This window comes from Streptomyces sp. NPDC048171 (assembly GCF_043202655.1).
Classification (GTDB): domain Bacteria; phylum Actinomycetota; class Actinomycetes; order Streptomycetales; family Streptomycetaceae; genus Streptomyces.
Window position 1 is genome coordinate 57,672 of record NZ_JBIDAU010000015.1, and the last position, 92,861, is coordinate 150,532.

Below are 92,861 nucleotides of genomic sequence, written 5' to 3' on the forward strand. Positions count from 1 at the left end.
CCACCGCCGGTACCCGGCGGCTGACGCGCACGCTGTACGCCTCCGCGTTCTGCGACGAGTTCGTCCTGCTCTACCCGGTGTACGCGCTGCTGTTCAGCGACACCGGTCTGTCCGTCTGGCAGATCTCCTCCCTGTTCGCCCTGTGGTCGCTGACCGGCGTCCTGCTGGAGGTGCCGTCCGGCGCCTGGGCCGACGCCGTCTCCCGGCGGCTGCTCCTGGTCCTCGGGCCGCTGCTCACCGCCGCCGGCTTCGCGCTGTGGGTGCTCGTGCCCTCCTACGGCGCCTTCGCAATCGGCTTCGTGCTGTGGGGGGCCGGCGGGGCCCTCGGCTCCGGCGCGCAGGAGGCGCTGGTCTACGACGAGCTGGACCGGGCCGGCGCGGCCGACCGGTACGCCGGGGTCATGGGTCGGGCGCGGGCCATCGGCATCGCGGCGACGATGGCCGCGATGGGCCTGGCCGGTCCGGTGTTCGCCTGGGGCGGCTACGACGCGGTGGGCGCGGCCAGCGTGCTGATCTGCCTCGTCGGCGCCGCCGTGGCGACGCGCTTCCCCGAGCACCGCGAACCGTCCGTCGGCGGCCCGCGGTGGACCGCGACGCTGCGTGCCGGACTTGCCGACGCCCGCACCGACCGCTCGGTGCGCGGCGCGCTGCTGCTGGTCCCGGCCGTGACCGCGGTGTGGGGCGCTCTCGACGAGTACACGCCGCTGCTGGCGCTGGACACCGGTGTCGCGGAGAAGACCGTTCCGTGGCTGCTGCTGGTGATCTGGGCCGGAGCCACCGGCGGCAGCCTGCTGGCCGGGGCCGCCGGCCGCCTGACCACCACCGGATTCGCCGCCTTGCTCACCGGTTCCGCGCTCGCCATGGCGGTGGGCGCCGCCGCGGGCACCCCGGCCGCCCTGGTCCTGGTCGGGCTCGCCTTCGGCGGCTTCCAGCTGGCGACCGTGCTCGCCGACGCGCGGCTCCAGCAGCGGATCGACGACACCGGCCGGGCCACCCTGACCTCGGTCGCGGGCCTCGGCACCGAGCTGGGCACCCTCGCCACCTACGGCGCCTACGCGGTGGCGTCCTCGGCGACCGGGCACGGCACGGCGTTCGCCCTGGCCGCGGTGCCGTACCTGCTGACGGCGCTGGTCCTGGCCACCGTCGCGCGGGCTACAGCCGCGGCCGCCAGGGCACGACCGTGAAGTCGCCGGTGCCCTTCCGCACCTTCTCGAAGGGGGCGGACCCGACGCACTCGGGCGGTTCCCCGCCCTCGACGGGGCTGCCCGTCGCCGCCCAGCTGTAGCCGAGCCGGTCGTGACGGCCGAGGTCGTGGACCGTGATGCCGACCCGCCTGCCCTCGGCGCCCGGCAGGTCGGAGTCGGTGATGACGCCGGAGACCACGGCCACGTCGCCGCCGGTCAGCAGGCAGTCGACGGTGGCCTTCGCCCTGGCGCCCCCGCCGTCCAGGTAGTGGCCGAACTCGAACGTCCCGGTCGCTTCGAGCGGGTTGGCGTCGTGCTCCGCAGCGAGGTGGGCGTCGAAGGTGAAGGTGATGTCGTCGCCCGCCGACCGGTAGAGCTTGGCGCTGCCGGTCAGCGCGGCGGCCTCCCGCGGGGGCGGTCCTGCGGGGTGCCGTCGTGCGGCCCGGACGCGACCGCGGCACCGGTGGTGACGGCGGTGAGCAACAGGGTGACGCAGAGCGCGGCGGTCGTCGTACGGCTTCTTTTCATGGCGGGTCCCCTCGGTGGGCGGATGGCGGCGGACCTGAACGCCCACCACTGTCCCGTCGCCGCACCCCCGCCACATCGCCCCCGGGGCGGGACCGCCCTCCGCCGCGCGGCGGGGAGCATCAGCCCGGGATGCCACCCGAGGAGGAGCGGGCACTCCTGCCGACGCCCCGCCGGGCGGGCCCGGGGACGTGGCGCGGGCTGCCGTCCCACGCCGCCGGGGGCCGCGCACAACGAATCTCCGCGCCGCGACCGACGCACGCAACGAACCGCTCTCGGGTGCGCAACAGGTCCGTCTTGTCCGGCCGAGTCCGCCGAACGTACCGTCTATCTGGCCCCCCGACCCCCCTCCCACCGGTGAGGAACACGCATGCGCACCGCCCTGCTCCAGAGCTCCGGCCGGCCCGGCTCCACCGCCGAGAACCTCAAGGTCCTCGACGAGGCCGCCGCCCGGGCCGCCGCCGCGGGTGCCGGGCTGCTCGTCACCTCGGAGCTGTTCCTGACCGGGTACGCGATCGGCGACGACATCGGCGTCCTCGCCGAGCCCGCCGACGGCGACTCGGCCGACGCCGTCGCGGAGACCGCCGAGCGCCACGGCCTCGCGATCGCGTACGGCTACCCCGAGCGGGAGGGCGAGCGGGTCTTCAACTCCGTCCAGCTGATCTCCGCCGACGGCACCCGCCTGGCCGACTACCGCAAGACCCACCTCTTCGGCTGCTTCGAGCGCGACCACTTCACCCCCGGCGAGCAGCCGGTCGTGCAGGCGCGGCTCGACGGGATCACCGTCGGCCTGATGATCTGCTACGACGTGGAGTTCCCGGAGAACGTCCGGGCCCACGCCCTGGCCGGCACCGACCTGCTGCTCGTGCCGACCGCGCAGATGCACCCGTTCCAGTTCGTCGCCGAGTCGGTCGTGCCGGTGCGGGCCTTCGAGAACCAGATGTACGTGGCGTACGTCAACCGGGCCGGTCAGGAGGGGGAGTTCGAGTTCGTCGGCCTCTCCACCCTCGCCGGTCCCGACGGCACCGCCCGCGCGCGGGCCGGCCGCGCCGAGGAACTGGTCCTCGGCGACGTCGACCCGGCCCTCCTCGCCGCGTCCCGCGAGCACAACCCGTACCTGAAGGACCGCCGCCCCGGTCTCTACGGGTCCCTCGTCTGACCCCCCACCGCCACCCCCTCCGTTCCACCCGTGCAAGGAGTCCGTACCCCATGACGTCCACCGTGCCCAACGCCGTCGAGCACGCAGACGAGCAGCAGCCGCCGATCACCATGTTCGGTCCGGACTTCCCGTACGCGTACGACGACTTCCTCGCCCACCCGGCGGGACTCGGCCAGATACCGGCGACCGAGCACGGCGCCGAGGTCGCGGTCGTCGGCGGCGGACTGTCCGGCATCGTGGCCGCCTACGAGCTGATGAAGATGGGCCTCAAGCCCGTCGTCTACGAGGCCGACAAGATCGGCGGCCGGCTGCGGACCGTGGGCTTCGACGGATGCGACGAGTCCCTGACCGCCGAGATGGGCGCGATGCGCTTCCCGCCGTCCTCCACCGCCCTCCAGCACTACATCGACCTCGTGGGGCTCCGGACCAGCCCCTTCCCCAACCCTCTCGCCGAGGCGACGCCCTCCACCGTCGTGGACCTCAAGGGCGAGTCGCACTACGCCGAGACGCTCGACGACCTCCCGCAGGTCTACCGGGACGTGGCCGACGCCTGGGCGAAGTGCCTCGAGGAGGGTGCCGACTTCTCCGACATGAACCGCGCCCTGCGCGAGCGCGACGTCCCGCGCATCCGCGAGATCTGGTCCCGGCTGGTCGAGAAGTTCGACAACCAGACCTTCTACGGCTTCCTCTGCGACTCCGACGCCTTCAAGTCCTTCCGGCACCGGGAGATCTTCGGCCAGGTCGGCTTCGGCACCGGCGGCTGGGACACCGACTTCCCCAACTCCATCCTGGAGATCCTGCGCGTCGTCTACACCGAGGCCGACGACCACCACCGAGGCATCGTCGGCGGTTCCCAGCAACTGCCCACGCGGCTGTGGGAGCGCGAGCCGGAGAAGATCGTCCACTGGCCGCACGGCACCTCGCTCGCGTCCCTGCACGCGAGCGGCGGGCCGCGCCCGGCCGTGACCCGGCTGAACCGCACCGCCGGCAACCGGATCACGGTGACGGACGCCGACGGCGACATCCGCACGTACCGGGCGGCGATCTTCACCGCCCAGTCCTGGATGCTGCTCTCCAAGATCGCCTGCGACGACTCGCTCTTCCCGATCGACCACTGGACGGCGATCGAGCGGACCCACTACATGGAGTCGTCCAAGCTCTTCGTGCCGGTCGACCGCCCCTTCTGGCTGGACAAGGACGAGGACACCGGACGGGACGTCATGTCGATGACGCTCACCGACCGCATGACCCGCGGCACCTACCTCCTGGACGACGGCCCGGACCGGCCCGCCGTCATCTGCCTCTCCTACACCTGGTGCGACGACAGCCTGAAGTGGCTGCCGCTGTCCGCGAACGAGCGGATGGAGGTCATGCTGAAGTCCCTCGGCGAGATCTACCCGAAGGCCGACATCAGGAAGCACGTCATCGGCAACCCGGTGACGGTCTCCTGGGAGAACGAGCCCTACTTCATGGGCGCGTTCAAGGCCAACCTCCCCGGCCACTACCGCTACCAGCGGCGCCTGTTCACACACTTCATGCAGGAGGAGCTGCCCGAGGACAAGCGCGGCATCTTCCTCGCCGGCGACGACATCTCCTGGACGGCCGGCTGGGCCGAGGGCGCGGTCCAGACGGCGCTGAACGCCGTCTGGGGCGTCATGCACCACTTCGGCGGGGAGACCGACGCGACCAACCCGGGCCCGGGCGACGTGTACGACGAGATCGCGCCGGTCGAGCTCCCCGAGGACTAGGTCCTCACTCCGGCTAGATGCCGCTCGCCCGAGCCTTCTCGTACACCTCGGCCGCGACGTCCTTCAGTTCCTCGGCGTCCCGGGGTGTGCTCTGGAGGTCGAGGAGGATCTCGTCCAGGCCGATCTCGGCGTGTGCGGCGAGGTCTTCGACGATCTGGTCGACGCTGCCGTGGAAGGGGCGGCGACCGGAGGCGTCCTGGGGCGCGGCGCTGTAGCGGGCGTTGGCCCGCAGCACCGTGCGGATCGGCTCCGTGCGGCCGCGCTCGGCGGCCAGCTCGCGCAGGACCCGCCACTGCTCGGCCACCGCCTCGGCGCCGATCGCGGCGGGCAGCCAGCCGTCGGCGTGGTCGACCAGCCGCCGCCGGGCCCTGCCGTTGCCCGCCGCCAGCAGGATCGGGATCGGCCGGGCCGGTTTGGGGCCGACCACCGCGGACGCGATCTTCGTGACCTCGCCGTCGTACACCACCGGGTCCGGCCCCCAGACGGCGCGGCACACCCCGATCAGCTCGTCCAGGGCGGCACCGCGCTCGGCGAACGGCCGCACGGACGCCGCCGCGTACTCGTCGTGGGACCAGCCCGTGCCGAAGCCGGCGACCACGCGGCCACCGCTCGCCGCGTCCAGCGAGCCCAGGGTCCTGGCCAGCTGGAACGGCACGTGCAGCGGAGCGACCAGGACGCTGGAGCCCAGCTCCGCGCGTTCGGTGGCCGCGGCGGCGAGGGCCAGGGTGACCAGCGGTTCCGCAACGTCGCGGTACTCGTCGGGCCAGGGCAGGCCCTCGATGCCGTACAGCCCCTGGGTGGCGGGTTCGGGGAACAGGGCACGCTCGAAGACCCAGAGGCTGTCGTAGCCCGTCCCTTCCGCCGCCCGGGCCACGTCGGGAACGTCCTTGCCGAGGTCGTACTGCCGCATCTGGGGGAGGCCGAGTCCGAGCCGGGTCGTCATACCGGGATGCTCCTTCGCGGTCGGGATGTGATCGTGCCCAAGGATGCAACGTACAACGAGTGTGCGGGAGTTGCGCGGGCGTGCACCGGGACAGGCCGGATTCAGTCCGGCAGCGGGGTGAGCAGCATGCGTCCGGCAAAGCCCACCGCCGCGTCCAGCCGTTCGGTGAACTCCCCGGCGACGTCGGGCAGCCGGCGCAGCGCCCACAGCGCGCGGGCCGCCGCCCAGGTGGCGTCGCGGGCACGGTCCAGGCTCCAGGAGCCGAGCAGATGGGTGAGCGGGTCGGCGATCTGGAGGAGGTCGGGGCCCGGCATCAGCTCGTCGCGGATGCGCTCCTCCAGCGAGACGAGGAGATCGCCCACGCGGTCGAACTCGTCCTCCAGGTCGGCGGGTTCGCAGCCGAGCGTACGGCAGGTGTCCACCACGGCCAGCGCCAGATCGTGACCGATGTGCGCGTTGATGCCCGCCAGGGCGAACTGCAGCGGACGTACGCCGGGATGGCGGCGGAACTGGAACACGGGCCGCCAGCACGCGGGCGGACGGCGGTCCCGATCCGCCGCGTCCACGGCGTCCAGGAACCGCTCCGCGAACCGCACGTCCAGCGCGATCGCCGCCCGGGCGTCCGGGAACCGGCCGCTGTCGATGTGCCGGTCGACCGCCTCCGTGACGGCGAGGTAGACGCGGTTGAAGACCGCCACCCCGTCCCGGCCGGGCAGCGCCGCGTCGAGGGCGCGCATCCGGGTCAGCACCGAGTCCACCGTCCGGACGGCCGTCGGTACTTGCTCGCAGTGGGCCATGGCGGCAGCGTCGCAGCTTTAGGGTGACGGCAGTGCCGGCGGGCCCGGCGCTTCCCCAGAACGGGGGAACGCGCCCGCCGCGCGGGGGAGGGGGAACCGTACGTGTCAGGCCATCGTGCCCGGCGCCGGGCCGCCCGCAGGGTGGAGCGCGGACGCGCCGCCCGGCGCGGCGCCATGGCCGCGCTCGCGTCCGCCGTGGTCGCGGTGGGCGCCGCGACCGGCATGCTGACCGCGCTCGGCGACGACGGTGGCGGCGGTGCGGACGAGGCCCGTCCGGCCGTGACGCGGACGCAAGGGCCGAAGCCCCCGCCCGCCGTGCCGTCGCCCTCGGCCTCCGCGCCGGTCTCCGCCTCGCCCTCGGTGCGGAGGGCGAGCGGTACGCCCTCTCCGACGAGGACGGCCCGGACGGCGCCGTCCCGTACCGCCGAGCCCGCCACCCGCCTCTACCGGCACCCCGAGTCCCAGGTCCTCGACTGGGTCCGGACCCACCCCGGCGATCCGCGCCGGGACCTCATCGCGTCCCGCGTGGCCGGCCATCCGGCCGCCGTCTGGTTCGCCGACTACACGCCCGCCACCCTCACCTCCCGGGTCCGCGCCGTCACCTCCGAGGGCGCCGCCCGGGGCCGGGTGCCGGTCGTCGTGCCCTACGCGATACCCGGTCGCGACTGCGGCGGCCACTCCCAGGGCGGGGCGCCGGATCTGGACGCCTACGACGACTGGATCGACCGTTTCGCGGCCGGGCTCGGCTCCGGCGAGGTCATCGTGATCCTGGAACCCGACTCGGTCGCGCAGGCCGACTGCCTGTCCGCGGGGGAGCGGGCCGACCGCTTCGCCTCCCTGGCCCGGGCCGGCCGGGTGCTGAAGGACGCCGATCCCGCCGCCCGGGTCTACTTCGACGCGGGCCACTCCGGCTGGCACGCGCCCGCCAGACAGGCGGCCTGGCTGAAACAGGCCGGCGCCGCCTCGCCCGACTCCTCCGACGGCGTCTTCAGCAACGTCTCCAACTTCCACGCCACCGCCGACGAGGTCGCCCACGACCGCGCCGTCCTCGACGCCCTCGGCGGCCCGCCGGGCCTCGGCGCCGTCATCGACACCAGCCGCAACGGCAACGGCGCGCCGTCCGACGGCGAGTGGTGCGACCCGGCAGGCCGCAGACTCGGGCGCGCGCCGACCCTGCACACCGGCATGGGGCGCGTCGACGCCTACCTGTGGGTCAAGCTGCCCGGCGAGTCCGACGGCTGCCGGGGGAAGCCGGGCACCTTCACGCCGTCGTACGCCTACGACCTGGCGCGCTGAGCGCCCGGATCGTCGCCCCCGCCCTTCTCGTCGTACGAGGACGTCCCCTCGTCGAGCAGCGGCTGCTGCGTCTTGAGGTGGGCCGGGGCGAACGCCCGCAGCGCGTGGTAGCCGGTGATGACGACCAGGGTGCCGAGCGCGATGCCGCTGAGCGAGAAGGTGTCGGTGAACTCCATGCTGACGTTGCCGACGCCGATGATGATGCCCGCGGCGGCCGGCACCAGGTTGAGCGGGTTGCGCAGGTCCACCTTGGCGTTGACCCAGATCTGGGCGCCGAGCAGGCCGATCATGCCGTAGAGGATGACGGTGATGCCGCCGAGGACACCGCCTGGGATGGCCGCCACGACCGCGCCGAACTTCGGGCAGATGCCGAAGAGAAGGGCGAATCCCGCGGCGGCCCAGTAGGCGGCCGTCGAGTAGACCCGGGTCGCGGCCATCACGCCGATGTTCTCCGAGTACGTGGTGTTGGGCGGGCCGCCCACCGCGGTGGACAGCATCGAGCCCACGCCGTCCGCGGAGATCGCCGTGCCCAGCTTGTCGTCGAGCGGGTCGCCGGTCATCTCGCCGACCGCCTTGACGTGCCCGGCGTTCTCCGCGACCAGCGCGATGACGACCGGCAGGGCGACCAGGATCGCCGACCACTCGAAGCTCGGCCCGTGGAACGACGGCAGGCCGATCCAGTCGGCCTGGCCCACGGCGGACAGGTCCAGCCGCCAGTGGTCGGTGACCTTGCCGCTGCCGTCCACCGAGTGGATCTTGCCGAAGACCAGGTCGAGCACCCAGGACAGGAGGTAGCCGAAGACCAGCCCCAGGAAGATCGCGATCCGGGACCAGAAACCGCGCAGGCAGACCACGGCCAGACCGGTGAACAGCATCACCAGCAGCGCCGTCCACTGGTCCTGCGGCCAGTAGGTGGACGCGGTGACCGGCGCCAGGTTGAAGCCGATCAGCATCACCACCGCACCGGTGACGATCGGCGGCATCGCGGCGTGGATGATCCGCGCCCCGAAGCGCTGCACGGCGAGACCCACCAGGAACAGCGCGGCGCCGACCACCAGGACCGCGCCGGTCACCGTGGCGCTGGTGCCGCCCTGCGCCCGGATGACCGCGGCGACGCCGACGAAGGAGAGCGAGCAGCCCAGGTAGCTGGGGACCCGGCCGCGGGTGGCGAGCAGGAAGATGACGGTCGCCACGCCCGACATCATGATCGCCAGGTTCGGGTCCAGGCCCATCAGGACCGGAGCCACGAAGGACGCCCCGAACATGGCCACCACGTGCTGGGCGCCGAGCCCGGCCGTGCGGGGCCACGAGAGCCGTTCGTCGGGGCGGACCACCGCTCCGGGGGCGGGGGTCTTCCCGTCCCCGTGCAGCTTCCAGCGCACGCCGAGGTCCATGGTGAGGTTTCGCTTTCTCTGTACGTGAGGACGGTCCGGACCATTGTCGGGGACACCGGCCCCGCTCACGTCCCGCCCCCCTCCCGGGCTGACCAGCGCCTTCCCGGTGGCTGTCGCCCGGTGGCCGAGCCCCGGGGCGGCGACCTCAGGACTGCCGGTCGGGCACGCCCGCGTTCGACGGGCTGATCTTCGGGCGGTCCCGGTCCCCGACGCGCAGCACCTTCGCGAACACCACGAGACAGCAGGCCAGCACGGTCACCAGACCGAACGACACCACCAGGCTGGTCGCCTGGGCCAGCCCGCCGATCGCGCTCGGGGCGACCAGCCCCGAGGTGTACGTGATGGTGGCGACGCCCGCGATGGCCAGGCTCGGGTTGGACCCGGCCCGGCCGGCCGCGGCGAAGCAGAGCGGGACGACCACGGCGATGCCGAGGCCCATCAGCGCGAAACCGGTCATCGCCACCGCCGGATGGCCCCCCACGACGACGAGCAGTCCGCCGAGCGTGGCCAGGACGCCGCTCACCCGCACCACCCGCACCGCGCCGAACCGGTCCACCACCCTGTCGCCGGCCAGCCGGGCCAGCGCCATGGTGAGGGTGAAGCCGGTCGTGCAGGCCGCCGCCAGGCCGGCAGAGGTCTCCAGTTCGTCCCGCAGGTAGACCGCCGACCAGTCCAGGCTCGCCCCCTCCGCGAACACCGCGCAGAAGCCGACCGCGCCGATCAGCAGCGCCGACCTGGGCGGCAGCGCGAACCGCGGCGGCGGTTCCTCGTCCTCGGCGGGCTGGAGATCCAGCACCCACGTGCAGGCGACCAGACCCGTCACGGTCAGCACCGCGGCGGCCAGCACGTGGTGCAGCCGGGCGTCCGTGCCCAGGTGGGCGGCGAGCGTGCCGGCGGCCGATCCGATCAGCGCGCCCGCGCTCCACATGCCGTGCAGGCTGGACATGATCGACCGGTCGAGCCGGTTCTCCGTCTCGACGCCGAGCGCGTTCATCGCCACGTCCGACATGCCCGCCGTGGCGCCGTAGACGAACAGGGCGAGGCACAGGGTGAGCAGGTTCGGGGCGAGGGAGGGCAGCACCAGCGCCAGCGTCCACAGGGCCAGCAGACCGCGCAGCGCGGTGCGGGCGCCGAAGCGGTGGCTGACGCTGCCCGCCAGCGGCATCGCGACGGACGCGCCGAGCGCCGGGAACGCCAGCGCCAGCCCCAACTGGCCCGCGCTCACACCGGCGTGGTCCTGGATCCACGGCACGCGGGTCGCGAAGGAGCCGGTGACGGCGCCGTGCACGGCGAACACGGCCGCCACGGCGTACCGGGACCGCATCACCTCGCGTCGCCCGTAAATCACTGTGCTCATGGTCCACCCCTCCGTCTCCGTGCCGCGCGAGCCGCCGGCCGCGGCGTAAACTATCAGGGACCCTGCCTGATAGATAGTGGACAACAGGCGCGCCCCCGCGCCGCCGATCTGGAAGGATCCCGGCATGCCCGCATCCCCGAGCACCGCCCGGGCCATCAACGACCGGCTCGCCCTCGACCTGCTCCAGCGGCGCGGCCCGTTGACGGCAGGGCAGTTGAAGCAGCTGACCGGCCTGTCCCGGCCCACCGTGGCCGACCTCGTCGAACGCCTCACCGCCTCCGGGCTGATCGAGGTGGCGGGCGAGTCGGGCGAGCAGCGCCGGGGTCCGAACGCCAAGCTCTACGGCATCGTCGCCGGGCGGGCCCACCTCGCCGCCCTCGACGTCCGCACCGAGGGCGTCGCCGTGCTCGTCTCCGACCTGGTCGGCCGGGTGCTCGCCGAGGCGTCCGCGCCGATCGACGACGACTCGGGCACCGGCCCCGCGGTGGAACAGGCGGTGGGCCTGGTCGAGCGCGCCGCGAAGGAGGCCGGCGCCGACCGGTTGCACACCGTCGGCATCGGCGCGCCGGGCCTGATCGACCCGGCCAGCGGTGAACTCCGCGACTCCAGCGGCCTGCCCGCGTGGCACCGGAGGCTGACGGCCGCGCTCCAGGAGAAGTTCCCCGAGGCGCGGGTCGGCGTCGAGAACGAGACCAACCTCGCCGCCCTGGCCGAGCAGCGCGACGGCGCGGCCCGGGACCGGGACACCTTCGTGCTCCTGTGGCTCGGCCTCGGCATCGGTGCCGCCGTCGTCCTCGACGGCACGCTGCGCCGGGGCGTCTCCGGCGGCGCCGGCGAGATCGGCTTCATGCCGGTGCCGGGCACCTCGGGCCTGCCGTCCGCCACCGACTGCGACGGCGGCTTCCACTCCGTCGCCGGGGCGGCGGCGGTGACCGCCCTCGCCGCGGAGCACGGCCTCACCGCGACCCCGGCCGGGCCCGAGCCGTACGCGGCCGCGCTGGTCCGGGAGGCGGCAGGCGGCTCCGCCCCGGGCGCCGAACCCTTCTTGGACGCGCTGGCCGACCGGATCGTCCTCGGGGCCGCCGCCGTCGTCTCCGTCCTCGACCCCGGCTGCCTGGTGCTGGCCGGCGAGATCGGCCGGGCGGGCGCCGACGCCCTGGCGGCCCGCGTCCAGCACCGCCTCACCCGGATGTCACCCCTCGCCACCGAGGTACGCGCCAGCACCCTGGGCGGCGGCGCCGTCCTGCGCGGCGCCCTGCTCACCGCCCGCGACCGGGCCCAAGACGACCTGTTCGCCCCGCCGGAGCGGTAGCCCCGGAGAGGCTTCCGCCCGGCACCGCCTGAGCGAGCCGCCCGCGCGCGGTCAGGGTGCCGGCCGTCGCGCCTCCGCGTCCGCGGGGCCGAAGGCCGACCCGTCGGACGCCAGCCACAGCAGGACCGCGGGCAGCAGGACCGCCGCTCCCAGCAGTGCCGTGAAACCCGCGGCGCTCGCCGCGGGCAGGGGCTCCAGGTGCCGGGCGTGGAACAGGAGATGGGCGACGGAGTTCACCAGGTAGGCCACCAGCGCGGTCAGCACCAGACGCCGCTCCATCGCCGCCACCGCCGCGCATAGCACCACGGCGAGCGCGAGGCTCGCGCCGCCGAAGTCCTGGAGCAGATGCTCGTTGTAGGGAGGCAGGTGCGACACCCAGGGCCACTTCCAGAACAACTCGGGCAGCAGCACGATCCACAGCCCCAGCACCACCTGCGTACCGGCCAGCACACCGAGACCCGCCCGCAGCCACGCCCGTTGGCTCATCCGCGCCGCCCGTCCTCCCCGCCGCCGAACCGTGCCGCCAGATACTCCTCGAACGTGCCCGTGCCGACCGCCCGTCCGGGCGCCAGGTGCCCGCCCTCGCGGAACGCCCGGTAAGTCTTCCCCGCCAGCGGCACCTTCACCACGGCCCGCCTGCGTCCCGTCGCGCGCAGATACGCGCGGGCCAGCGATTCGAACGTCCGCACCTCGGGGCCGCCCATGTCGGCCACCCGTCCGGCGGGCGCGCCGGCGGCCAGTGCGGCGAGCCTTCCGGCCACCTCCGCCACCTCGACCGGCTGGTCGCGGATCCCGGCCGGCAGCGGCAGGACCGGCGCCTTGGCCAGCGCCTGGAGCACCTGCGCGACCAGGTCGTGGAACTGGGTCGCCCGCAGCACGGTCCAGCCGAGCCCCGACTCCTCGACCATCCGCTCGACGGCGAGCTTGGACCGGTAGTAGCCGTACGGCACCCGGTCGACGCCGACGATCGAGATGTAGACCAGATGGGCCACCCCGGCCCGCCGCGCCGCCGCGACGAGGCTCGAGGCCGCCCGTTCGTCACCACCGCGCGGTGAGGTCGCGCAGTGCACGACCGTCTCCACTCCGCCGAGCGCCGCGTCCAGTCCGCCACCGTTCTCGCGCAGATCGACGGCGTACGGCGGGCTGTGCCGGCTCAGCACCCGCACCTCGTGCCCGTCCGTGCGCAGCCGTTCGGTGACGAGCCGGCCGAGGGTGCCGGTGCCGCCGGTCACCAGGATGTCGGTCATGCTGCTCAGCCCCTGTCGGACGCGCGGGGCTCCCGGGTGGAGCGCCCTGTCGTCACGTCCAGTGTGTCGAGGCGGGTCCCGCTCCGCAGGTCACCGATTGGAGGGCCCGGCGGCGGGCAAGGGCCGTCGTCACCGCCGCCGGGCCGGTTCTGGCCGGGGGTCAGCAGGCCCCCAGGTCCTGCCAGACGCCCCATTCACCGGTGGTGCCGGGCTCCTCGCCCTTCGTCCACCACTTGGACTTCCACGTGTGCCCCTGGTGGGACACCGAGGTGCCACCGCCGTACGCCGTGGCCGCGTCCCAGGCCGGTGCGGCGCACTCCGTCGGGGCGGGCGACCCGGAGCCCGTGGGGGAGGGCGTGGGTGTCGGCGTCGGGCCCGGTGTGCCGGGGTCGACCACGGTCGTGCCCCGGGCGAGGTCACCCGTCAGGGCGTACGACTTCCCGCCGAAGGTCACCGTCCAGTTCGACGGCGTCGACACCGGCAGGTAGTACACGAGGTCCACCGTCGTGGAGGCCCCCGGCGCCAGCGACTGCCAGGCGGGCAGCTTCAGCGAGGCCCGGTGGTAGTCGCCCTTGAGGCCGCCCACGTTGGTGCCGGTGTGGTCGCTGCGGACCACCGAAGTGCCCCAGCCGGACTGGTCCTTGGCGTTGCCGGGCGCGGACGTGCCGTAGTCGAACCGGAACTCCGTGCCGCCGGGCAGCGCCGTGTCCGTGTTGTTGGTGATCTTCAGCTTGGGGCTGATCGGGTAGTTGGAGTCGCCCAGCGGGAACTGGCCGAACTCCACGTCCACGTCCAGCGCCTCGGACGGCATCTCGGTGGTGGCACGCCGTGCGCCGTACGGAGCGGCCGCCTTGAACGTGTCGTACATCGTGTCGGTCAGCGTCGAGCCCGGCACGTACTGCCCCTCGGCCGCGTCCCAGGCGTAGTCCCCGGCCAGTTCCCAGATCATCGTGCCGCCGATGCCGCGGTCGGCCACGTACTCCGCCTTGGCCCGCACCGACTGCTCGTCCTCCGTGGACAGGAAGACCTTCTTCTCGGCGTTCCAGAGCCAGGGCGCGACCAGTGTCGCGTCGTACTTGCGCGCGTACGTCCCGGTCAGCCGGGTGCCGGCGGGGAAGCCGTAGTCGGTGACGTAGTCGCCGACGATGCCCTTCTCCAGGTTCTTGGCGTGCCACATGGGGTTGGAACCGGCGGGCGACTCCTCGCCGTCGGTGTCCAGGTCGTGCCACAGGTTGTCGATGCCGACCGCGCCGTCACCGCACTTGGTCAGGCCGGAGCCGGCCGGGCAGTCCGTGGCGGGGGCCCGGCCCCAGAGCCCGTCGGTGCCGCCGGTGACGTTCTTGAAGCCGCGCGTGTAGTACGGCAGCCCGATGTTGATGCGGCCCGCGGGCATCGAGCCGCGGAAGTAGTGGTAGGCCCAGTCGGTGTTGAGGTAGCCGATGCCGCCGTACTGGGAGGTCGTGTAGACGCCCGCGGCGGCGAGTTCCGCGTCCTTGCCGTCGTCGAAGAGCGAGGCGTTGGGGCCGACGTACTCGTTCCAGGCGCCGTGCAGGTCGTACGACATGATGTTGACGTAGTCCAGGTACTTCTGGACCTGGAAGGTCTCCATGCCGCGCAGCAAATACCCGGAGGACGGAGCGGCGACGGAGAGAAGGTAGTGCCGGCCGTCCGCGGCACCGGCGCGGTCGAGCCTCTCGCGCAGTGTCTTCATCAGCGCCGCGTAGCCCTTGACCAGTCCGGCCCGTCGGCCGTTGGCGAACGACCAGTCCAGCGGGTTGCCCGCGTCCTTCATCGTCGTCGGGTACTCGTAGTCGATGTCGACGCCGTTGAAGCCGTACTTCCGTACGAAGTCGACGGCCGAGTCCGCGAAGGTGTCGATGCCGGCCTGGTTGACCGAGCCGTCCGCGTGGGTGGCCATCGAGTAGAAGCCGCCCGAGTCCACGCGCGAGCCGTCGTCCGCGAAGTAGCCGCCCGTCTCGGCCCAGCCGCCCACCGAGATCATCGTCTTGACGCCGGGGTGCTGCTTCTTGAACTTGTTGAGCAGGTTGAAGTGGCCCTTGTAGGGGAGGTCCGGGTCCATCTCGGCGCCCGCGACCCCGGGCCAGGTCATGCCGGTGGCCGGGTTCTTCGCGCCGTCCGAGCCCACGGAGAGCCGGTTGCCGCCGTCGACGTGCGCGAAGGCGTAGTTGATGTGGGTGATCTTGTCCCACGGGATGTCCGAGGCCAGGTACGCCGGCTTGCCGTCCTTGCCGGTGCGCCAGCTGGTGAAGTAGCCGATCACCCGGCGCGGGTGGTCCGCGCCCATCTTCTCCCGGCCGGCGGAGTCGTAGACCGAGCAGTACGGGACGTCGGTGCCGGGGGTCTCGTAGAGCCCGTCCGGACGACAGGTCTCCTGGTCGGCGGCTTGCGAGGCGGTCGCCGGGAGCCCGGCGAGGAAGAGCCCGGCGATGGCGGCGGCAGCGGCGAGGAGCGCGGGTCTCGCTCGGCGGGGGGATCTGGAACGTGAGGGGGAAGGCACAGTCGGTTCCTCTCCACGGAAGTTGCGCAGACAGTAGAGAGGACTAGACCAGAGCGTCAATAGGTATGGACCAATTGAAAACCCGCTGTGGGCAGGGCGGTTGAGGGGGCACGGGGCGGTCGAGCCCCGGTCGAGAAGCGCTCTGTGAGCCACCCCACACACTCCGTCCGCATGGACGGCGATCAGGCGTGGCACACTGGCTCTGTACCAGAAGCAGCGCACTCCGGGGTCGGTGAAAGTCCGAACCGGCGGTTACAGTCCGCGACCCGGTCGCCTCCAGCGACCGGTTGACCAGGTGAAATTCCTGGACCGACGGTTAAAGTCCGGATGGGAGGCAGTGCGCGGCGGGCGGGCATTCGTGCGCGCCGCCGATCTCTGGGCTCGCCCGTCACGGGTGGGCCCGTCCGGCGTCGCCCCAGGTGTCCTCGCTCGCGGTCTCTGTCGTTCTCGACAGCCCCGGAGTCCGTGCCCGAAGAGGCAGGAGGACCCGGGAAGTGTTCACCGGAATCGTCGAAGAGCTGGGCGAGATCACCGCCGTCGAGACCCTCGACGACGCCTGTCGCTTCCGTCTGCGCGGCCCCGTGGTCACCGAGGGGGCCCGGCACGGAGACTCCATCGCCGTCAACGGCGTCTGCCTCACGGTCGTCGACCACGAGGGTGACGAGTTCACCGCCGACGTGATGGCCGAGACCCTGAACCGCTCCAGCCTGGGCGCCCTCACCACCGGCTCCCGGGTCAATCTGGAGCGCCCCACCGCGGTCGGCGCCCGCCTCGGCGGCCACATCGTGCAGGGCCACGTCGACGGCACCGGCGAGATCCTGGAGCGCAAGCCCTCCGAGCACTGGGAGCTCGTGAAGATCTCCCTGCCCGCGAACCTCGCCCGCTACGTCGTGGAGAAGGGCTCCATCACCGTCGACGGCATCAGCCTCACCGTCGTCGACGCCGGACCCGACTTCTTCACCGTCAGCCTCATCCCCACCACCCTCGCCCTGACCACGCTGGGCCTCAAGCAGCCCGGCGACCCGGTCAACCTCGAAGTGGACGTCGTCGCCAAGTACGTCGAGCGGCTGCTGGGCGACCGCGCCGGACAGGGAGACGCCCGGTGAACTGGCTCAACTCCGAGGCGTTCACGCTCTTCGACCAGCACATCAAGTGGTCCGACATGATCGGCAACGTGATCGGTCTGCTCGGCCTCGCGCTCGGCTGGCGGCGCTCCATCTGGACCTGGCCCGTGCAGTTCGTCTCCGGACTCGTCCTCTTCACCGCCTTCGCCACCGCCCACCTCTCCGGCAGCGCCGGCAAGCAGATCGTCGTCATGGCGGTCGCCGCCTGGGGCTTCTGGCAGTGGAACCGCGGCCGGCAGCAGAGCCAGGACGGCTCCATCGCCGTCCGGTTCGCCACCTGGCGCGAGCGCGGCGTCCTGGCCGCCGCGGCCGCCGCCGGCACCCTCGCGGTGGGCGGCCTGTTCACCGCCTTCCCGACCCTGTCCTGGGACCCCTGGCCGGACGCCTACATCTTCGTCGGCACCGTCGTCGCGATGTACGCCCAGGCGCGCGGCATGGTCGAGTTCTGGTTCGCCTGGCTGCTGGTCGACCTGGTCGGCGTTCCGCTGAACTTCGCCAACGGCTTCGCCTTCTCCGGCTTCGTCTACGTCATCTACGGCGCGCTCGTCCTGTGGGGCCTGCGCGACTGGTGGCTGCGCTCCCGCACCGCGGCGCGGCCCGTCCCGGAAGGAGCGCCCGCATGAGCACCGCACCCATCCTGTACAGCCCCGACGGCATCGACGACCTCTCGCTCGACCCGGTCGAGCGGGCCGTCGCCGACATCGCCGCCGGACGCCCGGTCGTCGTCGTCGACGACGAGAGCCGCGAGAACGAGGGCGACCTCGTCATCGCCGCCGAGAAGGCGACCGAGGAGATCGTCGCCTTCATGATGAGCGAGTGCCGCGGCCTGATCTGCGCCCCCATGGAGGGCGACGAACTGGACCGGCTCCGGCTCCCGCAGATGGTCGACGACAACACCGAGTCGATGAAGACCGCCTTCACCGTCTCCGTCGACGCCACCGCTGCCCACGGCGTGAGCACCGGCATCTCGGCCTCCGACCGCGCCACCACCCTCCAGCTCCTCGCGAGCGGCACCGCCGAACCCACCGACCTGGTCCGCCCCGGCCACATCTTCCCGCTGCGCGCCCGCTCCGGCGGCGTCCTCGTCCGCGACGGCCACACCGAGGCCGCCGTCGACCTGGCCCGCCTCGCAGGGCTGCGCCCGGCCGGCGCCATCGTCGAGATCGCCGGCGAGGACGGCCGTATGCTGCGGCTGCCCGAGCTGATCCCGTTCGCCCGCAAGCACGGCCTGACGATCATCTCCATCGAGGACCTCATCGCCTACCGGCGCAGCGCGGAACCCACCGTCCGCCGCGAGGCCGAGGTCCACCTCCCCACCCGGCACGGCGAGTTCACGGCGTACGGCTACCGCTCGACCGTCGACGGCGTCGAGCACGTCGCCCTCGTGCACGGCGAGATCGGCGACGGGAAGGACGTCGTCGTCCGCGTCCACTCCGAGTGCCTCACCGGCGACGTCTTCGGCTCCCAGCGCTGCGACTGCGGCCCCCAGCTCGACGCCTCCCTGGACCGCATTCAGGCCGAGGGGCGGGGCGTGGTCGTCTACCTGCGCGGCCACGAGGGGCGCGGCATCGGCCTGATGTCCAAGCTGCGCGCCTACGAACTCCAGGAGCGCGGCCGGGACACCCTCGACGCCAACCTGGAACTGGGCCTGCCCGCCGACGCCCGCGACTACGGCGCCGGCGCCCAGATCCTCCAGGACCTCGGCGTACGCTCCGTGCGCCTGATGACCAACAACCCGGACAAGAGCGACGCCCTCGTCCGGCACGGCATCGACGTCACCGGCCGCGAGCCGATGCCCGTCCAGGCCGGTGAGCACAACCTCCGCTACCTGCGCACCAAGCGGGACCGGATGGGACACGACCTGCCCTGGCTGGACACGAAGCCCGTGTCCACCTGCGGCAACCAGTAAGCAAGCAGCAACGCGAGGAGCGACGTGAGCGGCAAGGGTGCACCGGAACTGTCCGTACGCAACGTGGGGGACCTGCGGGTCGCCGTCGTAGCGGCACAGTGGCACGACCAGGTGATGGACGGACTGGTGGACGGCGCCCTGCGCGCCCTGCACGACCTCGGTATCGACGAGCCGACCCTGCTCAGGGTCCCCGGCAGCTTCGAGCTCCCGGTGGTCGCCAAGGTGCTGGCGGGCCGCGGTTACGACGCGGTCGTCGCCCTCGGCGTCGTCATCCGCGGCGGCACCCCCCACTTCGACTACGTCTGCCAGGGCGTCACCCAGGGCCTGGTCCAGGTCTCCGTGGAGACCGGCGTCCCCGTCGGCTTCGGCGTCCTCACCTGCGACACCGAGGAGCAGGCCCTGGACCGCGCCGGGCTGGAAGGCTCCAGCGAGGACAAGGGGCACGAGGCGGTGACCGCGGCCGTCGCCACGGCGGCCACGCTCCGCTCAGTATCCGAACCGTGGCGCTAGCCCCGTCGGCACTACGCGTAAAGTGGGCGCCACCATGTCCAATAAGACGTTCGAGGAGCTCTTCACCGAGCTCCAGCACAAGGCCGCAAACGGCGACCCCGCCACCTCCCGCACCGCCGAGCTGGTGGACAAGGGGGTCCATGCCATCGGCAAGAAGGTCGTCGAGGAGGCCGCCGAGGTCTGGATGGCCGCCGAGTACGAGGGCAAGGACGCGGCTGCCGAGGAGATCTCGCAGCTGCTGTACCACGTCCAGGTGATGATGGTCGCCCGCGGCATCTCCCTGGACGACGTCTACGCCCACCTGTAAGCCCAGCACGCCCCCCTGCCCCACTCCACGCAAAGGAAGCCGACCTCATGCTGCGCATCGCCGTCCCCAACAAGGGTTCCCTCTCCGGCCCTGCGGCGGACATGCTGCATGAGGCCGGCTACCAGCAGCGCCGCGAGTCCAAGGAACTGCGCGTCGTCGACCCGACCAACGAGGTCGAGTTCTTCTACCTCCGGCCCCGCGACATCGCGATCTACGTCTCCTCCGGCCAGCTGGACATCGGCATCACCGGCCGGGACCTGCTGATCGACTCCGGCGCCGACGCGGAGGAGATCCTGCCCCTCGGCTTCGCCCGCTCCACCTTCCGCTTCGCCGGAAAGCCGGGCGCGGCAGGCGGCGTCGAGGACCTCAAGGGCCGCACCGTCGCCACCTCCTACGAGGGCATCGTCGCCGCCCACCTCGCCGATCGGGGCATCGACGCCTCCGTCGTCCACCTCGACGGCGCCGTCGAGACCGCCATCGAACTCGGCGTGGCCGAGGTCATCGCGGACGTCGTGGAGACCGGCACCTCCCTGCGCAACGCGGGTCTGGAGGTCTTCGGCGAGCCCATCATGAAGTCCGAGGCCGTCGTGATCCGCCGCGCGGGTGCCGAGCCCGACGAGACCACCGAGCCCAAGGTCCAGCAGTTCCTGCGCCGCCTCCAGGGCGTCCTGGTCGCCCGGACGTACGTGATGATGGACTACGACTGCCGGGTGGAGCAGCTGGAGAAGGCCGTCGCGCTCACCCCCGGCCTCGAGTCCCCGACGGTCTCCCCGCTGCACAACGAGGGCTGGGTCGCCGTCCGCGCGATGGTCCCCGCCAAGGAGGCCCAGCGGATCATGGACGACCTGTACGAGATCGGCGCCCGGGCCATCCTGACCACGGCCATCCACGCCTGCCGTCTCTGAGCCCGCCCGGAGCGACGCCATGCCCGACACCACGCCGGACCTGCCCGCCCTGCCCGTCACCTTCCGGCCGGGCCGCACCCGTGCCGTCCTGATCGTCCTCGCCGTCGTCACCTTCGCGACCATCACGGCGGTCGGGACGGTGCTCGGCGGCCTCGGGACGGGCGAGCGCCTCAGCTTCGTGCTGACGGCCCTCCTCCTGGCCGGCGGACTGCTCCTGCTGGCCCGGCCCCACGTCGCCGCCGACGCGACGGGTGTCACGGTCGTCAACCTGACCACCAGGCGGCGCCTGGCCTGGCCCGAGATCCTCCGGGTCAACCTCCGCCACGGCGACCCCTGGGTCTTCCTCGACCTCAGCGACGGCACCAGCCTGCCCGTACTCGGCATCCAGCCGGGCATCGCCAAGCAGCGCGCCATCGCCGACGCCCGCGCCCTGCGCGCCCTCGTGGAGGCCCGGTCCGGCGCCCAACCCGATCCGACGCGTGACTGACACCGCGCCGCGAGCCCTGCCGCCGGCGCCCTTTTCCTGATTAATCTGGGAACGACAGACGCGCCCGCCGCGTCCTCGCCCCTGCCGCTCCGCCCGGTGCGCGGGGGTTCCTGCTACCCGAGGAGTGACTCCCTCCGGCGATGGACGGACCGTCCTTCAGTACCTGCGCCGCCCCCTGTCGTGACATCCCGCAGGCGGCGGCATCATGACCACCCCCCTGCTGCTCCTCGCAGCCGCGTTCCTGCTGATCCTCGCCAACGGCTTCTTCGTCGCCGCCGAGTTCGGCCTCGTCACCGTCGAACGGCCGGACGCCGAACAGGCCGCCGCCGACGGTGACCGGCGGGCCCACCGGGTCGTCGAATCCCTCAAGGAGCTGTCCTTCCAGCTCTCCGGCACCCAGCTCGGCATCACCATCACCTCCCTGGTCGTCGGCATGCTCGCCGAACCGGCGCTCGCCCAGCTCTTGGACGGCCCGTTCACGGCCATCGGCGTCCCCGACGGCGCCGTGCCCGGCGTGTCGGTCGTCGTCGGCATGCTGCTGGCCTCGGCGGTGCAGATGGTGATCGGCGAGCTGGTGCCCAAGAACTGGGCGGTCTCCAGGCCCCTCCAGGTCGCGCGCTTCGTCGCCGGCCCGCAGCACGCCTTCGCCCGGCTCTTCCACCCCGTGATCGCGGCCCTGAACTCCGTGGCCAACCGCCTGGTCCGCGCACTCGGCATCGAGCCCGCCGAAGAGCTGGCCTCCGCCCGCACCCCCGGCGAACTGGTCTCCCTGGCCCGGCACTCCGCCCGCGCCGGCGCGCTGGAGCAGGGCACCGCCGACCTCTTCGTGCGGACCCTCTCCCTGGGCGACCTGACCGCCCAGCACGTCATGACCCCGCGGGTGAAGGTCAGCGCCCTGCACTCCTCGGCCACCGCCCAGGACGTGGTCAACCTGACCCGCGCCACCGGCCTGTCCCGCTTCCCCGTCTACCGGGAGAGGATCGACGAAATCGTCGGCATGGTGCACCTCAAGGACGCGCTCGCCGTCCCCGCCCACGACCGGATGCGCGTCCTGACCGGCCGGATCGCCCGTCCGGCGCTGCTCGTCCCCGAGACGCTGCCCGTCCGGCCGCTCCTCGCCCGCCTGCGCAGCGAGCAGCCCGTCGCGGTCGTGGTCGACGAGTACGGCGGCACGGCCGGCCTCGTCACGCTGGAGGACATCGTCGAGGAGATCGTCGGCGAGGTCCGCGACGAGCACGACGGCCTGGACGCGCCCGAACTGGCCCCCGCCCCGCCCGAGGACGGCCGCCCCGCCTGGGACGTCGACGGCAGCTGCCGCGTCGACGCCCTGCGCCGCGTCGGCCTCGAAGCGCCCGACGGACCCTACGAGACCGTGGCCGGGCTCGTCGCCGACCTGCTGGGCCGCATTCCCGCCGTCGGCGACCGCGCGGAACTGCCCGGCTGGCGGCTCTCCGTCCGCCAGGTCGGCCACTACCGCGCCGAACGGATACGGCTGGTGCGCACGGCGCCGGTCCCCGTGCCGGAGGCCGCCCGATGAGCGTCCTGCAACTGCTGTTCGCCGCGCTGCTCGTGCTCGCCAACGGGTTCTTCGTCGGCGCCGAGTTCGCGCTGGTCTCGGTGCGCCGCAGCCAGATCGAACCACTCGGCACCGCCCGCGCCCGCCAGGTGCTGTACGGACTGGAGCGGCTGCCGCGGATGATGGCCGCCGCCCAGTTCGGGATCACCGTCTGCTCGCTGACACTCGGCGCCGTCGCCGAACCGACCGTCGCGCATCTGCTGGAGCCCGCCTTCGCGTGGATCCACCTGCCGCACGGCATGATCCATCCGCTCGGCTATGTCTTCGCGCTGGCCGTCGTGGTCTTCTGCCACCTCGTCATCGGCGAGATGGTCCCGAAGAACCTCGCGATGGCCGCCCCCGAGAAGGCCGCGCTGTGGCTCAGCCCCGGCCTGGTCGCCTTCGCCCGCCTGTGCGGACCGGTCACCGTCGCACTCGGCGCCTGCGCGCGGGTCGTCCTGCGGCTGTTCCGCGTCGAGCCCAAGGACGAGGTCGAGGCCGTCTTCACCAGCGAGCAGCTCAACCGCCTGGTGGAGGACGCCGGCCAGGCCGGCCTGCTCGACCCGGAGGAGCAGGAACGCCTGGAGGACGCCCTGGAACTGGGCTCCCGCCCGGTCACCGACGTACTCCTCAAGAGGGAGTCCCTCGTGACGGTCGGCCCCGCGGTCACCCCGGCCCGGATCGTCGCGCTCACCGCCCGCACCGGGTACTCGCGCTTCCCGGTTGCCGCCGGACAGGGCGCCTTCATGGGGTACCTGCACGTCAAGGACGTCCTCGACCTGGAGGAGTCCGAGCGGGCCGTGCCCCAGCACCTCTGGCGCCCGATGACCACACTCCGCCCCGAGCTGCCTCTCGACGACGCCCTCACGGTGATGCGCCGCGCGGCCACCCACCTGGCCCAGGTGACGGACGCCTCCGGCCGGGTGCTGGGCCTGGTCGCGCTGGAGGACGTGCTGGAGCTGCTGGTCGGGGAGGTCAGGGACCCGGCCCACCGGGTGGTGACGCCGCACCTCACCCGGCCGGCGGATCCTGCGGCCCCCGCCCCGACAGCACCTCCCCATACGCCTGCATCAAGTCCGGCAGCCGCAACGTAGCCAGGTCGTCCCGGGTCAGCTCACCGGGATAGACCGACAACCGCAGATCCCGGTAGGCGCAGCTCTTCTCGTACAGCGTCCGCAGGAACCGCCCGTTGCCCAACTCGTCGATCCACCCCTGGTCCACCACGTGCCCGGCGATCGAACGGAGCTCGTCCAGCGCCTCCTCGTCCCACCCGTCCCCGTTCTCGGCCGCGAGCACCTCACCGATCGAGGTCAGCTCCAGCGGCCGGTACGAGGGGAAGTCGACGCGGGAGGTGAAGCGGGAGGACAGCCCCGGGTTGGCGGCGAGCAGCCGGTCCATGCCCTCGGGATAGCCGGCCAGGATCACCACCAGGTGGTCGCGGTTGTCCTCGGCGCGCTTCAGCAGCACCTGGAGCGCCTCGTCGCCGTACGCGTCGCCCTTGCCGTAGCCGGAGTTGGAGAGCGAGTAGGCCTCGTCCACGAAGAGGACGCCGCCGAGCGCGGAGTCGATCAGTTCGTTGGCCTTCACGGCGGTCTGGCCCAGGTACTCGCCGACCAGGTCGGCCCGCTGCGCCTCCACCAGGTGGTCGCCGCCGAGCAGGCCGAGGGCGTAGAAGACGCGGCCCAGGATGCGGGCCACGGTGGTCTTGCCGGTGCCGGAGGGGCCGGAGAAGACGAAGTGACGTTTGGGCGGCTGGACCGGCAGGCCCTGCCCGGCGCGCAGCCGCGCCATGTTCAGCTGTGCGGACAGCGCCTTGACCTGACGCTTCACCGGCTCGAGTCCCACCATGCGCTCCAACTCGGCGAGCGCCTCCTCCAGCAACGCGGGATCGGTGGGTCCGGTCGGCAGGGCCGGATCGGGCCCGTCGGCCTTCTGGCGCACCGGCGGTTGGCTCAGCGCGGCCAGTGGCGCGGCAGGCGTGGACCCGGGGGCGGAGACCTTGAGGTCGCGCTCCTCGGTGCCGAAGAGCGGGTCGAGACCGTCCAGGCCGTCCACACCCGGGCCGGCTCCCGCGAGGCCCGCGAGGTCGGCGGCGTCGTCGTAGCCGTCGCTCTCGTCGATCGCCGCCAGCCGGGCCGAGGTGTCCATGAACGACGGGTCGACGCGGTGCACGGCCCGGTACAGCGGGAGCGCCGCTGCGCTGCGGCCCGTGCCCTCGTGGGCCCGCGCCAGCCAGTAGCGCAGTTCCTTGCGCTGGGGCTGCTCGCTGCGGCACCGCATCAGGGCGGCCGACAGCAGCGGCTCGGCCTGTCCGAACATCTCCAGGCGGACCCGGGCCATGCCGCTGAAGAGGCCGGCCTCGATGCCCAGCAGGGGATCGCCGAGCAGGGGGTCGGTGTGCCGGACGAGCTGCTCCCAGTCCTTGACGAGGTAGGCGCGGCAGGCGTGCAGGAAGCGGACCTGGGAGTCGGTGTCGACCGGCGGCAGCCCGGCCAGCGCCCGGTCCAGTTCCGGGACGTGGCGGCCGTCCAGCCAGTGGGAGGCGTGCGCGAGCAGCAGGTCGCGCGGGTTCTCCAGCACGGGCTGCACCCACCAGCCCAGCCAGTACCAGGAGTTGAGGGTGCGGCGGTGGCGGGCGCGCTGCTCGCCGAAGCGCTCCCGGTTGCGGAACATCCGCAGCAGGGAGTTCGTGGTGTCGACGCGCAGGGCGTGCAGTCCCAGCCAGCCGTCGGCCATGGTGGGGTCGATGCGCACCGCGGTCCGGAACTCCTCCTCCGCCTGCGGGTAGGCCCCCATGGTGTAGGCGTCCACGCCGCGCAGCCAGGCGAGGTCGGCCGGGGCCTGCGGGCCCCGCGCGCCGAAGTCCATCCCGTCCCCCACCTACCGTGCCCCCGTCGGTATGCCGCCGAGCCGTCGCCCGTCGGCCGCCTCGGTCAACGGCTGCACCGAGGACCGGAGTTGCAGGTGCGCGCGGCAACCGCCCGTCGGTCGCACCGAGGGCATCGTACCCGCGGCGCCCGGTCCTCCGAAGGGTGCGGGGAGCCGTCGTTCCGCGAGGTGGGAGTGGCTGGAACTGACGACCGGATGGTGACCGAGGGTGAGCGTCCGGCGTCACGGAGCACCCGGAAAACGGGCTCAGGGCAGAACGAAGCCCCCGATCACGGGGGAACAACCGGGGGCTTCGCGTCTGTCGGCGGCTTCGAACTGCCGCACATTCAGAACGTAAGACCTGTACGGCCCCTGGGTCAAGCGGAGTTGGGGCGCGCCCGCGGGTTGCCGGGGCGCGATCTTCACGAGTTCAGCACATTGCCGACGGCCCGTCACCCTGCGTGAAAAAATGGGGTCCGCAAGTAGTCCCCGTCGGCCCCGGCAGCACCTCGTACCCCTCCTCCCTCTGCCGTACCAGGCAGTGCGCGAAGGGGCGCGAGGGGTCGTCCGCGAGGTGGCGGCGCTCCGCCGGGACCCATCCGTCCCAGAACTCCCGCTGTTCCGCTCCGTCGCGCGCCCGGCCGCGGGCCCACGCCTCCTCGGCGGGCAGGTCCATCCAGAACAGCAGCGCCAGGTGCGGGCGCAGCGCCCGCCGGCCCGCGCCGACCCCCTCGACCAGTACCACCGGCGCGGGCGGCAGCGGACGCGCCTCCCCGAAGCGCCGGGAGCGCCAGTCGTAGGGGGTGTAGTGCGCGGTGTCCCCGTGCCGCAGCGGCTCGATCACCTGGCCGAGCAGCCGTGCGGTCCAGTCGAAGAGTTCGTCGTGACTGGCGATGTCGTCGAGGCGGAGCACCGGTGCGCCGTCCAGCCCGGCCGCCAGCCGCCCGGCGAACGTGGACTTCCCGGATCCGGCGTGCCCGTCGACGCCGATCAGGCGCACGGGCCCGCAGGAGGGCGGAAGCCGGCGGAGCCGGGCGGCGAGGTCGTGGATGACGGATCCTGTGCGGGACGAGGGGGCGGACACGTTTCGCCTCGCACTCTAACCGGGCCCCCGACCCGTCCCCACCTCGCCGTTCGTGCCACAGGTCGACACCAATGTTCGTGGCGTGGCGTGCGCGGAAGTGCTGGCAGGAGCGTGCGCCTGCGGTCATAGTGGGCGCACGACCGTGCAACGGACCCGCCCGACTCGGACACCTGGGGGTCTCCCGCCCATGAGCAGAGCCGAACAGCCGTCCCGCAGAGCCGTCCTGGCCGCCGCAGTAGCCGCAGCCGCCGTGGCCGGTGGCGCGGTCCCGGCCACCGCCGAGGCCGCCGCGTCCGGCGCGGGCACCGGTGGTGGCGACGGGGACACCGGCCGTGCCCCCGCCCGCCGGGTCGACTACCGCGCCTGGACGACGTACAGCGACTGGCGGCGCGGTACCACCCGGGGAGCCCGGGTCGCGGCGGGTTCCCGGCCCGGCGTGACGATCGGCACCCCGGGCGGCACCACCGACTACACCGACCCGCACACCGGCACCACCGCCGCCTGGGAGTACGCCACCTGGACCTCGCCCGTCCACCGGCTCGCCGTGCCCTCGACGGAGGCCATCGCCTCCTGGAACGCACACACCCCGAGCGGCACCTGGATCCAGGTCGAGCTGCGGGGCACCTACTCCGACGGCACGGACACGCCCTGGTACGTGCTGGGCCGCTGGACCGCGGGCGACGGCGACCAGGACATCCGCCGCACCTCGGTCGACGACCAGGGCGACGGCAGGAGCAGCGTCTGGACGGACACCTTTGCGATCGACGACGCGGCCTCGGGCCTCCGCCTGGCCTCCTACCGGCTCCGGCTCACCCTGTACCGGCGCCCCGGCACCCGGAGCGCGCCCACCGTCTGGCGGCTCGGGGCGATGGGCTCCGACGTCCCCGACCGCTTCACCGTCCCGGCCTCCGCGCCCGGCCTCGCCCGTGAACTGCGCGTCCCGCGCTACTCGCAGGAGATCCACAAGGGCCAGTACCCCGAGTACGACAACGGCGGCGAGGCCTGGTGCAGTCCCACCTCCTCGCAGATGATCATCGAGTACTGGGGCGGCAGGCTCACCGAGGACCAGCTCTCCTGGGTCGACCCCTCCTACGCCGACCCGCAGGTCTGCCACGCGGCCCGGTACACGTACGACAACCAGTACTCGGGCTGCGGCAACTGGCCGTTCAACGCCGCCTACGCGGCCACCTTCAAGGGCCTCCAGGGCGTGGTGACCCGCCTCGGCTCCCTCGCCGACCTGGAGACACTGATCGAGGCCGGCATCCCGGCCATAACGTCCCAGTCGTTCCTGGAGAAGGAGCTCACCGGTGCGGGGTACGGCACCTCGGGCCACCTGATGACCGTGATCGGCTTCACCGCCGACGGGGACGTGATCGCCAACGACCCCGCCTCGGACGACAACGAGGCGGTGCGACGCGTCTACAGGCGGCGCGAGTGGGAGAACATCTGGCTGCGGACCAAGCGGTACAACGCCGACGGCAAGGTCGTCTCCGGCACCGGCGGCGTCTGCTACCTGTACTTCCCGGCCCACCCGAGCGCGCGCCAGCGCAGGGCGCTCGCGGCGGTGGGTGTGCGCTGACGACGCTGGAAGGCCCCGGCGGCGGCCCGCCGCCGGGGTCTTCGCTGTGACCAAGGTCTCCGGCGCAAAAGCCGCTGTCAGTGGCAAGGTGGACAGGACCGCGGGGGGATCCACCGAACGCCCGAGATCAGTGAGAAGCCATGACCGCACACACCGCCACCGCCGCCCGTGTCCGCACCGGCGGCCCCAAGGACGACGGTCCGAAGATTCTCGAGCACGTCATGGGCTGGACCCTCGTCGTGGTGGTCGCGATGCTCGTGGTTCAGCTGGGGCTGCTGTGACGTGACCGGCGTGTGACCTGCCCCACGACCCGACCTGCCATACTGCGGATGTCCCGCCGCCCGTAGGAGACCAGGGTCGAAATTGAATATCAGTCAACAGCGTGCCGACGCCCGTCCCCGGGCGCGCGGCACCGAGCGGTCGCTGGCACGTCGCGCCGAACTCATCGGCATCGGGCGGAGGTTGTTCGCGGACACGTCCTACGACGCGCTCTCGATGGACGACATCGCCCGCCAGGCGCATGTCGCCAAGGGGCTGATCTACTACTACTTCCAGTCCAAGCGGGGCTACTACCTGGCGATCATCCAGGACTCCGTCGCCGACCTGGTCACCACCGCCGCCCGGGGCACCGAACTGCCGCAGGTGGACCGCGTGCAGCGCACCATCGACGGCTACCTGCGCTACGCCGAGCACAACCAGGCCGCCTACCGGACCATCGTCAGCGGCGGGGTCGGCTTCGACACCGAGGTGCACGCCATCCGGGACGGGGTGCGCGAGGCCATCGTCGCCACCATCGCGGAGGGGGCGTACGGCCGCTCCGACATCGGGCCGCTGGCCCGCATGGGCCTGCTCGCCTGGGTGTGCAGCGTCGAGGGCGCCACCCTCGACTGGATCGGCCGGCCCGGACTGCCCCGCGAGACCATGCGCGAACTGCTGGTCAAGTCGCTCGGCGGCACGCTGCGCGCCATCGAGGAGCTGGACCCCGCCTACCCGGCCCCGGAAGCCGCCCGCCGCGACACCTGACGAAGGGGCGGAGGCCCGAGCCGGCCTCCGCCCCCGCCCCCGTGCGCCGGGTGGTTCAGTCGATCGCCTTGATCAGCTCACCGTTCGCGGTGTCGCCGCTCAGCTCCCAGAAGAACGTCCCGCCCAGACCCTGCTCGTTCTTGTACGACATCTTGGTCGCGATGGTCTGCGGGGTGTCGTAACTCCACCAGTCGCTGCCGCACTTGGCGTACGCGGTGCCCGCCACCGTGCCGGTCGCCGGGCAACTGGCCTTCAGCACCTTGTAGTCCTCGATGCCGTTCTCGTACGTGCCCTTCGCCGGCCCGGTCGCCGTGCCACCGGGCTCCGACTGGGTGACGCCGGTCCAGCCGCGCCCGTAGAAGCCGAGGCCGAGCAGCAGCTTCGAGGCCGGAACGCCCAGGCCCTTGAGCTTCGCGATGGTCGCCGAGGAGTGGTAGTCCGCCTTGGGGATGCCGGAGTACGAGGTCAGCGGCGAGTGCGGCGCGGTCGGTCCGGTCGTGTCCCAGGCGCCGAAGAAGTCGTACGTCATCGGATTGTACCAGTCGACGTACTGTGCGGCGCCCGCGTAGTCCGCCGCGTCGATCTTGCCGCCGGCCGTCGCGTCGGCCGTGATCGCCGCGGTCACCAGGTAGCCCTGGCCGAACTTGGCACGCAGCGCGCCCATCAGCTTCGGGAACGCGTCCCGGCCGCTCTCGTCGCAGCTCAGGCCGCAGGAGTTGGGGTACTCCCAGTCGATGTCGATGCCGTCGAAGACGTCGGCCCACTTGGAGTTCTCGACCAGGTCGTAGCAGGACTGGGCGAAGGCGGCCGGGTCCTTGGCGGCCTCGGTGAACCCGCCGGACCAGGTCCAGCCGCCGAAGGACCACAGGATCTTGAGGTCGGGGTGCTTCTTCTTCAGCTTGAGCAGCTGGTTGAAATTGCCCCGCAGCGGCTGGTCCCAGGTGTCGGCGGTCCCGTCGACGGACTCCGCCGCGGTGTACGCCCGGTCGGTCGCCGCGTAGGCGTCGCCCATCGCGCACTTGCCGCCGGTGACGTTGCCGAACGCGTAGTTGATGTGGGTCAGTTCGGCGCCCGAACCGGAGGTCTCGACGTTCTTGACGTAGTACTTCCGGTCGTAGGTGCCCCATTCGGTGAAGTAGCCGACGACCTTGGAACCGGCCGCGGCCTGTGTGGCGGGTGCCTGTGGAGGGGGCGTGGCCGTGGCCGTGCCGGCGCCGGCCAGCAGCCCCGCGCCGAGGGCGACGGAACACAGGGCGCCGAGGAGCGCCCGCAGGGAGCGGGCGCGGGGGAGGTGCGGGACGTGCATCGGGTGTCTCCTCGTGGGGGGAAGAGGGAAACGCGCGCCGATTGGCATGAACGCGGTAACGCGTTCGGGCCGTCACCGTAGAAGGACTAGACCAGTGGGGTCAATGGTGCGGACCATTTTCCGTCCGGAGCGTCGAATTCCGGCCCTTCGCGGCGGGCCGGACCCTTTCTTGAAGTAAGCGGTCGTTAACTGGTGACTCCATGCGTCCAATCGGGCATACTCACAGCGCACAGCCGCTGGTCAGCCGCTTCCGCGACCCGGGAGTGCGAGCATCGGCCAGGCCCGAACGACCCGGCGGACCCGCCTCCACCCAAGGCGCGCACCCGCCGTTGCGCCCGACAGGGAGGAGAGCGTCGCCATGCCCGACCGCGCCCCGCAGCCGGTGGACCGGCAACTGCCCACGGACGAGGCACGGGATCTGATCTCACTCGTCCGCGACATCGCGCAGCGTGAGATCGCCCCGAGCGCGGCCGAGGAGGAGGACGCCGGACGCTTCCCGCGCGAGGTCTTCGCCCTGCTCTCCGACTCCGGCCTGCTCGGCCTGCCCTACGACGCCCAGTTCGGCGGTGGCGAGCAGCCCTACGAGGTGTACCTCCAGGTCCTGGAGGAGTTCGCCGCGGCCCGCCTCACCGTCGGCCTCGGCGTCAGCGTGCACACCCTCGCCTGCTACGCGCTGGCCGCCTACGGCACCAAGGAGCAGCAGGCCGACCACCTGCCCGCGATGCTCGGCGGCGGCCTGGTGGGCGCCTACTGCCTCTCCGAGCCCGCCTCCGGCTCCGACGCCGCCTCGCTGCGCACCAAGGCCGTGCGCGAGGGCGACGACTGGGTGATCGACGGCACCAAGGCCTGGATCACCCATGGCGGCGTCGCGGACTTCTACACCGTCATGGCGCGCACCGGCGAGGACGGGCCGCGCGGCATCACGGCCTTCCTGGTGCCCGGCGACGCCGAGGGGCTGAGCGCGGCGGTGCCGGAGAAGAAGATGGGGCTCAAGGGCTCACCCACCGCGCAGATCCACCTCGACGGCGTGCGGGTCCCCGACGACCGCCGGCTCGGCGACGAGGGGCAGGGCTTCGCGATCGCGCTGTCCGCGCTCGACTCGGGGCGCCTCGGCATCGCCGCCTGCGCGGTCGGCGTGGCCCAGGCGGCGCTGGACGAGGCGGTGTCCTACGCGGCCGAGCGGCGCCAGTTCGGCAAGCCGATCTCCGACTTCCAAGGGCTGCGCTTCATGCTGGCCGACATGGCGACCCGGATCGAGGCGGGGCGTGCGCTGTATCTGACGGCGGCGCGGCTGCGCGACGCCGGACGCCCGTTCGCCAAGCAGGCGGCGATGGCCAAGCTGTACTGCACCGACGCGGCGATGCAGGTGACCACCGACGCCGTGCAGGTCCTCGGCGGGTACGGCTACACCGCGGACTTCCCGGCCGAGCGGTACATGCGCGAGGCGAAGGTGCTCCAGATCGTCGAGGGCACCAATCAGATCCAGCGCATGGTCATCGCCCGGCACCTCGCGGGCCCCGAGGGACGCTGAAGTCACCGGTGACGGTGAAGCCACCGGTGACGCGGGAGTCGCCGGTGGCGAGGGCGTCCGCGGGGGTCAGGGCGTCGGCGCCGGTGAAGAAGTCGCCGAGTCCGCGCGGGGGTTCCGCGAGCCTGATCCACTCCGGGTCGTGGCGCCCGGGCAGCGTGCGGCCGCCGTCGGCCCAGGTCCGCATCAGCTCGCGGTAGATGGGCGGGTCCGGGATCTGCGGGGCCGGCGGAACCGGTCCGGCGGGCACCGGGACGAACACGCGGCGCCGACTCCCGGTCGCCGAGTACGTGTGGGTCATACCAGGGCAACGCGGCGATGTGAGGACAGGTCACCGGCGGACGCAATCGAGCGTGAGTTCGCGGGTGTCCACCGCCGTCGCGCGGTTGCCGGGGCGACCTGACGTGTCGTCGGCTCGTCGGCGCCGACCCGCGCCCCGGCGTCCTGCGAGCCGTGGCGCGGGCGGGGTGACCGCATCGGGTGGCGTACGGGGCGGCGTCCCCCGAACGGGGGTGCGCGGCTGTCTCAGGCCGCTTCGCTCCGCATCGTCGGCACCCGCATCGGGCGCGAGCCCGGGCCGCCGACGTGGGAGAACGGCTGGGTCCGCCAGTCGAGGCCCCGGGGGAGCGTCAACAGCAGGGCGGTGTCCTGCTCGTGGGGCTGGAACGACTCGTCCGCTGGACGGGCTTCGGTGGCCCTGCGGCCGGTGCCGGCACAGACCGTGAGCCCGAACGGGTTCCACGGAGAGGCGCAGAGCGCGTGCTCCGGCAGCTCCCGCTCGTCCGCCAGCAGCGCGATGGGCTGCGCGCAGTCCGGGCAGATCACCCGGTACATCTCGAAGGTGTCGTACGCGTCGAGGTCCTCGTCGTCGAAGGCGTCGGGTTCGACGCCCTCCGATACGGGCTCGACGACCGGCTGCTGCCGCTTGGGCGCGGTACGACCAGGGCGCTTAAGACTCTGCATGGGATTCTCCCCCTCGGGCTGGGCCGTGACGGCACTGCGGCCTCGACCACAGCAAGCACTTCCCGTCCCCTCCGCTGGGTAATCACGCGAACATCACGGAGACCGTTCGAGCGGTGTGGTCTTCGTCACATGCCGTGCGCAGGTGCCCCGTCCGGCGGATTTGTCCCCGCCCCGAACGCGGCCGACGCCCCGTCACATCACGAACCGGACATGCCCCGGACCGCTCAGGTATCCGAGGAGATCAACCGCACTGTAGGTTCTTGCGCCATGGAGGAGCTGGACCGACAGATCGTGCAGCTGCTCGTCAAGGACGGGCGGATGAGCTACACCGACCTGGGCAAGGCCACGGGCCTGTCCACGTCGGCCGTGCACCAGCGGGTGCGGCGGCTGGAACAGCGCGGCGTCATCCGCGGGTACGCCGCGGTCGTCGACCCCGAGGCCGTCGGGCTGCCGATGACCGCCTTCATCTCGGTGAAACCCTTCGACCCCAGCGCCCCCGACGACATCGCTGACCGCCTCGCCGGCGTCCCCGAGATCGAGGCCTGCCACAGCGTGGCGGGCGACGAGAACTACATCCTCAAGGTCCGCGTCTCCACGCCGCACCAGCTGGAGGAACTGCTCGCCCGGGTGCGCTCCCTGGCCGGCGTCTCCACCCGGACCACCGTCGTGCTCTCCACGCCGTACGAGGCCCGCCCGCCACGCGTCTGACTCCGGGCCGCCCCGGCACGCCCGCGTGGCCGCCCCGGCTGCCGGGCGGCCCCCGTGAGGGGCGAGACTGGTGTCCATGAGTGAGACCACCACCCCGTCCTCGACCGTCCTGCTGCGCCGCGGCGAGGTCCACAGTCCCGCCGACCCCTTCGCCACGGCCATGGTCGTCGAGCGCGGCCAGGTCGCCTGGGTCGGCTCCGAGGGCGCCGCGGACGCCTTCGCGGACGGTGTGGACGAGGTGGTCGACCTGGACGGCGCCCTCGTCACCCCGGCGTTCACCGACGCACATGTGCACACCACCGCGACCGGTCTCGCCCTCACCGGTCTCGACCTCTCCGGTGCCCCCACCCGGGAGGCCGCCCTCACCCTCGTACGCGACTTCGCTGCCGCCCGCCCGGACGACCGCGTGCTCCTCGGACACGGCTGGGACGCCGCCCGCTGGCCCGACGGCGTACCGCCGACCCGCGCCGAACTCGACCGGGCCACCGGCGGCCGGCCCCTCTATCTCAGCCGTATCGACGTCCATTCGGCCGTCGTCACCACCGCCCTGCTCGATCTGACCCCCGGCCGGGTCGCCCGCGTGGACGGCCCGCTCACCGGCGACGACCACCATGCCGTACGCGCTGCCGCGCTCGGCGCCGTCACCCCGGCCCAGCGCGCCGCGGCCCAGCGCGCCGCCCTCGCCCACGCCGTCTCCCTCGGCATCGGAACCGTTCACGAATGCGCAGGCCCGGAGATCTCCTCCGAGGACGACTTCACCGGTCTGCTGCGCCTGGCGGCCGAGCAGGCGGGCCCGCGGGTCATCGGCTACTGGGCCGAACAGGACGTCGACAAGGCGCGCGGGCTGGGCGCGGTCGGGGCGGCCGGTGACCTCTTCGTCGACGGCTCCCTCGGCTCGCACACCGCGTGCCTGCACCAGCAGTACGCCGACGCCGCCCACACCGGCACCGCGCACCTGGACGCCGCCGCGGTCACCGCACACGTCGTCGCCTGCACCGAGGCCGGCCTCCAGGCGGGCTTCCACGCCATCGGCGACGCCGCCGTGGCCACCGTGGTGGAGGGGGTCCGCGCCGCCGCCGACAAGGTCGGCCTCGCCCGCCTGCGCGCCGCCCGCCACCGTGTCGAGCACGCCGAGATGCTCACCCCCGAGACCGTCGCCGCCTTCGCCGAACTGGGCCTCACCGCCTCCGTCCAGCCCGCCTTCGACGCCCTCTGGGGCGGCGAGGACGGCATGTACGCCCGGCGGCTCGGAGCGGAGCGGGCCCGTTCGCTCAACCCCTTCGCGGCCCTGCTGCGCGCCGGGGTCCCGCTCGCCTTCGGCTCCGACAGCCCGGTCACCCCCCTCGACCCGTGGGGCACCGTCCGGGCCGCCGCCTTCCACCACACGCCGGAACACCGGGTCTCCGTGCGCGCGGCGTTCACGGCACACACGCGCGGCGGCTGGCGGGCGGTCGGGCGCGACGACGCGGGTGTGCTGGTGCCGGGCGTGCCCGCCGACTACGCCGTGTGGCGCACCGGCGAACTCGTGGTCCAGGCCCCGGACGACCGGGTGGCCCGCTGGTCCACCGACCCGCGCTCCGGCACTCCGGGCCTGCCGGATCTGACCCCGGGCCGGGACCTGCCGGTCTGCCTGCGCACCGTCGTGGGCGGCCGGACCGTGTTCGTACGGCCGGGCGAGTGATCTCGACGGCCGACGGGGCGATGATCTTCGGGCGCGTCCGACGTGCGTGTCCTCCGCGCTGACCTGGGCTTTGACGCCAAAGGTGCAGGTGGAACGACTGTTGACAGGCGACGGCCGGGGGCCGGTAGGTTCGGCCGGGTCCACCACCGGACGCCCGACCGGGGAATCTTCCGCGCACCGTCGCGGCGCCGCTGAGTCAGGGACGGTGTGCCGAACCGGGGCACCGCCACTGGCAGCCAGGCTCAGCGCTCGCGCCACGACGAGGGATCGTTCCGGCCGGTCGGGAGGTGTGACCCCGGGTGGGGCCCGGGAGCTCAGTAGACAACGGCTTTCGGTCGACCCGCAGCCAGCGGGCCCCAGGTCGGCCCGAAGGGCGCCGGGCCCCCATCCGCCGCGCAAACGGTCTTAAACGGCCATCCCTACCCCGGTCTTGGGAAAGCGACACCACCGTACGTACGTCCTGTCACGTCACCGCAGGCGGCGCCGATTAAGGTGGTGCTCTGCGTACGGACACGAAGGGGCAGTGGTGAACGACGGCGACGGGACGCCCGCGGCGGCGGGGCAGGGGAGGCGGTTCGGTCCCCTGGGCACGGTCCTGGTGATCATCCCGACCTACAACGAGGCGGAGAACATCAAGGCGATCGTCGCGCGCGTGCGCGAGGCGGTCCCCGAGGCCCACGTGCTCGTGGCCGACGACAACAGCCCCGACGGCACCGGCAAGCTCGCCGACGAGCTGGCGGCGGAGGACGATCACGTTCAGGTCCTGCACCGCAAGGGCAAGGAGGGCCTGGGCGCCGCCTACCTGGCGGGCTTCCGCTGGGGACTGGAGCACGGCTACGGCGTGCTGGTCGAGATGGACGCCGACGGCTCCCACCAGCCCGAGGAACTGCCCCGGCTGCTGACCGCCCTCAAGGGCGCCGACCTGGTGCTCGGCTCCCGCTGGGTGCCCGGCGGCCGGGTGGTGAACTGGCCCAGGTCGCGAGAGATCATCTCCCGCGGCGGCAGCATGTACTCGCGGATCGCTCTGGACCTGCCGCTGCGCGACATCACCGGCGGCTACCGCGCCTTCCGCTCCGAGACCCTGGAGGGGCTCGGACTCGAGGAGGTCGCCTCCCAGGGCTACTGCTTCCAGGTCGACCTGGCCCGCCGGGCGATCAAGGCCGGTTACCACGTCGTCGAGGTGCCGATCACCTTCGTCGAGCGGGAGCTCGGCGACTCCAAGATGAGCCGGGACATCCTCGTGGAGGCGCTCTGGCGGGTCACCACGTGGGGCGTGGGGGAGAGGGTCGGCAAGGTTCTGGGGCGCGACAAGCAGCCCGACAGGCCCGCCGTGCGGGACGACAAGTCGACACAGGCGTCCGACAGGAACGCCTGATCGTCCCCTTACGCCGCGCTGAGCCGGGGCCAGGCACACTGGGAGTATGACGACTGGCGCTCAGACCCCCAGGTCCCCCGGCCGGCCTCCGCGCTCCCGGCTGCGCACCTTTCTGCCGCTGGGCATCGCCGCCTGGCTCGTCCTGGAGATCTGGCTGCTGACCGTGGTGGCCGGTGCGTCCAGCGGCCTCGTGGTCTTCCTGCTGCTGGTCGCGGGCATCGTCCTCGGCTCCGTGGTCATCAAGGCGGCGGGCCGCCGGGCCTTCAGGAACCTCACCGAGACGCTGCAGCAGCAGCAGTCCGGCGTCCCGCCCGAGGCCCGTCCGAACAGCGAGGGCAACGGCCTGATGATGCTGGGCGGGCTGCTCCTGATCCTGCCCGGCCTGATCTCGGACGCGCTCGGCCTGCTCATGCTGCTGCCGCCGGTGCAGAAGGTTGTCAGCCGCTCCGCGCAGCGCACGGTGGAGCGCAGGATCCGCGAGGCCGGCCCGGGCACCCTGGGCGACGCCTTCCGTCAGGCCCGGATGCACCGCCCGGACGGCAAGGTGGTCCAGGGCGAGGTCGTCCGGGACGATCCGGACGACGCGCCGCAGGGCCCCCGTCCGCCGCTGACCCACTGAGCCCTCCGGGGGCGCCGGATCGCCGGCATCCCCGGACACACCAAAACCGCGGGTGCCGCACGTGAAGCTCACGTACGGCACCCGCGGTGTTCGGTTGTGTCGCCTACGGTTTCCCGCTACGCACTCTTGCGGCTGTCTCGCGGATGGACCGCGATGTTCATCGCGCCGGAGCGCAGAACGGCCAGCCGCTCCTCGAGGACCTCTTCGAGCTCCTCGCGGGTGCGCCGCTCCATCAGCATGTCCCAGTGCGTACGCGCGGGCTTGGCCTTCTTCTCCTCAGGGCCGTCGCCGTCCACCAGGAGTGCCTGGGCCCCGCAGACCTTGCACTCCCACTCCGGCGGGATCTCCGCCTCGACCGAGAAGGGCATCTCGAAGCGGTGCCCCTTCTCGCATGCGTACTCCACGGCCTGGCGCGGGGCCAGGTCGATGCCGCGGTCCGTCTCGTAGCTGGTCACCACGAGGCGCGTGCCGCGAAGAGCTCGCTCACTCATGAATCGTGCCTCCCGGGCTTGTCGCCCACAGGACAGGTGTCGCTGTCGTCGTCATCCGGTCAACGTCCGGGCGGCGGTAAAGATTCCCGTCCGGACTCCCGATCCGGGCCCTGCGTCGCCGTCGCAGCCGCAGCCTTGCAACCAGTGCAGTACCCGCCGACGTCCGGTTTGTCACCTCTGCTAACAGATGTGACATTGCGTTTCGGCACCATTGACGCGCAGTAACGGTCCGCCTGGCAGGCCAAACGCGTACACTACAGCCCTTTCGCGCCGAGTGCTAAATCCTTTCGGGTACCGGGTTGCCCGCGTCGCCGATCGCACGCCGTACCGGTACCCGCGCGAGCAGCACGAAACCGAGCACGAAGAACGCCACCAGCGAGATGATGGCGTCCCGGTAGCTCCCGGTCAGCTGGTAGGTGAGCCCGAAGAGCAGCGGCCCGAGCCAGCTCATCCCGCGGTCGCTCAGCTCGTACGCCGAGAAGTACTCGGCCTCCTTGCCGGGCGGAACCAGCTGGGAGAAGAGGGAGCGGGACAGCGCCTGGCTGCCGCCCAGGACCAGTCCGATCCCGGCGGCCAGCACGAAGAACCACACGGGCGCCCGGGCCGGCAGGAAGTATCCGGCGGCGAGGGTCACCGTCCAGGCCACCAGTGACCCGAGGATGGTCCGCTTGGCCCCGTACGTCCTGGCCAGCCGCCCCAGGGCCAGCGCGCCCACCACCGCCAGCACCTGGACCAGCAGGACCGCCACGATGAGGGTGGACTGCCCGAGGCCCAGCTCCTCGGAGCCGTAGACCGACGCCTGGGTGATCACGGTCTGGATGCCGTCGTTGTAGACGAGGTACGCCAGCAGGAAGGCCAGTGTCAGCGGATGGCGGCGCATGTCGCGGATCGTCGCCGCGAGCTGCTTCCAGCCGGTGCCCGCGGCCTCCCGCGCGGCAGGGCGGCGGTCGCGCAGCCGTCGCAGCGGGATGAGCGCGAAGGCGCCCCACCACAGTCCGGCGGACGCCAGGCAGATGCGGACCGCGGCGCTCTCGCTCAGTCCGAAGGAGTCGTGGGCGGTGTACAGGATCAGGTTCGCGATCAGGACCAGGGCCCCGGCCGCGTATCCGAAGGCCCAGCCGCGCGAGGAGACGGCGTCGCGTTCCTCGGGCGGTGCGATCTGCGGCAGGTACGAGTTGTAGAGCATCATCGCCACCGACTGCGCGGCGTTGGCGACGACCAGGAGCAGGCCGCCCAGCAGATAGCGGTCGCCGTCCAGGAAGAACATCCCCGCCGTGGCCGCGGCGCCGGTGTACGCGGCCGCGGCAAGCAGCGGCTTCTTGCGGCCCGAGCGGTCGGCGGCGGCCCCCACCAGAGGCATCACCAGGACCGCCACGATCACCGAGAGGGACACCGAGTACGCGAAGAAGGAGCCCGCGCGCACCGGTATCCCCAGCGGATGGACGTAGCCGTCCCCGTCCGCCGCCGACTCGGCGACCGACGTCAGATAGGGGCCCAGGAACACGGTGAGCACGCTCGTCGAGTAGACCGAGCACGCCCAGTCGTAGAAGTACCAGCCGCGCTGTTCGCGCCGCCGGTCGGCGGCCCCGTCGGCCGCGTCCGTCCGCAGGGTGTCGGTGCCCACCCGTGCCCTCGCTTCCCCGTGCGCGCGCACCGCCCCGGGCGACCGGCCGGGACTCAGGCCCAGACGCCGCGGTCCTCCATGACCTTGCGCAGTGTGTCGATGTGATCGGTCATGATGCCATCCACTCCCAGGTCCAGGAGCCGGTGCATGCGGTCCGGATCGTTCACCGTCCAGACGTGCACCTGGAGCCCGCGCGCGTGGGCGGCGCGCAGGAAGCGGCGGTCCACGACCCGGACGCCCGACTGGACCTCGGGAACCTGCGCGGCCACCGGCGCACGGCGTGGGGCGACCGGAACACCCCACGAGCGCAGCCGGAGGTCCAGGATGCCGCGGACGCCGTACGAGGTGGCCAGGCGCGGGCCCGCCAGGCGCTGGGCGCGCACCACGCGTGCCTCCGAGAACGAGCCGACGCAGACCCGGTCCCAGGCGTTCGTCCGCCCGATCAGCTCCAGGAGGGGCACCAGTGCCGGCTCGGCCTTCACGTCGATGTTCCAGCGCACCTCGGGGAACGTCTCGAGGAGTTCCTCGAAGAGCGGCACCGGCTCCTCGCCCGCCACGCGCGCGTGACGCACCTGCTCCCACGGAAGGTCGGCGATCCGCCCGGCCCCGTCGGTCACCCGGTCCAGGGTCGCGTCGTGGAAGGCCACGAGCCTCCCGTCGCGCGTGGCGTGGACGTCGGTCTCGATGTACCGGTAGCCCGCCTCGACCGCCCGCCGGAACTGCCGCAGCGTGTTCTCCAGGCCGTCCGCCGAGCCGCCCCGGTGGGCGAAGGCGATCGGGCCGGGGTGGTCGAGGTAGGGGTGGCGTATCGGGGTGGTCACCGACGCAGTATCGCGCGCCGGGGTTCACCGGCGGCAACCACCGTGCTGCCGGAAGGTGCCGGGAGCACGGCGAAGACGCGCAGGAACACCTGGGCGAGCGGGCCGATCGACATCGCGTACAGGAGGGTGCCGAGACCGACCGTGCCGCCGAGGGCGAAGCCCGTGACCACGACGGTGATCTCGACGGCCGTGCGCACCAGGCGTACCGAGAGGCCCGTGCGCCGGTTCAGGCCCGTCATCAGGCCGTCGCGCGGTCCGGGGCCGAACCGCGCGGCGATGTACAGCCCGGTCGCCGCCCCGTTCAGGACGATCCCGCCCACCATCGCGGCGATCCGCAGCGGCAGCCCCTGGGCGTCCGGCAGGACGGACAGCGTCGCGTCCATCGCCGCGCCGATCACCAGCACGTTGGAAACCGTGCCCAGGCCCGGCCGCTGGCGCAACGGGATCCACAGGAGCAGCACGGCGGCGCCCAGGACGGTCAGCACCACGCCCATGGACAGGCCGGTGCGTTCCGCCAGCCCCTGGTGCAGCACGTTCCACGGCTCCAGGCCGAGTCCCGACCGGACCAGGAGCGCCGAACTCGCGCCGTACAGCGCGAGTCCGCCGTAGAGCTGGGTCAGCCGCCGTGTGAGGTGCCTGTGCCGGACCTCGGCCTGCCTGAACACGATCTGCTCCCTGTGTGGTCGTAGTGGCCTGCTCCATGACACCCTGTGGCTTGAGAAGGAGACTCAACCATGGCCAATTCGGGGAAGGTGGACTGATTTTCATGGCACAGTGGACCTCGGCCGTGGGGGCCGGTCAGCTGGCCCGGCTGCTCGGCTCTCAGCAGGACCGTCCCGCCGGGCCCGGCACCCGCCGCCCGCCCGCCTACCGTTCGCTTGCCGACGGCATCCGGCTGCTCGTCCTCGAAGGCCGCGTCCCGGTCGCCGCCCGGCTGCCCGCCGAACGCGAACTGGCCCTCGCCCTGACGGTCAGCCGTACCACCGTCGCCGCCGCCTACGAGGCGCTGCGCGCGGAGGGCTTCCTGGAGTCCCGGCGCGGCGCGGGCAGCTGGACGGCCGTACCGGCCGGGAACCCGCTGCCGGCGCGCGGTCTCGAACCGCTGCCGCCCGAAGCGCTCGGTTCGATGATCGACCTGGGCTGCGCGGCGCTCCCCGCGCCCGAGCCCTGGCTCACCCGGGCCGTGCAGGGCGCCCTGGAGGAGCTGCCGCCGTACGCGCACACCCACGGCGACTATCCGGCGGGACTGCCGACGCTGCGCGCGATGATCGCCGAGAGGTACACCGCGCGCGGGATCCCGACCATGCCCGAGCAGATCATGGTGACCACGGGGGCGATGGGCGCGATCGACGCCATCTGTCACCTCTTCGGGGGGCGCGGGGAGCGGATCGCCGTGGAATCGCCCTCCTACGCGAACATCCTCCAGCTGATGCGGGAGGCCGGCGCCCGGCTCGTCCCCGTCGCGATGGCCGAGGGGCTGACCGGCTGGGACGTCGACCGCTGGCGCCAGGTGCTGCGCGAGGCCGCTCCGCGCGTCGCCTATGTCGTCGCCGACTTCCACAACCCCACCGGCGCGCTCGCCGAGGAGGACCAGCGACGCCGCCTCGTGGACGCGGCCCGGTCGGCGGGCACGGTCCTCGTGGCCGACGAGACGATGAGCGAGCTGTGGCTGGACGACGACGTCGAGATGCCTCGGCCCGTGTGCGCCTTCGACCCGGCCGGGTCCACGGTCGTCACCGTCGGTTCCGCGAGCAAGGCCTTCTGGGCCGGGATGCGCATCGGCTGGGTCCGCGCCGCGCCGGACGTCATCCGCAGCCTGGTCGCCGCGCGGGCCTACGCCGACCTGGGCACGCCCGTACTGGAGCAGTTGGCCGTGAACTGGCTGTTCAGCACCGGCGGCTGGGAACAGGCCGTGGCGGTCCGCCGGGAGCAGGCCCGGCAGAACCGGGACGAGCTGGTGGCGGCGGTACGGCGACAGCTGCCCGACTGGGAGTTCGAGGTGCCCAGAGGCGGGCTCACCCTGTGGGTGCGGACGGGCGGCCTCTCCGGCTCCCGGCTCGCGGAGGCGGGGGAGCGGGTGGGCGTACGGGTCCCGTCCGGTCCGCGCTTCGGGGTCGACGGCGCCTTCGAGGGGTACGTCCGGCTGCCCTTCACCGTGGGCGGCGCGGTGGCCGAGGAGGCGGCGTCCCGGCTGGCCGCGGCGGCCCGGCTGGTGGAGAGCGGCGGAGCCGGGAGCGGCGGCGAGGCGCCGCGGACGTTCGTGGCGTAGCCCGGGTTCGGCGGGGTGTGGCGGTCGGTGGAAACGCGGCCGGGGGCGGAGCGGTGGGTCGCTCCGCCCCCGGCCGCGGTCGCCTTCCTCAGGAGGTCTCCGCCGCGACTGCCTTGGCGTGGACCGGCTCCGCCGCGACGGCCGCAACGGGGACCGGCCCCGCGGGGACCGGCTCGGACGTCGAGGACTCAGCGGTTGCCTCCGGCCCGCCCGGTGCCTCGGGCACCTCCGTCGTCGTCTCCGTCGCCACCGGCGTGGCTTCGGGCTCCGTCGGGGCTTCCGCCGGCTCGGTCCCGCCGGGTGCGGGCGGGGCCTTCTTCTCCATCGACACCGCCTTGGCCTCCGCCGTCGCCTCCGCCGCCTCCGCCTCCGCGGGGACCGGCGCCCGCTCCCCGTCCGCCGGGGTCGTGCGCGGGGGGAGCAGGTCGAGCACCGCCTGCCGGTGGGCGTCGCTCGTGGCGTCGTCGTAGGGGTCGGGGGTGGCCGGGACCTGGAGGCGGTGCACCGCTCCCGAGCCGAGGCGGGCGTACCCGCGGCCGGGGGGAACCTGGTCGACGGGCGTGGTGTGCGGGGGAGCACCCAGCGCGGCGGTCAGTTCGTCCGCCGTGGCCGGGCCGAGCACCACGCGCGCGCGTGTGTGCTGCAGTACGCCGTCGCCGAGGCCCTCCAGGGCGTCCAGCTGGTCGGCGACGACCACCGTCACGTGTGCGGCGCGGCCGTGCCGCAGGGGCACCTGGAGCAGGGACTGCGGGTCCCTGCGGCCCTCGGCCGTGGCGAGGTGCGTGAAGGCGCTCGGACGGTCCAGGAGGACCCACAGGGGCCGCCGGGTGTCGTCCGGCGCGGGCTGCCCTTCCTGACGGGCCCGGTTGACGGAGATCAGCCGGCGCTCGGTCTCGGCGGCGGCCCACTCCAGGCTGGTCAGCGCCCCGGTGAGGCCGGACTCGACGGCCAGGACGCCGTCCCGGCCGACAAGGCAGGCGTACTCACCGGTGCCGCCGCCGTCGACGATCAGGATGTCTCCGTGCTGCAGCGCCTGGAGGGCGACCGAGCGCAGCAGGGTGGAGGTGCCGGTGCCGGGCCGGCCCAGGACCAGCAGGTGGGGTTCGGTCGAGCGGATGCCGGTGCGCCAGACGACCGGCGGGACGTCGCGCCGCTCCTCGCCGTGGGTGAGCGGGAGGGTGCGCTGGACCCGGGTCGGGTCGGTGAAGCCGAGGACGGTCTCGCCGGGCGCGGTGACGAAACGCTGGGCGGCGATGTCGGTGGGGAGCGCCGCGAGCACGTCGACGGTGAGGTGGTTGGCCTCCTCGTCCCACGTGAAGTGGTACTCCCGGCCCCGGCCGGACTTCGCGGTGAGCAGGTGCTCGATGCGGGTCCGGGAGCCGGCCTCCCCGTCGGTGAAGTAGGCGGGGTAGCGGATCACCAGGTGGGTGAAGCGGCCGCCGTCGTCGAACTCGTAGGCCGGGAACGCCTTCTCCCAGGCGCCGCCGTGGGCGTACAGGGGGTCGGGATCCTCGGCGAGCGAGAAATACGGGACCAGGGCCTCGTACAGGGACTGGAGGCGCTGGGTCTGGGAGTCGTCGGGGCCTTCCGGCGTCGCCGGGGTGCGGTCCCTGCCCTGCCAGGCTGCCGCCGCCATCAGGGAGATGACGGCGAGCAGCGGGCCGTACGGCACGAGTGCCACGACCAGGACCACCGAGGCCACCAGGAACAGCAGCGCACCGCGCCGGTCCTTGGGGGTCTCGGTCCATCTGCTCCGCCCGGCGGCGGCCAGCCTGCGCAGACCGCGGCCGATCGTGATCAGCGGCTGGAGGACGTCGGTGGCGCTGTCGGCCGCCGTCCGGGCCAGCACCCGGCTCCGGGCCAGCTGTGCGCCGCCGTTGCTCAGAATGCGGGGGAGGGGCCGCCGGGCCACTGATGCCTCCTGGAAGTGCGTACGGGGGGTGTCGGGTGGGTGAGAGGGGCGTCAGAACTTGATTCCGCCTAGGAGGCCCGCCAGGCTCTCGCCGCCCGCCTTGATGCTCGGCGCGATGGCCGTGCTCGCGAGATAGAACCCGAACAGGACCGCGACCAGCGCGTGCGAGGCCTTGAGGCCGTCCTTGCGGAAGAAGATGAAGACGACGATGCCGAGCAGGACCACGCCTGAGATCGAGAGGATCATGTGAGTTCTCCTGGTTCACGGGGACAGTCACCATGAGTACTTCCAGGCTCACAGCATGTATCCATACGATAAAAGGTGCAAATGGGGGAAATTCGCCAGAAACACCCTGATTGGCGGCGTGTTTGTTGGGCCGGATGAGTGCTTCGCGAGCCAGTACCCTGGCGATTCACTCGTACGGCGGCACCGCTCGCCGCCGTACGTGGCAGTACCCGGGAAGTACCCCGGCAGTGTGCGCAGTCCCGCAGTCCCCAACGTTCGCAGTGAGAGGCGGTCCGGCCGATGAGTGAAGCCCCCGACCCCGAGGTCGTGGAGCTGGCGACCAAGATCTTCGACCTGGCCCGGCAGGGGCGGACCGAAGAGCTGGTGGCCTATGTGGACGCCGGTGTTCCGGCCGACCTCACCAACGACCGCGGCGACTCTCTCGTCATGCTCGCCGCCTATCACGGCCACGCCGGCGCGGTACGCGCGCTGCTGGGCCGCGGCGCCGACGCCGACCGCGTCAACGACCGGGGTCAGACCCCGCTCGCCGGAGCCGCCTTCAAGGGAGAGACGGAAGTGACGAAGGCGCTTCTCGAGGCCGGAGCGGACCCGGCCGCGGGCACCCCGTCGGCCGTGGACACGGCGCGGATGTTCGCCCGGACGGACCTGCTGGAGCTCTTCGGCGCCCAGTGACCGGACGTCGGCCCGGATCCTCCGTGGATCCGATCCGCACATTCTGACCAGGTAAAACACTGAAAACGGGGGAGGCGGTACAAGGCCGCCGAAATTTCGGTCGCGGCAGATGTGACCGCCGGGCCATCATGACGACGTGGTTCACGGACGTGATGGCTGGGCAGGTGTTGCCGCACCGCGCGGGCCGTGACACGGCTCGCAAGGGCCACCGACGAGAGGCAGGAACATGGTCTTCAGCAAGCAAGAGACGGCGGGCGCTCCGACGTGTTGGCGCACGGCCAGGTAACGCGTGTTTCCCGGTTGCGTCGACGCTTGATGTGAGGCTGTTTCCCATGTTCGATCCGGTCATAGCGCCCAGCGGTACGCTGCTCGGCCTGCTTCAGCGGGGTCGCGGCGACGGCACGCTGCACGCGCTCACCGCCCCGCGCCCCGAAGCGCTGGCGGCTCTGAACCATTGCGTTCTCCACGACCCCCGCCACGACTGGCAGGTCGAGAACCGCTCCCTCTACTACGCCCGCCTCTACCTCGACCTCAACGGCGAGCTGGACGCGATCGAGGCCCACCTCTTCGACCCCGAGGACGTCCTGGACGCCGACGAGTCGCGCACCGGGCTGGCCCTCGCCGTCCTCGGGCACCTCGCGTCCTACGGCAGGCTGGACGCGCTCGAACTGCTGCGCCGGTACGCCGCCCACGGCGTCAACTGGGCGTGGGCCCTGGACGAGCTGGCGCTGCGCGACGACGACGCGGGGCTGCGCGCCCTCGCCGCGCCCGTGCTGGCGCGTTTCCCGCGCGATCCCGAGGGCGACGCCGAGCTGGCCGTCGCCGTGCGGGATGCCTTCGAACCGCGGCCCTGGCGGCTGTGGGCCGACGATCCCCGCGAATCGATCGCCACGCGTGTGCGTGCCGCCCACGAGACGGGCAGCTTCGACCGCTGGCAGCGGCAGATGAATCCCACCGGCCCGCGTCCGGGCTGGAGCGTGCGGGCCGTGTTCGAGTGGGCCGAGCAGGGCATCGAGCGCGGCGCCGTGCTCCACGTGCCGGCCGCCCGCTGCCTCACCGCCGTCGCGGGCCCCGAGGACCGGCCCGAGATCGTCGAGGCCGCCCGGTCCGGCACCGAGGGCGCCCGCAGCACCGCCCTGCACTATCTCGCCGACGCCAATGATCCCGACGTGCTCGACCTGATCGAGGAGGCTGCGACCACCGGGCCGACCCCGGTCGTCGAGGCCGCCGTCGCCGCCTACGAGCGGATGCGCAGCCTCGCGGCCGTCGACCGGGCCCGCGGCTGGGTGCACCGCCCCGACGCCCTCGGCGCCGCCGCCGGACGTGTGCTCGCCTGCCGGGGCGCGGCGCAGGACCGCGACCTCGTCCTCGCCGCACTGCGCGAGGCCGTACGCGGCGAAGGCCCCGACGCGGCGACCCTGTGGACCCTCGTCGACGGCACCGGGCGCCTCGGCATCGCCTGTGCCGCCCCCGTGCTGCGCCACATCTACCGCGAGACCGCCTCCTCCCACCTGCGTGGCCGGGCCGCCCGTGCGCTGGCCGCCACCGACCCGTCGTTCGCCGCGGGCTTCGCCATCGAGTGCCTGTGGGACTGCGAGGAGACCACCCGCGAGGTCGCCGCCCGGCACGCCGAGACCGGCGACAACCGGGTCGTCGAACGGCTGCGCAGGCTGGCCGCCGATCCGGCCGAGGAGGACGAGGTCCAGACGGCCGTACGCAGCCGCTTCGGACCCGACGCGCCCGCCGTGTGAGACGACCCGGGGACGGTGGCACCGGACCGTGCCCGGCCCGGTGCCACCGTCCCCGTGTGAACGACGGATGGCACTCGGGCCCGCCGGACATGGCCGCCGGCCGACTCGCCCGGGTGCACGGGCAACGCTCATGGGACGTTTCCCGGCCGGAAAGATCGACGTTGACGCGAGCACGTCCAGTCCGGCGACAACACCGGTATGCGTGTCGTCATCGTGACCGAATCCTTTCCCCCCGATGTGAACGGCGTCGCCCACTGCGCGCTGCAGACCGCCCGGCACCTCGTCGACCGCGGTCACGAATGCGTCGTCGTCGCACCGGCCACCGCCGCCGGGCACGCGGCGGACGCCTCCGCTCCGTGCCCGCTCGTCCGCGTCCCCTCCCTCCCCCTCCCCGGCTACCCCCAGGTCCGCGTCGCCCTGCCCAGCCGGCGCGTGGCGGCCGCCATCGCCGAACACCGCGCGGACGTCGTCCACCTGGCCGGCCCGTTCGTCCTCGGTGTCCGCGGCATGGCCGCCGCCGCCCGCCTCGGTGTGCCCGCCGTGGCCGTCTACCAGACCGATCTCGCCGGCTACGCCCGCACCTACATGGGGGCGGGTGAGGCGGCCGCCTGGCGCCGCATCCGCTCCGTGCACGCCGCCGCCGACCTCACCCTCGCCCCCTCCAGTTCGGCCCTGCGCGACCTGAGGGAACACGGCGTGCCCCGGGTCGGCCTGTGGCCGCGCGGCGTGGACACCGTCCGCTTCCGGCCCGACCGGCGCGACGAGGAGCTGCGCCGCGTGCTCGCCCCGAACGGCGAGCTGATCGTCGGCTACGTGGGCCGCCTCGCCCCCGAGAAGCAGGTGGAGCTGCTGTCCGGTGTCTGCGCCCTGGAGGGCGTGCGCGTGGTGGTCGTCGGCGACGGGCCCAGCCGGCCGGGCCTGGAACAGGCGCTGCCCGGCGCCGTCTTCCTCGGCCGCCGCACCGGCGAGGAACTTGCCCGCGTCTTCGCCTCCCTGGACGTCTTCGTGCACACCGGCCCCTTCGAGACGTTCTGCCAGACCGTCCAGGAGGCCATGGCCAGCGGCGTGCCCGTCGTCGCCCCGGCGGCCGGCGGCCCGCTCGATCTGGTGGCCCACGGCAGCACCGGCCTGCTGGTGCCGCCGCGCGACCCCGCCGCCGTACGGGACGCGGTGTGGTCGCTGTCCGCGGACCCCGCACTGCGGGCCGCGTACGGTGCGGCCGGCCGGGCGAAGGTCGAGGGGCGCACGTGGGCGGCCGTCGGCGACCGCCTGATCGGGCACTACAGGGACGTGCTGGCCTCACGGAAGGCGGTGCCGGCGGCATGAACGCACTGCGGATCGTCCGGCTCGCCAACTTCGTCGCACCCGCCTCGGGCGGCCTGCGCACCGCACTGCGCGAGCTGGGCCGGGGATACCGGGCGGCCGGACACGACCCCGTCCTCGTCGTCCCGGGCGAGCACGCCGACGACCGGGAGACCGAGCAGGGCCGGGTGATCACCCTCCCCGGGCCGCTCCTGCCCGGCACCGGCGGCTACCGCGTCCTGACCGACAGGCGGCGCGTGAGCGCCCTCCTGGCGGACCTGGCACCGGACCGCCTGGAGGTGTCCGACCGCACCACGCTGCGCTGGACCGGCCGGTGGGCCCGGCGCGCCAGGGTCCCCGCCGTGATGGTCTCCCACGAGACCACCGACGGCGTGCTGCGCACCTGGGGCCTGCCCGAGCCGGCCGCCCGGCGCGCCGCCGACGCGCTCAACATCCGCACGGCGCACACCTACGCGCGCGTGGTGTGCACCACGGAGTTCGCCGAGCGGGAGTTCGTCCGCGTCGGCGCCCGCAACGTCGTACGGGCCCCGCTCGGCGTCGACCTGGCCGGACGGCACCCTTCGCTGCGCGACCCGCGTCTGCGGGCCCGCTTCGCGCGCGGGGACGAGGTCCTGCTGGCGACGTGCTCCCGGCTGTCCGTCGAGAAGCGGCCCGGCACGGCTCTCGACGCCCTCGACGCGCTCCGGCGGCGCGGAGTCCGGGCGGTGCTGGTGGTGGCCGGTGACGGACCGCTGCGGGCGCGGCTCGAACAGCGGGCACGGGAGCGCGGGCTGCCGGTGACCTTCCTCGGTCACGTCGCCGACCCCGGACAGCTGGGCGCGCTCCAGGCGTCCGCCGACGTGTGCCTGGCTCCCGGACCGGCCGAGACCTTCGGGCTCGCCGCGCTGGAGGCGATGGCCTGCGGCACACCCGTGGTCGCGAGCGCGTCGTCGGCGCTGCCCGAGGTGATCGGCTCCGCCGGGGCCGTCGCCGCCGACCACGGGGAGGCCTTCGCGGACGCCGTGGAGTCACTGCTCGGACGCCGGGAGGCGGACCGCCGCGGGACGGCACGTGCGCGTGCCGAGTGCTTCGGCTGGGACACGGCGGTCGAGGCGTTCCTCGCCGCGCACGACGCGTCCGTCCCCACCCGCCCCGCGCTGCCGGAGACCGTGTCATGAGACGCCTCCGCTTCGTGGCGCTCGGCGACTCGCTGACCGAGGGTGTGGGCGACCCGGTGGGGCACGGGTGGCGGGGCTGGGCCGCGCTGCTCGCCACCGGCCTCGCCGAGCAGCCCGTCCTCTTCACCAACCTTGCCCGCAGCGGCGCGCAGACCGTCGACGTGGCCGAGCGGCAACTGCCGGCCGGCCTCGCCCTCCGCCCCGACCTCGTCTCCGTCGTCGTCGGCGTCAACGACACCCTGCGCCGCACCTTCGACCTCGGGGCGGTCGCCGCCCGCCTCGACACGGTGTACGCCGCCTGCACCGGGCGCGGCGCGCTGCTGCTCACGGCGTGTCTGCCGGACCCCGGGACGATGCTCGGGCTGCCGGACGCGCTCGCCCGTCCACTGGCCCGGCGGCAACGGGCGGTCAACGCCGTGGTGCACGCCCTGTCCGACCGGTACGGGGCCGTGCACCTGCACGCCTGCGAGGGCGGCTGGACCACGGACCGCTCGATGTGGAGCGTGGACCGGCTGCATCCCGGCGAGCGGGGCCACCGCCAGCTGGCCCTGCGCTTCCACGCGCTGCTCGCCGAGCGCGGCGTCGCCACCGGTCCCGCACCCTCGCCCGACAACGAGTTCGCCGCCCCCACCCGGGCGGCGAGCCTGTGGTGGCTGGCCACCGCGGGCACCGGCTGGGCGGCCCGGCGCTGCACCGACCTGCTGCCCCAACTGCTGACGCTGGCCGCCGGCGAACTGCGCCACCACGCGCGCGGGACGAGCGCCCGGCTCGACCTGCGCACGTCCGCCGCGGTCACCGCCGCGCTCGCGGCGCTGTCGTCGAACGGCGGACGGGAGGCGGAGGCGGCCTGAGAGCCGCCACCGGCTGGCGACGGGGAGCGGCGTCCGGTGCCGGGCGCACCTCGGCTCCCGCGCGTCAGCGCTCGCGTACCGCCACGAACCGCACCGGGGTCCCCGGCTCGACCTGCGCACGTCCGCCGCGGTCACCGCCGCCCTCGCGGCGCTCTCGTCGAACGGCGGACGGGAGGCGGAGGCGGCCTGACAACAGCCACCGGCAGGCGACAGGGAGGGGCGTCCGGTGCCGGGCGCACCTCGGCCGCCGCGCGTCAGCGCTCGCGTACCGCCACGAACCGCACCGGGGTCCCCGGCTCGACCTGCGCACGTCCGCCGCGGTCACCGCCGCGCTCGCGGCGCTGTCGTCGAACGGCGGACGGGAGGCGGAGGCGGTCTGAGAGCCGCCACCGGCTGGCGACGGGGAGCGGCGTCCGGTGCCGGGCGCACCTCGGCCCGCGCGTCAGCGCTCGCGTACCTCTACGAACCGCACCGGGGTCCCCGGCACCGCCTGGGCCGCGGCCGGGAGGTCGCGGGAGCGGACGACGCCGATCACCGGATAGCCACCGGTCGTCGGATGGTCGGCCAGGAACACCACGGGCCGGCCGTCCGGGGGCACCTGGACCGCGCCCAGCACCATGCCCTCGCTGGGCAGTTCGCCCGCGCGGGCACGCTCCAGCGGGGGTCCCTCGACGCGCAGTCCGATGCGGTTGCTCGCGGCCGACACTCGGTACGCGCGCGAGGTGAACGTCCGTACCGCCTCGGGCGTGAACCAGTCCGCGCGCGGGCCCGGCGTCACCCGCAGGATCAGCTCCGCCGGCGGCGCCGGCTGCGGGGCGACGTCCACACACGCGTGCCGCCCGCGCGGCCGCCCCAGGGCGAGCACCATGCCGTCGGAGAGGGGCGGCGGTCCGAGGCCGGACAGCAGGTCGGTGGAGCGGCTGCCGAGCACCTGCTCGGCCAGGACGCCGCCCGAGACGGCCACGTAGGAGCGGACGCCGGAGCCGGCCGGCCCCACGTCGAGCAGCGCGCCCGCCGGCACACCGACCGGCGCGCCCCAGGAGGCCGGTCTCCCGTCCACCGTCACCGGGCAGGGCGCGCCACCGACCGCCACGGTCACCGCGCACCGGGGGCGCAGGGCGCAGCCCGTGAGGGTGGTCTCCAGGACGGCCGCCTCGGGCGGATTGCCGACCAGACGGTTGACCAGGGCGGCCGCGGGCGCGTCGAGCGCCCCGGAACGGGGGACGCCGAGGTGTGCGTGACCGGGGCGGCCCCGGTCCTGCACGGTGGTGAGGGCCCCGGCCCGGACGACGGCGAGCGCACGGTCCGTCATGAGCCGGCCTGCCGATCGTGGGTCTGTCGGGGGCCTTCGGAGTCCGGGGGCGTCTGGGGTGTTTCCGGTGCCTGGGGTTCCCGTAGCGCCTGGGGTGCTCGCGGTGCCCCGGGTCCTTCGGGGACGAAGCGGACGCGCGTGCCGGGCGACAGCAGTGCCGCGGGCACGCGTGTGTGGTCCCACAGCACGGCGTCCGTGGTGCCGATCAACTGCCAGCCGCCGGGCGACGATCGCGGGTACACGCCCGTGTAGGGGCCGGCCAGCGCCACCGAACCGGCCGGGACGGCCGTGCGTGGGGTGTCCCGGCGCGGCACGTCGTACCGCGCCGGGAGGCCGGTCAGATAGCCGAAGCCGGGCGCGAACCCGCAGAAGGCGACCCGGAACTCGGTGTCCGCGTGGATGCGCGCCACCTCCCGCGGCGCCACTCCCCAGTGCGCGCCCACGTCGGCCAGGTCCGGGCCGTCGTAGCGGACCGGGATCTCGACGACCTGCCCCGCGCGCGGGGGAGCCGGCGGAACCTCGGCGGCGGTCAGTTCGGCCGCGAGCCGGGCCCGGTCCGCGACACCGTCCAGCAGGACGGTGCGGGCCGCCGGGACGATCTCCCGCGCGGCCAGCGTGCCCTCCGCGCGGCGCCGCAGCAGCTCCGCGCGGAGCGCCTCCGCCTCCTCGCCCGAGGCGACCTCGACCAGCAGGGCGTCGTCGCCGACCGGCAGCACGTTCATGCGAAGGCCTCCACCAGGACGCCCGACGCCTCCAGCCGCTCCCGTACCCGGCGGGCCAGGTCCACCGCGCCGGGCGTGTCGCCGTGCACGCACAGGGAGCGCGCGCGGACCGCGACGACCGCCCCCGACCGGGCGGTGACCGTGCCGGAGCGGGCCAGCTCCACGGAGCGTGCCACGACGGAGTCGGGTTCGGTGACCACCGCGCCCTCCTGCCCGCGCGGCACCAGCGTGGCCCGGTCGGTGTACGCCCGGTCCGCGAAGGCCTCCGGCACGGCGGGCAGTCCCGCCTCCCCGGCCCGCTCAAGGACACGCGAGCCGGGCAGCCCGAGAACGGGCAGCGCGCCGCCCGCCAGGAGCACGCCGTCGACGACCGCCGCCGCCTGCTCCTCGTCCCGGACCACCCGGTTGTAGAGGGCGCCGTGCGGTTTGACGTACGCCACGCGCGTGCCCGCCGCGCGGGCGAAGACCTCCAGGGCGCCGATCTGGTAGGCCACCTCCGCCGCCAGCTCGGCGGGCGGCACGTCCATGGCGCGCCGTCCGAATCCGGCCAGGTCCCGGTAGGAGACCTGGGCGCCGACCGTCACGCCCCGCTCGGCCGCCAGCTCGCACACCCGCCGCATGGTGGCCGGGTCGCCGGCGTGGAACCCGCACGCGACGTTGGCGCTGGTGACGACGGAGAGCAGGCCCTCGTCGTCGGTGAGCCGCCAGCGGCCGAAGCCCTCGCCGAGGTCGGCGTTGAGGTCGATCGAGGTCATGTCTCCAGTGTCTCCGCTCTCGGGCGCCCGCGGGGGCGCCCCGGGTCAGGCGACGCGGTACTGCTCGTCGCGCGCGTCGGTGAGGAACATCTGCCCCGGCGCGTGGGTCACGGCGAACGGCGGCCGCGAGGCCATGACGGCCGCCTGAGGGGTCACCCCGCAGGCCCAGAACACCGGGATGTCGTCCGGCTCGGCGTCCACCGCGTCGCCGAAGTCCGGCCGGCCCAGGTCCTCGATGCCGAGCGCCGACGGGTCACCGCAGTGCACCGGGCTGCCGTGCACCGCGGGAAGCAGGCTGGTCTCGTGGATCGCCGCCGACAGGTGCGCGGGCGGCACGGGGCGCATCGACACCACCATCGGGCCGTGCAGCCGCCCCGCCGGACGGCACTGACGCGTGGTGACGTACATCGGGACGTTGCGGCCCTGCTCGACGTGCCGGATCGGGACGCCCGCCGAGACCAGCGCCCACTCGAAGGTGAAGCTGCACCCGATCAGGAACGTCACCAGATCGTCCCGCCAGTGCGCCCGCACGTCCGTCGGCTCCTCCACCAGCTCGCCGTCCCGCCACACCCGGTAGCGCGGCAGATCGGTGCGGAGGTCCGCGCCGTCGGCGAGCACGGTGGTCCAGGACCCGGCGTCGGTGACGTCGAGCACCGGGCAGGGCTGCGGGTTGCGGGTGCAGAACAGCAGCATGTCGTACGCCCAGTCGGCGGGCACCGAGATCAGGTTGGCCTGGGTGTGGCCCGCCGCGACCCCGGCCGTGGGGCCGGCCAGCCCCTCCCGGAAGCGGGAGCGGGCGGTTTTCGGGCTCCACGCGTGCGCGTGCCCTTCGACGAGGGCGAGCGGCCGGTCCTCGGCCACGTGCGGTGAGTGGTTCACGCCAGTTCCTTTCCGCGCGTCTCCGGCAGCCACAGCAGGGCCAGCGCCGCGATGCCGTAGCCGATGGCACCGAAGACCAGCGCGCCGCCCACGCCCCAGCTGTCGGCCAGGAAGCCGACCGTGGTCGGGAAGACGGCGCCCACGGCGCGTCCGGTGTTGTACGTGAAGCCCTGGCCCGCGCCGCGTGCCGCCGTCGGATACAGCTCGCTCAGATAGGAGCCGAAGCCGCTGAAGATGGCCGACATGCAGAAGCCGAGCGGGAAACCGAGCACCAGGAGCAGGGTGTTGGCCCCGTCGGGGATGTTGGCGTACGCCAGGATGCAGACCGCCGACAGCAGGGCGAATAGCCAGATGTTGCGTTTGCGGCCCAGCACGTCCGTGAGCCAGCCGCCGGTGAGGTAGCCGATGAAGGCGCCCGAGATGAGGAAGGTCAGATAGCCGCCGGTGCCGACGACCGACAGGTCCCGTTCGTCCTTCAGATAGGTCGGCACCCAGGTGGCGAGGGTGTAGTAGCCGCCCTGGACGCCGGTGGAGAGCAGGCTGGCGAAGAGCGTGACGCGCAGCAGGCCGGGCGCGTCCGCCGTACCGGGCTTGAAGATCGCCGCGAAGGAGCCCTTGCTCGCGCCCTGCTCCCGGATCTCGGTGGCCTTCGGCGCGTCGTGGACGCTGCGCCTGACCCAGACCACGAGGAGCGCCGGCAGCGCACCCGTCCAGAACATGACACGCCAGGCGAGATCGTCGCCGACCAGCGAGAACACCAGCGTGTACACGACCACCGCGAGCCCCCAGCCCACGGCCCAGGAGCTCTGGATCGCGCCGAGGGTACGGCCGCGGTGCTTGGCACTCGCGTACTCGGCCACCAGGATCGCGCCGACCGCCCACTCACCGCCGAAGCCGAGCCCCTGGAGGGCGCGGAAGACCAGCAGCGTCTCGTAGTTGGGGGCGAAACCGCAGGCCACCGTGAACACGGCGTAGGTGATCACGGTGAGCAGCAGTGCCTTGACCCGGCCGACGCGGTCCGCCAGGACGCCCGCGAGGGCGCCGCCGATCGCCGAGACGACCAGGGTGACCGTCGTGAGCAGGCCGGTCTGGCCGCTGTCCAGGCCGAAGTACGCGGCCAGCGCCACCATGGTGAGCGGCAGCGTGAAGTAGTCGTAGGAGTCGAGGGCGTACCCGCCGAACGCGCCGCCGAAGGCGCGGCGGCCCCGCGGGCCGAGGGCGCGCAGCCAGCCGAACGGGCCGTCGTCCGTGGTGTGTTCATCCGTGCCGGGACGTGCCTCGGTGGACAGGGCCCGTGGGGGAGGGGTTGTGCTCATGGGCACCTCGCAGGGGGAGGACGGAGGGTGCGTGCACTTCCTGGCACCGTAGGGGATCGTTCAACGATCCCTCAATACCCCTGTTGTTTCGTTCTGGTATCTGCGATTGAATTCCGGGCATGGCAGAGCAGTTGACGGGACTGGCCGACGACCGCGCCCTCCTGGGCCGCACCAGCACCGCCGAGCGGGTCTCGGACATCCTCAGGAGCCGGATCGCCGAGGGCTACTTCCCGCCCGGGACCCGGCTGTCGGAGGACAGCATCGGCGGCGCCCTCGGCGTCTCCCGCAACACCCTGCGCGAGTCGTTCCGGCTGCTCACGCACGAGCGCCTGCTCGTCCACGAGCTGAACCGGGGCGTCTTCGTCCGGGTCCTGACCGTCGAGGACGTCGAGGACATCTACCGCACCCGCTCCCTCGTCGAGTGCGCGGTCGTACGCGGCCTCGGCGAGCCCCCGTACGCCCTCGAAGGGCTCGCCGAGGCCGTCGAGGACGGGCGCCGTTCGGCCCGCGAAGGTGACTGGAAAGCCGTCGGTACGGCCAACATCCACTTCCACCGGGAACTGGTCGCCCTCGCCGGCAGCGAACGCACCGACGAACTGATGCGCAGCGTCTTCGCCGAACTCCGCCTCGCCTTCCACGTCGTGGACGACCCCCGGCGCCTGCACGAGCCGTACATCGCACGGAACGCGGAGCTCCTGACGGCCCTGGAGAACGGCGAGCGGGAGACGGCGGAGCGGCTGCTCGCGGTCTACCTCGACAACTCCCTCAAGCGCGTCGTGGAGGTCTACCTGCGGAGGGTCGGGGACGACACCCCCTAGGTCCGGTGCCCGCCGCCCCGACCCGGCGGCACCGGCCACGCCCCCGGGTGGTCCCCGCGGCCGGCGGCCCGCCGTGCCGGGGCGCATCTGCGTCGTTTGGGTCGATGTCAGACCGAGGACCTAGTCTGTGCACCGTGACTTCGCCTGCACCGACGGACAGCGTTCCGCCCCAGCTCAGCGCGGGGCCGCGCCCTGCCCCGGGCCCGGCCGCCGACGAGGGACTGGCGCGGCGGCTGCGCGCGCTCGCCTGCACGGCGCCGCTGCACGACCTGGACGCCCGCAAGGCCAACCTCGCGGGCGAGTACTCGGTGTACGGCATGGCCGAGGTCGCCCTCGCCGCCATCGACCTCGTCACGCTGAACATGGACTTCGACACCGGCGCCGACCACGACCAGATAGTGGCCAGGTTGATCCCGCGCGTCGCCGCCCAGGCCCCGCGCCGCCCCGCCGCCGAGCACGAGCGGGTGGCCCGCTGGGTCCTGGAGAACCTGATCAACGTCGGCAGCGTCGACCGCGGCTTCCGCGCGGTCTACGGCACCTTCGGACCGGACGGTACCTACGTCCGCCGGGACTACGACTTCAAGCTCCTGGAAGAGGTCCCCGGCCCCGGCGGCACCGTCTACCTGCGCACCACGGACGAGGCGGTCAACGTCCTGGTCGGCGCCCTGGACACCGACGTCACCAGCGCCCAGATCGCCGCCGAGGTCAAGCTCGAGGTGCTGATCAGCCGGGGCCGCCTCGCCGACGCCCAGCTCGCCGCCGAGCAGGCCCGGTACCGGACCGTGCAGTACTCCGAGACCCTGCGCCGCGCCCTGGACGCCACCCGGCGCAACGTCCGGGCGGTGGACTGGCTGAGCGCCGTCCCCGACATGATCGCCGAGGCCCTGGACCACGTCGCCGACCGGTACCGCCACGAGAACGCGATCCTCACCAACATCCGCAAGGCCCGCGACGAGTCCGAGGACCAGGAGCACAAGCGCCGCGCGGCCGAGCTGGTCGACATCGTCAAGGACTGCATCCGCCGCCACACGCAGCTCCAGTCCCGCCTCCTGGAGGCCGGCCCGCTCTTCCGCGCCGAACAGGACCGGCAGGCCTTCGCCACGCCCCTGACCACCTCCGGCCTCGATCTCTACGGCCATCTGGTCGCCCCCGTCCTGCCGTTGCCCCTGGAGCGGGCGCTGCGCGTCACCGACGCCTTCTTCGCCCGCGGCACCGGACTGCGCACGCCCGTCTCCGTCCGGGTCGGCGACCTCGTCGACATACTCCTGACCCCGCCGGTGGAGCGGGAGCACCTGGGCGCCGAGATGCCCGAACCCGACCTGATCGCCACCCCGGACGACAGCCGTTTCAGCGAGGAGCAGCTCGCGGCCGCCATGGAGCTGCTCGACCTCCCGCACGACGCCCCGCGCCGGCTGTCGGGACTGCTGGCGGACGCCCGCGCCCAGGACCCCGAACTGCCCTACCTCGTCGCCCTGCTGGCCGTGCACGCGGCCAGCCCGCCGGTCGGCACCGCGTACCGGCAGGGCGAGCCGAAGCTGCTGTTCGCCGTGGACGACGGCACCGAGCTCGACGACCACGAGTTCGGCGGCGCCGACCTCATCGTCGGCACCGCGCTGCTGGACGCGGCGGGCATGGCCGCCGCCCGCACGGAGGCGGCATGACCGTCTCCCCCCGCCACACCCGCCACCGCCATACGCCCCGACGATCCGAACAACACGAGTGCCGGCACGGCAACGAGCGCCGGCACAGCAAGGAGAACCGACCGTGACCGAGCACGTCGACCGGAGCGAACCGGAGGCGGGTGCCGCGCCGGCCACCGCGGCCGTCACGCCCGCCGACGCCGCCGACGCGGCGCGGCTCGTCTCCTTCGGCCTCCAGCCCAAGCTGCTGCCCGCCCGCGACCAGGAGTACGCCGACCTGCTGCGCCGGTACCGCGAGGACCCGCCCTTCGCGCGTCTCGCCGACGCCGTCGCGGCAGGCCTCGGACTGATCGTGCTGGAAGTCTCCCCGCGCGCGGGGATGGCCGTCACCGCCGCCGAGGACTCGGTGTTCGCCGTCCGCATGGGCGACTACGCGCGCCGCGCCGCCACCGACTCCGGCGACCGCTTCCTGCACGGCCTCGCCCACCTCGCGCTCGCCGCCATGGCCTACCCGCGCCCCGAGGACCTCGCCGACGACGGCTACATCGGCCGCGTCACGGTCAACGGCGTGGACGCCTTCGTCCGCCAGGCCTGCCGCCGGCTGGAGGAGCGCGCCGACGAGCAGGGCGAGAACACCGACCCGGCCACCGACGCCCCCGGCCTGGAGGCCGCCTGGCGGATCTGGGCCAGACGCAGTTCCACCGGCGCCACCAAGGACGCCCGTAGGCTCCCCGGCTCCACCACCGGCATCGTCGGCAAGGCCGCCGCGTTCCTCACCGAGTCCGGCTTCCTCCAGCGCACCGGCGACGACAGCGGCGGCACCTACCGCACGACCGCGCGGTACCAGCTCCAGGTGCGCGACATGGCGGGCAGCGCCGCCATGGCCGAGCTGCTGGACCTGGGCGTCGTCCCGGTCACCGACGGCACGGCGACGCTGCTGCCCGCCGAGGAGACGGAAGACCTGGAGCTGGTGGCCGACGCCGGGCTGCCGTTCCACTCGCCCTGACCCCGCGCCCACCGCAGCCCCACCTCCCCGCCTCCCCGACTTCCCGAAGACTTACGAGAGTCCGCCATGTACGAGCTGTCCCGGGTCCGCCTCTACTCCATCGGACCCGCCGGTGCGCGCTACGCCGACACCGTGCTTGACCTGCGCGGTGTGGGCGAGCCCGTGCCCGACCCCGCGCCCACGCAGGCGGAGTTCTTCGAGGAGGAGCCGGTCGGCCCCCCGCGCCGCCCCGCCCCAGCGGGGGTGCTGTTCCTGGAGAACGGCGGCGGCAAGTCCGTCCTGCTCAAGCTGATCTTCTCGGTGATGCTGCCGGGCCACCGCAACACCCTGGGCGGCGCCAGCTCGGGCGTCCTGCGCAAGTTCCTGCTCGCCGACGACTGCGGACACGTCGCGCTGGAGTGGCAGCACGTGCAGAGCGGCGAGTGCGTCGTCGTCGGCAAGGCCAGCGAGTGGCGCGGCCGCCAGGTCTCCAACGACCCCCGCAAGTTCGCCGAGGCCTGGTACTCCTTCCGGCCCGGGCCCGGACTGACCCTGGACAACCTGCCCGTCGCCGAGGCCACCGCCGTACGCCCGCCCGTGGAGGGCGTCTCCGGCGCCCAGGGCAGGCGGCGCACCATGAAGGGCTTCCGCGACGCCCTCACCGAGGCCGCCAAGGCCTACCCGCACCTGGAGGTGCACTGGGAGGAGATCCACGACCGCTGGATCGAGCACCTCGGCGACCTCGGCCTCGACCCCGAACTCTTCCGCTACCAGCGCGAGATGAACGCCGACGAGGGCGAGGCCGCCGGCCTCTTCGCCGTCAAGAAGGACGCCGACTTCACCGACCTGCTGCTGCGCGCGGTCACCGACACCCGTGACACCGACGGACTCGCCGACCTGGTGAGCGGCTTCGGCAACAAGCTGGGCCGACGGGCCGAGCTGATCGCCGAACGCGACTTCACCGCCGGGTCCGTCGACCTCCTCGGCCGGATCGTCGAGGCCGCCGAGGTCCGCACCCGCGCGCGCGACATCCACACCGCGGCCGAACGCCGGACCAGGACCCTCGCCCGGCGGCTCACCGCGCGCGCCGCCCAGGAGCGGGTCAGGGCCTCGGACCTCGCCCAGCGGGTCACCGCCGCCGCCCGCGCCGTCACCCACGCCGAGTCGGCCCGCGACCGCAGCGCCCTCATCGCCGCCGAACTCGCCTACCGGCACGCCTCGCTCGCCCTGACCGGTGCCGAGAAGTCCGCCGCCGCCCAGAAGCGCGAACTCGCCGACGCGCGCACCCTGCACTCCGCCTGGCAGGCCGCCGAGGCCGTACTGCGCCACCGCGCCGCCGCCGACCGCGTCGCCCGCGTGTCCGCCGCCATCCAGGAGGCCGAGCGGGACGCGGCCCCCGCGCTCGCCGCCCGCGCCAGGGCCGCCGTCGACCTCGTCCGCGCCCTGCACGCGGCGGCCGGCCGGGCCGAGGGCCACGCCAACGAGGAGGAAGAGCGGTCCGCCGCCCTCCAGGAGGTCAGCGACGCGGCGCACCGCGACTCCACCACCGCCGCCACCGAGGCGCAGCGCGCCCGCAGCGAGGTCGGGCACCTGCGCCAGCGCCTCACCGAGGTCGAGCAGGAGACCACCGAAGCGGTCCGGGCCGGCTGGCTCGACGACAGCGCGCCCGACGCCGACCCCGCCCGCGCGGCCCTCGCCGCCAGCGACGCCGAGAAGAGCACCGTCGCGGCCTGGGACACAGCCCGTGAGTCGGCACGCCGGGCCACGGAGCACGCGCGCGAGACGGCGTCCACCGAGAGCCGCGCCGAACTGACGGCCGCCCGCGCGGCCGACGCCGCCACCGCGGCCGAACGCGCCCACGAGGCCGAGCGCCGCACAGCCGAGGCGCTGGCCGCCGAGGAACGCCTCGCGGAACTGCTCGGCCTCACCGCCGGCACCCGCCCCGGCATCCCGCAGCCCCGCCACGACGCCGACCACGAGCCCGCGCCCGCGCGGGCCGACGGCGCCCTGACGCCCCAGGAACTCGACCGTTTCGCCGACGAACTGCGCGAACTGCTCGACGACACCGTCTCCTCCGCCGAACGCCAGTTGTTCGACCTGCGCACCGCCGCCGCCGACGACTCCCGCATCCTCGGCGCGCTCGGCGACGGCGGACTGCTGCCGCCCGGCCCCGACGTGCTGGCCACCGTGGAATTCCTGGGCGAGCACGGCATCCCCGCCCTGCCCGGCTGGCGCTACCTCGCGCAGGCCGTCGACCCCGCCGACCACGCGCGCGTGCTGGCCGCCCGGCCCGAACTGGTCGACGGCGTCATCATCACCGACCCCGACTCGCACACCCGCGCGCGCGACGTCCTCGGCGACGCGGCCCTGCTCCCGCGCTCGGCCGTCGCCGTCGGCACCGCCGCCGCCCTGCTCGCCCCCACCCCGGCCCCCGACTCCGACGCCGGGGACGTCTTCCTCGTACCGCCGAACCCCGCGATGCACGACGAGCACGCGGCCGACGAGGAGCGGCACGCGCTGCGCGCGCGGGCGACCCGGCGGGACGAGGAGATCCGCACCCTCGCCGCCCGGCTCGGCAAGGACCGCGAGCTGGCCGCCCGGCTCGCCTCCTGGCGCACCGGCTGCCCCGCCGGACGCCTCACCGAACTCGCCCGCGCCGCCGAGGAGGCGCGCTCCTTCGCCGCCGAGGCCGAGGCCGAACTGACCGAGGCGCGCACCGCGCGGACCGAGGCGGACGAGGCCGCCGCCGAGGCCGTGCACCTGCGGGACGAACGGCAGGAGGCCGCGCAGAAGGCCCGCCGCGCTGCCGACGCCCTCGCCGGGCTCGCCTTCCGGCTGCGCGAACGGGCGGGCTGGCAGGTCCGCCTGCGGGAACTGGCCGACGAGGGCGCCGAGGCAGAGGCCCGCGCCCAGGCCTGCCTGGACCGGGCCCGCGCGGCCGACGAGGACCGCCGCGCCGCCCAGCGCGCCGCCGACGACGCCCGCCGCACCGCCCGCGCGCTGCGCGCCGAGCGCTCCGAGATCGCCGGCGCCCCCGACGACGTACCCGAGGACGGACCGGACACGCCGGGCAACGGCACGGACGCGCCGAAGGCGTCCCTGCCGGACCTGCGCGAGGCCTACCGCGCCGCGTCCCAGGTGTACGAGAAGGTCGGCGTCGGCGCCGACCTGCGCGCCGAACAGGCCCGCGCCGAGAGCGACGAGAGCGCCGCGCGCGGGGACCTGGACCGGCTCAGCAACAAGGTACGCACCCGCGCCGGACAGCTCCTGGAGTCGCCCGACGGCTCCGACGGACCGTCCCGGCAGGCCGCCGCCGCTCGCGCCGAGGAGCTGGTGCAGCTCCTGGAGACCCGCATGTCGAGCGCCAGCGAACAGCTCGGCCGCCTGCGCGGCGAGGCCGAACGGCACGCGCCCGAGGAGGGCGACGCCCACACCGAGCTGCCCGGGGAACTCCTCCCGCGCGACGCCGACCACGCCCAGACCCTGCTGCGCACGGCCACCGCCGAACTCGCCTCCCACACCGAGGCGCTCACCCAGGCCCGAGACGCCCACGCCGGCCTGCTCGACACGCACCGCGCCGCCGAGGACGCCGCCGGCGGCTTCGACGAGACCGCCGCCATGCTCCGCGACCTGCTGCGCGAGCACGCGGCCGACGAGGAGCAGGAAGAGCCCGAGCCGTATCCGGGCGGTCTGGAGGAGGCCCGCCAGTCGGCCGGTGAGGCCCGCCGTTCGCTGCGCGGCTGCGCCGCCGACCTGTCCGCCGCCGAGGCCGGGGTCCGCGAGGCGAGCGACGTCCTGGTCCGGCACGCCAACTCCACCCGCTACGAGCAGGTCCGCACCCCCGCGCGGCAGCAGATCCGCGAGCTGCCCGCCGCCACGCTGCCGGAGCACGCGGCCAAGTGGGCGGACGCCTTCGCGCCCCGGCTCCGCGTCCTCACCGACGAACTGGCGCAGTTGGAGCGCAACCGCGACTCGATCGTGGACCGGCTGCGCGGCCTCGTCGAGTCGGCCCTCGCCACCCTCCGCTCCGCCCAGCGCCTCTCCCGGCTGCCGGAAGGGCTGGGGGAGTGGTCGGGTCAGGAGTTCCTGCGCATCCGCTTCGAGGAGCCCGACCAGGCCACCCTCACCGAGCGGCTCGGCGAGGTGGTCGACGACGCCACCCGCGCCGCCGTGAAGAAGAACTCCGACCTGCGCCGCGACGGCATGTCCCTGCTGCTGCGGGGCGTCGCCGCCGCCCTGGCACCCAAGGGCGTCGCCGTCGAGATCCTCAAGCCCGACGCCGTGCTGCGCGCCGAGCGCGTCCCCGTCGGCCAGATGGGCGACGTCTTCTCCGGCGGTCAGCTGCTCACCGCGGCCATCGCCCTGTACTGCACGATGGCCGCGCTGCGCAGCAACGACCGGGGCCGCGACCGGCACCGCCACGCCGGCACCCTGTTCCTCGACAACCCCATCGGGCGCGCCAACGCCACCTACCTGCTGGAGCTCCAGCGGGCCGTGTCCGACGCCCTCGGCGTCCAGCTGCTGTACACCACCGGCCTGTTCGACACGACCGCGCTCGCCGAGTTCCCGCTGGTCATCCGGCTGCGCAACGACGCCGACCTCAGGGCCGGCCTGAAGTACATCAGCGTCGAGGAGCACCTGCGGCCCGGCCTGCCCCAGCCGGCCCCGGCCGCCGAGGGGGAGGGCGAGCCGGTGCACAGCGAGATCACGGCCACCCGGATGTTCAAACGCCCCGCCCAGTCACCCTCCTAGCCGCTCCAGCAGCCAGTCGTGGAAGAGCCCGATGTGGTGCTCGGTCGGCACCAGCACGCCGCCCCCGCGGTAGGCGCGGGACGACATCGCGGGCTGGGTCCGCTCGCACGCCTCGAAGTCCTGCGTGTTGACCCGGTGGAACAGTTCCACCGACCGTGACAGGTCCGCCCCCGACGCCACCACCTCGGGGGCGTACAGCCAGTCGCACTCGACGACCGTGCGGTCCTCGGCGAGCGGGAACATGCGGTGCAGGATCACGTGGTCCGGTACGAGGTTGACGAAGACCGTCGGCCTGACGGTGACGGCGTAGTAGCGGCGGTCCTGGCTCTCCGCCACCTCGGGCAGCCGGTCGAAGCCCTCGCCGCCGTCGACCGTGAAGCCCTTGACCTCCTCGCCGAACTCGGCGCCGTGGCCCACGTAGTACTGGGCCGCGTAGCCGTCGGCGAACTCGGGCAGCACGTCGGTGAGTTCGGGGTGGATGGTGGCGCAGTGGTAGCACTCCATGAAGTTCTCGACGATCAGCTTCCAGTTGGCCCGCACGTCGTACCGGACGCGTCGGCCGAGGGCCAGCCGCTCCGTCCCGTAGCGCTCGATCGCCGCCGGGTCGCCGAGCCGTTCGACGACGGCGCCGCGCACCGTCTCCTCGAAGGAGGGCGGCTCGTCGGCCAGGCACACCCAGGCGTAGCCGAGCCATTCGCGCAGGGCGACCTCGGCCAGCCCGTACGCGGCACGGTCGACGTCCGGCATCTTCGTCAGGCCGGGCGCGGCGATCAGCCGTCCGTCGAGGTCGTACGTCCAGGCGTGGTACGGGCACTGGAGGTTGCGGCGAACCTCGCCCGACTCCTCCAGGCACAGCCGGGCGCCCCGGTGGCGGCAGATGTTGAGGAAGGCGCGCAGCGCGCCCGTACGGGTGCGGGTGACGACGACGCTCTCGGACCCGATCTGCACGGTGCGGAAGGCGCCGGGCCGTTCCAGGTCGGCGCCGCGGACGGCGCAGAACCACAGCGACTCGAAGACCTCCCGCTGTTCCTGACGGAAGATCTCCGGGTCGGTGTAGTAGCGGCCCGGCAGGGTCGCGACGAGGCTGGGGGACAGGGGGGTCGTCGTCACGTGCTGGCTCCTCGGGCGGGCGCGGCGGTGAGGCGAGCGGGGTCGAAGAGACCGATCGGGTGCGCGGTGTCACCGGTCAGGGCCAGGTCGGCGAGGATCTCGCCGACGACGGGCACGAACTTGAAGCCGTGCCCGGAGAATCCGCAGGCCACGGTGACCGAATCGCGGTGCGCGGGATGGCGGGCGATGACGAAGTGCTCGTCCGCTGTGGTGGTGTACATGCAGGTGGCGGCCTTGAGGAAGGTGCCGGGCAGATCGGGGATACGGCCGGACATGTGGTCCGCCATGGCCTGGACCTCGTGGTCGTGCACGGTCCGGTCGATGGCCTCCGGGGTGGTGACCTGCCCCTTGCGGAAGAAGGCGACCTTGGCGCCGTGGTCCGGACCGTCGATGGCGGGGAAGCCGTACACCTGGACGCCGGCCGCGTCCTCCCAGACGTAGATCGGCTGGTTGGCCGGGAGGAAGCGGCCGATGCCGTTCCGGGGCTGGAACCAGTACATGACCTGCCGCTCCACCGTGAACGGCACCCCGAGGTCGGCGAGCAGCCGCGGCGCCCAGGCACCCGGGCAGATCACCAACCGGCCGGCGGTGTAGGTGTTCTCGCCGGTGTGCACGCGGACGCCGTCCCGGAACGGCTCCCAACGCGTCACCGGTTCCTCGAAGTGCAGGTCGGCGCCCTGACGGGTGGCGAGCTGGAGATGGGCGGCGACCGTGTTCTCGGGGCGCAGCAGGCCGGCCTTGGCCTCGTACAGGGCGACCTCGTCGTCCCGCGGGGCGAGCGTCGGAAACCGGCGGCGGATCTCGCGCGCGTCCAGCATCTCGTGCGGTAGGTCCCACTCGCGGGCCGACCGCAGGGAGCCGGACACGGTCCAGGAGTCGGGCCGGCCCACCATCACGCCCCCGCACAGCAGGGCGATGTCCCGGCCGGTGGCCCGCTCCAGGTCGGCGTACAGCTCGTAGGCGCGCAGCAGCAGGGGGACGTACGCCGGGTCCTCGAAGTACGACTGCCGGGTGACCCGGGAACCGCCGTGGCTGGAGCCCCGGTTGTGCACGGGGCCGAACCGCTCCAGGCCCAGCACGCGGGCGCCCCGCGCGGACAGGTGGTGGGCGGCGGCGCTGCCCATGCCGCCGAGGCCGATGACGATCACGTCGTAGGTGGGGGACAAGTAGGGCCTCCTGGCGTCCTAGCGGCGGATACGGGTCATCCTCGGGTCGAACAGCGGCTCCTCGGCGACCGTGGCGGGTACCTTCTCGCCGAAGTACTCCACGTGCACACCGGTGCCGGCGGCCAGTCCGGCGGGGAGCCAGGCGTACGCGACACAGCGGCCGAGTGTGTAGCCGTACGACGCGCTGGTCACGTACCCGGCGGGCGCGCCGTCCACGTGGACCGGCTCCTGGCCGAGGACCACCGCCGCCGGGTCGTCGAGGAGCAGCGGCGTCAGGCGTCGGCCGGGCTCGCCCGCGCGGGCCAGCGCGGTCCTGCCGACGAAGTCCGCCTTGTCCATGCGGACCGCGAAGCCGACACCGGCCTCGAACGGGTTGTCCTCGGCGGTCATGTCCGTGCCCCAGGCTCGGTATCCCTTCTCCAGGCGCAGGGAGTTGAAGGCCGAGCGTCCGGCGGCGATCACGCCGAGGTCCCGGCCGGCCTCCCACAGCGTGTCCCAGAGCCGAAGACCCAGGTCGGCGGTGGTGTACAGCTCCCAGCCCAGTTCACCGACGTAGCTCAGGCGCATCGCGGTCACCGGGACGTGGCCGAGGTACGTCTCCCGGGCGCGGAAGTAGCCGAACGCCTCGTGCGAGAAGTCGTCCGGCGTCAGCGGCTGGACGAGGTCGCGGGCGAGCGGGCCCCAGACGCCGACGCAGCAGGTGCCGGAGGTGATGTCCCTGATGTGCAGGTCGTCGGGCGCGTGGCGCAGCAGGTGGTCGAGGTCGGCGGGGGAGTTGGCGCCGACCTGGAAGCGGTCGGGGGCGAGGCGGGCGACGGTGAGGTCGGAGCGGATGCCTCCGGTCTCGTCGAGGAGGAGGGTGTAGGTGACCGCGCCGGGCTTCTTGCGCAGGTTGTTGCTGGTCATGCGGTCGAGGAAGGCGAGGGCGCCCGGCCCGGTGACCTCCAGGCGGCGCAGCGGCGTCATGTCGTACAGGGCGACCCGCTCGCGGGTGACCCGCGCCTCCGCCGCCGCGATCGGGGACCAGTGCCGGGCCGACCAGGCGTCGCGCTCGGGAAGGCGCGCGTCCGGGGCGAGCCCGGCGTTGGCCTCGTACCAGTGCGGGCGTTCCCAGCCGCCGCCCTCCAGGAAGTACGCGCCGAGCTCCCGCTGCCGCGCGTGGAACGGGCTGACCCTGAGCGGACGCGGCCGCTCCATCGGCTGGAGCGGGTGGATCACGTCGTACACCTCGGTGAACTGCTGCGCGCCGCGTTCGCGGACGTACGCCGGTGACCGCTGCGCCTCCTCGAAGCGCGTGAGGTCGCACTCGTGGACGTCGAGCGACGGCCGCCCGTTCACCATCCACTCGGCGACCGCCTTGGCGACACCGGCCGAGTGGGTGACCCACACCGCCTCCGCGAGCCAGAAGCCCCGCAGGTCACGGGATTCGCCGAGGACCGGCATGCCGTCCGGGGTGAAGGAGAAGACGCCGTTGAAGCCCGTCTCGACGTCCGAGTCGCGCAGAGCGGGCATCAGCCGGCGGCAGTCCTCCCAGCTCGGCGCCCAGTCCTCCGGGGTGAAGGGGTACGACGACGGCATGTCCATGTGCCGGGCACGTGACTCGTCGTAGCCGGGCACGGCGAACGGGTCGACGGGCAGCGGCCGGTGGGCGTAGGAGCCGACGCCGAGGCGGTCGCCGTGCTCACGGAAGTACAGGTCGCGGTCCTGGAAGCGGAGGATCGGCTTCGACGCCTCCTCGGTGGCGCCGCTCAGCTCGGGCAGTGGGCCCGTCCTCGCGTACTGGTGGGCCAGCGGTTGCAGGGGCACGTCGACCCCGGCCATGCGGCCGACGACCGGTCCCCAGAATCCGGCGGCCGAGACGACGTGGTCGGCGGGGAAGGTGCCGCGGTCGGTGACGACGCCCGTGACCCGGCCGTCCTGCCGCTCGATTCCGGTGACCGTGTGCCGGTCCAGGAAACGGGCCCCCCGCGCGGTGGCGCGGTCCAGCTGGGCGCGGCATGCGGGCACGGCGCGGGCCAGCCCGTCCCCCGGGGTGTGGAATCCGCCGAGGACCACCGACTCGTCGACAAGCGGCCAGAGTTCCTTGCAGCGGGCGGCGTCGACGATCTCGCCGGTCACGCCCCAGGAGGCGGCGTATCCGGCCCTGCGGTGCAGGTCGGCGAGGCGTTCCGGTGTGGTCGCCAGCTCCAGGCCGCCGACCCGTTGGAAGCACGGGGCGCCGTCCCACGTGAGGGACGTGAACTTCTCGACGGTGTACCGCGCGAACGCCGTCAGGGTGCGCGAAGGACTGGTCCGGAAGACGAGGCCGGGCGCGTGCGAGGTGGAGCCGCCGGGGGCGGGCAGCGGGCCCTGTTCGAGGACGGTGACGTCCGTCCAGCCGCGCGCGGTCAGTTCGTCCGCGAGGGAGCAGCCGACGACGCCCGCGCCGATGACCACCACGCGTGGCGGGGGCCGCAGGCCGCGGGTGCTCACAGGACCACCACCGAGCGCAGCACCTCGCCGCGCCGCATCCGGCCGAACGCCTCCTCCACCCGGTCCAGCGTCGTCGTCTCCGACACGAAGGCGCCCAGGTCGAGCAGCCCGTACAGGTACTGGTCGATCAGGAACGGGAAGTCGCGGCTCGGCAGACAGTCGCCGTACCAGGACGACTTGATCGCACCGCCGCGCGAGAACACGTCGATGAGCGGCAGTTCGACCGTCGTCTCCGGTGTGGGCACGCCGACCTGGACCAGCACTCCTGCGTGGTCGCGCATGTAGAACGCCTGGCGGAACGTCTCCGGGTGGCCCACGGCGTCGATCGCGATGTCCACGCCGTGGCCGTCGGTGAGGGCGCGGACCGCCTCCACCGGGTCCGTGCCGCGCGAGTCGACGGTGTGCGTCGCGCCGAACCGTTCCGCCCGGTCCAGTTTCCGGCCGTCCACGTCGACCGCGATGATCTTCATCGCGCCGTTCAGGGCGGCACCGGCGATCGCCGCGTCGCCCACGCCGCCGCAGCCGATCACCGCGACCGAGTCGCCGCGGCCGACGCCGCCGGTGTTGACGGCGGCGCCGTAACCGGCCATCACCCCGCAGCCGACGAGACCGGCCGCCTCGGGCCGGGCGGCCGGGTCGACCTTCACGGCCTGGCCCGCTGCGACCAGCGTCTTCTCGGCGAAGGCGCCGATGCCGAGGGCGGGGGTCAGCGGGGTGCCGTCCACCAGGGTCATCGGACGGGCGGCGTTGCGGGAATCGAAGCAGTACCAGGGACGGCCGCGGCGGCAGGACCGGCAGCCACCGCAGGGCGCCCGCCACGCCAGCACCACGTAGTCGCCCGGCGCGAGGTCGGTGACGCCCTCGCCGACCGCCTCGACGGTGCCGGCCGCCTCATGGCCCAGCAGGAACGGGAAGTCGTCGGCGATCGCGCCCTCGCGGTAGTGCAGATCCGTGTGACAGACCCCGCAGGCCTGCACCGCGACCAGAACCTCGCCGGGCCCGGGATCCGGGACGACGATCGTCTGCACCTCGACGGGTGCGCCCCTCTTCACAGCGACTACGGCACGGACCTCGTGTGACACGAGAAGCTCCTCTGCTGTTGCGCATTGCACGATGGGTTGCGCGATGAGAAACATAGTGGGAACGCCGTCGAGGGGCCGTCAAGAGGTACGGGTTAACCCTTGGCAAAACGAGCGGGCGGCGGGCGCGGGGTGCGAAACACACCGGACACGGGACGGCGCGGGACCCGTGCCCCGCAAGGGAGTTCGGGTCCCGCGCCGTCGGACGGACGCCGGCGGGGCCGCCCGCCGGGTGGGTGCGCTCAGTGGGGCCGCCCCGCCGAGTGGGAGCGTGGTCAGTCGCCGTAGCCCATGCGGCGGGACAGTTCGACGCCCGCCGCCAGCGCGCGCTTGGCCAGGTCCGGCAACCGCTCCGGCGTCAGCCGGTACACCGGGCCCGAGACGCTGATCGAGGCGATCACCTTGCCGTCGTGCGAGCGCACCGGCGCCGCCACGGCCGCGAGCCCGATCTCCAGCTCCTCCTGCGTGATCGCGTAGCCCTGCGCGGTCACCGTCTCCAACTCGCCGCGCAGCACCGACGCGCCGGTGACGGTGTGTTCGGTGAACCGGTGCAGCGGGCGGGCCAGCAGCCCCTCGCGCAGGGTGGCCGGCAGGTGGGCGAGCAGTACCTTTCCGCTGGCGGTGGCGTGCAGCGGGGTGCGCCGGCCGAGCCAGTTCTGCGCGGTGACGGAGGCGGTGCCGCGGGCCTGCATGACGTTGACCGCCGCGTCGTCGTCCAGCACCGCGATGTTCGACGTCTCGCCGAGTTCGTCGGCCAGTTCGCGGCAGACGGGCACGCCCTCCTGCGAGATGTCCAGCCGTACGGCCGCCGCCCCCGCCAGGCGCAGCACGCCGGCGCCCAGGTAATACTTGCCGCGCTCCTTCTCCTGCGCCACCAGACCGCGGTTCTCCAGCACGCCGAGCAGCCGGAACGCCGTGGACTTGTGCACGTCCAGTTCGTCGGCGATCTCGGTGACACCCGCCTCCCCGAGCCGGGCGAGGATCTCCAGCACGGTCACGGCGCGGTCCACCGACTGCACGCCGCTCACGGCGCCCCTGCCTGACTGCTTGTTCTCCACGCGGTCCTCACCAGGGTCGGGCTGCTGCTGTGTGCGGGTCATGGCTCAACTCTCACCACCTGGCGGCCCGATCGGGCCGCATCTGCGGGAAGCCCTTGACGCCACGGGCGCCCGCCCGGATTCTGTTGCGCATAGCGCTCTCCAATGCGCCATGTGAAACATCATGTTACCGAAGCGTCCGGATCCCGGAAGGGTACGCGCTCCGCACCCCGCCGAACCACGCGTTCCGGACCGAGAGGGGAGCCCATGATTCCCGTCTGCCGTCTCGAAGACCTCCCCAAGGGCGGGTCCACCCGCGTCGAGACCAGTCCGCCGATCGCCGTCTTCCACACCGACGACGGAGATCTCTACGCCGTCGACGACACCTGCAGCCACCAGGACGCCTCTCTCTCCGAGGGCTGGCTGGAGGGATGCCTGGTCGAATGCCCGCTGCACGCCGCCTCGTTCGACCTGCGCACGGGCCTGCCGACCTGCCTCCCGGCCCGTCGGGCGGTGCGCACCCACCGCGTGAGCGTCGAGGACGGCTTCGTCCACGTCCATCTCGCCGCGGAGGAGGGCAGCGCCGCATGAGGACCGTGACCGTGGTCGGTGCCTCCCTGTCCGGCTTGTACGCCGCCCGGGAACTGCGGGCCCAGGGGTTCGACGGACGCCTTGTGGTGGTCGGCGACGAACCCCACCCGCCCTACGACCGGCCGCCCCTGTCCAAGGAGTTCCTCACCGGCCGGGCCGACGAGGAGGACCTGGCGCTCACCGACGCCGAGGAGACCGCCGAACTGGACGCCGACTGGCTGCTCGGTGTCCGCGCCCGCGGCCTGGACGCCCGCGGGCGGACCGTACTGCTCGACGACGGCCGCACCGTGTCCACGGACGGCGTCGTCGTCGCCACCGGGGCATCGGCACGGCGCCTGAAGGGCGGCGGCCTCGCCGGGGTCCACACCCTGCGCACCCTGGACGACGCCCGCGCCCTGCGCGCGCGCCTCACCCGCGGTCCGTGCCGGGTGGTGGTCGTCGGCGGTGGCTTCGTCGGCGCCGAGACCGCCTCCTCGTGCGCCGCCCTCGGCCACGCCGTCACCGTCGTCGAGGCGGCCGCGATGCCACTCGTGCCGCACCTCGGCGCGGAACTGGCCGCCGTCTGCGCCACCCTGCACGGCCGTGCCGGGGTCGGGCTGGTCACCGGCGCGTCCGTGGCCGCGCTGCGCGGCACGGCGGCCGTCACCGGGGTCGACCTCACCGACGGACGCGCGCTGCCCGCGGACGTGGTGATCGTCGGCATCGGTGCCACCCCCAACACCGCCTGGCTGGCGGGCTCGCCGCTGCTCCTGAACGACGGCGTCCTGTGCGACGACGGCTGCGTGACCGCCCTGGCGCAGGTGGTCGCCGTCGGCGACGTGGCCCGCGTCGGCGGCTCCCGTGCGGAGCACTGGACCTCCGCCACCCAGCAGCCCCGGGCCGCGGTGCGCAACCTCCTCGCCGGACGCACGCTCGAGAGCGCGAGGTCGGTGCCGTACTTCTGGTCCGACCAGTACGGCTCCCGCCTCCAGTTCGCCGGGCGGCGCCGGGACGGCGACACCGTGCGCATCACCGAGGGCGGGATCGCCGGCGGCACGCCTGATGTGGAGGGCTTCCTGGCCCGCTACGAACGAGACGGGCGTACGACCGCCGTGCTCGCCGTGGACCGGCCCCGCCCGTTCATGCGGGCCCGCCGCGAACTCGCCGCCGAGGAGGCCGGGATGACCCCGGTGACCGTCGGCGGGGCGGGCCCGGGCGGGCGGTGAGGCGTGACCCGGCGGGTGGCGTCGGCGGAACCACCCGGCCGGCGTGCGGCGCGTCGCCGCCCGCCCACGGCGCCCGGAACGGGCCTCCGGCCCAGCGGGCCGCTGCCGCGCAGTCGCTCAAGGGCGTGCTCAAGGGTGTGACAGGCGGCTCGCGCCACCGCCCCGCCGGCGTATCCGCTCCTGGCTCCGCTCGGCGGACCGCGCCTGGCGCCGGGCCCGGCGACGCTCGCGCCGCATGGCCCGCGCTGTGCTGCTCGGCTCCGACACCACGCCGTGCCGCTGGTTCCAGACCTGCCGCGTCACCCACACGTCCAGCACGCCCCACGTGGCCACCACCGTGCCCGCCACGCTGCCGATCACCATGGGAAACGCCAGCCACGACTCCGCCATCGTGCACAGGAAGGCCACCATCGCCATGATCAGCGTCACCGCGACGACGATCACCGCGCGGACGGCCGCCGTGCGCACCGGATCCGGCAGCCGGCGCCGCCGCGCGGGCTCCTCCCTCCACAACGGCCGGTAACCGGACGGCTGCTCGCGCCCCGCCCGCCTCCCCGGTCCCTCCGGCCGGTCCCGCGCCGCTCTGCCCGTACCGGCTGCCGGAATGTCGCGATCCGGTGCCTCGGGGGCCGATCGGGCGGTCACCCGGGCCGCACCGCCGTCCTCGGGCGCACCGCGCCGCTCCGCCGTGCCCATCGACATGTCACTCCCCACCGCCAGCAGACAGCTCGACCGTGTCCCACGACACGGCTCCCCTCTGGCTGCCCGGCTTGCGCTGCTTTACGCCGCCCAGAGGCTGGATGCGGCTCCTGTGGCCGATTCCGCCTCCATTTCCCGTAGTGAACGACGAACCAGGGGCGCCCAAGATTCCCGAAAGGCCCGCGCAGTCGAAGAATTTCGGCCAATCCGCCCGGTCGAGCCCGAGCCGAACCCTCCCCGCACACCCCGATCCCGGGAGGCAATCTCCCGCAATGACCGGACAACTGACCATCGCCGTCCCCCGGCTCGGAGGTTCGTCCGCCGGACGGGCCTTCGAGTTACGTATGCGTCAGTAGTAGGCTCGCGCCGTTTGTTGACGCACATGTGTACCCCCTGCCGGAGGGGGATCGAGCTGGGGGAGGCCATGCGCTTTCGCGGGAAGTCGATCCGCCGGAAGATCGTGGCGCTGCTTCTCGTGCCGCTGGTGTCCCTGACCGCGATCTGGGCGTTCGCCACGGTACTCACGGGACGCGAGGCGGAACGGTTGTTCAGCGTCTCCACCGTCGTCGAGGAGATCGGCTATCCGATCGAAGACACCGTCCGCGTCCTCCAGCAGGAACGCCGACAGACCCTCGTCCACCTCGCCGACCCGCGCGCCTCCGACGGTTTCGCCGCCCTCCAGCGCAGCCGCGCCGCCACGGACGACGCCGTCGCCGAGATCCGCCGCAACGCCGCCGACGACGGCGTGCGCGACGACCTGGGACAGGCCGAGGAGGAGCGGCTCACCGCCGTACTGGACGCCTTCGACGGCATCGGCTCGCTGCGCCGCAGCGTCGAGGACGGCACCGTCGACCGCGCGCAGGCGCTCGGCCTCTACAACCGCCTGGTCGACCCCTGCCACGACCTGCTCGCCAGTCTGAACGTCGTCGACAACGTCGGTCTGGACAAGCAGTACCGTGCGCTCGTCAATCTCTCCCGCGCCCGCGAACTCCTCTCCCGCGAGGACGCCCTCCTCGGCTCCGCCCTGGTCACCGGCCGGCTCACCCGCGCCGAGATCCGGGACGTCTCCGACCTCGTGGCGCAGCGCACCCTGATGTACGGCATCAACCTGCCGCTGCTGCCTTCCGCCGAACGCGGCCGCTACGAGCGCTTCTGGAAGAACGCCTCCTCCGCCCCGCTGCGGACCGCCGAGGAGGCCGCCCTCTCCACCGGGGCCGGAACGCCCAGCGGCGTCACCGCCAAGAGCTGGGACACCGCCGCGGGCAGCGTCCTGGAAGAACTCGGCGCCCTCGACGACGACGCGGCCGACCGCTACCAGGACCGGGTCGACCCGGTCGCGACGAACGTCATCGCCAAGGTGGTCGTCGCCGGTGCGCTCGGCCTGATCGCCCTGCTCTACTCCCTCTTCCTCTCGGTACGCGTCGGCCGCTCCCTGATCCGCGACCTCAAGCAGCTGAGACTGGAGGCCCACGAGGCGTCCGGCGTGCGGCTGCCCAGCGTCATGCGCCGCCTCTCCGCGGGCGAGGAGGTCGACGTGGAGACCGAGGTGCCGCGCCTGGAGTACGACAAGAACGAGATCGGCGAGGTCGGCCAGGCCCTCAACACGCTGCAGCGGGCCGCCGTGGAGGCCGCGGTCAAGCAGGCCGAACTGCGCGCCGGTGTCTCCGAGGTCTTCGTCAACCTCGCGCGCCGCAGCCAGGTGCTGCTGCACAAGCAGCTCACGCTGCTGGACACCATGGAACGCAGGACCGAGGACACCGAGGAACTCGCTGACCTGTTCCGCCTCGACCACCTGACCACGCGGATGCGCCGGCACGCCGAGGGCCTCGTCATCCTCTCCGGCGCCGCCCCGTCCCGGCAGTGGCGCAGGCCCGTCCAGCTCATGGACGTGGTGCGGGCCGCCGTCGCCGAGGTCGAGGACTACGAGCGCATCGAGGTCCGCAGGCTGCCGCGGGTGGCCGTCACCGGACCGGCGGTCGCCGACCTGACCCACCTGGTGGCCGAACTCCTGGAGAACGCCACGGTGTTCTCGCCGCCGCACACCGCCGTCCAGGTCCTGGGCGAGCGCGTCGCCAACGGCTTCACCCTGGAGATCCACGACCGCGGCCTCGGTATGGCGGCCGACGCCCTCCTGGACGCCAACCTCAGGCTCGCCGAGACCCCCGAGTTCGAGCTGTCCGACACCGACCGTCTCGGCCTGTTCGTCGTCAGCCGGCTCGCCCAGCGGCAGAACGTCCGGGTCTCCCTCCAGCCCTCCCCGTACGGCGGCACCACCGCGGTCGTCTTCGTCCCCGACGCGCTGCTCTCGGACGACGCCCCCGACACCAACGGCATCGGCTTCCGCCTCGACCGCCCCCAGCACGTCAAGGAGAAGGGGCGGGAGGAGAGCCGTCGGTCGGCCCTGTCCCACGTGCCGGCACGGCTGCCGGAGCGCCCGGCCGCGCTGCTGGACGGTCCGGTGGAACTGGAGGCGCCCGTCGACCTGGACGCCCTCGACGGCCTGCCGGGCGGGCTCGACGACGAGGACGGCGAACGCGGCGGCCTGTTCCGCCCGCGCCGCTCGCTCGCCGCGGCCGACGACGACCACGGCTCGGCGGGCCGGCCGGGCCAGGACGACGACCCGGCCGACGCGGACGCACCCCTCCCGCTGCCCCGCCGCCGCACCCCCAAGCTGGTCAGTTCGCACGGCCGCCCGGTCCCCTCACGGGACACCCGGGACAGGACGGACGACCAGCCCCCGGCGGACGCGGACACCGACGGCACTCGCGTCCCGGCCGCACCGCGGGCGGGAGCGGACGAACCGCCCGCGCTGCCCTCCCGCCGGAAACGCGGACAGCCCGCGGGCCGTGACGGCGGCGGCGCCTTTCCAGGCGGCCGAGCCGAAGGCCGGGACGCCGACGCCGAGGAGTCCGGTGCGTTGCCCCGGCGCGTACGGCAGGCCAACCTCGCGCCCCAGCTCCGGCAGGGGCCCGAACCGTCCGATGACCGCTCCGACCCCGCCGACCGTGACGCCGACGAGGTCCGCAGCCGGATGGCCTCACTCCAGCGCGGCTGGCGGCGCGGGCGCGAGGAGAACGCCGCGGGTGACGACGTCCCCGGCGGCACCGCACCAACAGCACCACGAGGAACGACAGAGGGGGACGGTCGATGACCGCACCGAAGGCGATCGGCCACAGCGCGACCAAGTCCGGGGAGCTGAACTGGCTCCTCGACGACCTGGTCGACCGGGTCGCGAGCATCCGCAAGGCAGTCGTCCTGTCCGGCGACGGCCTGGCGACGGGTGCGTCCAAGGACCTGACCAGGGAGGACAGCGAGCACCTGGCCGCAGTGGCGTCGGGCTTCCACAGCCTCGCCAAGGGCGTGGGCCGCCACTTCGAGGCGGGCAGCGTCCGGCAGACGGTCGTCGAACTCGACGAGGCCTTCCTGTTCGTCACCGCCGCCGGCGACGGCAGCTGCCTCGCCGTCCTCTCGGACGCCGACTCGGACGTCGGCCAGGTCGCCTACGAGATGACCCTCCTCGTCAAGCGTGTCGGCGCACACCTGGCCACCGCTCCACGCACCGATGTGCCCTCGGGCGGGTAAGTGGGATGACATGAGCGCAGACGGTCAGGGAAGAAACCACTGGTTCGACGACGAGGCCGGCCCCGTCGTCCGTCCGTACGCCATGACGCGCGGTCGCACCACCAGCGCGGCCCAGCACCGCCTCGACCTGATCGCGGTGGTCGTCACGGAACCCCACGCGGACGACCCCGAGGCGGACGTCACCCTCTCGCCGGAGCACGTGGACATCGTCGGACTGTGCCGGGAGACCCCGCAGTCGGTCGCCGAACTCGCCGCCGAACTCGACCTGCCGATCGGGGTCGTACGGGTCCTGGTCGGCGACCTCGTGGACGTCGACCTGGTCCACGTCAACCGGCCCGTACCCCCGGCCGAACTGCCGGACGAGAACATTCTGCGCGACGTGATCAATGGACTGAGGGCACTGTGAACCCTCCCGTCGGCTCGTCGAGCGGCACGTTAAGGAGTAGAGACCGATGATCTTCGGGCGTTCCCAGCGCGGCAAGCCGCCGGTCGAGCCCGTCACCCTCAAGATCCTCGTGGCCGGCGGCTTCGGCGTGGGCAAGACCACCCTGGTCGGCGCGGTCAGCGAGATCCGGCCCCTGCGCACCGAGGAACTCCTCACCGAGGCCGGGCGGCCCGTCGACGATCTGAGCGGGGTGGAGGAGAAGCACACCACCACGGTGGCCATGGACTTCGGACGCATCACGCTGCGCGAGGACCTGGTGCTCTATCTGTTCGGCACGCCCGGCCAGGAGCGGTTCTGGTTCATGTGGGACGAGCTGTCGGAGGGGGCACTGGGGGCGGTCGTCCTGGCCGACACCCGGCGCCTGGAGGACTGCTTCGCCGCCATCGACTACTTCGAACGGCGGTCCATCCCGTTCCTGGTCGGCGTCAACTGCTTCGAGGGCTCGGCCCGCTATCCCTCCGAGACCGTCCGCCAGGCCCTCGACCTGGACGCCGATGTGCCCGTGGTGATGTGCGACGCGCGTGACCGGGAATCGGTCAAGGATGTCCTCGTCGGCGTGGTCCAGCACGCGATGGCCCAGGCGGCCGACCGCCGCCGGGTCGTCACGACCTGACCGGCGCCGGTCACCGGTCACAGAACTCCGCCTCCAGCACCGCGTCCTCGGCGGCCTGGCTGCCCCAGTCACCGTTTCTGTTGAGGGTCAGCACGTGGCGGCCGTCGCGGGTGGCCGCCACTCGGGACAGGGAGCCGGGGACCTGGCCGCCGTGGCCCCACACCGTCACACCGCAGGAGAGTGTGTCGCCCCGGATCCCCAGCCCGTAGACGGCGGCGCCCTCGGTGGGGTCGGGTGTCCGCCGCGTCGCCGTCGGCTCCTCCTCCCCTTCCTCTGCTTCCTCCTCGACGATGGGCACCGCCGCGAACATCTCCTTCATCTGCCGCCGGGGCAGCAGTTCGCCGCGGAGCAGTGCGCCGAAGAACCGGTTGACGTCGCGGGTGTTGGAGATGATCTCGCCGGCGGCACCGGCGACGGAGGGGTTGAACTCCGTGACGTCGTGCACGGGGGCGTTCGGGGTGTCGTCGTAGAGCCTGGAGTAGTGCCTGCCGTGCGTGCGGGGCAGGGCGGACGACGAACCGGGCACGACGGTGGAGCGGAGCCCCAGCGGTTCGATGATCCGCCGCTCGACCTGGTCGGCGTAGTCGTCGTCGGTGGCCTTCTCGATGACCAGGCCGGCCAGGATGTAGTTGGTGTCGGAGTAGGCCCAGCCGGTGCCGGGAGCGAACAGCGGCGGGTGGGACAGGCCGATGCCCACCAGCTCTTCGGGGGTGGCCCCGTCGTAGCGGTGGACGAGGAAGGACTCGCCGGTGAACTTGGCGAGGAAGCCCGCGTCGCGGTTGTAGTTGAAGATGCCGCTGGTGTGGTTGAGCAGGTGGCGCAGGGTGACCTCTCGGCCGTCGTTGCCCTGGCCCCGCACGAGACCCGGCAGCCAGTCCTCGACGGTGTCGTCGAGCGAGAGGACGCCTTCCGCGTCCAGTTGCAGCAGCACCGTCGCGGTGAAGGTCTTGGTGAGGCTGCCGATCCGGAAGTGGTCGGCGGGACGGCGCTGTTCGCCCGTACCCAGGTGCGCCACGCCCGCGTCGCCGGACCACCGGTGACGGCCTTCGCGTACGCCGGCGAGCGCACCGGGTGTGCCCTCCGCGACGATCGCGTCCAACGCCGCCCGAGTCGCGGCGTGCCCGCCGCGTAAGCCGTCCCTCTGGTCGTCCGCGCTGCGGGCCGCGGCCGGCACCGCCGCGACGGTGCCGGTGGCCACCAGCGCGCACACCGACGCCACCACGCCCGCCCGGAGTCCCGCTCCGCCCCGCTTCCCCGTGTCACCCTGCCGCCCCGACGGGCGCACTCGATCAGTCATCGGCTTCCCCCTGACGCCTCTGATGCTCGGACGCGACGGTCATCGCGCTCCGTGATTCCCATCCAATCCGAGCGGAATGTCACGAACATCAGGGAGAACCCCGAAACGCCCCCGGCCCGACCCTCAGTCGGCGGGACCCGGACCCGGCCCGTCCTCGTCCTCCAGCCAGCCGAAACTCTTCTCCACCGCCCTGCGCCAGTTGCGGTACTCGCGGTCGCGCACCGAGGACTCCATCGCCGGTGCCCACTCGGCGTCCCGCTGCCAGTGCGCCCGGAGGGCGTCGAGACCGTCCCACACCCCGGTGGCCAGCCCGGCCGCGTACGCCGCGCCGAGGCAGGTCGTCTCGGAGACGCGGGGCCGGATCACCGGCACTCCCAGCACGTCCGCCTGGTGCTGCATCAGCAGCCCGTTCTTGGTCATGCCCCCGTCGACCTTCAGAGCCGTGATGCGCACCCCCGAGTCCTGGTACATCGCGTCCACGACCTCACGCGTCTGCCAGCTCGTCGCCTCCAGCACCGCCCGCGCGAGATGCGCCTTGGTGACGTACCGGGTGAGGCCGGTAACCACCCCGCGCGCGTCGGAACGCCAGTACGGCGCGAACAGTCCGGAGAACGCGGGCACGATGTAGGCGCCCCCGTTGTCCGCCACGCTCGCCGCCAGTGGCTCGATCTCGTCCGCGTCGCGGATGATGCCGAGCTGGTCGCGGAACCACTGCACCAGCGCGCCGGTGACGGCGATCGAACCCTCCAGGCAGTAGACGGGCGCCTCGTCGCCGATCTTGTAGCCCATGGTCGTGAGCAGCCCGCTTTTCGACGGCACCGGCCGGTCACCGGTGTTGAGCAGCAGGAAGCTGCCGGTGCCGTACGTGTTCTTCGCCGTGCCCACGTCGTAGCAGGCCTGTCCGAACACGGCCGCCTGCTGGTCGCCGAGCGCGGAGGCCACGGGCACGCCGGCGAGCTGGCCGACGGCGGTGCCGTACACCTCGGCCGACGACCTGATCTCGGGCAGCACGGCCTCGGGGATGTTCATCGCCGCAAGGATGGCCGGGTCCCACTGGAGGGTGCGGAGGTCCATCAGCATGGTGCGCCCGGCATTGGTCACGTCGGTGACGTGCCGCCCGCCCTCGGTGCCGCCGGTGAGGTTCCAGATCAGCCAGGAGTCGATGGTGCCGAAGGCGATCTCGCCGCGCTCGGCGCGGGCCCTGAGGCCGGGCACGTTGTCGAGCAGCCAGGCCGCCTTCGGCCCGGAGAAGTAGCTGGCCAGCGGCAGACCGGTCGACTCGCGGAAACGGTCCTGCCCGTCCGTGCCGCCCAACTGGCGGCACAGCGCCGAGGTACGGGTGTCCTGCCACACGATGGCGTTGTGCACCGGCTTGCCGGTCGCCCGGTCCCACAGCACGGTCGTTTCGCGCTGGTTGGTGATGCCCAGTGCGCTGAGCTGGTCGGCGCGCAGCCCGGCCTTGGCGATCGCCCCGGCGACCACCGCCTGCACCTTGGACCAGATCTCGGTGGCGTCGTGCTCCACCCAGCCCGGCTTGGGGAAGATCTGGCGGTGTTCGCGCTGGTCGACGGCGACGATCGCACCGTCCTGGTCGAAGACGATGCAGCGGCTGGAGGTGGTGCCCTGGTCGATCGCGGCGACGTACTTCGTGGAGTGGTCCGTCATGGCTGCCCCTTGGGCTGGATTCGGAGGACTGAAGGCCGTTCGCAGAGCCGTTCAGAAGGCCACGTTGTAGATGAACCCGGCGAGCACCCCGCCGATCAGCGGCCCGGCCACCGGGACCCAGGCGTAACCCCAGTCGGAGGTGCCCTTGTTGGGGATCGGCAGGAAGGTGTGCACGATGCGCGGACCGAGATCGCGCGCGGGGTTGATGGCGTAACCGGTCGGTCCGCCGAGGGAGAGGCCGATGCCGACCACGAGCAGGGCGACGATCAGCACCAGCGTCCCGGACTCGCCGAGCCCCTCGGTGAGTCCGAAGGCCAGGATCGGCAGCACCAGCCCGACGGTCGCGATGATCTCCGTGACCAGGTTGGCGACCGGGTTCCGGATCTCCGGGATCGTGGAGAAGATGCCGAGCGTCGGCATCGGCTCGTCCGCGGTGCCCTCGGTGGTGCCGGTCTGACGGACGTTGGCCTGGAACTGGGCGAAGTAGGTGAGGTAGCAGAGGACGGCGCCGAGCATCGCCCCCACCAGCTGTCCGAGGAGGTAGATCCAGACCTTGCCCCACTCGCCGGTGTCGACGGCGATCCCGATGGTGACGGCGGGGTTGAGATGCCCGCCGGACAGCGGCGCCGCGGTGTACGCGCCCGCCAGCACACCGAACCCCCAGCCGAACGCGATCACCACCCACCCCGACGCCCGCGCCTTGCTGTACCGGAGGGTCACGGCGGCGCAGACACCCGCGCCGAAGAGGATGAGGATCGCCGTACCGATGATCTCGCCGACGAAGATGTCTCCGTTGCTCATGGCGGCTCCTAGGCCCTGGCCCGGGACGGTCGGCCCCGGTCCTCACGTGCGGGGTGCGTTCCCATGGCGAGTTCCGCCGCGGGGGCGTGGGTGACGAGCGTGCCGTAGCAGCCGAACCGCCCGTGGGGGAGCGGGCCCCCGAGCACCGGGGAACCCGCGCGACGCAGTGCCGGAATACGCCGAGATGTACGGCGATGTCGACTGACACCGGAAGTGTTCACCGGCGTCCCGGGAGCGTCAAGGTGGCCGACGGCAACGGTTGCGGCGACACGCCGACACGCGCGCGTGGCCGACGGCATGCCCGGCCGCCGGCGCGGCGGGCGTCCGCTCAGCCGGCGGGCGCCGCCGACCGGTCCGAGCCGCGCCGGACCTCGTGCCCCGGAGCGCCCGCCCGGCCCAGCACCCAACTCGCGCCGCGCAACGCCTTGGCGGCCTTCTTGAGCGGTGCCAGGCCCGCCGCGGCCTGCCGGTGGTCCGGCACGGTGCCCGGGGCGCTCAGGACCGTCGCGAGGGAGAGCGTCACGGGCCGCCCGCCGGCCGACCACGGGACGTCCAGCACGGACGCCACCAGCGGATCCAGCCCGTCCGGGTCGGTGAGCACCAGGAAGTCGTCCCCGCCGATGTGTCCCACGCGCGTGGTCCCCCTCGCCGACCGGAGCAGCGCCTGCCCGACCGACCGGATCAACTCGTCGCCGGCGGCGAATCCGGCCCCGTCGTTCACCTGCTTGAAGTGGTCCACGTCGAGCCAGCTCAGCGCGAACGCCCGCCCGTCCGCGATCCGCCGGTCGACCTCGTCCGTGATGGCGTCCGAACCGGGCAGCCGGGTCAGCGGGTTGAGCCCGGCCGCCTCCTCCACCCGGCTCTCGGCCAGTGCCCGCACCAGGTCCGCCAGCCGTACGACGCCCACGCACCGCCCGTACGCGTCCACCACGGCCACGTCGTCCGACGTACGGCCCCGGCCGCCGACCGCCACCACGTCCAGCACCTCCCACGCCGTCGCGTCCACGCCCACCGTCCGCGGCGCGTCGCCCAGCTTCGCGGCCGGGCGGTCGGCGTAGAGCGCGTGCCCGTAGCGTGCCGACATGGACAGCAGGAAGCGGGAGCGGTGCACCGACCGCACCGGCACGCCGTCGCGGTCCACGAGCAGCGCCCCGGACACGTCGGGCGACCCGGTCAGCAGGGCCCGCACCTGACCCGCCGAGGCCGTCACGGGCAGCAGCGCGGCCGGCCGCACGAACTGCCGTACCGACGGCCCCGAACGCGGCGCCGGTACGACGCCGGGCGGGCCGGACGGAACGTACACGTCCGCCGCGGGCAACCGGGCCGGCGGCGCGAACAGCTCTCCCTGCGCCCACTGCGCCCCGGCCGCCCGCGCGACGGCGTACTGCGTCTCCGTCTCGACCCCCTCGACGGACAGCAGCGCCCCCATCTCGTCGCACAGCACCCGCATCGCCCGTACGGCCGCCGGTCTGGCCAGCAGCGACGCGTCGAGCTTGACCAGTTCCGGCGCCAGGTCCGTCAGCAGCCGCAGCGGCGCGTCCCCGTCGCCGACCCCGTCCGCGCAGATCCGGAACCCCTGGCCCCGCAGCACGGCCAACGCCTCCAGCAGGGCCTGCCGCGGCACGTGGGTGTACGGCGGACAGACGTCGAGCGTCACCTCCCACGGCATCCGGCCGGCCTCCCGCACGGCGTCGTGCAGGGGCTGCAGCCCACCCAGGTCGGCGAGGGTGCCCGCGAACACGTTGACGTGCAGCGGCAGCAGCGTCTCCTTGCGCACCGCCGCGCGCAGCGCCGACACCGCCAGGCGGCCGTCGAGTTCCGGGTCGCGGCGCGCCTCGGCCAGAATGTCGCCGCTCTCCGGGCGGGCCAGTATCTCCAGCGCCGCGACCCCGCCGGTCATCAGATTGACCACCGGTTGGAAGGCGAAGCGGAGAGGATCCGTCCAGGAGCGCACGGGAGCAGGATCGCCTCGCCGGCACCCACGCGGGCCCAGTTCATGAGACGTTCACGCGGGATTCCGGCTCACCGGCACCGCACACGCGCGGTGCGTCGCCGGACCGCCCCCTTCCCTCACGGGAGGCGATCCTGATAGATGCAGGGAACATGACACGACTCTCGACCGCGCTGCGCGCTCTGGCCACCGTCTTCGCCGCCCTGCTTGCCGTCACGGCCGTACCCGCCACCGCGCAGGCCGGGCCCGAACCGAGGGCCCCGGAGAACTTCGTGGCCCTGAGGAGCGTCGATCCGACGATCATCCAGGAGATCCGCTACGTCACCCCGCACAACTTCGTCGGCGAACCGATCGACGGCTACCGTCAACCGCTGTGCATCCTGACCCGCCCCGCCGCCAAGGCCCTGCACAAGGCGCAGACCCGGCTGCTGCGCCAGGGCTACTCCCTGAAGGTGTACGACTGCTACCGGCCGCAGCGCGCCGTCGACCACTTCGTCCGCTGGGCCGAGGACCTCGACGACCAGGCCATGAAGGCCGAGTTCTACCCCGAGGTCGACAAGACCCGCCTCTTCGACGACGGCTACATCGCGGAGAAGTCCGGCCACAGCCGGGGCTCGACCATGGACCTGACGATCGTCCGGCTCCCGGCGAAGCCGACCCCGCCGTACCGGCCCGGACAGCCCCTGGTGCCGTGCTTCGCTCCGCAGGGCGAACGCTTCCCCGACAACTCCGTCGACATGGGCACCGGATACGACTGCTTCGACACCCGCTCCCACACCCTCGACCCCCGCATCCAGGGCACCCAGCGCGCCAACCGCCTCCTGCTCAAGGACACCTTGGAGGACGTGGGCCTGGTAAACCTCCCCGAGGAGTGGTGGCACTTCACGTACAAGCCCGAGCCCTACCCGGACACCTACTTCGACTTCCCGGTCTCCAGCAGGTCCCTCACCGGCCGCCGCTGAACGGGCTGCCGGAGCCGCCCGCTCCGCGAATCGGATACAGTCCGCCGCGTGTCCGAAACTCAAACCTCCGTTCCCAACTCCGCGCCGAATTCACACTGTTCGAGCTGCGGCACGCCCTACGGAGAGGGCGTCTCCGGCTGGCCCCGCACCTGCCCCGCCTGCGGCACCGTGGCCTACCGCAACCCACTGCCGGTCGCGGTGGCCCTCCAGCCCGTGTACGACACGCAGGGCACCGCCCTGGTGGTCATCACCCGCACCGTGGCCCCCGCGCGCGGAGGCGTCGCCCTGCCCGGCGGCTACATCGACGACCGGGAGGACTGGCGGCAGGCCGTCGTCCGCGAACTCAAGGAGGAGACCGGCATCGACGCGGCGAGCCACGACGTACGGCTCGCCGACGCCATGAGCTCGCCCGACGGCCATCTGCTGCTCTTCGGCTCCCTCCCCGAGCGTCCGGTCGAAAGCCTCCCCACCTCCCACGCCACCGACGAGACAGAGGGCTGGCACCTTCTGCGCCGGTCGGAGGAGCTCGCCTTCCCGCTCCACACCAGGGCCGTACGGTCCTGGTTCGAGGGCCGCTACCTCTGAGCCGGACGTTCGGCCGTCCCCCGCACACGCACGGGACGGAGCGGCTCCCCGGCCCCGTCTCCGCCCTCGCGCCGCAGGACCACCCGCTCACCCTCCCAGCGCGACACGTAGCGCTCGATCTCCGGCTCCACCCACCCGTCGCCCGCGTCCCGCACGACCAGCCCACCGCCGGTCTGCCCCCGCGCGGGCGCCCACACCTCCAACTCCGGCGCCCCGTCCTCCCCGCGCACCGGAACCACCGCCCCCGCGCGCGCGAACACCGGGATCCGCGCCAACGGAGCCTCCACGAGCACCTGCGCCGGCCCCTCGTACGCCCGCTCCGTCACCACGTCGTACCACCGCCCCCGCGGCAACTGCACCGCACGCCGGTCCGCACCCGGATCGAGCACCGGCGCCACCAGCAGGCAGTCACCCAGCAGGAACGCGTCCTCGCAGTCCCGCAACGCCCGCTCCTCCGGCGACGACCACCACAGCGGACGCACGTACGGCGCACCCGTACGCCGGGCCAGATGCGCCAGCGTCACGAAGTACGGCAGCAGCCGACGCCGCTCGGCCAGCGCCACGCGCGCGTGCTCCAGCACCTCGGCCCCGAACTCCCACGGCTCCCTGCGCCCGGCCCGAGGCCCTCCGTGGGTGCGGAACAACGGCAGGTGTGCCGCCAGCTGGAACCACCGCAGATACAGCTCCGACGACGGATTCCCGTCGGTCCCGCCCACGTCCGGCCCCGCGTACGGCACCCCGCACAACCCGAGACCCAGCACCGACGCCAGCGACGCCCGCAGGCCCGGCCAACCCGTGGCCACGTCCCCCGACCAGGTGCCGCCGTACCGCTGCAGCCCGGCCCACCCGGAGCGCGAGACGACGAACGGCCGCTCTCCGGGCACCAGGGCCCGCAGTCCCTCGTACGCGGCGCGGGCCATGCACAGGCCGTAGACGTTGTGCGCCTCCCGGTGGTCCCCGCCCCTGCCCTCCAGCCAGTGGCGGGCCGAGCGCGGCAGTGTCGGCTCCCCGAAGGCGGCGAACGACGTCGGCGCGTTCAGGTCGTGCCACACACCGGCGAACCCCTGCCCCAGCCGCTCCTCGTAGCGGTCGCCCCACCACTCGCGCCCACGCGCGTGGGTGAAATCCGGAAAGACCACGTCCCCGGCCCGTGCCACACCCCGGACGACCGGCCCGGATGACTCCCGGACGAACACGTCCTCGCGCGTCCCACCGTCGTACACCGGGTTGCCGGGCACGGCGGGCACCGCCGGTTCCACGACCGACACCAGCCGGATCCCGTCCCGTCGCAGCTCCTCGGCGAGAACCGGCAGCTTGGGAAACCGCTCCTCGTCCACGGTGAACACCTGGTGGGCGTCCGCATGACCGATGCCCAGGTGGACCGCGTCCAGCGGCAGATCGCGCTCCTGGTAGCCGGTGACGACACGCCGGACCTCCTCCTCGTCACCGGATCCCCAAAGAGCGTGATGGTGACCCAGCGCCCACGACGGCGGCAACGCGGGCGCCCCGGTCAGCGAGGCCCAGGCGAGCAGCACACGCGCGGGCGTACCCACCATCACCCAGCACCGCAGCGGACCACCGTCCATCCGCAGCACACTCCGCCCCGGCCGGTCGTGCCCGGAGCCCGCCCCCTCCTCGCCCTCCCGCAGGTCGACCGTGCCGTCCCAAGTGCTGTCGTGGAAGACCAGATGCGTCCCGGCGTCGGCCACCACCAACTGCACCGGCATCGTGACGGACAACGGGTCCGGGCCCGGTAGTGAGGACAGGCCCGAGTCGGTGTTCCACAGCCGGTACGTGCCCTCCCGCAGCCGGGGCCCCGCGGACCGCCCGCCGAGCCCGAAGAACCGGGCGTCCGCCGCCACCTCCGACCGCTGCGTCCAGCGCGCCGGCCCGCCTTCGGCCGGCTCCCACCAGCGCGGCGGCAGCTCACGCCGCAGCACCACGCCCCCCGGTGTCCGCACCTCGACGGCTCCGTGCCGGGACACGGCCACCGTGGCCCGCTCCGCGACCACCCGCCGACCGCCGTCCTTGTCCGGCTCCAGCACCGCGCGCGGATCCGGCTCGGGACAACGGCCGGCCAACGCGTACGACGGCTCCGGCCCGGCCCCGTCCCAGCCCCAGAAGACCGCACCGTTCACGGCGACGAGGATGCGCAGCTCCGAGCGGCCGAACCGGATCACCCCACCTCCCGGTCCGGGCTCCACCTCCCGCATCGGCCCCGGCACCCTCGCTCGCTCCGTACCCCGCGGCGGCAGTCCCGCGGCATCGGCCAGCCTCCGGCGCCACGCCGCCCGCACGCCACGCAACCCCTGCGCCGCCCCCGCCGAACCGAACGTCTTCATCGAACGCACCAGGTCACGACCGTCCATGCTGCTCACCCTGCCATCGCCGAGCGCGCCCAGGGGCGTCGTTCAACTGCCGTTCACCCGTGACGGGACCACATCTTCACGACACCGACTATGTGGGGCGCGCCCTGGTGCGGAAGTCGATCACATGGCATCGTCCGTGTCAGCCGCGTCACGCGCACACCCCAGCCCGTGCGCGGAGGACGCACACGACGCGCACAGTCCGGGAGCCGCCCATGTCGACCGTCACCCCCCAGCCGCTCTGGCAGCCAGACCCCCAGCGCGTCGCCCAGGCGCGGATCACCAGGTTCCAGACCTGGGCGTCCGACCACCACGACGCCCCCGCCGACGGCGGCTACCCCTCACTGCACCGCTGGTCCGTGAACGAGCCGGAAACCTTCTGGAAAGCCGTCACGGAATGGTTCGACGTCCGCTTCTCGACCCCCTACGCGCGCGTACTGGGCGACCGCTCGATGCCCGGAGCCCAGTGGTTCCCCGGCGCCACCCTCAACTACGCCGAGCACGCCCTGCGCGCCGCGGCCACCCGCGCGGACGAACCGGCCCTCCTCCACGTCGACGAGACCCACGAGACCGTCCCGGTCACCTGGGGCGAGCTGCGCCGCCAGGTCGGCTCCCTCGCCGCCGAACTGCGGGCCCTCGGCGTCCGCCCCGGGGACCGCGTCAGCGGCTACCTCCCGAACATCCCCCAGGCCGTGGTCGCCCTCCTCGCGACCGCGGCCGTCGGCGGCGTCTGGACCTCCTGCGCCCCCGACTTCGGCGCCCGCAGCGTCCTGGACCGCTTCCAGCAGGTCGAACCCGTCGTCCTGTTCACCGTCGACGGCTACCGCTACGGCGGCAAGGAACACGACCGCCGCGACACCGTCGCCGAACTCCGCCGCGAACTGCCCACCCTGCGCGCCGTGGTCCACATCCCGCTGCTCGGCACCGAGGCCCCCGAGGGAGCGCTCGACTGGACCACCCTGACGGGCGCGGACACGGAACCCGTCTACGAACAGGTGCCCTTCGACCACCCCCTGTGGGTGCTGTACTCCTCCGGCACCACCGGCCTGCCCAAGGCCATCGTCCAGTCCCAGGGCGGCATCCTGGTCGAACACCTCAAACAGCTCGGGCTGCACTGCGACCTCGGCCCCGAGGACCGCTTCTTCTGGTACACGTCGACCGGCTGGATGATGTGGAACTTCCTCGTCTCCGGCCTGCTCACCGGAACGACGATCGTCCTCTACGACGGCAGCCCCGGATTCCCGGCGACGGACGCCCAGTGGCGCGTCGCCGAACGCACCGGCGCCACCCTCTTCGGCACCTCCGCCGCCTACGTCATGGCCTGCCGCAAGGCCGACGTCCACCCGGCCCGCGACCTGGACCTCTCCCGCATCCAGTGCGTCGCCACCACCGGCTCCCCGCTCCCGCCCGACGGCTTCCGCTGGCTGCACGACGAGTTCGCCGAGAACGGCGCGGACCTGTGGATCGCCTCGGTCAGCGGCGGCACCGACGTGTGCTCGTGCTTCGCCGGCGCGGTCCCCACCCTTCCCGTGTACATCGGCGAACTCCAGGCCCCGGGCCTGGGCACCGACCTCCAGGCCTGGGACCCCCAGGGCAACCCGCTCACCGACGAGGTCGGCGAGCTGGTCGTCACCAATCCCATGCCGTCGATGCCGATCCGCTTCTGGAACGACCCCGACGGCAGCCGCTACCACGACAGCTACTTCGACACCTACCCCGGCGTATGGCGGCACGGCGACTGGATCACCCTCACCTCACGCGGCTCCGTCGTCATCCACGGCCGCTCCGACTCGACCCTCAACCGGCAGGGCGTCCGCATGGGCTCCGCCGACATCTACGAAGCCGTCGAACGGCTCCCCGAGATCAGGGAATCCCTCGTCATCGGCATCGAACAACCGGACGGCGGCTACTGGATGCCGCTCTTCGTGCACCTCGCCCCAGGCACCACCCTCGACGAGCCCCTGCTCGACCGCATCAAACGGACCATCCGCGAACAGCTCTCCCCGCGCCACGTCCCCGACGAGGTCATCGAGGTACCCGGCATCCCGCACACGCTGACCGGCAAACGCATTGAGGTACCGGTCAAGCGCCTCCTCCAGGGCACCCCCCTGGACAAGGCCGTCAACCCCGGCTCCATCGACAATCTCGACCTGCTCCACTTCTACGAGGACCTGGCCCGCAAGCGCTCCTGACCAGGCCCTCGACCGGCCGGCCGCCCTCGATCGCGGCCGGCCGACCGCGCCCGCCCGACGCCGTTGTCAGTGCCGCCGATTACTGTGAGTGAGCATTGATCGACCGTGCACAGGGGGAAACATGGCGCACACCGACCAGACCATGCGACGCGTCCTGCGCCGCGAAATCGCGGGCACCATCGGACTGCTCACCGACGAACACGACTTCCGCGCCATGCGGCGCTACCGCAGCTTCACGTTCCACGACCACGCCGCCTATCTCCGCCAGGTCGAAGCCCTCCTGAGGGCACGCGCCGCGGAGGGCACCCACACCACGATCGCCCTCTTCGACCCGGAGGAGTACGCCGACTACTGCACCACGGCGGGCCTCGACCCCGACGCCCCCGCGAGCCGGACCCGGTTCACCGCCGAACTGGCCACCAACGGACCCACCGTCCCGTACGAGGGCCAGCCCCTCACCGACCTGCTGCCGGCCCTGGTCGACGAAGCCGTCCGCCAGGCCACCTGGGAGTACGCGGCCACCCTGCTCGCCCGCCTCGGCACCTGCTCCACCTGCGGCGAAGACCTCGGCCGAGCCGCCTTCACCCGAGCCTCGCGCCTCCTGCTCCAGGTCCTGCGGACGGCTCCACCGGGCAACCGGCACCTGGTGTGCAGCGTCTCGGGAGCCCCGGAAGACCTCGTCTCCGTCCTGCACGCCGACGAGGACATCGACGGCTCCCCACACCTCGACGAGGCCGAGGCCCTCGAATTCACCAGCGTCCTCGCCCTCGGTCTCGCCACCCACAGCCCCGGCGGACTCGTCATGCGCATCAGCCCGGCGAGCGGCCCCGACCGCATCCACGGCTGGCGACTGCGCGGATACGGCCTCGAACCCCTCACCGCCGGCGAGGTGTTCGACGCGTACTGCACCGACGTCGAGAACGGCGGACTCATCTCCCCGGAGTCCAACGTCGACTACTGCGCTCCGCCCGACCTCGGAGACGACCACCTGCCGCCGGGACACCACCACTGACGACCGCGGGGCGCCCCACCCGGAGGTGGAACGCCCCGCACACAGCGACAGCCGCGGCCCCGCCCGGCCCTACTCGCCGGACAGCACCGCCTGAGCCGCGTTGCGCGCCTCCTCGGCGCTCTCCGCCGCCCGGGCGGCCGCGGCGGCCCGCTCGCACTGCGCCAGCGTGAACTTCGCCAGCGTCGCCCGCACATACGGCAGCGACGCCGCACCCATGGAGAGGGAGGTGACACCCAGACCCGTCAGCACACACGCCAGCAGCGGATCCGACGCGGCCTCACCGCACACTCCGCAGCTCTTGCCCTCGGCCTTCGCCGCCTCGGCGGACAGCGCGACCAGGTCGAGCAGCGCAGGCTGCCACGGGTCCTGCAGCCGGGACACCGCACCCACCTGACGGTCGGCGGCGAAGGTGTACTGCGCGAGGTCGTTCGTGCCCAGCGACAGGAACTCGACCTCCTGGAGGACCGAGCGCGCACGCAGCGCGGCCGACGGGATCTCCACCATCGCGCCGAACTTCGCCCGCAGCCCGGCCTCGCGGCAGGCGTCCGCGAACGCCTTGGCATCGGCACGGTCAGCCACCATCGGCGCCATGACCTCGAGGTAGACCGGCAGCCCCTCAACGGCCTTCGCCAGCGCCGTCAGCTGCGTCCGCAGCACGTCCGGGTGGTCCAGCAGCGTCCGCAGACCCCGCACGCCCAGCGCCGGGTTCGGCTCGTCGCCCGGGGTCAGGAAGTCCAGCGGCTTGTCCGCGCCGGCGTCCAGCACCCGCACGACGACCCGCCCCTCGGGGAACGCCTCCAGCACCTGCCGGTAGGCGGAGACCTGCTTCTCCTCCGTCGGCGCGTTCTTGCTGTCGTCGAGGAAGAGGAACTCGGTACGGAAGAGACCGACGCCCTCGGCCCCGGCCTCCACCGCCGCCGGTACGTCGGCGGGACCGCCGATGTTCGCGAGCAGCGGCACCTTGTGCCCATCCGACGTCGCACCCGGGCCGGTCGCCGCGGCCAGCGCCGCCTTGCGCTCGGCCGCCTCCGCCGCCAGCCGCTCCTTCTTCTCGGCGTCGGGGTTCACGAAGACCTCACCGGTGCTCCCGTCGACGGCCACGACCGTGCCCTCGGGAATCTCGCCCGCACCGGGAAGCGCGACCACGGCCGGCACGCCGAGCGCCCGCGCGAGGATCGCGCTGTGACTGGTGGGACCGCCCTCCTCGGTGACGAAGCCGAGGACCAGCGTCGGGTCCAGCAGCGCGGTGTCGGCCGGCGCGAGATCCCGCGCGATGAGGACGTACGGCTCGTCGCTGTCCGGGACACCCGGCATCGGCACCCCGAGCAGCCGCGCGACGATACGGTTCCGCACGTCGTCGAGGTCGGCCACACGACCGGCCAGGTACTCCCCGGCACCGGCCAGCAGGGCGCGATACGCGGCGAAGGCGTCGTAGACCGCCCGCTCGGCGGTGCTGCCGACGGTGATCCGCCGCTCCACGTCCGCCATCAGCTCGGGGTCCTGGGCCATCATGGCCTGCGCCTCGAGGACCGCCTGGGCCTCGCCTCCGGCCAGGTTGCCGCGCGCCATGAGATCGGCGGCCACAGCTTCCACGGCCTTGCGGGCACGACCCTGCTCGCGCTCCGCGTCCTCGGCCGGAATCTGCTTGGCCGGCGGCTCCAGCACCGCCGTACCCATGTGCCGGACCTCGCCGATCGCCACACCGTGGCTCACCCCGACGCCTCGCAGCGTTGTCTCCATCTCACCCGTCCCGATCATGCGGCGGGTCCCGCCGCCGCGGTGGTTGTCCTGCCGGCCGTCGGACGACGGCGTCGCCGTCACTTCCAGAGGAAGAGGCTCTCGCCCGCCTTCACTTCGCCGTCCTCACGCAGTTCGGCAAGCGCCTCGGCCGTGGCCTCCAGAGCCACGATCGGGCAGATCGGCGACTTGCCCGCGGCCTCGACCCCGGCCGGGTCCCAGCGCACCACACCCTGGCCGCGGACCACGGTGTCGCCCTTGTTCACCAGGAGCTCGAACCCCTCGCCGTTGAGCTGCACCGTGTCGATGCCGAGGTGGGTCAGCACTCCGTGGCCGCTGTCGTCGACGACGACGAAGGCGTGCGGGTGCAGGGAAACGATGACGCCGTCGACGGGGGCGACCGCCTCGGAGGGTTCGCGCACGGGGTCGATGGCGGTGCCCGGGCCGACCATGGCCCCGGAGAAGACGGGATCGGGCACAGCGGCCAGGCCGATGGCGCGTCCTGCGAGCGGGGACGAGACGGTGGTCATGGGAAGCCTCCCAGGGCGGGGATCTGTACGAGCCGTCACTGCCTGTCCCGGACGGCACACTGTGCAGCAGCGTATGTCATAGGAAGTACCGGTTCCGCACGAGTGTTCCGAATAGAGGTCTAGACCACACTCGTCAGGGATTTGCACCCGTTCCGCGGCCGCGTGTACAGTTGTGACTCTGCCTGCGGTTGAGCGATGCCAAGCAACACGTCCTCGCCCGGCAGCAACCAACTCATCAGATCCTATCGCTGGATCGCCTTCTGCATGCTCGCAGGACGGTGGTCAAAAGCACCGGGGAAAGCCTGATAGTGTTGGAAACACCGAAGGGAAGCGCCCGGAGGAAAGCCACGAGAGATTATCTCGGGTGAGTACAAAGGAAGCGTCCGTTCCTTGAGAACTCAACAGCGTGCCAAAAGTCAACGCCAGATATGTTGATACCTCCGGCCTGATCGGATCT

At 73.1% G+C, this 92,861-nt stretch carries 78 protein-coding genes, 1 pseudogene and 1 riboswitch (1 of these 80 only partly in view); of the genes and pseudogenes, 42 read left to right on the forward strand and 37 right to left on the reverse strand.

All coding sequences use genetic code 11. The features are described 5' to 3' along the window. Window positions 1–1,184 carry the 3' portion of an MFS transporter gene (locus ACGF3J_RS34310; protein WP_161332819.1) on the forward strand. The gene continues 28 nt to the left of window position 1, outside the view, so the window shows 1,184 of its 1,212 coding nt (coding positions 29–1,212); its start codon lies off the left edge, out of view; it ends in the stop codon at window positions 1,182–1,184. Here ACGF3J_RS34310 and ACGF3J_RS34315 read toward each other — a convergent pair. After that, a pseudogene (locus ACGF3J_RS34315) lies at window positions 1,153–1,712 on the reverse strand (Repetin). The gene ACGF3J_RS34310 and the pseudogene ACGF3J_RS34315 overlap by 32 nt on opposite strands. 367 nt (window positions 1,713–2,079) lie before the next feature. Here ACGF3J_RS34315 and ACGF3J_RS34320 point away from each other — a divergent pair. Together ACGF3J_RS34320 and ACGF3J_RS34325 are read left to right on the forward strand one after the other, a co-directional pair. Continuing rightward, window positions 2,080–2,868 carry a carbon-nitrogen hydrolase family protein gene (locus ACGF3J_RS34320; RefSeq protein WP_161330443.1) on the forward strand — a complete coding sequence of 263 codons (789 nt, stop codon included), beginning with the start codon at window positions 2,080–2,082 and terminating at the stop codon, window positions 2,866–2,868. Window positions 2,869–2,918: 50 nt separating this feature from the next. Then, entirely contained in the window at window positions 2,919–4,616 is a 1,698-nt protein-coding gene (locus ACGF3J_RS34325; protein ID WP_161330444.1) for an NAD(P)/FAD-dependent oxidoreductase, read from the forward strand. Between the two features lie 13 nt (window positions 4,617–4,629). Here the strand turns inward: ACGF3J_RS34325 and ACGF3J_RS34330 are convergent, their stop codons facing one another. Further along, window positions 4,630–5,559 carry a TIGR03619 family F420-dependent LLM class oxidoreductase gene (locus ACGF3J_RS34330; RefSeq protein WP_161330445.1) on the reverse strand — a complete coding sequence of 310 codons (930 nt, stop codon included), beginning with the start codon at window positions 5,557–5,559 and terminating at the stop codon, window positions 4,630–4,632. A 101-nt stretch (window positions 5,560–5,660) separates the two neighbouring features. Next, window positions 5,661–6,356, reverse strand: coding sequence for a DUF5995 family protein (locus ACGF3J_RS34335; protein WP_161330446.1), 696 nt, complete (start codon window positions 6,354–6,356; stop codon window positions 5,661–5,663). 174 nt (window positions 6,357–6,530) lie between these two features. Here ACGF3J_RS34335 and ACGF3J_RS34340 point away from each other — a divergent pair, with 174 nt between their 5' ends. Further along, on the forward strand, window positions 6,531–7,652 hold the full coding sequence (locus tag ACGF3J_RS34340) for a glycoside hydrolase family 6 protein (RefSeq protein WP_161330449.1): 1,122 nt from the start codon (window positions 6,531–6,533) through the stop codon (window positions 7,650–7,652). Here the strand turns inward: ACGF3J_RS34340 and ACGF3J_RS34345 are convergent. Beyond that, complete coding sequence (locus tag ACGF3J_RS34345) at window positions 7,634–9,046, reverse strand: uracil-xanthine permease family protein (RefSeq protein ID WP_125490431.1); 1,413 nt, start codon at window positions 9,044–9,046, stop codon at window positions 7,634–7,636. The genes ACGF3J_RS34340 and ACGF3J_RS34345 overlap by 19 nt on opposite strands. 145 nt (window positions 9,047–9,191) lie before the next feature. Further along, the gene (locus ACGF3J_RS34350) at window positions 9,192–10,403 is read right to left on the reverse strand and encodes an MFS transporter (RefSeq protein WP_161330447.1); all 1,212 of its coding nucleotides are present in this window, start codon (window positions 10,401–10,403) and stop codon (window positions 9,192–9,194) included. 124 nt (window positions 10,404–10,527) lie between these two features. Here ACGF3J_RS34350 and ACGF3J_RS34355 point away from each other — a divergent pair, with 124 nt between their 5' ends. Next, window positions 10,528–11,715, forward strand: a complete 1,188-nt coding sequence (locus ACGF3J_RS34355) for an ROK family transcriptional regulator (protein ID WP_393855548.1) — start codon at window positions 10,528–10,530, stop codon at window positions 11,713–11,715. Between the two features lie 51 nt (window positions 11,716–11,766). Here the strand turns inward: ACGF3J_RS34355 and ACGF3J_RS34360 are convergent, their stop codons facing one another. The 3 genes from ACGF3J_RS34360 to ACGF3J_RS34370 form a co-directional block, all read right to left on the reverse strand. Further along, window positions 11,767–12,201: a hypothetical protein gene (locus ACGF3J_RS34360; RefSeq protein ID WP_237552835.1), complete on the reverse strand. Its 435-nt coding sequence runs from the start codon at window positions 12,199–12,201 to the stop codon at window positions 11,767–11,769. Further along, on the reverse strand, window positions 12,198–12,962 hold the full coding sequence (locus ACGF3J_RS34365; RefSeq protein ID WP_393855549.1) for an SDR family oxidoreductase: 765 nt from the start codon (window positions 12,960–12,962) through the stop codon (window positions 12,198–12,200). The genes ACGF3J_RS34360 and ACGF3J_RS34365 overlap by 4 nt, the downstream gene beginning before the upstream one ends. 160 nt (window positions 12,963–13,122) lie before the next feature. Further along, window positions 13,123–15,480 carry a chitinase C-terminal domain-containing protein gene (locus ACGF3J_RS34370; RefSeq protein ID WP_161331933.1) on the reverse strand — a complete coding sequence of 786 codons (2,358 nt, stop codon included), beginning with the start codon at window positions 15,478–15,480 and terminating at the stop codon, window positions 13,123–13,125. 214 nt (window positions 15,481–15,694) lie between these two features. Beyond that, window positions 15,695–15,825, forward strand: a riboswitch (FMN riboswitch). 149 nt (window positions 15,826–15,974) lie between these two features. Here ACGF3J_RS34370 and ACGF3J_RS34375 point away from each other — a divergent pair. The 9 genes from ACGF3J_RS34375 to ACGF3J_RS34415 all read left to right on the forward strand — a co-directional run bounded on the left by ACGF3J_RS34375 (window position 15,975) and on the right by ACGF3J_RS34415 (window position 23,371). After that, window positions 15,975–16,586 carry a riboflavin synthase gene (locus tag ACGF3J_RS34375; protein ID WP_161331932.1) on the forward strand — a complete coding sequence of 204 codons (612 nt, stop codon included), beginning with the start codon at window positions 15,975–15,977 and terminating at the stop codon, window positions 16,584–16,586. Continuing rightward, the gene (locus ACGF3J_RS34380) at window positions 16,583–17,227 is read left to right on the forward strand and encodes a nicotinamide mononucleotide transporter family protein (protein ID WP_161331931.1); all 645 of its coding nucleotides are present in this window, start codon (window positions 16,583–16,585) and stop codon (window positions 17,225–17,227) included. The genes ACGF3J_RS34375 and ACGF3J_RS34380 overlap by 4 nt, the downstream gene beginning before the upstream one ends. Continuing rightward, window positions 17,224–18,513 (forward strand): bifunctional 3,4-dihydroxy-2-butanone-4-phosphate synthase/GTP cyclohydrolase II, encoded by a 1,290-nt coding sequence (locus ACGF3J_RS34385; protein WP_161331930.1) that lies wholly within the window; start codon window positions 17,224–17,226, stop codon window positions 18,511–18,513. The genes ACGF3J_RS34380 and ACGF3J_RS34385 overlap by 4 nt, the downstream gene beginning before the upstream one ends. 24 nt (window positions 18,514–18,537) lie before the next feature. Then, complete coding sequence (gene ribH, locus ACGF3J_RS34390) at window positions 18,538–19,023, forward strand: 6,7-dimethyl-8-ribityllumazine synthase (RefSeq protein ID WP_161331929.1); 486 nt, start codon at window positions 18,538–18,540, stop codon at window positions 19,021–19,023. Window positions 19,024–19,057: 34 nt separating this feature from the next. Continuing rightward, window positions 19,058–19,330 carry a phosphoribosyl-ATP diphosphatase gene (locus ACGF3J_RS34395; RefSeq protein ID WP_161331928.1) on the forward strand — a complete coding sequence of 91 codons (273 nt, stop codon included), beginning with the start codon at window positions 19,058–19,060 and terminating at the stop codon, window positions 19,328–19,330. Between the two features lie 47 nt (window positions 19,331–19,377). Beyond that, window positions 19,378–20,235: an ATP phosphoribosyltransferase gene (hisG, locus tag ACGF3J_RS34400; RefSeq protein ID WP_161331927.1), complete on the forward strand. Its 858-nt coding sequence runs from the start codon at window positions 19,378–19,380 to the stop codon at window positions 20,233–20,235. Between the two features lie 19 nt (window positions 20,236–20,254). Beyond that, a complete protein-coding gene (locus tag ACGF3J_RS34405) occupies window positions 20,255–20,722 on the forward strand; it encodes a PH domain-containing protein (RefSeq protein WP_161331926.1) in 468 nt (155 codons plus the stop codon). 205 nt (window positions 20,723–20,927) lie between these two features. Continuing rightward, window positions 20,928–22,259 carry a hemolysin family protein gene (locus tag ACGF3J_RS34410; RefSeq protein WP_161331925.1) on the forward strand — a complete coding sequence of 444 codons (1,332 nt, stop codon included), beginning with the start codon at window positions 20,928–20,930 and terminating at the stop codon, window positions 22,257–22,259. After that, window positions 22,256–23,371 carry a hemolysin family protein gene (locus tag ACGF3J_RS34415; protein WP_161331924.1) on the forward strand — a complete coding sequence of 372 codons (1,116 nt, stop codon included), beginning with the start codon at window positions 22,256–22,258 and terminating at the stop codon, window positions 23,369–23,371. Before ACGF3J_RS34410 ends, ACGF3J_RS34415 begins: the two co-directional genes overlap by 4 nt. On the opposite strand, the gene ACGF3J_RS34420 is transcribed toward ACGF3J_RS34415, so the two are convergent. Both ACGF3J_RS34420 and ACGF3J_RS34425 read right to left on the reverse strand, forming a co-directional pair. Continuing rightward, window positions 23,289–25,145, reverse strand: coding sequence for an AAA family ATPase (locus ACGF3J_RS34420; RefSeq protein ID WP_161331923.1), 1,857 nt, complete (start codon window positions 25,143–25,145; stop codon window positions 23,289–23,291). The genes ACGF3J_RS34415 and ACGF3J_RS34420 overlap by 83 nt on opposite strands. A gap of 430 nt (window positions 25,146–25,575) precedes the next feature. Beyond that, window positions 25,576–26,229, reverse strand: a complete 654-nt coding sequence (locus ACGF3J_RS34425; protein ID WP_393855550.1) for a uridine kinase — start codon at window positions 26,227–26,229, stop codon at window positions 25,576–25,578. Between the two features lie 187 nt (window positions 26,230–26,416). On the opposite strand from ACGF3J_RS34425, the gene ACGF3J_RS34430 reads away from it, so the two are divergent. From ACGF3J_RS34430 to ACGF3J_RS34440, 3 genes are all read left to right on the forward strand, one after another. Then, entirely contained in the window at window positions 26,417–27,808 is a 1,392-nt protein-coding gene (locus ACGF3J_RS34430) for a peptidase C39 family protein (RefSeq protein ID WP_161331922.1), read from the forward strand. A 140-nt stretch (window positions 27,809–27,948) separates the two neighbouring features. Next, the gene (locus ACGF3J_RS34435) at window positions 27,949–28,089 is read left to right on the forward strand and encodes an SCO1431 family membrane protein (protein ID WP_161331921.1); all 141 of its coding nucleotides are present in this window, start codon (window positions 27,949–27,951) and stop codon (window positions 28,087–28,089) included. Between the two features lie 82 nt (window positions 28,090–28,171). Continuing rightward, window positions 28,172–28,831 carry a TetR/AcrR family transcriptional regulator gene (locus ACGF3J_RS34440; protein WP_161331920.1) on the forward strand — a complete coding sequence of 220 codons (660 nt, stop codon included), beginning with the start codon at window positions 28,172–28,174 and terminating at the stop codon, window positions 28,829–28,831. A gap of 55 nt (window positions 28,832–28,886) precedes the next feature. Here ACGF3J_RS34440 and ACGF3J_RS34445 read toward each other — a convergent pair whose 3' ends face one another. Continuing rightward, window positions 28,887–30,137, reverse strand: coding sequence for a glycoside hydrolase family 18 protein (locus ACGF3J_RS34445; RefSeq protein ID WP_393855551.1), 1,251 nt, complete (start codon window positions 30,135–30,137; stop codon window positions 28,887–28,889). 358 nt (window positions 30,138–30,495) lie between these two features. Between ACGF3J_RS34445 and ACGF3J_RS34450 the strand changes: the two genes are divergently transcribed. Next, window positions 30,496–31,668, forward strand: a complete 1,173-nt coding sequence (locus ACGF3J_RS34450; protein WP_393855552.1) for an acyl-CoA dehydrogenase — start codon at window positions 30,496–30,498, stop codon at window positions 31,666–31,668. Here the strand turns inward: ACGF3J_RS34450 and ACGF3J_RS34455 are convergent. Further along, window positions 31,631–31,966: a hypothetical protein gene (locus tag ACGF3J_RS34455; protein WP_161331268.1), complete on the reverse strand. Its 336-nt coding sequence runs from the start codon at window positions 31,964–31,966 to the stop codon at window positions 31,631–31,633. The two genes, ACGF3J_RS34450 and ACGF3J_RS34455, sit on opposite strands and share 38 nt — an antisense overlap. 224 nt (window positions 31,967–32,190) lie before the next feature. Continuing rightward, window positions 32,191–32,628: a hypothetical protein gene (locus ACGF3J_RS34460; RefSeq protein WP_161331269.1), complete on the reverse strand. Its 438-nt coding sequence runs from the start codon at window positions 32,626–32,628 to the stop codon at window positions 32,191–32,193. A 267-nt stretch (window positions 32,629–32,895) separates the two neighbouring features. On the opposite strand from ACGF3J_RS34460, the gene ACGF3J_RS34465 reads away from it, so the two are divergent. The 4 genes from ACGF3J_RS34465 to fxsA all read left to right on the forward strand — a co-directional run bounded on the left by ACGF3J_RS34465 (window position 32,896) and on the right by fxsA (window position 37,011). Then, complete coding sequence (locus tag ACGF3J_RS34465; RefSeq protein ID WP_122617133.1) at window positions 32,896–33,336, forward strand: Lrp/AsnC family transcriptional regulator; 441 nt, start codon at window positions 32,896–32,898, stop codon at window positions 33,334–33,336. Between the two features lie 76 nt (window positions 33,337–33,412). Then, complete coding sequence (locus tag ACGF3J_RS34470) at window positions 33,413–35,017, forward strand: amidohydrolase (protein ID WP_393855553.1); 1,605 nt, start codon at window positions 33,413–33,415, stop codon at window positions 35,015–35,017. Window positions 35,018–35,543: 526 nt separating this feature from the next. Beyond that, complete coding sequence (locus tag ACGF3J_RS34475) at window positions 35,544–36,392, forward strand: polyprenol monophosphomannose synthase (protein ID WP_161331271.1); 849 nt, start codon at window positions 35,544–35,546, stop codon at window positions 36,390–36,392. A 46-nt stretch (window positions 36,393–36,438) separates the two neighbouring features. After that, complete coding sequence (gene fxsA, locus ACGF3J_RS34480) at window positions 36,439–37,011, forward strand: FxsA family membrane protein (RefSeq protein ID WP_161331272.1); 573 nt, start codon at window positions 36,439–36,441, stop codon at window positions 37,009–37,011. A gap of 116 nt (window positions 37,012–37,127) precedes the next feature. Here the strand turns inward: fxsA and ACGF3J_RS34485 are convergent, their stop codons facing one another. The 4 genes from ACGF3J_RS34485 to ACGF3J_RS34500 form a co-directional block, all read right to left on the reverse strand. Beyond that, the gene (locus ACGF3J_RS34485) at window positions 37,128–37,502 is read right to left on the reverse strand and encodes an RNA polymerase-binding protein RbpA (RefSeq protein WP_003977404.1); all 375 of its coding nucleotides are present in this window, start codon (window positions 37,500–37,502) and stop codon (window positions 37,128–37,130) included. 277 nt (window positions 37,503–37,779) lie between these two features. Beyond that, window positions 37,780–39,126: an MFS transporter gene (locus tag ACGF3J_RS34490; RefSeq protein ID WP_161329004.1), complete on the reverse strand. Its 1,347-nt coding sequence runs from the start codon at window positions 39,124–39,126 to the stop codon at window positions 37,780–37,782. Between the two features lie 53 nt (window positions 39,127–39,179). After that, window positions 39,180–39,947, reverse strand: a complete 768-nt coding sequence (locus ACGF3J_RS34495) for a glycerophosphodiester phosphodiesterase (RefSeq protein ID WP_161329003.1) — start codon at window positions 39,945–39,947, stop codon at window positions 39,180–39,182. Further along, the gene (locus ACGF3J_RS34500) at window positions 39,944–40,612 is read right to left on the reverse strand and encodes a hypothetical protein (protein ID WP_161329002.1); all 669 of its coding nucleotides are present in this window, start codon (window positions 40,610–40,612) and stop codon (window positions 39,944–39,946) included. The genes ACGF3J_RS34495 and ACGF3J_RS34500 overlap by 4 nt, the downstream gene beginning before the upstream one ends. Before the next feature lie 101 nt (window positions 40,613–40,713). Here ACGF3J_RS34500 and ACGF3J_RS34505 point away from each other — a divergent pair, with 101 nt between their 5' ends. Further along, a complete protein-coding gene (locus ACGF3J_RS34505; protein WP_386932643.1) occupies window positions 40,714–42,216 on the forward strand; it encodes a PLP-dependent aminotransferase family protein in 1,503 nt (500 codons plus the stop codon). Window positions 42,217–42,304: 88 nt separating this feature from the next. Here ACGF3J_RS34505 and ACGF3J_RS34510 read toward each other — a convergent pair whose 3' ends face one another. Together ACGF3J_RS34510 and ACGF3J_RS34515 are read right to left on the reverse strand one after the other, a co-directional pair. Further along, a complete protein-coding gene (locus ACGF3J_RS34510; protein WP_161330456.1) occupies window positions 42,305–44,128 on the reverse strand; it encodes a hypothetical protein in 1,824 nt (607 codons plus the stop codon). 51 nt (window positions 44,129–44,179) lie between these two features. After that, window positions 44,180–44,374: a hypothetical protein gene (locus ACGF3J_RS34515; RefSeq protein WP_003977410.1), complete on the reverse strand. Its 195-nt coding sequence runs from the start codon at window positions 44,372–44,374 to the stop codon at window positions 44,180–44,182. A gap of 279 nt (window positions 44,375–44,653) precedes the next feature. Between ACGF3J_RS34515 and ACGF3J_RS34520 the strand changes: the two genes are divergently transcribed. The 5 genes from ACGF3J_RS34520 (at window position 44,654) to ACGF3J_RS34540 (ending at window position 50,128) form a co-directional block, all read left to right on the forward strand. Further along, a complete protein-coding gene (locus ACGF3J_RS34520) occupies window positions 44,654–45,046 on the forward strand; it encodes an ankyrin repeat domain-containing protein (protein ID WP_161330455.1) in 393 nt (130 codons plus the stop codon). A 332-nt stretch (window positions 45,047–45,378) separates the two neighbouring features. Further along, window positions 45,379–46,797: a HEAT repeat domain-containing protein gene (locus tag ACGF3J_RS34525; protein WP_161330454.1), complete on the forward strand. Its 1,419-nt coding sequence runs from the start codon at window positions 45,379–45,381 to the stop codon at window positions 46,795–46,797. Window positions 46,798–46,995: 198 nt separating this feature from the next. Further along, a complete protein-coding gene (locus tag ACGF3J_RS34530) occupies window positions 46,996–48,123 on the forward strand; it encodes a glycosyltransferase family 1 protein (protein WP_161330453.1) in 1,128 nt (375 codons plus the stop codon). Further along, window positions 48,120–49,277 carry a glycosyltransferase gene (locus tag ACGF3J_RS34535; protein WP_393855554.1) on the forward strand — a complete coding sequence of 386 codons (1,158 nt, stop codon included), beginning with the start codon at window positions 48,120–48,122 and terminating at the stop codon, window positions 49,275–49,277. The genes ACGF3J_RS34530 and ACGF3J_RS34535 overlap by 4 nt, the downstream gene beginning before the upstream one ends. Then, window positions 49,274–50,128: an SGNH/GDSL hydrolase family protein gene (locus ACGF3J_RS34540; protein WP_393855555.1), complete on the forward strand. Its 855-nt coding sequence runs from the start codon at window positions 49,274–49,276 to the stop codon at window positions 50,126–50,128. Before ACGF3J_RS34535 ends, ACGF3J_RS34540 begins: the two co-directional genes overlap by 4 nt. A gap of 442 nt (window positions 50,129–50,570) precedes the next feature. On the opposite strand, the gene ACGF3J_RS34545 is transcribed toward ACGF3J_RS34540, so the two are convergent. The 5 genes from ACGF3J_RS34545 to ACGF3J_RS34565 are packed head-to-tail and all read right to left on the reverse strand — an operon-like array spanning window position 50,571 to window position 55,112. Then, window positions 50,571–51,440 (reverse strand): biotin-dependent carboxyltransferase family protein, encoded by an 870-nt coding sequence (locus ACGF3J_RS34545; protein WP_393855556.1) that lies wholly within the window; start codon window positions 51,438–51,440, stop codon window positions 50,571–50,573. After that, complete coding sequence (locus tag ACGF3J_RS34550; protein ID WP_393855557.1) at window positions 51,437–52,162, reverse strand: allophanate hydrolase subunit 1; 726 nt, start codon at window positions 52,160–52,162, stop codon at window positions 51,437–51,439. The genes ACGF3J_RS34545 and ACGF3J_RS34550 overlap by 4 nt, the downstream gene beginning before the upstream one ends. Continuing rightward, a complete protein-coding gene (locus ACGF3J_RS34555) occupies window positions 52,159–52,917 on the reverse strand; it encodes a LamB/YcsF family protein (protein WP_393855558.1) in 759 nt (252 codons plus the stop codon). The genes ACGF3J_RS34550 and ACGF3J_RS34555 overlap by 4 nt, the downstream gene beginning before the upstream one ends. Window positions 52,918–52,962: 45 nt before the next feature. Continuing rightward, window positions 52,963–53,796, reverse strand: a complete 834-nt coding sequence (locus ACGF3J_RS34560; RefSeq protein WP_393855559.1) for a putative hydro-lyase — start codon at window positions 53,794–53,796, stop codon at window positions 52,963–52,965. Further along, entirely contained in the window at window positions 53,793–55,112 is a 1,320-nt protein-coding gene (locus ACGF3J_RS34565; protein ID WP_161327040.1) for an MFS transporter, read from the reverse strand. Before ACGF3J_RS34565 ends, ACGF3J_RS34560 begins: the two co-directional genes overlap by 4 nt. Before the next feature lie 119 nt (window positions 55,113–55,231). On the opposite strand from ACGF3J_RS34565, the gene ACGF3J_RS34570 reads away from it, so the two are divergent. The 4 genes from ACGF3J_RS34570 to ACGF3J_RS34585 all read left to right on the forward strand — a co-directional run bounded on the left by ACGF3J_RS34570 (window position 55,232) and on the right by ACGF3J_RS34585 (window position 63,307). Continuing rightward, on the forward strand, window positions 55,232–55,930 hold the full coding sequence (locus ACGF3J_RS34570; RefSeq protein ID WP_161327042.1) for a GntR family transcriptional regulator: 699 nt from the start codon (window positions 55,232–55,234) through the stop codon (window positions 55,928–55,930). 134 nt (window positions 55,931–56,064) lie between these two features. Continuing rightward, a complete protein-coding gene (locus tag ACGF3J_RS34575; protein WP_234958217.1) occupies window positions 56,065–57,591 on the forward strand; it encodes a hypothetical protein in 1,527 nt (508 codons plus the stop codon). Between the two features lie 103 nt (window positions 57,592–57,694). Continuing rightward, window positions 57,695–58,576: a hypothetical protein gene (locus ACGF3J_RS34580; RefSeq protein ID WP_125490471.1), complete on the forward strand. Its 882-nt coding sequence runs from the start codon at window positions 57,695–57,697 to the stop codon at window positions 58,574–58,576. A gap of 66 nt (window positions 58,577–58,642) precedes the next feature. Next, a complete protein-coding gene (locus tag ACGF3J_RS34585) occupies window positions 58,643–63,307 on the forward strand; it encodes a hypothetical protein (RefSeq protein WP_393855560.1) in 4,665 nt (1,554 codons plus the stop codon). On the opposite strand, the gene ACGF3J_RS34590 is transcribed toward ACGF3J_RS34585, so the two are convergent. The 5 genes from ACGF3J_RS34590 to ACGF3J_RS34610 form a co-directional block, all read right to left on the reverse strand. Beyond that, window positions 63,296–64,417, reverse strand: coding sequence for an aromatic ring-hydroxylating dioxygenase subunit alpha (locus ACGF3J_RS34590; protein ID WP_161332734.1), 1,122 nt, complete (start codon window positions 64,415–64,417; stop codon window positions 63,296–63,298). The two genes, ACGF3J_RS34585 and ACGF3J_RS34590, sit on opposite strands and share 12 nt — an antisense overlap. After that, window positions 64,414–65,583: an N-methyl-L-tryptophan oxidase gene (solA, locus tag ACGF3J_RS34595; RefSeq protein WP_161332733.1), complete on the reverse strand. Its 1,170-nt coding sequence runs from the start codon at window positions 65,581–65,583 to the stop codon at window positions 64,414–64,416. Before solA ends, ACGF3J_RS34590 begins: the two co-directional genes overlap by 4 nt. A gap of 18 nt (window positions 65,584–65,601) precedes the next feature. After that, the gene (locus ACGF3J_RS34600; protein WP_161332732.1) at window positions 65,602–68,055 is read right to left on the reverse strand and encodes an FAD-dependent oxidoreductase; all 2,454 of its coding nucleotides are present in this window, start codon (window positions 68,053–68,055) and stop codon (window positions 65,602–65,604) included. Then, on the reverse strand, window positions 68,052–69,137 hold the full coding sequence (locus ACGF3J_RS34605) for an S-(hydroxymethyl)mycothiol dehydrogenase (protein WP_393855561.1): 1,086 nt from the start codon (window positions 69,135–69,137) through the stop codon (window positions 68,052–68,054). Before ACGF3J_RS34605 ends, ACGF3J_RS34600 begins: the two co-directional genes overlap by 4 nt. A gap of 272 nt (window positions 69,138–69,409) precedes the next feature. Further along, complete coding sequence (locus ACGF3J_RS34610; RefSeq protein WP_161329415.1) at window positions 69,410–70,153, reverse strand: IclR family transcriptional regulator; 744 nt, start codon at window positions 70,151–70,153, stop codon at window positions 69,410–69,412. A gap of 285 nt (window positions 70,154–70,438) precedes the next feature. Here ACGF3J_RS34610 and ACGF3J_RS34615 point away from each other — a divergent pair, with 285 nt between their 5' ends. Both ACGF3J_RS34615 and ACGF3J_RS34620 read left to right on the forward strand, forming a co-directional pair. After that, complete coding sequence (locus ACGF3J_RS34615) at window positions 70,439–70,762, forward strand: bifunctional 3-phenylpropionate/cinnamic acid dioxygenase ferredoxin subunit (RefSeq protein ID WP_161329412.1); 324 nt, start codon at window positions 70,439–70,441, stop codon at window positions 70,760–70,762. Continuing rightward, a complete protein-coding gene (locus ACGF3J_RS34620) occupies window positions 70,759–71,967 on the forward strand; it encodes an NAD(P)/FAD-dependent oxidoreductase (protein ID WP_393855562.1) in 1,209 nt (402 codons plus the stop codon). Before ACGF3J_RS34615 ends, ACGF3J_RS34620 begins: the two co-directional genes overlap by 4 nt. Before the next feature lie 129 nt (window positions 71,968–72,096). On the opposite strand, the gene ACGF3J_RS34625 is transcribed toward ACGF3J_RS34620, so the two are convergent. Further along, complete coding sequence (locus ACGF3J_RS34625) at window positions 72,097–72,663, reverse strand: hypothetical protein (protein ID WP_393855565.1); 567 nt, start codon at window positions 72,661–72,663, stop codon at window positions 72,097–72,099. Window positions 72,664–73,090: 427 nt separating this feature from the next. On the opposite strand from ACGF3J_RS34625, the gene ACGF3J_RS34630 reads away from it, so the two are divergent. The 4 genes from ACGF3J_RS34630 to ACGF3J_RS34645 are packed head-to-tail and all read left to right on the forward strand — an operon-like array spanning window position 73,091 to window position 77,306. Next, window positions 73,091–75,817 carry a nitrate- and nitrite sensing domain-containing protein gene (locus ACGF3J_RS34630; RefSeq protein WP_393855563.1) on the forward strand — a complete coding sequence of 909 codons (2,727 nt, stop codon included), beginning with the start codon at window positions 73,091–73,093 and terminating at the stop codon, window positions 75,815–75,817. Next, the gene (locus ACGF3J_RS34635; protein ID WP_161329010.1) at window positions 75,814–76,248 is read left to right on the forward strand and encodes a roadblock/LC7 domain-containing protein; all 435 of its coding nucleotides are present in this window, start codon (window positions 75,814–75,816) and stop codon (window positions 76,246–76,248) included. Before ACGF3J_RS34630 ends, ACGF3J_RS34635 begins: the two co-directional genes overlap by 4 nt. 10 nt (window positions 76,249–76,258) lie before the next feature. Beyond that, window positions 76,259–76,654 (forward strand): DUF742 domain-containing protein, encoded by a 396-nt coding sequence (locus tag ACGF3J_RS34640; protein ID WP_161329009.1) that lies wholly within the window; start codon window positions 76,259–76,261, stop codon window positions 76,652–76,654. 46 nt (window positions 76,655–76,700) lie between these two features. Beyond that, window positions 76,701–77,306: an ATP/GTP-binding protein gene (locus ACGF3J_RS34645; protein WP_161329008.1), complete on the forward strand. Its 606-nt coding sequence runs from the start codon at window positions 76,701–76,703 to the stop codon at window positions 77,304–77,306. A gap of 10 nt (window positions 77,307–77,316) precedes the next feature. Here the strand turns inward: ACGF3J_RS34645 and ACGF3J_RS34650 are convergent, their stop codons facing one another. From ACGF3J_RS34650 to ACGF3J_RS34665, 4 genes are all read right to left on the reverse strand, one after another. After that, complete coding sequence (locus ACGF3J_RS34650; protein WP_161329007.1) at window positions 77,317–78,603, reverse strand: serine hydrolase; 1,287 nt, start codon at window positions 78,601–78,603, stop codon at window positions 77,317–77,319. A gap of 123 nt (window positions 78,604–78,726) precedes the next feature. Next, a complete protein-coding gene (gene glpK, locus ACGF3J_RS34655; protein ID WP_161329006.1) occupies window positions 78,727–80,268 on the reverse strand; it encodes a glycerol kinase GlpK in 1,542 nt (513 codons plus the stop codon). Window positions 80,269–80,319: 51 nt separating this feature from the next. Then, entirely contained in the window at window positions 80,320–81,069 is a 750-nt protein-coding gene (locus ACGF3J_RS34660) for an MIP/aquaporin family protein (protein ID WP_161329005.1), read from the reverse strand. Between the two features lie 328 nt (window positions 81,070–81,397). Then, window positions 81,398–83,023 (reverse strand): EAL domain-containing protein, encoded by a 1,626-nt coding sequence (locus ACGF3J_RS34665; RefSeq protein ID WP_393855564.1) that lies wholly within the window; start codon window positions 83,021–83,023, stop codon window positions 81,398–81,400. A 149-nt stretch (window positions 83,024–83,172) separates the two neighbouring features. On the opposite strand from ACGF3J_RS34665, the gene ACGF3J_RS34670 reads away from it, so the two are divergent. Further along, window positions 83,173–83,982: a M15 family metallopeptidase gene (locus ACGF3J_RS34670; RefSeq protein ID WP_161327402.1), complete on the forward strand. Its 810-nt coding sequence runs from the start codon at window positions 83,173–83,175 to the stop codon at window positions 83,980–83,982. A gap of 48 nt (window positions 83,983–84,030) precedes the next feature. Continuing rightward, window positions 84,031–84,567, forward strand: coding sequence for an NUDIX domain-containing protein (locus ACGF3J_RS34675; protein ID WP_161327403.1), 537 nt, complete (start codon window positions 84,031–84,033; stop codon window positions 84,565–84,567). Here the strand turns inward: ACGF3J_RS34675 and ACGF3J_RS34680 are convergent. After that, on the reverse strand, window positions 84,558–86,936 hold the full coding sequence (locus ACGF3J_RS34680) for a glycoside hydrolase family 31 protein (RefSeq protein WP_161327404.1): 2,379 nt from the start codon (window positions 86,934–86,936) through the stop codon (window positions 84,558–84,560). The two genes, ACGF3J_RS34675 and ACGF3J_RS34680, sit on opposite strands and share 10 nt — an antisense overlap. 212 nt (window positions 86,937–87,148) lie before the next feature. Here ACGF3J_RS34680 and ACGF3J_RS34685 point away from each other — a divergent pair, with 212 nt between their 5' ends. Both ACGF3J_RS34685 and ACGF3J_RS34690 read left to right on the forward strand, forming a co-directional pair. Beyond that, window positions 87,149–89,125 (forward strand): acetoacetate--CoA ligase, encoded by a 1,977-nt coding sequence (locus ACGF3J_RS34685; RefSeq protein WP_161327405.1) that lies wholly within the window; start codon window positions 87,149–87,151, stop codon window positions 89,123–89,125. A 121-nt stretch (window positions 89,126–89,246) separates the two neighbouring features. Beyond that, window positions 89,247–90,137, forward strand: a complete 891-nt coding sequence (locus ACGF3J_RS34690) for a hypothetical protein (protein WP_161327969.1) — start codon at window positions 89,247–89,249, stop codon at window positions 90,135–90,137. 69 nt (window positions 90,138–90,206) lie between these two features. Here the strand turns inward: ACGF3J_RS34690 and ptsP are convergent, their stop codons facing one another. Both ptsP and ACGF3J_RS34700 read right to left on the reverse strand, forming a co-directional pair. Beyond that, entirely contained in the window at window positions 90,207–91,877 is a 1,671-nt protein-coding gene (gene ptsP / locus ACGF3J_RS34695) for a phosphoenolpyruvate--protein phosphotransferase (protein ID WP_161327970.1), read from the reverse strand. A gap of 77 nt (window positions 91,878–91,954) precedes the next feature. Beyond that, the gene (locus ACGF3J_RS34700) at window positions 91,955–92,404 is read right to left on the reverse strand and encodes a PTS glucose transporter subunit IIA (RefSeq protein ID WP_161327968.1); all 450 of its coding nucleotides are present in this window, start codon (window positions 92,402–92,404) and stop codon (window positions 91,955–91,957) included. Between the last annotated feature and the right edge of the window lie 457 nt (window positions 92,405–92,861).

Bases quoted from the DNA above. Each gene is read 5' to 3' on its own strand.
- ACGF3J_RS34320 (WP_161330443.1), top strand. From the start codon at position 2,080: ATGCGCACCGCCCTGCTCCAGAGCTCCGGCCGGCCCGGCTCCACCGCC.
- ACGF3J_RS34325 (WP_161330444.1), top strand. From the start codon at position 2,919: ATGACGTCCACCGTGCCCAACGCCGTCGAGCACGCAGACGAGCAGCAG.
- ACGF3J_RS34330 (WP_161330445.1), bottom strand. From the start codon at position 5,559: ATGACGACCCGGCTCGGACTCGGCCTCCCCCAGATGCGGCAGTACGAC.
- ACGF3J_RS34335 (WP_161330446.1), bottom strand. From the start codon at position 6,356: ATGGCCCACTGCGAGCAAGTACCGACGGCCGTCCGGACGGTGGACTCG.
- ACGF3J_RS34340 (WP_161330449.1), top strand. From the start codon at position 6,531: ATGGCCGCGCTCGCGTCCGCCGTGGTCGCGGTGGGCGCCGCGACCGGC.
- ACGF3J_RS34345 (WP_125490431.1), bottom strand. From the start codon at position 9,046: ATGGACCTCGGCGTGCGCTGGAAGCTGCACGGGGACGGGAAGACCCCC.
- ACGF3J_RS34350 (WP_161330447.1), bottom strand. From the start codon at position 10,403: ATGAGCACAGTGATTTACGGGCGACGCGAGGTGATGCGGTCCCGGTAC.
- ACGF3J_RS34355 (WP_393855548.1), top strand. From the start codon at position 10,528: ATGCCCGCATCCCCGAGCACCGCCCGGGCCATCAACGACCGGCTCGCC.
- ACGF3J_RS34360 (WP_237552835.1), bottom strand. From the start codon at position 12,201: ATGAGCCAACGGGCGTGGCTGCGGGCGGGTCTCGGTGTGCTGGCCGGT.
- ACGF3J_RS34365 (WP_393855549.1), bottom strand. From the start codon at position 12,962: ATGACCGACATCCTGGTGACCGGCGGCACCGGCACCCTCGGCCGGCTC.
- ACGF3J_RS34385 (WP_161331930.1), top strand. From the start codon at position 17,224: ATGAGCACCGCACCCATCCTGTACAGCCCCGACGGCATCGACGACCTC.
- ACGF3J_RS34395 (WP_161331928.1), top strand. From the start codon at position 19,058: ATGTCCAATAAGACGTTCGAGGAGCTCTTCACCGAGCTCCAGCACAAG.
- hisG (WP_161331927.1), top strand. From the start codon at position 19,378: ATGCTGCGCATCGCCGTCCCCAACAAGGGTTCCCTCTCCGGCCCTGCG.
- ACGF3J_RS34405 (WP_161331926.1), top strand. From the start codon at position 20,255: ATGCCCGACACCACGCCGGACCTGCCCGCCCTGCCCGTCACCTTCCGG.
- ACGF3J_RS34410 (WP_161331925.1), top strand. From the start codon at position 20,928: ATGACCACCCCCCTGCTGCTCCTCGCAGCCGCGTTCCTGCTGATCCTC.
- ACGF3J_RS34415 (WP_161331924.1), top strand. From the start codon at position 22,256: ATGAGCGTCCTGCAACTGCTGTTCGCCGCGCTGCTCGTGCTCGCCAAC.
- ACGF3J_RS34420 (WP_161331923.1), bottom strand. From the start codon at position 25,145: ATGGACTTCGGCGCGCGGGGCCCGCAGGCCCCGGCCGACCTCGCCTGG.
- ACGF3J_RS34430 (WP_161331922.1), top strand. From the start codon at position 26,417: ATGAGCAGAGCCGAACAGCCGTCCCGCAGAGCCGTCCTGGCCGCCGCA.
- ACGF3J_RS34435 (WP_161331921.1), top strand. From the start codon at position 27,949: ATGACCGCACACACCGCCACCGCCGCCCGTGTCCGCACCGGCGGCCCC.
- ACGF3J_RS34445 (WP_393855551.1), bottom strand. From the start codon at position 30,137: ATGCACGTCCCGCACCTCCCCCGCGCCCGCTCCCTGCGGGCGCTCCTC.
- ACGF3J_RS34450 (WP_393855552.1), top strand. From the start codon at position 30,496: ATGCCCGACCGCGCCCCGCAGCCGGTGGACCGGCAACTGCCCACGGAC.
- ACGF3J_RS34455 (WP_161331268.1), bottom strand. From the start codon at position 31,966: ATGACCCACACGTACTCGGCGACCGGGAGTCGGCGCCGCGTGTTCGTC.
- ACGF3J_RS34460 (WP_161331269.1), bottom strand. From the start codon at position 32,628: ATGCAGAGTCTTAAGCGCCCTGGTCGTACCGCGCCCAAGCGGCAGCAG.
- ACGF3J_RS34465 (WP_122617133.1), top strand. From the start codon at position 32,896: ATGGAGGAGCTGGACCGACAGATCGTGCAGCTGCTCGTCAAGGACGGG.
- ACGF3J_RS34470 (WP_393855553.1), top strand. From the start codon at position 33,413: ATGAGTGAGACCACCACCCCGTCCTCGACCGTCCTGCTGCGCCGCGGC.
- fxsA (WP_161331272.1), top strand. From the start codon at position 36,439: ATGACGACTGGCGCTCAGACCCCCAGGTCCCCCGGCCGGCCTCCGCGC.
- ACGF3J_RS34485 (WP_003977404.1), bottom strand. From the start codon at position 37,502: ATGAGTGAGCGAGCTCTTCGCGGCACGCGCCTCGTGGTGACCAGCTAC.
- ACGF3J_RS34505 (WP_386932643.1), top strand. From the start codon at position 40,714: ATGGCACAGTGGACCTCGGCCGTGGGGGCCGGTCAGCTGGCCCGGCTG.
- ACGF3J_RS34515 (WP_003977410.1), bottom strand. From the start codon at position 44,374: ATGATCCTCTCGATCTCAGGCGTGGTCCTGCTCGGCATCGTCGTCTTC.
- ACGF3J_RS34520 (WP_161330455.1), top strand. From the start codon at position 44,654: ATGAGTGAAGCCCCCGACCCCGAGGTCGTGGAGCTGGCGACCAAGATC.
- ACGF3J_RS34525 (WP_161330454.1), top strand. From the start codon at position 45,379: ATGTTCGATCCGGTCATAGCGCCCAGCGGTACGCTGCTCGGCCTGCTT.
- ACGF3J_RS34530 (WP_161330453.1), top strand. From the start codon at position 46,996: ATGCGTGTCGTCATCGTGACCGAATCCTTTCCCCCCGATGTGAACGGC.
- ACGF3J_RS34535 (WP_393855554.1), top strand. From the start codon at position 48,120: ATGAACGCACTGCGGATCGTCCGGCTCGCCAACTTCGTCGCACCCGCC.
- ACGF3J_RS34540 (WP_393855555.1), top strand. From the start codon at position 49,274: ATGAGACGCCTCCGCTTCGTGGCGCTCGGCGACTCGCTGACCGAGGGT.
- ACGF3J_RS34545 (WP_393855556.1), bottom strand. From the start codon at position 51,440: ATGACGGACCGTGCGCTCGCCGTCGTCCGGGCCGGGGCCCTCACCACC.
- ACGF3J_RS34550 (WP_393855557.1), bottom strand. From the start codon at position 52,162: ATGAACGTGCTGCCGGTCGGCGACGACGCCCTGCTGGTCGAGGTCGCC.
- ACGF3J_RS34555 (WP_393855558.1), bottom strand. From the start codon at position 52,917: ATGACCTCGATCGACCTCAACGCCGACCTCGGCGAGGGCTTCGGCCGC.
- ACGF3J_RS34565 (WP_161327040.1), bottom strand. From the start codon at position 55,112: ATGAGCACAACCCCTCCCCCACGGGCCCTGTCCACCGAGGCACGTCCC.
- ACGF3J_RS34570 (WP_161327042.1), top strand. From the start codon at position 55,232: ATGGCAGAGCAGTTGACGGGACTGGCCGACGACCGCGCCCTCCTGGGC.
- ACGF3J_RS34585 (WP_393855560.1), top strand. From the start codon at position 58,643: ATGTACGAGCTGTCCCGGGTCCGCCTCTACTCCATCGGACCCGCCGGT.
- ACGF3J_RS34615 (WP_161329412.1), top strand. From the start codon at position 70,439: ATGATTCCCGTCTGCCGTCTCGAAGACCTCCCCAAGGGCGGGTCCACC.
- ACGF3J_RS34620 (WP_393855562.1), top strand. From the start codon at position 70,759: ATGAGGACCGTGACCGTGGTCGGTGCCTCCCTGTCCGGCTTGTACGCC.
- ACGF3J_RS34625 (WP_393855565.1), bottom strand. From the start codon at position 72,663: ATGGGCACGGCGGAGCGGCGCGGTGCGCCCGAGGACGGCGGTGCGGCC.
- ACGF3J_RS34630 (WP_393855563.1), top strand. From the start codon at position 73,091: ATGCGCTTTCGCGGGAAGTCGATCCGCCGGAAGATCGTGGCGCTGCTT.
- ACGF3J_RS34635 (WP_161329010.1), top strand. From the start codon at position 75,814: ATGACCGCACCGAAGGCGATCGGCCACAGCGCGACCAAGTCCGGGGAG.
- ACGF3J_RS34640 (WP_161329009.1), top strand. From the start codon at position 76,259: ATGAGCGCAGACGGTCAGGGAAGAAACCACTGGTTCGACGACGAGGCC.
- ACGF3J_RS34645 (WP_161329008.1), top strand. From the start codon at position 76,701: ATGATCTTCGGGCGTTCCCAGCGCGGCAAGCCGCCGGTCGAGCCCGTC.
- ACGF3J_RS34650 (WP_161329007.1), bottom strand. From the start codon at position 78,603: ATGACTGATCGAGTGCGCCCGTCGGGGCGGCAGGGTGACACGGGGAAG.
- glpK (WP_161329006.1), bottom strand. From the start codon at position 80,268: ATGACGGACCACTCCACGAAGTACGTCGCCGCGATCGACCAGGGCACC.
- ACGF3J_RS34660 (WP_161329005.1), bottom strand. From the start codon at position 81,069: ATGAGCAACGGAGACATCTTCGTCGGCGAGATCATCGGTACGGCGATC.
- ACGF3J_RS34670 (WP_161327402.1), top strand. From the start codon at position 83,173: ATGACACGACTCTCGACCGCGCTGCGCGCTCTGGCCACCGTCTTCGCC.
- ACGF3J_RS34680 (WP_161327404.1), bottom strand. From the start codon at position 86,936: ATGGACGGTCGTGACCTGGTGCGTTCGATGAAGACGTTCGGTTCGGCG.
- ACGF3J_RS34685 (WP_161327405.1), top strand. From the start codon at position 87,149: ATGTCGACCGTCACCCCCCAGCCGCTCTGGCAGCCAGACCCCCAGCGC.
- ACGF3J_RS34690 (WP_161327969.1), top strand. From the start codon at position 89,247: ATGGCGCACACCGACCAGACCATGCGACGCGTCCTGCGCCGCGAAATC.
- ptsP (WP_161327970.1), bottom strand. From the start codon at position 91,877: ATGGAGACAACGCTGCGAGGCGTCGGGGTGAGCCACGGTGTGGCGATC.
- ACGF3J_RS34700 (WP_161327968.1), bottom strand. From the start codon at position 92,404: ATGACCACCGTCTCGTCCCCGCTCGCAGGACGCGCCATCGGCCTGGCC.